The sequence below is a fragment of the Ruegeria sp. ABV3_008 genome, from assembly GCF_056161185.1.
In genome coordinates this window covers 282,612-396,047 of the sequence record NZ_JBSWYP010000002.1, presented here as the reverse complement: position 1 = coordinate 396,047, position 113,436 = coordinate 282,612, and the positions used below count along the sequence as shown (strand labels likewise).

At 58.8% G+C, this 113,436-nt stretch carries 108 protein-coding genes and 1 tRNA gene (2 of these 109 running past the window's edge); 41 read left to right on the top strand and 68 right to left on the bottom strand.

The genetic code is table 11. The features are described 5' to 3' along the window. The 6 genes from ACXAH8_RS06110 to ACXAH8_RS06085 form a co-directional block, all read right to left on the bottom strand. A protein-coding gene (locus ACXAH8_RS06110) for a branched-chain amino acid ABC transporter permease (RefSeq protein ID WP_475216857.1) crosses the window boundary here: on the bottom strand, positions 1–531 show its 5' portion. 675 nt of this gene lie to the left of the window's left edge; 531 of the gene's 1,206 nt are visible here — the first part of the coding sequence; the start codon lies at positions 529–531; its stop codon lies beyond the left edge, outside the window. A 3-nt stretch (positions 532–534) separates the two neighbouring features. Continuing rightward, entirely contained in the window at positions 535–1,566 is a 1,032-nt protein-coding gene (locus ACXAH8_RS06105) for a branched-chain amino acid ABC transporter permease (RefSeq protein WP_170764849.1), read from the bottom strand. A gap of 106 nt (positions 1,567–1,672) precedes the next feature. Continuing rightward, the gene (locus ACXAH8_RS06100; protein ID WP_170659324.1) at positions 1,673–3,019 is read right to left on the bottom strand and encodes a substrate-binding protein; all 1,347 of its coding nucleotides are present in this window, start codon (positions 3,017–3,019) and stop codon (positions 1,673–1,675) included. A 520-nt stretch (positions 3,020–3,539) separates the two neighbouring features. Continuing rightward, positions 3,540–5,018, bottom strand: a complete 1,479-nt coding sequence (terL, locus tag ACXAH8_RS06095) for a phage terminase large subunit (RefSeq protein ID WP_475216855.1) — start codon at positions 5,016–5,018, stop codon at positions 3,540–3,542. Continuing rightward, a complete protein-coding gene (locus ACXAH8_RS06090; RefSeq protein ID WP_475216853.1) occupies positions 5,005–5,436 on the bottom strand; it encodes a DUF5681 domain-containing protein in 432 nt (143 codons plus the stop codon). The genes terL and ACXAH8_RS06090 overlap by 14 nt, the downstream gene beginning before the upstream one ends. Continuing rightward, positions 5,429–6,823: a site-specific DNA-methyltransferase gene (locus tag ACXAH8_RS06085; protein WP_475216852.1), complete on the bottom strand. Its 1,395-nt coding sequence runs from the start codon at positions 6,821–6,823 to the stop codon at positions 5,429–5,431. Before ACXAH8_RS06085 ends, ACXAH8_RS06090 begins: the two co-directional genes overlap by 8 nt. A gap of 448 nt (positions 6,824–7,271) precedes the next feature. On the opposite strand from ACXAH8_RS06085, the gene ACXAH8_RS06080 reads away from it, so the two are divergent. Genes ACXAH8_RS06080 through ACXAH8_RS06070 form a run of 3 tightly spaced genes read left to right on the top strand, consistent with a single transcriptional unit; the run spans position 7,272 to position 9,591 of the window. Next, the gene (locus ACXAH8_RS06080) at positions 7,272–7,502 is read left to right on the top strand and encodes a DUF3489 domain-containing protein (protein WP_475216851.1); all 231 of its coding nucleotides are present in this window, start codon (positions 7,272–7,274) and stop codon (positions 7,500–7,502) included. After that, complete coding sequence (locus ACXAH8_RS06075) at positions 7,499–7,915, top strand: DUF2924 domain-containing protein (RefSeq protein WP_475216849.1); 417 nt, start codon at positions 7,499–7,501, stop codon at positions 7,913–7,915. Before ACXAH8_RS06080 ends, ACXAH8_RS06075 begins: the two co-directional genes overlap by 4 nt. Then, positions 7,912–9,591, top strand: a complete 1,680-nt coding sequence (locus ACXAH8_RS06070) for a recombinase family protein (protein ID WP_475216848.1) — start codon at positions 7,912–7,914, stop codon at positions 9,589–9,591. Before ACXAH8_RS06075 ends, ACXAH8_RS06070 begins: the two co-directional genes overlap by 4 nt. Positions 9,592–9,966: 375 nt before the next feature. Here the strand turns inward: ACXAH8_RS06070 and ACXAH8_RS06065 are convergent. Next, positions 9,967–10,056 (bottom strand) — tRNA-Ser (locus ACXAH8_RS06065). 202 nt (positions 10,057–10,258) lie between these two features. On the opposite strand from ACXAH8_RS06065, the gene ACXAH8_RS06060 reads away from it, so the two are divergent. The 8 genes from ACXAH8_RS06060 to ACXAH8_RS06025 are packed head-to-tail and all read left to right on the top strand — an operon-like array spanning position 10,259 to position 17,839. Then, the gene (locus ACXAH8_RS06060) at positions 10,259–11,575 is read left to right on the top strand and encodes an SPOR domain-containing protein (protein WP_475216847.1); all 1,317 of its coding nucleotides are present in this window, start codon (positions 10,259–10,261) and stop codon (positions 11,573–11,575) included. A 16-nt stretch (positions 11,576–11,591) separates the two neighbouring features. Beyond that, a complete protein-coding gene (locus ACXAH8_RS06055) occupies positions 11,592–12,758 on the top strand; it encodes a D-alanyl-D-alanine carboxypeptidase family protein (protein ID WP_475216845.1) in 1,167 nt (388 codons plus the stop codon). Continuing rightward, on the top strand, positions 12,755–13,381 hold the full coding sequence (tmk, locus tag ACXAH8_RS06050; RefSeq protein WP_170483617.1) for a dTMP kinase: 627 nt from the start codon (positions 12,755–12,757) through the stop codon (positions 13,379–13,381). The genes ACXAH8_RS06055 and tmk overlap by 4 nt, the downstream gene beginning before the upstream one ends. A 3-nt stretch (positions 13,382–13,384) precedes the next feature. Then, positions 13,385–14,506, top strand: coding sequence for a DNA polymerase III subunit delta' (locus tag ACXAH8_RS06045; protein WP_475216844.1), 1,122 nt, complete (start codon positions 13,385–13,387; stop codon positions 14,504–14,506). Beyond that, positions 14,503–15,309 carry a TatD family hydrolase gene (locus ACXAH8_RS06040; protein WP_475216842.1) on the top strand — a complete coding sequence of 269 codons (807 nt, stop codon included), beginning with the start codon at positions 14,503–14,505 and terminating at the stop codon, positions 15,307–15,309. Before ACXAH8_RS06045 ends, ACXAH8_RS06040 begins: the two co-directional genes overlap by 4 nt. Beyond that, the gene (locus ACXAH8_RS06035) at positions 15,306–16,103 is read left to right on the top strand and encodes an MBL fold metallo-hydrolase (protein ID WP_475216840.1); all 798 of its coding nucleotides are present in this window, start codon (positions 15,306–15,308) and stop codon (positions 16,101–16,103) included. The genes ACXAH8_RS06040 and ACXAH8_RS06035 overlap by 4 nt, the downstream gene beginning before the upstream one ends. Positions 16,104–16,148: 45 nt before the next feature. Continuing rightward, complete coding sequence (locus ACXAH8_RS06030; protein WP_475216838.1) at positions 16,149–17,081, top strand: AEC family transporter; 933 nt, start codon at positions 16,149–16,151, stop codon at positions 17,079–17,081. Between the two features lie 59 nt (positions 17,082–17,140). Further along, positions 17,141–17,839 carry a CbiX/SirB N-terminal domain-containing protein gene (locus tag ACXAH8_RS06025; RefSeq protein WP_475216836.1) on the top strand — a complete coding sequence of 233 codons (699 nt, stop codon included), beginning with the start codon at positions 17,141–17,143 and terminating at the stop codon, positions 17,837–17,839. A gap of 2 nt (positions 17,840–17,841) precedes the next feature. On the opposite strand, the gene ACXAH8_RS06020 is transcribed toward ACXAH8_RS06025, so the two are convergent. The 5 genes from ACXAH8_RS06020 to ACXAH8_RS06000 form a co-directional block, all read right to left on the bottom strand. Beyond that, on the bottom strand, positions 17,842–18,786 hold the full coding sequence (locus ACXAH8_RS06020) for a diguanylate cyclase domain-containing protein (RefSeq protein ID WP_475216834.1): 945 nt from the start codon (positions 18,784–18,786) through the stop codon (positions 17,842–17,844). A gap of 44 nt (positions 18,787–18,830) precedes the next feature. After that, positions 18,831–19,418, bottom strand: a complete 588-nt coding sequence (locus tag ACXAH8_RS06015) for a heme NO-binding domain-containing protein (RefSeq protein ID WP_475216832.1) — start codon at positions 19,416–19,418, stop codon at positions 18,831–18,833. Positions 19,419–19,524: 106 nt separating this feature from the next. Beyond that, positions 19,525–21,084 (bottom strand): trimethylamine methyltransferase family protein, encoded by a 1,560-nt coding sequence (locus ACXAH8_RS06010; protein ID WP_475216830.1) that lies wholly within the window; start codon positions 21,082–21,084, stop codon positions 19,525–19,527. 122 nt (positions 21,085–21,206) lie between these two features. Continuing rightward, a complete protein-coding gene (locus ACXAH8_RS06005) occupies positions 21,207–21,899 on the bottom strand; it encodes an HAD family hydrolase (RefSeq protein ID WP_475216828.1) in 693 nt (230 codons plus the stop codon). A 17-nt stretch (positions 21,900–21,916) separates the two neighbouring features. Further along, complete coding sequence (locus ACXAH8_RS06000; protein WP_475216826.1) at positions 21,917–22,201, bottom strand: DUF3572 domain-containing protein; 285 nt, start codon at positions 22,199–22,201, stop codon at positions 21,917–21,919. A gap of 89 nt (positions 22,202–22,290) precedes the next feature. On the opposite strand from ACXAH8_RS06000, the gene ACXAH8_RS05995 reads away from it, so the two are divergent. Continuing rightward, positions 22,291–23,688, top strand: a complete 1,398-nt coding sequence (locus ACXAH8_RS05995) for a diguanylate cyclase (RefSeq protein WP_475216824.1) — start codon at positions 22,291–22,293, stop codon at positions 23,686–23,688. Positions 23,689–23,693: 5 nt separating this feature from the next. On the opposite strand, the gene ACXAH8_RS05990 is transcribed toward ACXAH8_RS05995, so the two are convergent. The 4 genes from ACXAH8_RS05990 to ACXAH8_RS05975 are packed head-to-tail and all read right to left on the bottom strand — an operon-like array spanning position 23,694 to position 25,598. After that, complete coding sequence (locus ACXAH8_RS05990; protein ID WP_475216822.1) at positions 23,694–24,167, bottom strand: periplasmic heavy metal sensor; 474 nt, start codon at positions 24,165–24,167, stop codon at positions 23,694–23,696. Next, positions 24,164–24,517, bottom strand: coding sequence for a hypothetical protein (locus tag ACXAH8_RS05985; RefSeq protein WP_475216820.1), 354 nt, complete (start codon positions 24,515–24,517; stop codon positions 24,164–24,166). The genes ACXAH8_RS05990 and ACXAH8_RS05985 overlap by 4 nt, the downstream gene beginning before the upstream one ends. Then, a complete protein-coding gene (locus ACXAH8_RS05980; RefSeq protein ID WP_475216818.1) occupies positions 24,510–25,124 on the bottom strand; it encodes an RNA polymerase sigma factor in 615 nt (204 codons plus the stop codon). Before ACXAH8_RS05980 ends, ACXAH8_RS05985 begins: the two co-directional genes overlap by 8 nt. 6 nt (positions 25,125–25,130) lie before the next feature. Further along, positions 25,131–25,598 (bottom strand): EF-hand domain-containing protein, encoded by a 468-nt coding sequence (locus ACXAH8_RS05975; protein ID WP_475216816.1) that lies wholly within the window; start codon positions 25,596–25,598, stop codon positions 25,131–25,133. Between the two features lie 213 nt (positions 25,599–25,811). Between ACXAH8_RS05975 and ACXAH8_RS05970 the strand changes: the two genes are divergently transcribed. Both ACXAH8_RS05970 and ACXAH8_RS05965 read left to right on the top strand, forming a co-directional pair. Beyond that, positions 25,812–26,207, top strand: coding sequence for a DUF983 domain-containing protein (locus tag ACXAH8_RS05970; RefSeq protein ID WP_475216815.1), 396 nt, complete (start codon positions 25,812–25,814; stop codon positions 26,205–26,207). A 17-nt stretch (positions 26,208–26,224) separates the two neighbouring features. Further along, a complete protein-coding gene (locus ACXAH8_RS05965) occupies positions 26,225–26,926 on the top strand; it encodes an NUDIX hydrolase (protein WP_475216814.1) in 702 nt (233 codons plus the stop codon). An 8-nt stretch (positions 26,927–26,934) separates the two neighbouring features. Here the strand turns inward: ACXAH8_RS05965 and ACXAH8_RS05960 are convergent, their stop codons facing one another. From ACXAH8_RS05960 to ACXAH8_RS05815, 30 genes are all read right to left on the bottom strand, one after another. Further along, the gene (locus tag ACXAH8_RS05960; RefSeq protein ID WP_475216812.1) at positions 26,935–28,602 is read right to left on the bottom strand and encodes a ribonuclease J; all 1,668 of its coding nucleotides are present in this window, start codon (positions 28,600–28,602) and stop codon (positions 26,935–26,937) included. After that, entirely contained in the window at positions 28,599–29,378 is a 780-nt protein-coding gene (locus tag ACXAH8_RS05955; protein ID WP_475216811.1) for a type III pantothenate kinase, read from the bottom strand. Before ACXAH8_RS05955 ends, ACXAH8_RS05960 begins: the two co-directional genes overlap by 4 nt. Before the next feature lie 11 nt (positions 29,379–29,389). Next, positions 29,390–30,139 (bottom strand): biotin--[acetyl-CoA-carboxylase] ligase, encoded by a 750-nt coding sequence (locus ACXAH8_RS05950; RefSeq protein WP_475216810.1) that lies wholly within the window; start codon positions 30,137–30,139, stop codon positions 29,390–29,392. A 54-nt stretch (positions 30,140–30,193) separates the two neighbouring features. Beyond that, positions 30,194–31,636, bottom strand: coding sequence for an NADH-quinone oxidoreductase subunit NuoN (gene nuoN / locus ACXAH8_RS05945; RefSeq protein ID WP_170637064.1), 1,443 nt, complete (start codon positions 31,634–31,636; stop codon positions 30,194–30,196). A gap of 15 nt (positions 31,637–31,651) precedes the next feature. Continuing rightward, on the bottom strand, positions 31,652–33,196 hold the full coding sequence (locus tag ACXAH8_RS05940) for an NADH-quinone oxidoreductase subunit M (RefSeq protein WP_170375153.1): 1,545 nt from the start codon (positions 33,194–33,196) through the stop codon (positions 31,652–31,654). After that, positions 33,196–35,376, bottom strand: coding sequence for an NADH-quinone oxidoreductase subunit L (gene nuoL / locus ACXAH8_RS05935; protein ID WP_475216809.1), 2,181 nt, complete (start codon positions 35,374–35,376; stop codon positions 33,196–33,198). Before nuoL ends, ACXAH8_RS05940 begins: the two co-directional genes overlap by 1 nt. Positions 35,377–35,383: 7 nt before the next feature. Beyond that, a complete protein-coding gene (gene nuoK, locus ACXAH8_RS05930; protein WP_005984024.1) occupies positions 35,384–35,689 on the bottom strand; it encodes an NADH-quinone oxidoreductase subunit NuoK in 306 nt (101 codons plus the stop codon). A 4-nt stretch (positions 35,690–35,693) separates the two neighbouring features. After that, a complete protein-coding gene (locus ACXAH8_RS05925) occupies positions 35,694–36,296 on the bottom strand; it encodes an NADH-quinone oxidoreductase subunit J (protein WP_170768089.1) in 603 nt (200 codons plus the stop codon). Further along, positions 36,293–36,703, bottom strand: a complete 411-nt coding sequence (locus tag ACXAH8_RS05920; protein WP_170678546.1) for a carboxymuconolactone decarboxylase family protein — start codon at positions 36,701–36,703, stop codon at positions 36,293–36,295. The genes ACXAH8_RS05925 and ACXAH8_RS05920 overlap by 4 nt, the downstream gene beginning before the upstream one ends. Beyond that, entirely contained in the window at positions 36,700–37,194 is a 495-nt protein-coding gene (gene nuoI / locus ACXAH8_RS05915) for an NADH-quinone oxidoreductase subunit NuoI (protein ID WP_039524264.1), read from the bottom strand. Before nuoI ends, ACXAH8_RS05920 begins: the two co-directional genes overlap by 4 nt. Before the next feature lies 1 nt (position 37,195). Then, positions 37,196–38,233 carry an NADH-quinone oxidoreductase subunit NuoH gene (nuoH, locus tag ACXAH8_RS05910; protein WP_170467881.1) on the bottom strand — a complete coding sequence of 346 codons (1,038 nt, stop codon included), beginning with the start codon at positions 38,231–38,233 and terminating at the stop codon, positions 37,196–37,198. 45 nt (positions 38,234–38,278) lie between these two features. Continuing rightward, on the bottom strand, positions 38,279–40,294 hold the full coding sequence (gene nuoG / locus ACXAH8_RS05905; RefSeq protein ID WP_475216806.1) for an NADH-quinone oxidoreductase subunit NuoG: 2,016 nt from the start codon (positions 40,292–40,294) through the stop codon (positions 38,279–38,281). 2 nt (positions 40,295–40,296) lie between these two features. Further along, positions 40,297–40,803, bottom strand: coding sequence for a DUF5333 domain-containing protein (locus ACXAH8_RS05900; RefSeq protein ID WP_475216804.1), 507 nt, complete (start codon positions 40,801–40,803; stop codon positions 40,297–40,299). Then, positions 40,800–41,153: a hypothetical protein gene (locus ACXAH8_RS05895; protein ID WP_475216802.1), complete on the bottom strand. Its 354-nt coding sequence runs from the start codon at positions 41,151–41,153 to the stop codon at positions 40,800–40,802. Before ACXAH8_RS05895 ends, ACXAH8_RS05900 begins: the two co-directional genes overlap by 4 nt. A gap of 71 nt (positions 41,154–41,224) precedes the next feature. Further along, positions 41,225–41,731 (bottom strand): DUF3291 domain-containing protein, encoded by a 507-nt coding sequence (locus tag ACXAH8_RS05890; RefSeq protein ID WP_475216800.1) that lies wholly within the window; start codon positions 41,729–41,731, stop codon positions 41,225–41,227. Beyond that, entirely contained in the window at positions 41,728–43,026 is a 1,299-nt protein-coding gene (gene nuoF / locus ACXAH8_RS05885) for an NADH-quinone oxidoreductase subunit NuoF (protein ID WP_475216799.1), read from the bottom strand. Before nuoF ends, ACXAH8_RS05890 begins: the two co-directional genes overlap by 4 nt. 12 nt (positions 43,027–43,038) lie before the next feature. Continuing rightward, entirely contained in the window at positions 43,039–43,260 is a 222-nt protein-coding gene (locus ACXAH8_RS05880; protein ID WP_170467891.1) for a DUF5337 domain-containing protein, read from the bottom strand. Between the two features lie 27 nt (positions 43,261–43,287). Then, positions 43,288–44,394 carry an NADH-quinone oxidoreductase subunit NuoE gene (nuoE, locus tag ACXAH8_RS05875; RefSeq protein WP_475216797.1) on the bottom strand — a complete coding sequence of 369 codons (1,107 nt, stop codon included), beginning with the start codon at positions 44,392–44,394 and terminating at the stop codon, positions 43,288–43,290. Next, positions 44,394–45,617, bottom strand: coding sequence for an NADH-quinone oxidoreductase subunit D (locus tag ACXAH8_RS05870; protein WP_170375130.1), 1,224 nt, complete (start codon positions 45,615–45,617; stop codon positions 44,394–44,396). Before ACXAH8_RS05870 ends, nuoE begins: the two co-directional genes overlap by 1 nt. Beyond that, positions 45,617–45,739 (bottom strand): hypothetical protein, encoded by a 123-nt coding sequence (locus ACXAH8_RS05865; RefSeq protein ID WP_475216796.1) that lies wholly within the window; start codon positions 45,737–45,739, stop codon positions 45,617–45,619. The genes ACXAH8_RS05870 and ACXAH8_RS05865 overlap by 1 nt, the downstream gene beginning before the upstream one ends. Before the next feature lies 1 nt (position 45,740). Then, positions 45,741–45,914 (bottom strand): hypothetical protein, encoded by a 174-nt coding sequence (locus ACXAH8_RS05860; protein ID WP_170461080.1) that lies wholly within the window; start codon positions 45,912–45,914, stop codon positions 45,741–45,743. 3 nt (positions 45,915–45,917) lie between these two features. Continuing rightward, a complete protein-coding gene (locus ACXAH8_RS05855; RefSeq protein ID WP_170375126.1) occupies positions 45,918–46,520 on the bottom strand; it encodes an NADH-quinone oxidoreductase subunit C in 603 nt (200 codons plus the stop codon). A gap of 12 nt (positions 46,521–46,532) precedes the next feature. After that, positions 46,533–47,066 carry a NuoB/complex I 20 kDa subunit family protein gene (locus ACXAH8_RS05850; protein WP_475216794.1) on the bottom strand — a complete coding sequence of 178 codons (534 nt, stop codon included), beginning with the start codon at positions 47,064–47,066 and terminating at the stop codon, positions 46,533–46,535. Beyond that, positions 47,057–47,422, bottom strand: coding sequence for an NADH-quinone oxidoreductase subunit A (locus ACXAH8_RS05845; RefSeq protein WP_170375125.1), 366 nt, complete (start codon positions 47,420–47,422; stop codon positions 47,057–47,059). Before ACXAH8_RS05845 ends, ACXAH8_RS05850 begins: the two co-directional genes overlap by 10 nt. 186 nt (positions 47,423–47,608) lie before the next feature. Beyond that, positions 47,609–48,397 (bottom strand): crotonase/enoyl-CoA hydratase family protein, encoded by a 789-nt coding sequence (locus ACXAH8_RS05840; protein WP_475216792.1) that lies wholly within the window; start codon positions 48,395–48,397, stop codon positions 47,609–47,611. 1 nt (position 48,398) lies between these two features. After that, the gene (locus ACXAH8_RS05835) at positions 48,399–49,250 is read right to left on the bottom strand and encodes a hydroxymethylglutaryl-CoA lyase (RefSeq protein ID WP_475216790.1); all 852 of its coding nucleotides are present in this window, start codon (positions 49,248–49,250) and stop codon (positions 48,399–48,401) included. A 79-nt stretch (positions 49,251–49,329) separates the two neighbouring features. Continuing rightward, positions 49,330–51,258: an acetyl/propionyl/methylcrotonyl-CoA carboxylase subunit alpha gene (locus ACXAH8_RS05830; RefSeq protein WP_475216788.1), complete on the bottom strand. Its 1,929-nt coding sequence runs from the start codon at positions 51,256–51,258 to the stop codon at positions 49,330–49,332. A gap of 455 nt (positions 51,259–51,713) precedes the next feature. Beyond that, entirely contained in the window at positions 51,714–53,318 is a 1,605-nt protein-coding gene (locus tag ACXAH8_RS05825; protein WP_475216786.1) for a carboxyl transferase domain-containing protein, read from the bottom strand. Further along, entirely contained in the window at positions 53,315–53,791 is a 477-nt protein-coding gene (locus tag ACXAH8_RS05820) for a hypothetical protein (RefSeq protein WP_475216784.1), read from the bottom strand. Before ACXAH8_RS05820 ends, ACXAH8_RS05825 begins: the two co-directional genes overlap by 4 nt. Beyond that, positions 53,788–55,314, bottom strand: a complete 1,527-nt coding sequence (locus ACXAH8_RS05815; RefSeq protein WP_475216782.1) for an AMP-binding protein — start codon at positions 55,312–55,314, stop codon at positions 53,788–53,790. The genes ACXAH8_RS05820 and ACXAH8_RS05815 overlap by 4 nt, the downstream gene beginning before the upstream one ends. A 137-nt stretch (positions 55,315–55,451) precedes the next feature. Between ACXAH8_RS05815 and ACXAH8_RS05810 the strand changes: the two genes are divergently transcribed. Continuing rightward, positions 55,452–56,057, top strand: a complete 606-nt coding sequence (locus ACXAH8_RS05810) for an OmpW/AlkL family protein (RefSeq protein WP_170375109.1) — start codon at positions 55,452–55,454, stop codon at positions 56,055–56,057. 48 nt (positions 56,058–56,105) lie between these two features. Here the strand turns inward: ACXAH8_RS05810 and ACXAH8_RS05805 are convergent, their stop codons facing one another. The 3 genes from ACXAH8_RS05805 to ACXAH8_RS05795 all read right to left on the bottom strand — a co-directional run bounded on the left by ACXAH8_RS05805 (position 56,106) and on the right by ACXAH8_RS05795 (position 59,347). After that, complete coding sequence (locus tag ACXAH8_RS05805) at positions 56,106–57,272, bottom strand: isovaleryl-CoA dehydrogenase (RefSeq protein WP_475216779.1); 1,167 nt, start codon at positions 57,270–57,272, stop codon at positions 56,106–56,108. A gap of 173 nt (positions 57,273–57,445) precedes the next feature. Beyond that, a complete protein-coding gene (locus ACXAH8_RS05800) occupies positions 57,446–58,636 on the bottom strand; it encodes a DegT/DnrJ/EryC1/StrS family aminotransferase (protein WP_475216778.1) in 1,191 nt (396 codons plus the stop codon). A gap of 39 nt (positions 58,637–58,675) precedes the next feature. Then, entirely contained in the window at positions 58,676–59,347 is a 672-nt protein-coding gene (locus ACXAH8_RS05795) for an HAD-IA family hydrolase (RefSeq protein WP_475216777.1), read from the bottom strand. A gap of 134 nt (positions 59,348–59,481) precedes the next feature. On the opposite strand from ACXAH8_RS05795, the gene glmU reads away from it, so the two are divergent. Genes glmU through ACXAH8_RS05775 form a run of 4 tightly spaced genes read left to right on the top strand, consistent with a single transcriptional unit; the run spans position 59,482 to position 63,889 of the window. Further along, positions 59,482–60,834, top strand: coding sequence for a bifunctional UDP-N-acetylglucosamine diphosphorylase/glucosamine-1-phosphate N-acetyltransferase GlmU (gene glmU / locus ACXAH8_RS05790; RefSeq protein ID WP_475216776.1), 1,353 nt, complete (start codon positions 59,482–59,484; stop codon positions 60,832–60,834). A 4-nt stretch (positions 60,835–60,838) separates the two neighbouring features. Further along, positions 60,839–62,662: a glutamine--fructose-6-phosphate transaminase (isomerizing) gene (gene glmS / locus ACXAH8_RS05785; RefSeq protein ID WP_475216774.1), complete on the top strand. Its 1,824-nt coding sequence runs from the start codon at positions 60,839–60,841 to the stop codon at positions 62,660–62,662. Between the two features lie 3 nt (positions 62,663–62,665). Then, positions 62,666–63,208, top strand: coding sequence for a pyridoxamine 5'-phosphate oxidase family protein (locus ACXAH8_RS05780; protein ID WP_475216773.1), 543 nt, complete (start codon positions 62,666–62,668; stop codon positions 63,206–63,208). 3 nt (positions 63,209–63,211) lie between these two features. Beyond that, positions 63,212–63,889 (top strand): DNA alkylation repair protein, encoded by a 678-nt coding sequence (locus ACXAH8_RS05775; protein ID WP_475216771.1) that lies wholly within the window; start codon positions 63,212–63,214, stop codon positions 63,887–63,889. Here ACXAH8_RS05775 and ACXAH8_RS05770 read toward each other — a convergent pair. Then, a complete protein-coding gene (locus ACXAH8_RS05770; RefSeq protein WP_425085001.1) occupies positions 63,886–64,320 on the bottom strand; it encodes a hypothetical protein in 435 nt (144 codons plus the stop codon). The two genes, ACXAH8_RS05775 and ACXAH8_RS05770, sit on opposite strands and share 4 nt — an antisense overlap. Positions 64,321–64,410: 90 nt before the next feature. Between ACXAH8_RS05770 and moaA the strand changes: the two genes are divergently transcribed. Next, the gene (gene moaA / locus ACXAH8_RS05765) at positions 64,411–65,418 is read left to right on the top strand and encodes a GTP 3',8-cyclase MoaA (protein ID WP_475216769.1); all 1,008 of its coding nucleotides are present in this window, start codon (positions 64,411–64,413) and stop codon (positions 65,416–65,418) included. A 1-nt stretch (position 65,419) separates the two neighbouring features. Beyond that, positions 65,420–66,742 carry a 3-deoxy-D-manno-octulosonic acid transferase gene (locus tag ACXAH8_RS05760; protein WP_475216767.1) on the top strand — a complete coding sequence of 441 codons (1,323 nt, stop codon included), beginning with the start codon at positions 65,420–65,422 and terminating at the stop codon, positions 66,740–66,742. Here ACXAH8_RS05760 and ACXAH8_RS05755 read toward each other — a convergent pair. From ACXAH8_RS05755 to ACXAH8_RS05740, 4 genes are read right to left on the bottom strand one after another with little or no spacing between them, the layout of a single operon-like run. After that, a complete protein-coding gene (locus ACXAH8_RS05755) occupies positions 66,731–67,948 on the bottom strand; it encodes a M20 aminoacylase family protein (RefSeq protein ID WP_475216765.1) in 1,218 nt (405 codons plus the stop codon). The genes ACXAH8_RS05760 and ACXAH8_RS05755 overlap by 12 nt on opposite strands. A gap of 17 nt (positions 67,949–67,965) precedes the next feature. Then, on the bottom strand, positions 67,966–69,132 hold the full coding sequence (locus tag ACXAH8_RS05750; RefSeq protein ID WP_475216763.1) for a M20 aminoacylase family protein: 1,167 nt from the start codon (positions 69,130–69,132) through the stop codon (positions 67,966–67,968). Between the two features lie 17 nt (positions 69,133–69,149). Then, positions 69,150–70,316 (bottom strand): acetylornithine deacetylase, encoded by a 1,167-nt coding sequence (argE, locus tag ACXAH8_RS05745; protein WP_475216761.1) that lies wholly within the window; start codon positions 70,314–70,316, stop codon positions 69,150–69,152. 5 nt (positions 70,317–70,321) lie between these two features. Continuing rightward, a complete protein-coding gene (locus tag ACXAH8_RS05740) occupies positions 70,322–72,142 on the bottom strand; it encodes an ABC transporter ATP-binding protein (RefSeq protein WP_475216759.1) in 1,821 nt (606 codons plus the stop codon). Between the two features lie 286 nt (positions 72,143–72,428). On the opposite strand from ACXAH8_RS05740, the gene ACXAH8_RS05735 reads away from it, so the two are divergent. From ACXAH8_RS05735 to ACXAH8_RS05725, 3 genes are all read left to right on the top strand, one after another. Beyond that, complete coding sequence (locus ACXAH8_RS05735) at positions 72,429–74,135, top strand: peptide ABC transporter substrate-binding protein (RefSeq protein WP_475216757.1); 1,707 nt, start codon at positions 72,429–72,431, stop codon at positions 74,133–74,135. Positions 74,136–74,231: 96 nt separating this feature from the next. Then, positions 74,232–75,239 (top strand): ABC transporter permease, encoded by a 1,008-nt coding sequence (locus ACXAH8_RS05730; protein WP_170375080.1) that lies wholly within the window; start codon positions 74,232–74,234, stop codon positions 75,237–75,239. Then, entirely contained in the window at positions 75,232–76,212 is a 981-nt protein-coding gene (locus tag ACXAH8_RS05725) for an ABC transporter permease (RefSeq protein ID WP_170375078.1), read from the top strand. The genes ACXAH8_RS05730 and ACXAH8_RS05725 overlap by 8 nt, the downstream gene beginning before the upstream one ends. Before the next feature lie 6 nt (positions 76,213–76,218). Here ACXAH8_RS05725 and ACXAH8_RS05720 read toward each other — a convergent pair whose 3' ends face one another. The 6 genes from ACXAH8_RS05720 to ACXAH8_RS05695 form a co-directional block, all read right to left on the bottom strand. Then, a complete protein-coding gene (locus ACXAH8_RS05720; RefSeq protein ID WP_475216755.1) occupies positions 76,219–77,355 on the bottom strand; it encodes an MFS transporter in 1,137 nt (378 codons plus the stop codon). Positions 77,356–77,427: 72 nt separating this feature from the next. Continuing rightward, positions 77,428–78,705, bottom strand: coding sequence for a DUF3422 family protein (locus tag ACXAH8_RS05715; RefSeq protein ID WP_475216753.1), 1,278 nt, complete (start codon positions 78,703–78,705; stop codon positions 77,428–77,430). Between the two features lie 107 nt (positions 78,706–78,812). Next, the gene (locus ACXAH8_RS05710; RefSeq protein ID WP_475216751.1) at positions 78,813–79,169 is read right to left on the bottom strand and encodes a VOC family protein; all 357 of its coding nucleotides are present in this window, start codon (positions 79,167–79,169) and stop codon (positions 78,813–78,815) included. A gap of 159 nt (positions 79,170–79,328) precedes the next feature. Then, positions 79,329–80,780, bottom strand: coding sequence for an NAD(P)(+) transhydrogenase (Re/Si-specific) subunit beta (locus tag ACXAH8_RS05705; RefSeq protein ID WP_170493727.1), 1,452 nt, complete (start codon positions 80,778–80,780; stop codon positions 79,329–79,331). Between the two features lie 13 nt (positions 80,781–80,793). Beyond that, positions 80,794–82,365, bottom strand: coding sequence for a Re/Si-specific NAD(P)(+) transhydrogenase subunit alpha (locus ACXAH8_RS05700; RefSeq protein ID WP_475216749.1), 1,572 nt, complete (start codon positions 82,363–82,365; stop codon positions 80,794–80,796). A gap of 130 nt (positions 82,366–82,495) precedes the next feature. After that, entirely contained in the window at positions 82,496–82,945 is a 450-nt protein-coding gene (locus tag ACXAH8_RS05695) for a methyltransferase family protein (RefSeq protein WP_475216747.1), read from the bottom strand. Positions 82,946–83,138: 193 nt separating this feature from the next. Here ACXAH8_RS05695 and kynU point away from each other — a divergent pair, with 193 nt between their 5' ends. Next, complete coding sequence (kynU, locus tag ACXAH8_RS05690; RefSeq protein ID WP_475216745.1) at positions 83,139–84,332, top strand: kynureninase; 1,194 nt, start codon at positions 83,139–83,141, stop codon at positions 84,330–84,332. Here the strand turns inward: kynU and ACXAH8_RS05685 are convergent. Next, on the bottom strand, positions 84,325–84,903 hold the full coding sequence (locus ACXAH8_RS05685) for a TetR/AcrR family transcriptional regulator (RefSeq protein WP_475216743.1): 579 nt from the start codon (positions 84,901–84,903) through the stop codon (positions 84,325–84,327). The two genes, kynU and ACXAH8_RS05685, sit on opposite strands and share 8 nt — an antisense overlap. A gap of 97 nt (positions 84,904–85,000) precedes the next feature. Here ACXAH8_RS05685 and ACXAH8_RS05680 point away from each other — a divergent pair, with 97 nt between their 5' ends. Continuing rightward, the gene (locus ACXAH8_RS05680) at positions 85,001–85,465 is read left to right on the top strand and encodes a (2Fe-2S)-binding protein (protein WP_475216742.1); all 465 of its coding nucleotides are present in this window, start codon (positions 85,001–85,003) and stop codon (positions 85,463–85,465) included. Between the two features lie 3 nt (positions 85,466–85,468). Next, complete coding sequence (locus ACXAH8_RS05675; RefSeq protein ID WP_475216741.1) at positions 85,469–87,709, top strand: xanthine dehydrogenase family protein molybdopterin-binding subunit; 2,241 nt, start codon at positions 85,469–85,471, stop codon at positions 87,707–87,709. A gap of 50 nt (positions 87,710–87,759) precedes the next feature. On the opposite strand, the gene ACXAH8_RS05670 is transcribed toward ACXAH8_RS05675, so the two are convergent. From ACXAH8_RS05670 to ACXAH8_RS05660, 3 genes are all read right to left on the bottom strand, one after another. Then, positions 87,760–88,539 carry a gamma-glutamyl-gamma-aminobutyrate hydrolase family protein gene (locus tag ACXAH8_RS05670; RefSeq protein WP_170678481.1) on the bottom strand — a complete coding sequence of 260 codons (780 nt, stop codon included), beginning with the start codon at positions 88,537–88,539 and terminating at the stop codon, positions 87,760–87,762. A 230-nt stretch (positions 88,540–88,769) separates the two neighbouring features. Beyond that, positions 88,770–89,195 (bottom strand): GlcG/HbpS family heme-binding protein, encoded by a 426-nt coding sequence (locus ACXAH8_RS05665; protein WP_475216739.1) that lies wholly within the window; start codon positions 89,193–89,195, stop codon positions 88,770–88,772. An 82-nt stretch (positions 89,196–89,277) separates the two neighbouring features. Continuing rightward, on the bottom strand, positions 89,278–91,413 hold the full coding sequence (locus ACXAH8_RS05660) for a malate synthase G (RefSeq protein WP_475216737.1): 2,136 nt from the start codon (positions 91,411–91,413) through the stop codon (positions 89,278–89,280). 207 nt (positions 91,414–91,620) lie between these two features. Here ACXAH8_RS05660 and pepN point away from each other — a divergent pair, with 207 nt between their 5' ends. The 7 genes from pepN (at position 91,621) to ACXAH8_RS05625 (ending at position 100,424) form a co-directional block, all read left to right on the top strand. Beyond that, the gene (gene pepN, locus ACXAH8_RS05655; RefSeq protein ID WP_475216735.1) at positions 91,621–94,173 is read left to right on the top strand and encodes an aminopeptidase N; all 2,553 of its coding nucleotides are present in this window, start codon (positions 91,621–91,623) and stop codon (positions 94,171–94,173) included. Continuing rightward, positions 94,170–94,598: a hypothetical protein gene (locus ACXAH8_RS05650; RefSeq protein ID WP_475216734.1), complete on the top strand. Its 429-nt coding sequence runs from the start codon at positions 94,170–94,172 to the stop codon at positions 94,596–94,598. Before pepN ends, ACXAH8_RS05650 begins: the two co-directional genes overlap by 4 nt. Before the next feature lie 125 nt (positions 94,599–94,723). Next, positions 94,724–95,977, top strand: coding sequence for a hypothetical protein (locus ACXAH8_RS05645; protein ID WP_475216732.1), 1,254 nt, complete (start codon positions 94,724–94,726; stop codon positions 95,975–95,977). Positions 95,978–96,046: 69 nt separating this feature from the next. Beyond that, a complete protein-coding gene (gatB, locus tag ACXAH8_RS05640; protein WP_475216730.1) occupies positions 96,047–97,558 on the top strand; it encodes an Asp-tRNA(Asn)/Glu-tRNA(Gln) amidotransferase subunit GatB in 1,512 nt (503 codons plus the stop codon). A gap of 88 nt (positions 97,559–97,646) precedes the next feature. Next, positions 97,647–98,891 (top strand): peptidase T, encoded by a 1,245-nt coding sequence (pepT, locus tag ACXAH8_RS05635; protein WP_475216729.1) that lies wholly within the window; start codon positions 97,647–97,649, stop codon positions 98,889–98,891. A gap of 80 nt (positions 98,892–98,971) precedes the next feature. Continuing rightward, positions 98,972–99,382, top strand: coding sequence for a DUF4177 domain-containing protein (locus ACXAH8_RS05630; RefSeq protein WP_170467971.1), 411 nt, complete (start codon positions 98,972–98,974; stop codon positions 99,380–99,382). 142 nt (positions 99,383–99,524) lie between these two features. Then, a complete protein-coding gene (locus tag ACXAH8_RS05625; protein ID WP_475216727.1) occupies positions 99,525–100,424 on the top strand; it encodes a hypothetical protein in 900 nt (299 codons plus the stop codon). A gap of 6 nt (positions 100,425–100,430) precedes the next feature. On the opposite strand, the gene ACXAH8_RS05620 is transcribed toward ACXAH8_RS05625, so the two are convergent. Then, the gene (locus ACXAH8_RS05620; RefSeq protein ID WP_170467973.1) at positions 100,431–100,685 is read right to left on the bottom strand and encodes a BolA family protein; all 255 of its coding nucleotides are present in this window, start codon (positions 100,683–100,685) and stop codon (positions 100,431–100,433) included. Between the two features lie 107 nt (positions 100,686–100,792). On the opposite strand from ACXAH8_RS05620, the gene ACXAH8_RS05615 reads away from it, so the two are divergent. Next, positions 100,793–101,419 (top strand): J domain-containing protein, encoded by a 627-nt coding sequence (locus ACXAH8_RS05615; protein ID WP_170375034.1) that lies wholly within the window; start codon positions 100,793–100,795, stop codon positions 101,417–101,419. A gap of 7 nt (positions 101,420–101,426) precedes the next feature. Here the strand turns inward: ACXAH8_RS05615 and ACXAH8_RS05610 are convergent, their stop codons facing one another. Then, positions 101,427–102,323 (bottom strand): Hint domain-containing protein, encoded by an 897-nt coding sequence (locus ACXAH8_RS05610; protein WP_475216724.1) that lies wholly within the window; start codon positions 102,321–102,323, stop codon positions 101,427–101,429. A 571-nt stretch (positions 102,324–102,894) separates the two neighbouring features. On the opposite strand from ACXAH8_RS05610, the gene ACXAH8_RS05605 reads away from it, so the two are divergent. The 5 genes from ACXAH8_RS05605 (at position 102,895) to ACXAH8_RS05585 (ending at position 109,838) form a co-directional block, all read left to right on the top strand. Then, positions 102,895–104,388, top strand: coding sequence for a hypothetical protein (locus ACXAH8_RS05605; RefSeq protein WP_475216722.1), 1,494 nt, complete (start codon positions 102,895–102,897; stop codon positions 104,386–104,388). Between the two features lie 188 nt (positions 104,389–104,576). Next, complete coding sequence (cobS, locus tag ACXAH8_RS05600) at positions 104,577–105,563, top strand: cobaltochelatase subunit CobS (protein WP_170375030.1); 987 nt, start codon at positions 104,577–104,579, stop codon at positions 105,561–105,563. 121 nt (positions 105,564–105,684) lie between these two features. Next, on the top strand, positions 105,685–107,562 hold the full coding sequence (cobT, locus tag ACXAH8_RS05595) for a cobaltochelatase subunit CobT (protein WP_475216719.1): 1,878 nt from the start codon (positions 105,685–105,687) through the stop codon (positions 107,560–107,562). 84 nt (positions 107,563–107,646) lie between these two features. Continuing rightward, entirely contained in the window at positions 107,647–109,437 is a 1,791-nt protein-coding gene (locus ACXAH8_RS05590) for an aminopeptidase P family protein (protein ID WP_475216716.1), read from the top strand. Between the two features lie 59 nt (positions 109,438–109,496). Then, positions 109,497–109,838 (top strand): DUF427 domain-containing protein, encoded by a 342-nt coding sequence (locus ACXAH8_RS05585; RefSeq protein ID WP_170375024.1) that lies wholly within the window; start codon positions 109,497–109,499, stop codon positions 109,836–109,838. Positions 109,839–109,853: 15 nt separating this feature from the next. On the opposite strand, the gene ACXAH8_RS05580 is transcribed toward ACXAH8_RS05585, so the two are convergent. Beyond that, the gene (locus ACXAH8_RS05580) at positions 109,854–111,020 is read right to left on the bottom strand and encodes an MFS transporter (RefSeq protein WP_475216714.1); all 1,167 of its coding nucleotides are present in this window, start codon (positions 111,018–111,020) and stop codon (positions 109,854–109,856) included. A gap of 153 nt (positions 111,021–111,173) precedes the next feature. On the opposite strand from ACXAH8_RS05580, the gene ACXAH8_RS05575 reads away from it, so the two are divergent. Continuing rightward, complete coding sequence (locus tag ACXAH8_RS05575; RefSeq protein WP_475216712.1) at positions 111,174–112,541, top strand: DUF3179 domain-containing protein; 1,368 nt, start codon at positions 111,174–111,176, stop codon at positions 112,539–112,541. Here the strand turns inward: ACXAH8_RS05575 and ACXAH8_RS05570 are convergent. Beyond that, positions 112,538–113,436, bottom strand: partial view of a chloride channel protein gene (locus ACXAH8_RS05570; protein WP_475216711.1) — the 3' portion only. The gene runs 787 nt beyond the window's last position; the window shows 899 of its 1,686 coding nt (coding positions 788–1,686); the start codon falls outside the window, past its right edge; its stop codon occupies positions 112,538–112,540. The genes ACXAH8_RS05575 and ACXAH8_RS05570 overlap by 4 nt on opposite strands.

Here is a 113,436-nt window from a genome sequence, read left to right as displayed (position 1 = left end):
TGGTAGGTCCGGAGAGTTGGCACCTTGCAAGATTTGTGGATCGTCTGCGTAGACCTGCAGACCAGTTTCACCGTTGGTTAGGTTGAACTTGGGGTTCGACAGGACAGAGTAGGCCAATGCGAAACTCATCTGCGCAAAAGCCAGAGTCAGGATCGAAAAGTAGATTCCCGACCGACGCAGACTGACATAACCAATCAGCAGTGAGAACACTCCAGCGACCACAACACTGAGCGCGATAGCCGGAATGATATTGTAGCTCAGCAACTTGAACATCCATACGGCTGAATACGATCCGACACCCAAAAAGGCTGCATGACCGAATGACAGGTAGCCTGTAAGGCCGAACAGAATGTTGAACCCGATGGCAAAGATGCCAAAGATCACGAAGCGCTGCATCAAGTCCGGATAACCAGCGTTGAATTGCGCCATGGCGCTGCCTTCTGGGAACGGGTTCAGGATGAACGGGGCCAGCAGAGTGAGAAGGCCGACGATGATCAGAAGGCTGGTGTCTTTTTTGTTCAATCCAAACATCGATTATTCCTCCATCACGCCTTTGCGTCCCATCAACCCACGCGGGCGTGTCAGAAGCACAATGATGGCAACAAGGTAGATGATGATTTGGTTAATCCCGGGGATAGTTGTGGTGGCCCAGGTTGTTGAAGCAAAACTCTCCAGGATGCCCAAAAGAAAGCCAGCCAGCACGGCTCCGGGCAGTGAGCCCATGCCGCCGACAACAACCACAACGAAGCTTAGGACCAGAAAGTCCATACCCATGTGATAATTTGGCGGATTTAACGGCCCGTACATTACACCGGCCAAACCGGCCACCGCTGCGGCGATACCGAACATAATCGTAAAGCGCCGGTCGATATTGATACCCAGCAAACCTACGGTCTCGCGGTCCGCCATTCCGGCGCGCACGACCATACCGAACGTAGTAAATTGCAGGAATGAGAAAACAGCACCGATAATCGCAACGGCAAATCCGAAGTACACAAGACGCCAAATTGGATAGATTATGGCGTTAGGGTCAAAGCCAACCATTATGCCAAGATCAATGGAACCGCTCAACGCGTCAGGCGGTGGAGTTTGGATTGGATTGGCGCCGAAGAAATACTTCACGATTTCCTGCAACACGATCGCCAGACCAAACGTTACAAGGATCTGGTCAGCGTGAGGACGCTTGTAGAAGTGCTTGATCAAACCGCGTTCCATCACGTAGCCCACTGCTAACATGATCGGGATCGCGAACAGGACAGCCAGTGGAACAGACCAATCGATGATCGTCGCACCGGTCTCTGGGCCGAACCAAGCCTCGACGTAGGGTGTTTCAACCTTCAGCGGGTTACCTAGGAAGTCGGTCTGACTCTCGTCGATGGTCACAAAGCTCAGGTTCATGAGCTTTTGCAGAGTAACGGCACAGAAAGCACCGATCATGAACAGTGCACCGTGGGCGAAGTTCACAACGCCCAACGTACCAAAAATGAGCGTCAGCCCCAGCGCAATCAACGCATAGGCCGACCCTTTGTCCAGACCGTTCAAAATTTGCAATAGGATGGCGTCCATTGGCCCCACCTCAGGGTTGGTCAGTGTGAATAGAGTGGTGCAACAGGATCAGCACTGTTGCAGATGTCTGGCCACCGCTGTGGCGACCAGACTTAGACACGCGGACTTACGCGCCTGGATTACACTCACCCAGTGAGCCACCCGAGAACATCGGATGCTCGGGGTCGTATTCGACCTGCGCACGTGGCGTGATCTCGACGATTTCCAGAGTGTCATAGGCGTTGGTCGGGTTTTCGTTGCCACGAACAACCAACACGTCTTTGAAGCACTGGTGGTCTGCGCCGCGATACCAGGTGGGGCCGTTGCCCAGACCGTCGAACTCGAAGTCTTCCAGAGCTTCAACAACACCGCATGGGTTGAATGTACCAGCACGCTCACAGGCATCCGCGTAAAGCAGAACTTGTGCATAGCAGGTCTGTGCAGAGTTGGACGGCGGTTTGCCGTACTTCTCACCAAAGGACTTCACAAAGGCCTTGGTGCCCTCATCTTGCAGCTGCCAGTTCCAGTTCATGGAACCCAGCACGCCCTTGATGTTCTCGCCCGCACCAGCGGCCATCAGTTCCGAATATAGCGGAACGACGATCTTGAAGTCCTTTCCGTTGGCAACTTTATCGAGCAAGCCGAACTGGATCGCATTGGTGAGCGAGTTCACCATGTTGCCGCCGTAGTGGTTCAGAACCAGAACATCAGCACCCGAGTTCAATACGGGGGTGATGTAGGACGAGAAGTCCGTTGAGGCGAGCGGTGTTTTGACAGTGTTGACAGTTTCCCATCCCAAGGCTTCGGTCGAAGCAACAATCGACTCTTCCTGGGTCCAACCCCAGTTGTAGTCAGCCGTCAGGTGATAGGCGCGACGCTCTTTGCCCATCTCGGCGGCCAGCACAGGCGCGAGCGCCGCTCCCGACATGTAGGCGTTGAAGAAATGGCGGAAACCATTGGCCTTCTTGTCTTTGCCAGTCGTGTCGTTGGCGTGTGTCAGGCCTGCCATGAAGATCACGCCTGCTTCTTGACAGAGTCCCTGCACAGCAACGGCCACGCCCGATGACGAGCCGCCGTTGATCATGATGGCACCGTCTTTTTCGATCATTGACTTCGCAGATGCACGTGCAGCGTCTGATTTGGTCTGCGTGTCGCCTGTGACGAATTCGACCTTCTTGCCAAGGATACCGTTACCTTTCAGCGCCTTCGAGGTGAAGGTATTCAAGCAACCGCCATCTCCCTCACCATTGAGATGTTCGACGGCCAACTGTTGCGCCAGTAGCTCGTCATTACCCTCTTCAGCATACGGCCCGGTCTGGGGAACGTTGAAACCCAGGGTTACGGACCCTCCAGTAGGTTCGTTGGTGTAAGCAGCAGCCGACGAAGCCGTAAAGATCGTAGGCAGGGCCAGACCGGTACCTGCGACGGCACCAGACTTCAACACGCCGCGGCGTGTGACAGATTTATTGGTCATTAATTCCTCCCATTTCCCTTTCTTTCGTCGTTTGGCTCCTCTTCCAGCAGACGAAAGCGCACTTATGTGCAAATCAATAATGGAAAGCCGAAGGAAAATTTCACAACAAATTACTGGAATTGAAATAAAATTTTGTAAATTTATTTTCCCCTATTCTTAATTTTAGTAAAAAATTGAAGTTCAGGTATATTAACTCGCCACATTTCTATAGGTTAGATGCAAAGTCTTTTTCCGCTCCTTCTGATATCAATAGTGGCATGAACTCTGGTTGGCAGGAGCCGAGGGCAATTCGCAAGTTCGGGGCAGTCCTGGTTGTTCCAATTTGACACAATGCGCATTGATGCACTCATCTGAACCTGTTTTTCCCAGATGTCCGCTTTGGGCTCCTTGCGGTCCTACACTGCGCTACTCACTAACTTCCGCTTTGCGGATGCGAACATTCACTGGGAGCACTCTCGGGGTAGATAGAGGTGACGAACTTTGAAACAACGCTCGAAGCGTTTTGCCCAACTCCGAGATTCTACCGTCGCCTGACCCTCTCTCGATTACGCTCCCGACGTTCGATGTTGATCCGGTGGTCGCGGCCCAATGCCCGGTAGAAGCCCGGTCCCTTGGACCAGTTCAGAAAGTGGGCAAAGCTGTCGACCTGATCGTCGTTTCGCCCGCGTGGAAAGGACTGCAGTTCCCGTTTGAACGCTGTCAGCCAGGGCGCGTTTGCAGGCAAATACACCTTGCCCTCTTCGACAGGACCGCAAGCGGACTGGAACCGGGTTTCCTTGTCCTTGTCAGGTCTAATGCGTTCATAGCGCCGACGGTCATCACGAAACAATTCGTCCAGAAGCGGTTTGCCGGAGGCAGCGTCTTCGATCAGAACACGATCCGGATCCCAACGGCGAACAAGCTGCAGTGCCTTGGCTTTCAGGTCTGGGTAGTCCACCTGCCCACGCCAGACGTCGATAAGATACCACGCGTTTTCTCGGAACCCCCAGGTTGTACAGACCGAGAAGTCGGACCGGGGATCCGCAGACATGCCCGTATCCCAGCTTTGAACGACCAGTTGGAACCAGCGACGATCTTCGATGGTCTCGTAGGTGCCAAACCACTCCCAGCGCAAGGGTGATCCGTCTGGCGCAATTGGGTTTTGCTGATACTGGCAATTGAACACGGCTGCGCCCATTTCACGACGCTTGGTATCCAGCGTTTGCTGATCCAAACGGGACGGGCACAGGAGATCACCCGGTTTGCGGCGCATGACCCTTCCACGCCCAAGAGGAACCACCTCATGGCCTTCCGCGATGGCAGGCAGATTCAGATGCCGGTAGGTCCCGCGTTCGAGCAGATAACCCGGCGGATCCATCTCGTGCAACCGTTGCGCAACCATAACCACACGCCCTTCGGCCGGATTGTCGAAGCGCGACAACAAGGTCCCCTCAATGAACTCCTGCGCCTTGACCAGCTCGGCTTCGGAGCCGGCATCTCCGGCTTTCAGCAGGTCATCGATGATGATGTAGTCCGCGCCATGACCGGTGACAGAACTTCCAATGGAGACAGCCTTACGGCTGCCTCCCTTTGTGGTGCGGATTTCTTCTGAGGTGTTGCCCTTTTTAGCCAAGACCGTTTCAGGGAACATTTCCCGGTACCAGCGCGCAGACATGATCCGACGACAATCTTCGGAATGCTTGCGCGCCAGATCCAGCCCGTAACTGGCAACAATGATCTTGGCGCTGGGGTTATGACCGAGAAGATAAGCGACATAGGCAACGGCCACAGTGACCGATTTCAGGCACCGGGGCGGAATGTTGATGATCAACCGCTTGTTCTCGCCGATGCGCACGTTGTCTAACTCATGGCACATAGCACGCACATGCCAGGCCGGATCAAAGCCGCGGTCAGCCCCCTGGTGCAGCGTGCCAAACACACGCCACACGAAGGGAAAGAAATTGTCCCGGCAAACCTCGCGAGCGGCTTGCACGACGATTTTTGGATCAGGAGTCGTCATCTTCCGCCTCCTCGTTTTCCAGATCACCGTCACCGTCCAGTTGGCTGGAAAAGAAATCCCGGAGGATGTCGTAGTCGACAGCGTCCGGCTCAACCGCACGGACGCTTTCTTGCGCGTCCAATTCACTTGCGTTGAACAGATCTGTGTCCAGCTTAAGCAGCGCCATCAACAATTTCGTGTCGCCCTTCAACGCGCCTGCCGTGAACCGCTTGGCAATTGCCTCAGCCTTGGAAATCCGGATTTCGTGGCTGCCTTCGCGAACCGTAATCTTGGTTTCCAATTCGCGTTTCAAGCTGGCATTCACCCCCTTGGCACCTTTCGGCCGCCCTTTCGGATTGCCAGAGCGGCCTTTCTTGAACCGGGTCGCTTTGGGCGGTTTGCCGTAGCCGACCTCATACTCTTGCGTATCGTCAGACATGACCCACCTCCTGTTCTGAAGTGGTATCGTTGGCCGCAGAACGCGCATCGAACGTCTGGCCTGTTACCGCGTGCATGGCGTTCTCACCGGTCATCTCCTGCCAACGGCGGATGGCGACATCGACATAAGCCGGATCGAGCTCAATGAGCCGCGCCCGCCGCCCAGTTTTCTCTGCCGCCAGCAAGGTCGCGCCGGACCCGCCAAAGGCATCCAGCACGACGTCGCCGCGGTGGCTCACATCCATGATGGCATCTGCAACCAGAGCTGTCGGCTTCACCGTGGGATGATCTGAGAGGTCAGCCTCGCGCCCTGCTCCAAAGCTGTTCACACCGGCATAGTCCCAGACATTGGTCCGGTTGCGCCCGTGTTTGCCCAGCTCGACGTTGTTGATGTGCGGCGCACCAGGCTTCTTGAAAATGCAAATCAACTCATGCTTGGAGCGATAAAGGCTGCCCATGCCTCCGTTCGTCTTATTCCAGACGCAGAGATTGATGAGGTCCAATCCAGCTGCCTTGCCCACTGCAATCAGTTCTTCGATATGACGCCAGTCCATGCAGATCATTGCAATACGCCCGTCTGGCAGACGGCCAAACAACTGGGTGATCACGCCTGAAAGAAAGCCGCGGAACTCGCTATCCGACATTTCCCCCGACGCCATGGCAAACTCGCGGTGTTCGGCGCTATTGCCGGACCGCACATGCCCATTGACCGGCACGTTATAAGGAGGATCGGTGAAGACCATCTGCGGGCGCTCGCCTTCCAGCAAGGTGTCGTAGCTCTGGGCTTGAAGGGCATCCCCGCAGAAGATGCGATGATCTCCGAGAACCCAGAGGTCGCCCGGCTCCGTGATTACGGGTGCCGCAGGGTCCGGGGCCTCTACACTTTCCGCTTCCGTCTCCGTGGCCTCGCCCGCACTATCGATGATGATGTCGATCTCCGGTGTTTCGAACCCCGTGATTTCCAGATCAAAATCCAGCTCGCCATCAAGGCTGAGATCCATCAGCTCGGCAAACTCAATCTGCAGAGCAGCTTCGTTCCAGTCGGACAATTCCGCCAGCTTGTTGTCCGCAATGCGCAGAGCGCGCACTTCCCCGTCTGACAAGTGATCCGCGACAACAGTCGGTACGGAATTCAACCCCAGGGCCTTGGCGGCTTCATAGCGGCCATGACCCGCGATGATTGTGCCCGAACCATCCAACAGGATCGGAGTGACAAAGCCAAACTGAGCCACCGATGCCTTCAGTTTGTCGATATTCTTGGCCGCGTGCACGCGGTTGTTGTTGGCGTAGGGCTTGATCTGGCTGATCTTCAATTGGATGACTTTTTCGGCCATCCAGATCGGCGTATTGGACGCCTGGACGTCGCTGTGTGTGTTTTTAGCAGGCATAACCGCCTCCTTTTGCGTGACGCCGCGCGGACGTCGAGATGGAGGGATCGCGTTGGAAAATCGGAGAGAGCACAAATAGCAACTCCCCGGACCAATCGATCCGAGACGTTGCTCCTTTGAATGCTCTCTGCGGAAACCTGTGTTTCCAATGAGTGCTGCCTGCGGGAGCAGTTTCCCGCCCCGATAGTCCGGGCGATTAGGTCGAATGTAGGTGCCATCAATACGAGACGCAACCCCCCAAACTAAAAGTAACCAATTAAGATTGTTGACGAATAATCGGGGGTACGGCAGCGTCGCACTTCAAAACACACGCCTCCAGTAATCGTTTCAGAAAGAGCTGGACTGTTGCCGTAAACCACGCATCACTGAACCTACGCCCGAGCCATTCGGGCGCTCCTCGGTACCGGGGTTCGGCATCTCGCTGACCCAAGATCAGAGGAGACAGTTCATGTCCAAACGGAAGCAAACCAAAATTGACAAGGTTCAAGCTTTGTTGCGCCGCCCGAGCGGCGCCAGCCTTGAGGCGCTCTGCAAAGCAACGGGGTGGCAGCCTCATTCGGTCCGAGCGGCTCTCAGCGGCCTGCGGAAAAAAGGCGTCACTATTGAAAGGCGGGCATCCGACAAACCAGATGGTTCGTCCACCTATCACCTGACGGTCGGAACAGGAGAAGAGGCATGACGAAGACTGGCGATGTTGCCGATCTCGCCGCAATGGGTCGATCGGATCTGGTCACGCTTTGGGAGCAATTGTTTGATCAACCAGCCCCCGCCATGCTCAGCCAACCCTTCCTGCGCCGCTTTATCGCCTTTGAGATGCAGTCCCGCCGTCATGGCAGGCTACCCCGGCAAGTCAAAGCCACGCTGGAAAAGGGCTCTGGGAAGAAACCCCGGCCTACATGCCCTGCCCTAAAACCCGGCGGGCGCCTGCTACGCGAGTGGAATAGTGTGACCAATGTAGTCGACGTTACAGAAGACGGCTTCACTTGGAACGGTCGGTCCTATCGCTCACTCTCGGCCATCGCCCGAGAGATTACCGGCGCGCATTGGTCAGGGCCGCGTTTCTTTGGGCTCACCGGAAAGATCGCCAAATGAGCCCGCGCCGTAAAATCCGATGCGCCATCTATACGCGCAAGTCGTCCGAGGATGGGTTGGACCAGAACTTCAATTCACTAGATGCGCAATATGAGGCCTGCGCGGCCTATGTCGCCAGCCAGCGACATGAAGGCTGGACCCTGTTGTCCGGGCGCTACGATGACGGTGGCCTGTCGGGCGGCACCCTAGAGCGACCCGCCCTTCAGCGCCTTCTTGAAGAGATCGATGCCGGGCGTATTGACATGGTGGTGGTCTACAAGATTGACCGGCTGACCCGGTCGCTTGCCGACTTCTCTAAGCTGGTCGACCGGCTGGAACAGGCAAACTGTTCTTTTGTGTCCGTCACGCAGGCCTTCAATACCTCATCTTCCATGGGCCGGTTAACGCTGAATGTGCTGTTGTCCTTTGCTCAGTTTGAACGGGAAGTCACCGCCGAACGTATTCGCGACAAGATTGCAGCGTCGAAGAAGAAGGGGCTTTGGATGGGTGGCAACCTGCCTCTGGGCTATGATCGCCACCCCGATCCGAAGGCAAGAACGCTGGTGGTGAATGAAGAAGAGGCCAGAACGGTCCGGCATCTCTTTGGGCTTTATGACGAGCTGGGTTGCCTGCGCAAAGTAGAAGAACGGGCAACGGCAGAAGGGCTGCGGTCAAAACGGGTTGTTCGGACAGATGGCAGTGTGAAGGGGGATTGTCCGCTGTCACGGGGTCAAATCTATTACCTGCTGCGCAATCCGGTCTATCTCGGAAAAATCCGCCACAAGGATAAGATCTGGGACGGACAACATCCGGCGATCATCGATCAGGACATCTGGGGCCGGGTGCAGGAAAAAATGCGACAGGCCTCCAACCGCTCGCGGGCACGCGGCGACTCCGATGCGCGCCAACATTCCACTGACCCCGGCGCCTGGCTCACCGGTCTGCTGTATGACGAAACTGGTGATCGGTTGACGCCGACCCACACCACGCGCAAAGGCCGACGGTTGCGCTACTATATCTCCAATCGACTGATCTCAGGTGGCAAGGATATCTCTGGCTTGCGACTGCCCGGCCCGGCACTGGAACACGCCGTCATGGATATCATCGTCAGACATTTGCAAGACGCCGCCGCGGCGCACCAAGTACTGGCGCAACCGGAGGCCGGATCAGCCGAGCCAGTTCAGACTTCAGTTGCGGATTTAGTAACCCGGCTTCTAGGCCAAGGCTGTCAGATCGGCGCTGCTCTTCTGGCCAAAGGCAAACTTGCACGAGGACAGATCGACCTCGAATTTAACCCCAAAACTCTGGCAAGCGCACTTGGCATCGCCGCCGATCATCTGCACCCGGATCTCACCCACGTCACCGCATCTTTCGATCTGCGCCGCCGCGGCGTCGAGGCTAAGGTCGTTGCCGGGGACGTGGCACCCCAACCTGATCCCCACCTCCGGTCCATGCTGATCCGCGCCCATGGCTGGGCCCGAGATCTGAAAGCCGGGGTTCAACTGATGGAGATTGCACGCCGCGAAAGCGTCCCCGGCGCCTTTATCCGCACCCGTGCTCAGCTCGCCTTTCTCTCCCCGAAGATTCAGGCTGCGATTCTCGACGGCACCCAGCCGCCCGAACTCACACTCAAGCGTTTGGTCAGCGTGACCCACCCACTTGATTGGACCGAACAGGAACACCTGTTCGGCTTTTGATAGCTCCAGATCCTGCGTCCCTGATAAAGGGCTCACCCTCCCTGATCCGGCGGAACAATTCCCTGTTCGCACGAGGAAACTCCCTGTTCCACCTTTTAGGGAATTTGCATCATAAACCTCTGAAAAACATACAGTTCTGATAGAAGAAATGACGGAAATCAGTCCCGGTTTGCGAAAATTCCCTGTAAATTGCGGTTTATCAGGGAAACCCAGTCCAAAGCGACCCCGCCAAAATGCGCCACTGAGACTTGGACCTGAATTGCACTCTGAGTGTACGATCTGCTCAGTCTCTGTTTGAAAGCGTATGCGCCAACTCGCGGGAATTGCGGCACAATTCCGGATCAAAAAATACCACTGAAGTGAGACGGGTATGGGTGGCGGGGAGACAGGGATTCGAACCCTGGGGACGCTCTCACGCCCAACGGTTTTCAAGACCGCCGCATTCGACCACTCTGCCACCTCCCCGTCGAAGGCAGGGTCTAAGGCCAACTGAAATCAGAGGCAAGTCAAAATCGGGAAATCTTGCCGAAGCCCAAGCAGCAGACTTTCCATAGAACCATACCCACGTTATGATCCGCATGAAAGACCGCAGCAGGCTGGCGCAAAGAACCGGCTGGCTGACGGTGGGGCTCGGGGAACGAGGCCCCTTCAGGCAAGGGATGACAAAATGAAGCGAGCGACTGAGATCCGCCCAGGGCCAAAACGGCTGGCGTGCTTGGCTGTAGCGTTGGTGGTGTTGTCGAGTTGCGCGGAAACGCTGGCAACCGCAGAAAAACCCGACGAAAATACCAGCAAGAACGAACTTTTCCCTCAATCCTCCGGCGACACACAGCGCGATGTCGAAGCACCGGACGTATTCCAATTGACCGAGGCCGGATTGTGGGACGGTCGCCCATCGCTGGGCGGGATCTGGGTGGCCCACCCTGATGTGACTCAGCCCGAGCGGGTGATCATCAAGAATGCCTCGAACAACAAATCCGTAACCGGCGCCTTGTTCCGGCGCGAACGCAACCTGCCCGGTCCCGCCTTGCAAGTGTCATCTGCAGCGGCGGAGCAATTGGGTATCCTTGCGGGCGCGCCAACCAAGATCAACGTGGTGGCCTTGCGGCGAGAAACCGTTGAGGCGCCGCCCGAGCCCGAGGTCGCTGAGGCCGAGACCGCGCCCGAAGCAAGCACCGAGACCGCCGCCGCCAGTGACGTGGCCGAGGTCAATGCATCCGAGGCCACCTCTGAGACGGAAAAACCGGCTAAGCGCAAATGGTGGCAGAAAAAAGCCCCTGCCGCAGCGGCGACTGCAGGCGTTGTGGGTGCAGCCGCTGTTGCCTCAGACGCAGCCGAAGATGGGGCCGAGGCCGCCATAACTAGTGACGTGGCCGAAGTTGATGCGCCCGAAGCTACCTCCGAGACGGAAAAACCGGCCAAGCGCAAATGGTGGCAGAAAAAAGATCCCACCGCCGCGGCGACCGCAGGCGCTGTAGGCGCAGCCGCTGTTGCCTCGGACGCAGCCGTGGATGGCGCCGAGGCCGCCGTCGAGGCCACCGCAGAGATATCGGCGGCCAGCACGGCTCCGGCTTTGACCGATGCGCCGGTTGTTGCCCCAGCCGAGAAACCTGCCAAGCGCAAGTGGTGGCAGAAAAAAGATCCCAACGCGATAACCGAAACCACGCTTGACCCGATCGAAGGGGCCGCAGCAGCTATCGACGCCGCAGAGCCGACGCCTGTCGCCGCGACGGCCGTGACGACATCCTCGCTTTCGAAACCATTTGTTCAGGTCGGCACGTTTGGTGTTCAGTCCAATGCCAACAGCGCCGCCGCCAAGATCCGCAGAAATGGCATGTCGGCCGAGGTGCGAGAGTTGAAGACCGAAGACAACACCGTCTGGCGCGTGCTGGTCGGACCCGCCGCCACCCGCGCCGAGCGCAAGGCCATCCAGAACGACGTGAAAGATCTGGGCTTTGGCGACGCGTTCACCGTGGCCAACTGAGAACAGGAGGCACCTTATGCTATCCGCATTGCGAACATCCGTTTTCACCCTCGGGATGGCTGTTCTAGCCCTGCCCGCCCACGCGTTCGACACCTCGGCGCGCGCGGCATATGTAATGGACCAAACCACAGGTACCGTGCTTCTTTCCAAAGACGCTGATCAGCCGCTTCCGCCCGCATCCATGTCCAAGCTCATGACGCTTTATGTCGCGTTCGAAGCCCTACGTGATGGGCGTTTGACGCTGCAGGAGACATTGCCTGTCTCGGAGCATGCCATGAGCTATGGCGGCTCAACCATGTTCCTGAACACGCAGGACCGTGTGTCTGTCGAGGATCTGATACGGGGCATTATCGTACTGTCTGGCAATGACGCTTGCGTGGTGATCGCCGAGGCGCTTAGCCCCGATGGGACCGAGGCCGGATTTGCCCGCTATATGACCCAGCGCGCGCAACAGATGGGGATGAACAACTCAAACTTTGCCAACTCCAACGGCTGGCCTGCTGCCGGGCATATGATGTCCGTGCATGATCTCGCCGTCCTCGCAGATCAGCTGATCACGGATTTCCCAGAATATTACCCGCTGTTCGCTGAAGAAGAATTCGAGTTTGACGGGCGCGCGCCTTCGAACAAGCGCAACCGCAACCCGCTGCTACGGCTGAACATTGGGGCCGACGGCCTGAAAACCGGCCACACGCAAGAGGCCGGCTACGGCCTTGTCGGATCGGCTAAACAAGGCGATCGCCGGGTGATCTTCGTTCTCACTGGCCTAGAGAGTACCGCTCAGCGGGCAGAGGAGGCTGAGTCCGTGGTTAACTGGTCGTTTCGAAATTTTGTCGAGAGGACAGTTGCCACCGAAGAAGCGCCGATAGCCGAAGCCAAGCTGTGGATGGGTGAGAAAAAGACCGTGGGTCTGGTGCCCGACGGCGACCTGAATGTTTTGTTCCCCGTTCTGGGCACCCAGAATATCGAGGCCGAGGTTGTCTATGACGGCCCCGTCAACGCACCTGTTGCCAAGGGCCAGCAACTGGCCGAATTGGTGATCAAGCCCGAAGGTTTGCCCGAAATCCGCCGCCCTCTATTCGCGGCCGAGGATGTCCCGCTCGGCGGCTTCGTGGTGCGCATGATGACCGTCGGCGGGATTGTCCTCAAAGACGTTTTCAATAACCCGCTGGAGTCGATGTGACGCAACGCGGGTTATTCCTGACCTTTGAAGGCATAGACGGATCAGGCAAGTCAACTCAGGCCCGGATGCTGGCCGAGTCCCTCCGCAATGCGGGCCATCAGGTCGTTCTTACGCGTGAACCCGGCGGGTCGCCGGGGGCAGAAGAAATCCGCCGCCTGGTGCTGGAAGGCGACCCTGACCGATGGTCGGCGGAAACCGAGCTGTTGCTGTTCACCGCCGCCCGTCGCGATCATCTGGAACGAACAATCGAACCGGCCCTGGCTGCGGGTAAGGTGGTGATCTGCGATCGCTTTGCCGACAGCACAAGGATGTATCAGGGCCTGTCCCGTGGGAACCTGCGGGCGGTGGTCGATCAGCTCCATGACCTTATGATCGGGCGCGAGCCGGACATGACCCTGCTGATCGACATGGACCCGGACACTGGCCTGTCTCGTGCCAAAGGGCGACAGGGCACCGAGGAGCGGTTCGAAGATTTCGGCCCTGCCCTGCAAAAACAGATGCGCGCCGGGTTTCTAGCGCTGGCTGATGAGTTTTCCGACCGGTTTCGCGTCATCGATGGCAATCGCGACATGGACAGTGTCGCACAGGATGTGAGAGATATCGTCGAGGCAGCCTTGCGATAGACGATGAGCGACGACATCCCAACCCCAGATCAGGCGCCCGGAGCGCCGCATCCGCGTGAGACCGCGCGGCTGTTCGGGCAGGACACGGCCGAGCAAGCATTTCTAAGCGCCTACAACTCGGACCGGCTGCACCATGGCTGGCTTCTGACCGGCCCGCGTGGCGTCGGCAAGGCCACGCTGGCATGGCGGATCGCGCGGTTTCTGCTCGCCATCCCTCCGGCGGATGACGGAGGGTTGTTTGGCGCGCCTCCGCCCCCGCAAACGCTGGAGATCGACCCGGACCATCCGGTTTCGCATCGTATATCTGCTGGCGCAGAACCGGGGCTGGCGGCGATCACTCGGTCGTTGAATGATCAGGGGCGTCTCCGGAATGAAATCTTGGTAGATGACGTCCGCAAGCTGGGCAAGTTCTTCGGTCTGTCCTCGGCAGATGGCGGGCGACGCGTGGTCATTGTAGACGCGGCTGATGAGATGAATGTCAGTGCTGCGAATGCCCTTCTGAAAATGCTGGAGGAGCCACCGGCGCGCACCACGTTGCTGCTGATCTCGCACCAACCCTCTCGCCTGTTGCCCACCATCCGGTCTCGGTGCCGAACCTTGCGTCTCTCACCTCTGGGTCCTGAGGATATGCAGGCCGCTTTGGCGCAAACCGGGGCTGAGGTTCCCAGCCAGACCGATCACCTTGCCGCTCTGGCCTCTGGGTCGGTGGGCGATGCGGTCCGTCTCATCAATCTGGGCGGGCTTGAAATCTATGCCGAGTTGATCGCCATTCTGGGCACCTTGCCCCGAATGGACCGTCAGCGCGCCCTTAAGCTGGCCGAAGCCGCCGCCCAGCGCGGCGCGGCCGAACGTTTCGAGCTGTTGCTGACCCTGATCGACGTGGCACTATCTCGTCTGGCAATGACCGGCGCAACAGGCGCAGCCCCCTTACCGGAAGCCGCCCCCAACGAGGCGGAAACTCTGACCCGGCTTTCGGCCTCACCTCATCAGGCCCGCAACTGGGCCGAGGTGGCGGCAACGATCACCGCCCGAGCACGTCATGGTCAGGCGGTGAACCTTGACCCTGCCGCGTTGGTCCTAGATACGATGTTCAAGATACAAGAAACCTCCGGTCAGAGCAGATGAGCAACACCCCCCAGATCACCGATAGCCATTGCCATCTGGACTTCCCCGATTTCGAAGGGCAGCTGGACCAGATCATCGCCAACGCGGCCGAGGCCGGTGTGACCCGTATGGTCACCATCTGCACCCGCCTGCGCAACGAACCCGGCGTGCGCGCCATTGTCGAGGCCCACGCACCGATCTTCTATGCCGCCGGCACCCACCCTATGAGCGCCGCGGAAGAACCGATGGCGACGGTCGATGAACTGGTCGCACTGGCGCAGCACCCCAAGTTCGTGGGCATCGGCGAGACCGGGTTGGACTATCACTACACCGCCGACAGCGCCGAGGTACAAAAGCAATCGCTGCGCATTCATATCGAGGCGGCCCAGCGCACCGGCCTACCTCTGATCATTCACGCCCGCGCAGCCGATGACGACATGGCGCGCATTCTGGCCGAGGAATACCGCAACGCGCCCTATTCCTGCGTGATGCACTGTTTCTCATCCTCGGCAGAGCTGGCAAAAGCTGCCCTTGACCTAGGGTTCTACCTGTCGATGTCCGGGATCGCTGCATTCCCCAAAAGTCAGGAGCTGCGCGATATCTTCGCAATCGCTCCGGTAGATCGCATTCTGGTCGAAACCGACGCCCCCTATCTTGCGCCGCCCCCGTACCGGGGCAAACGCAATGAACCCGCCTATACCGCTCACACTGCCCGCAAAGGGGCCGAGGTATTCGGCATGGACTACGCAGATTTCGCCGCCCAGACACAGGTAAACTTTGACCGCCTGTTCTCAAAAGCGGCACAGTATAAGGCCGCCGCATGACAAAGCTGCGCTGCACCATTCTGGGTTGCGGGTCCTCGGGCGGCGTGCCGCGCCTTGGTGGCCATTGGGGCGATTGCGACCCTCAGAATCCAAGAAATATCCGCCGCCGCTGCTCGATGCTGGTCGAAAGAGACGGGCCAGAGGGCACGACCTCGGTCCTGATCGACACCTCGCCAGATATGCGCAGCCAGCTTCTGGATACCGGAACCGGGCGGCTCGACGGGGTGGTGTATACTCATTCTCACGCCGATCATGTGCACGGCCTTGATGATCTGAGAATGATCGTCTTCAACATGAAGACCCGTGTGCCGGTCTGGGCGGATGGCGACACCCAGAATGCCCTGCTCGGACGGTTCGGATATGCGTTCATCCAGCCCGAGGGCTCTCCGTACCCACCGATTCTGGAGCTGAAATCTATTGACGGCCCTTTCGAGATCGACGGTCCCGGAGGTCCGATCCCCCTGCGCCCGTTCCGCGTGAACCATGGGTCAATCGACTCGCTGGGGTTTCGGATGGGCAAGCTAGCCTATCTGCCCGATGTCGCCGAAATCTATGACGATGCCTGGGTTGAGATGGAAGGGCTGGATTGTCTGGTCATCGACGCCCTGCGCCGCGCGCCGCACCCTACCCATGCGCATCTGGAAAAAACGCTAGGGTGGATTGAGAAACTTCAGCCCAAACGCGCCGTTCTGACCAATATGCATATCGACCTGGACTATGCGACGGTCGAGGCAGAAACCGCCAACCATATCACCCCCGCCTATGACGGGATGGTGATCCAGCAAGCGCTGTAAGGCCCTGGCTATCGTGGCACACATATCGCCAAAGCCGGGGGCGATATGCTTCAAAGCCTGATTGACGTTATCCTACCGGTCTTTCTGGTGATTGGAGCAGGCTATGCGGCGACACGATCAGGCTATTTCAAAGAGGCGCATGTCGACGGGTTGATGCGCTTCACGCAGGGCTTTGCCATTCCCTGCCTTCTGTTTCTGGCTATCGCCCATCTGGATCTGAGCGCCAGTTTCGACCCTCGGCTTCTGGCCAGTTTCTATTCCGCAGCCGCCCTTTGTTTTACTGCGGGGTTGTTCGGGGCACGGCTGATCTTTGGTCGAGATTGGGAAGACTGCGTCGCCATCGGCTTTTGCTGCCTGTTTTCGAACTCAGTCCTTCTTGGCCTGCCCATTACAGAACGCGCCTATGGCCCCGAAAGCCTGACGGGCAACTACGCAATCATCGCCTTCCACTCGCCCTTCTGTTACGGAGTCGGGATCACGGTGATGGAGATCGTGCGCAATCGCGGCCATGGCGGCACAAAAATGGTGCGCTCGGTTCTGTCTGCGATGTTCAAGAACGCCCTGATCCTAGGCATAGCGTTGGGCTTTGTCATCAATCTGTCCGGGTTGGTCATTCCGCAAGTGGTGGATGAGGCGCTGGAACTGGTAACTCGCGCCGCACTACCCGGTGCCTTGTTCGCGCTGGGCGGCGTGCTTGTGAAATACAAACCCGAAGGGGATCTGCGCACGATCGCCTATGTTTGCGGGATTTCTCTGATGTTGCACCCAAGCCTCGTGTGGCTGTTCGGAACATCCACAGGGCTGCCGCAGGACCTGTTCCGCTCCGGAGTGCTGAACGCAGCGATGGCCCCAGGTTTCAACGCCTATATTTTCGCCAACATGTACGGGCGCGCCAAACGGGTCGCGGCCTCGTCGGTGCTGATCGGAACCGCCGCTTCAATCCTGACCGTCTGGCTTTGGCTGACAGTTTTGGGCTAACACGCGCCTTGACATAGAGAACCGGCGACACACTTACCGCTCAGGAACAGGAGCCCGGAATGCCGCACGCCATCATCGTTGCCCATGGTCAGCCCTCAGATCCGGAACCAGCTGAGGCATCGCTGGCCACGTTCGCCGCTGAGGTGAACGCCCTCGCGGCCAAAGTGTCGGTCCATTCTGCAACGCTGGCAAATCCCGGCGCACTTGAAGAGGTGATGGACAGCCTGCCCCACGACACGGTGATTTACCCGCTGTTCATGGCGAAAGGCTGGTTTGTGACCAGCGCCTTGCCCAAACGCATCGGGGATCGCAACTTGCAAATTCTGGACCCGTTGGGCACCGATCCCTTGCTTCCCGATCTTGTCAACGAAGCGCTGAAATCAGCCTTGAAGGAAAACGGCTGGAGCACGGCTGCTTCCGATCTGATCATCGCCGCGCACGGCTCAGGCCGCAGTAGAAACCCCTCGGCCGTTGCAAAAGATTTTGCCGAGCAGCTGTCGCATAGAATGACATTCCGCTCGATCCGCGTCGGATTTGTCGAGGAACCTCCGTCAATTTCCGATGCAGCCAATGGGACGTCAGAGCAATCACTCTGCTTGCCCTTCTTCGCCTGTCGCGGAGGTCACGTGCTGGAAGACGTCCCGGAAGAGCTGGACAAGGCGCATTTCCGAGGCACCGTTCTGCCTGTGATCGGCGAATTGCCCCCGATACAGCGCCAAATCGCCGACACTCTGCAAGCGGCGTTTTCCACGGCCTGACCTCAGGATTGCGCCTTGAGCAATGTGGAATAGAGCCGGTGGCAGGATCTCCCCTCTCGCTTTGCCTGATACAGCGCGAGGTCGGACGCCTGCAAAACATCTTCCGCCCTTGGATTGTCAAAATGCGTGGACAAGGCCGTGCCGATACTTGCGGAGATACGGCAATCCTTATCCTGAAAACGCATCGGTTGGTTCAGTCTTTCGATCAACCGGTCTGCGATAGTTGAAAGCAGGTCGGTTTTGGACAGGCCCTGGAAGATGATGACAAACTCGTCCCCACCGATTCGCGCTACCGTGTCGTCGTCTCGGGTTTCTTCGATCATGATCCGGGCGGCCTGCTGCAAGACGAAATCCCCTGCCGCATGTCCCAGACGATCATTCACGGATTTAAAGTAGTCCAGATCAATATGCATCACCGCAAATGGCGCGTTCGACGCGGTCATCTGCCCTAGAAGGCTGTCCATCGCGCGCCGGTTTTTCACCCCGGTCAGGGTATCGGTATAGGCCTGCTCCTCTGCCACGAGCATTGCGCCCTGCAGCCTGAGGTTCAGCGACCGAGACGCATCCATCGCGGCCGATTTCGCCTCAACCAGATAGAGCAGTTCGATCGCCAGATCAGTACCGGAAAAATCGCCGCTGGTCAGGGCATAGTCGCGCACCGCGTCGAGGATCGAGATACCGAAGGACAGATTGATAACCGCCCCTTCCCTGCCCGGCAGCGGTGCGACCAGCCCCTTAAGGGCCGTGCGCGGCTCATCATGAAATCTGAGGTGTAGATTCGCCCCGGCCACCGCCATCAGCGCCGACATCGTTGTCACCGTGCGGGGACGAACCAATTCGAAAAAATCTAAAAAAAATTGCCCTTCCATAACGCAGTTCGGGCGCAGCTTCTGCAATGTCGGACCGACGCGGAGGATGCGACCATCCTGGTCAACCAGCAGAAACATTGGACACAGGGTTTTCAGTAGCACTATCAGATCATCCATCCGCGTCATGCGTCCCGCGCCCCCAAATCGAATTGCCGCCCCTCGGCAAACGAGCTTTCGACAAGCAGGATCGAGATCACCTCGGTTTCGCCCTGTTGACCTTCATGCGACAACATCACCAAAGCTCCGTAATCATCTGCCATCGCACGCAAAACACCGACCATTGCGCTGGCATATCCGGGCAGCCCAGACCCGCAGATGAGCCGGAATTCAATCTGCGAAAGCTCTTGCAATTCGAGAACTGGAAGAGACAGGTCGGACACAGCCAGCCGCACCCGATCCGCTAGATCATCAAGAGAATGGAGAAATTCGACATATGTCACACCGCCAAACCGCAAAAGGCGACGCAGTGCTTCGGTATTGGGATGCGAGACCAGATAGGTTCCCACGTCTTCCAGAATCTCGGGTCGCGGCCGGGCGAGCTCCGTACTCAGCGCATCCAGCAGAGAGGCCGTGATCGCGTCATCGTAGGTCAACATGGCCTCAAACTCGGAAAACCCCAATCCGGCCGAATCTGTTACGCGCTGCCAACACGGCCGCCCGTTGGTTGCGCATACAAACGACTGTATCGCCCGATTGATCAGACCATGCATCAGATGCCTCAGATTGGTTGCACCCGTACTGTGGCCTGACAACCCTTAACAAATAGCCAAGAACCGCTGCTGATCAGCGGAAAGACCTCTTAGTATCATAGCGATATCAAAAATCCGTCGGTGCCCCGCCTTCGGCTTTGCGGCGGGTGACGAATTCGGCCAGCTCCTCGCGAATACCCTCGTCCAGAGCGGGGGCCTCGAAGCTTCCGATGATCTCTTTGAACATGTGATGCGCGCGTTCTGCAGTCCAGATACCGCCCGCGATCTCCCATCCTTCGTAGTTCTTCCAATCGCTCAGAAACGGTTGGTAGAAGGCGGTCGTGTAGCGGTCCTGAGTGTGCTGAATGCCAAAGAAATGTCCGTCATTCCCAACCGCACGGATCGCGTCCAAAGCGATCTCATCCGGGCCGGTCGCGGTGAGATCAGGATTCATATACCTCTGAATTTGCTGAAGGATTTCGCAATCCATGATGAACTTTTCAGGGCTTGCAATCAGCCCGCCCTCAAGCCATCCCGCCGCGTGATAGACCATATTGGTTCCCGACTGCACCGACGCCCAGAGCGAGTTTGACGTCTCCCAAACCGACTGCCCATCCGGCACATTCGCCGCACAGACGCCCGACGATCGCATCGGCAGACCATAGAAGCGCGCCATCTGGCCCGTCATCTGAGTGGCCCGCATATACTCGGGCGTCCCAAAAGCCGGGGCCCCGGATTTCATATCCACGTTCGAGGTAAAGGTTCCAATCACGCAGGGAATCCCCGGACGCACATATTGGAAAAGAGCGATAGCACAGAGCGCCTCAGCCAGAGATTGCGCCACCGCGCCAGCGATGGTGACAGGGGCCATCGCTCCTGCCAAGGTAAATGGCGTGACAACAATCGCCTGACCGCGCCGCGCCAGACGCAGGCAGCCATCAATCATCGGGTGGTCGTGCTTCAGCGGTGAGGTCGAGTTGATGTTGGTGTACATCCGTGGTGTGGCTTCGAACTCTTCATGGCTCAACCCGCCCGCGATACGGACCATCTCCATCACATCCTCGACCCGCTCTTTACCCAGCGAGTAGGCGTGCATCGCCTTATCCGTCAGGGTCAGCTTGTCATAGAGCACATCCAGATGGCGGATGCTGGCGTGAATATCGACCGGTTCGACCGGGTAGCCACCGGCAAAATGGATGCAGTTAAAATACTGAGTCAATTTCAGCAGATTGCGGCACATCTCACGGTTGCCGGGCACCTTGGTTCCGATTTCCATATCCCAGTAGTTCGGAGGCGAGGAGACGTTGCCAAACAGGATATTCCGTCCGCCGATCTCGATCGTCCGGTCGGGATTGCGCGGCGTGATCGTGAAACGGCTGGGGGCTTTTGCCACCATCTCCATCACGAAATCACGGTCCATCCGTACGTTGTCACCGTCTATCTTACAGCCTGCCTCACGCAAGATGCCGATCGCTTCTTCGTTATAGAACTCGACCCCGATCTCTTCGAGAATTCGCATGGCACCGCCGTGGATTGCCTCGATCCCGTCCTGATCCAGAGGCTCGGTTGGCGCATCGATATTGACTGGAGGGTTCCACGGCATCTGATCAATGGCCGCACTGCCTCTGCGCTCAGCAGCGCCCGCGCGCCCTCCGCTACGACGTCTGCGCGATTTGGTTCCGGCCATGTTCGCCTCCCTGCCAGTTGCCTGCTCTCAAGCAAGCCCGGGAAAGCGGGAACAGGCCGTTCCATCTGCGACAGATTTTGTCGCTTACAAGCTTTGAACCGCCGGAAACGGGTTTTGCGGATCTAGTTATCCGCCAGCCAAGCCGGGATATGACCGATGTCGGGCAAGACCACATCCGCCATCGGCGCAAGAACGTCGGCTTTGGCGAGGCCGGTGAGGACTCCGATCGTGGTCATCCCTGCCGCCCGCCCGGCCTGCAAGTCGTGCAGGCTGTCGCCGACCATGGCGATGCGTTCCGGCTGCACCCCGATATGTGCGGCGAATGCCAGCAATTGGCCGGGGCCGGGTTTGAACCCATGACCACTGTCATAACCGGCGATGAAGTCGAAATGGTCTTTGACACCAACCGATTCGAGATGCCGAAGCGCCGGGTGCTCGCTGTCATTTGTGGCGACCCCCAGCTTGAGGCCGGCCTGTTTCAACGTGTCCAGAAACGGCCCCAGCGGCACTGCCTGAGCTTGCGGCGCGGCTGCGGCCTCGGCATTCATCAACTCGATCAGGGCGTCGCGCGGCGTGCCATCGACATGCGGCAACAAGGCTTCGGCGATTTCCTCAACGGTCCCCGCAATCACGACGCTGTCAGGAGAATAGGTCTCACTCTCAAGGTCGAAGCCGATGACCCGTCCCAGTTCGGCTGCGCGGGCCGCGTCATTCTCGGCCAAACGCAACAACATGGTCCGTCCGAACGTGCCCCAAGTGTTGGCGAAGTCAAACAGCGTGCCGTCCTTGTCGAACACGATCGCATCTATTGGCATGAAAAGCTCCTGCAGAGTCAGGTCCAGTGAACGTCGGAACCACCCGACAACACCGCTTGCGCCTGAGCGGGTTGGTCATACGGCACCGCCGCCGCGTCACAAAATGCCATGATCCACGAATCGTCAAGCATCAGGAAATCCAGAACCGAGGCCATAAACTCGGGTTCACCTGCCCTGTCGCGCAGATCATTTGCCGCGGCACCGGTCGAGCCCAGAAAAATGGGCAAAAGCTCCTCATTCCCGACCAGCCATCCGAGGGCATTCAGGGCAAGAGTTTGGGCGGAATCTTCGGAAATCGACATAAACTGGCCTCAACCCCCTGTCTTGGAAAGGGTTTGTTAACCAGACTCATAAACACTTTGTTCACGCATGCAATCAATGGTGAGCAACTATGTCCGTGCAGGGAACGATCCTTGTTTTAGATGGGGTATCTACAAACCGCATCATGCTGAAGGTTCAGCTGACAGCGGCGTGGTACCACGTGGTACAAGGTGAGAAATTGGAAGGTCTCGCCACGCTCTTGCGGCGTGTGCGGCCTGATCTGGTGCTGACCGCGCAAACGCTACCCGACGGCACAGCGGCGGATGTCAAAAGCCTGATTGCGAAGAACCCAGCCTTGGGCGACGTGCCCGTTGTGGCGCTGACCGCCCAGAATGACAAACAGGCGAGGCTGCGGGCCTTGGCGAAAGGTTTGGATGATGTTCTGACCCACCCGTTCAAAGATACCCTGCTGCTGGCCCGTATCCGTAGCCTGTTGCGCGCGCGCGCCGACACACAGGACCTGCAATTGCGCGAGGACCCTCAGTCTCTGGGTCTGGCCGAGCCGGATACGCCGCTCATTACGGCCCCCAAACGGGCCCGCGTTGCGGTTCTGGCGCAAACGCCACGCAACGGCGCACTTTGGCAAAAGGCCCTTTCCGGAAAGTCTCGCTATACCCTGACCTCGCACCACCAATCGGATCTTCAGGCCTTGCTCTCTGGCCCGGTCCCGGATGCAATCGTGGTCGAGCTGGACGCAGACCGATCCGCGCTGAACATCCTGGCCGACCTCAGATCGCGCGGCGCCACACGCCATACGGTTCTAATCGGCGTGCTGAGTGACAACAACGCCACCCGCGCGTCCGAGGCGTTGGACCGAGGGGCAGATGCCGTTTGTCTCGGCGGGTTCTGCGCAGATGAGATCGTCTTGCGGCTGGACAATCAGATTGCCCGCAAAAGCCGGATGGACCGGATGCGGGATTCGCTGAAGAAAGGGATCGCCGAGTCGTGGATCGACCCTCTGACCGGGTTGCAGAACCGCCGCTATGCCATGCGCGCCATCCAGCAGATCGCACAGCAATCTGCGCAGACCCGGCGGGGTTTTGCCCTGATGCTGGCCGATCTGGATCATTTCAAGGCGATCAATGACGAATACGGTCACGCCAGTGGCGATTGCGTGCTGACTCAAGCGGCGGCGCGGATGCAACAGGTCGTCGGTAAGGCCGGATTCGTCGCGCGGATCGGCGGAGAGGAATTCATGATCGCCGTTCCCAACATCACACGCGCCAAGGCGCTGACGATGGCAAGCACCCTGTGCGAGGCCATCTGCGCAGTACCTTTCCGCCTGCCCGATCAGCGCAAACCGATTTCCGTAACCATAAGTGTGGGTCTGAAAATGTCTGCTCCGGCCTACCTTTCACAAAACGAGGCCGAACCTGTCGAGCAGTTGATCAAATCCGCAGACAAAGCGCTCTACGCGGCCAAACAGGCCGGACGCAACCAAGTGCAGATCAGGCAAAACGCTGCCTGATCGCCTCAGTGCTCTTTCTTGTGACCACGCGGGCCGCGTTTTACGACTTCTTCCAGACGGGTCGCATAGGTCTGGCGTTCTTCGTCGCTCATCTGCGTGACCAGAACCAACCATTTTTCTTGCAGCGCGGCCTGCAAGTCCGCGGTCGCCTGCGCCTGCTGCTGCAGCAATAGCGTGACAGTTTCCGGATCAAAGGGAACGGCCCGCAACGCCTCAGTCACGACCATGAAGTCCTGCGATCGCCCCTTGGCCCCTTTGCCGTGCAGACCTGACAGCTCTCCCCTCAAGGATTTGCGGTCCTCTTTCGGCAAAGCACGGTACAATGCGGGCCCAAAACCCGGCGGTGCCTTGGCGTGATCGCTATTCTTCAGCCGCAATACGCTGCCGACCGCCACCCCTATGATCAACAGGTTAATCGCCAGGGAGAGGGTCAGTAAGATCGGCATCCAACGGCGTTTCGGTTTTGGATCAGTATTCATTCCGTACTCTCCAGAAAACTGGTGTCAAATCCAAGGTCGGCCGCCAGAAAACTGCCATCCGTTGCGCCGAACAGGCCGACCGTGTCCGGCAGAACGGCAGGGGCAAAAAACCCAATGAAAATCCCGGTGACGCTGGCGGCAGCCAGACCGCTAAAGCCCTGCCATCCACCGATATTGTCCAGAAGGCGTAACCACAGAGACCGTTCAGGGCGCGCGTGATTCGCCAACCGCCCCAGCCGAGTGGTCTCAGCGTCAGTCTGGATACGCACGGCAAGATCATCCGGCAGACCGGGTCGGTCCTTGCGCGCTTTAGCAAACAGGTTTTCCAGTTCCATGTCGTCATCAGCCATCGTCATAACCCAGTTCTTCCCGCCGTCCGGCCAATATGGCCGACAAAGCCCGCTTTCCACGCGCGGTCAAGCTCTCGACCGCTTCTACCGATAGGCCCATGACCCCAGCAATCTCGGGGTTGGACAGTTCCTCAATATGCCTCAACACGACGGCTTGTCGCTGTCGGTCGGGCAATTGCATGAGCGCAACCTGCAACGCGTCATGGCGCGCCGCATCCTGCATTTTCTCAACTACGCTGGCCGCGTTGTCGTGCGGCTCAGCCTCTTCGGGCAACTGCTCGGGTGTCTTTTTGCGTTTGCGGTCCAGACACAGGTTCAGCGTCACCCGATAGAGCCAGGTTGACACTTTGGCCGTGCCCGGCACCCATTTGGGGGCCATCTGCCACAGCCTCATCATGGCATCCTGAGTCACATCCTCGGCCTCTGCCCGGTTGCCCAGCATGCGCAGAGAGACCGAGTAGCAACGCGGGCCCAGCCGGTCCGTCAGGATCCGTGCGGCCCCGGCATCGCCATCGGCAAACATCCTCAGCAACGCGTCGTCACCAAGGTCGTCCGCGGCGCCCCCCGCACCGCGAACGTCTTGAGGGTGGGAGGTCAGATCCTCCATCCTGCATCAGCTATCGTCAGCGTCCGATTTCTGGCGCTTCTTGTGATGCTTGCCCATCCTGTCTTTTGCATCGGCAAATTCCTGTTCCGATATACCGCCGCTGCTATCAGCGTCGATCCGATCAAACATCTTGTCAGCCCGGCGCGGTTTGGGCAACTCATCGGTGCTGAGGACACCATCGCCATTCGCGTCATGTTTCTCGAACATCTTGGTCACGCGATCATTGGCCTTCTGCTGGGCCGCAGCCTGCATCTCCTCGACGCTCAACTGTCCATCGCCGTTAGTATCAGCCTTTGTGAAGCGCTGTGCGCGATGAGCCTGCATCTCTTCTTTCGTGATCTGACCATCCGCATTGGCGTCCAGTTCCTGAAACGAGACAGGCTCACGATCCTTTGGGCCTGCTGCCAGGGCCGACGTACCTGTGATCGCCACTGCCGACAGAACGATGGCCGGGATGAATTTCGAGTTCTTCATATCGGTTTCCCCATATTGGCGCGACCTGATTGCCGCTGCTCATATCCATTCAAACGCGGCACCAGCGGGTTTCCGTCGAAAAAAGTTTAGCGAAGGATCAGCAGGTCACGAACGCTTGCCCTACCCAAGCGATGCAAAGCGACGCACCCCCCTTTTCTATTGCGGCAAACAGGCCCATTATCCGCCAAAGATAGATGCGCGAGTTACATTATCATGGATCAAACGATCACCCCCGCAGTGGAAGAAGAGCGCGAAACATGGCCAGCTTTGGTCAAAGGCTTTCGTTGCAGATGCCCGAAATGTGGCGAAGGCAAGCTGTTGCACAGCTACCTGAAGGTCAACGACAGCTGCGCAAATTGCGGGCAAGAGCTGTTTCACCACCGCGCAGATGACGGCCCCGCCTATCTGACGATTCTGTTGGTCGGGCACCTGCTGGCCCCTGCTCTGCACGTCTCATACGTACATTGGCGACCGGATCCGTGGACCATGGCCATCGGGTTTTCCGTCGGCTGCATAGCGCTGTCGCTGTTCCTGCTGCCTCGCCTGAAGGGGGCTGTCGTGGCTTATCAATGGGCGCGGCGCATGCATGGGTTCGAGAAAGCCGCGTGACCGCATCAGGCACCAGCATGAGCGTTGACAAAACCGCCATCCGCAACGCCGCCACCGTCATCGTTCTGCGGGACCGTTTTACCGCACCTTCGATCCTAATGGGGCAACGCGGGGCCAAAGCGGCGTTCATGCCAAACAAATTCGTGTTTCCAGGCGGCGCGGTCGACCCCGAGGATGCGAGCATCCCACTGGCCTCCCCGCTGCCTCAACTATGCTATGATCGCTTGGCCGAGCAGGCCGAGGCTGACCTGCAGCAGGCGCTTGCAGTCGCAGCGATTCGAGAGTTGTGGGAGGAAACCGGGATGGTCCTTGGCCAACCCGGTGAATGGGACGGCGATGCCCCGTCGGATTGGGTCAGCTTTGCGGCTTTGGGCTTCAAACCCTCGGCCGACGCGCTGCAATTCGTATTCCGCGCGGTTACCCCTCCTGGTCGGCCCAGACGGTTTGATGCGCGGTTCTTTCTGGTCGATGCACAGGCAATTCACGGCGATCTGGACGATTTCAGCCGCGCCTCGGATGAGTTGTCGCACCTGCAATGGGTAAAACTGGACGAGGTCCGCAACTTCGACCTGCCCTTCATCACCGAGGTCGTGCTGGCCGAGATCACGGCTAGGGTCACCGACCCAACACCGCCATCTTCTGTCCCGTTCTTTCTAAACAATGATGAGGCCAGCCTGTTCCAAAGGCTCAGGGGGTACCCCATGCCCGAGGTTGACTGACCCCAACCTTATTTCATGCGGCTGATCACAACCGTGACTTCGGGCTTTTTACCGATCTCTGCCTTAGCCGTCTGACGCACGATCCGACGCATGGCTTCTTCCAGCTTGTCATCGTCGCGCAGGGTTTTGGCCTCAGCCCGCATCAGGAACTGGTTCAGGTCTTCCTCAAGCACCTCAACAAGCGCCGCGCGAGAGGTTCCGATCTCCGGCAGGCCCATCGTATCGCACCATGGCTCACCCAGAGGCTCGTCCTCTTCATCCAGAATGACGGTCACAGTCACGTGGCCGTTCAGCGCCATGCGGATACGGTCGCGCACAACCCCGTCCAACGCTCCGACCTTGACCGTGCCATCCAGATAGGTCCGCCCGGTTTCGACATAGTCGACAACTTTGGGCGCATTGCCGGTCAGGTCCAGCATGGTGCCGTTAACGGCCAGAACACCCGTGCGTCCGCCGGCCTCGGCCAGTTTGGCATGTTCACGCAGGTGGCGATGTTCGCCGTGCATCGGGATCACCATCTGCGGATCGATCAACCCATGCACTTTCTCAAGATCAGGCCGGTTGGCATGGCCCGATACATGATAAAGGCCCGAGCTGTCATCCACCACATCCACGCCCTTTTCGCTGAGCTGGTTAATGATGAAAATCACACCACGCTCATTGCCGGGAATGGTTTTCGAAGAAAACAGGAACAGGTCGCCCTCTTTCAACTCGATGCCACGATATTTGCCACGAGCCAACTGCGCGCTAGCGGCGCGGCGTTCGCCCTGGCTGCCGGTCACGATCAGCATCAGGTTCTGGCGCGGAAGCTCCACAGCCTCTTCGGCGCTGATCACTTTGGGGAAATCCGACAGGATGCCGGTTTCCGTTGCGGCCTCGATCATCCGGCGCATGGCCCGGCCCAAAAGCACGACCGAGCGCCCGGCCCTTTGGCCAGCTTCGGCCAGGGTCTTCACCCGAGCGACGTTCGAGGCGAATGTGGTCGCCACAACCATACCTTCAGCGCTTTCAACCAGCTTTGTAATCTCGGGTCCGACCTCGGACTCTGAGCGTCCGGGGTGGCTTGAGAACACATTGGTGCTGTCACAGACCAAGGCTTTGACGCCGGGTTTTGCGACCTCGGCCCAGAGATCGGGATCAAACGGTTCGCCCACCACCGGGTTTGTGTCCAGTTTGAAGTCCCCCGAATGCACGATCCGCCCTTCGGGCGTGTCGATCACCAGCGCGGCGCTTTCGGGGATCGAGTGCGATACTGGCAGAAAGCCAACGGTGAAGGGCCCGGCTGAGACCTGCTCAGGCCAAGCTGAGGCAGTGCGCACAGCATCTTCCGGGTGGCCATGTTCGTCCATCTTCCGACGGGCAATATTGGCGGTGAAGGCGCGCGCATAGATCGGTGCACCTAGCGCCTCGTAGCAATGCGCCACGGCGCCCACGTGGTCTTCGTGCGCGTGGGTGACAAAAACCGCCTCTAGCCGGTCGGCGCGTTCCTGTAGCCATGAAATATCGGCATGGATGAGGTCCACCCCCGGCGTCGTGTCCATATCAGGGAAGGTCACACCCAGATCGACGAGGATCAGACGTTCCTTGCCCGGCGCGCCGTATCCATATACATAGGCATTCATGCCGATTTCACCGGCCCCGCCCAATGGCAGGTAGATCAGTCTTTCGCTGCTCATGTTGAGCCATTTTCCTTGTTATAGCGATGGATCACGGTCAGCCCGTGCATCGTCAGATCATCTTCGATTGCGTCGAACCCCACGTCGGCCTGATCGAACAAGGGTGCGAGCCCTCCGGTTCCAACGACTTTCATCGGCATTCCGTATTCGGTCTTGATGCGGGCGATCAGCCCCTCGATCAGACCGGAATAGCCCCAATACACGCCCGATTGGATACAGCCAACCGTATTCGTACCAATCACCTTTTCCGGGCGGGTAATGTCGATATGTGGCAGGGCGGCGGCCCCTTGGTGCAGGGCCTCAAGGCTCAGGTTTACGCCCGGCGCGATGACGCCTCCGACATAGGCCCCATCAGAGGCGACGACGTCAAAGTTGGTCGCGGTTCCGAAATCGACAACCACAACGTCTCCGCCATGACGGTCAAAGGCCCCCACTGCATTGGCGAGGCGATCAGGCCCCGGCACCGTGCCTTCGTCAATGCGTGGGGCGACAGGCAAAAGGCAATCCGGTTTACCCACAACTAGCGGACGGCAACCAAAGAACCGATCCGCAAAGATGCGCAGGTTGAAAACCACGCGCGGTACGGTTGAAGCGATGATCACGTCCGTAATGTCAGCCTCGATCCCGTAGTGTTTCACCAGCGTGGAATACCAGGTGAAATAGGCATCCGCCGTGCGCGAGTGATGGGTCGAGGTGCGCAGGGTACACAGAAATGTCTCGCCGTCCCAGATCGAGAAAACGGTATTGGTATTGCCGCAGTCGATGGCCAGAAGCATCTGAGCCCCCTTCAGAAAAACACGTCCGCCGCAGGAATGCTCACACGGCCTTTGGCGGTGTTTAGGACAAGGTTGCCCCCCGCGTCCACCGTTTCGAAGGTACCAACCGTTTCCGACGTAGCGGTACGGGCGGTAATGACCTCACCCAACCGCGCTGCGCGGGCCAACCATGCGGTGCGGATCGGTTCAAAACCGTAAGTGACGAACTGGGTTTCATACCCGGCATAGGCAACGGCGAGTTCGGTCAGAAAATCCTCGGGCGTGACATTCGCGCCTGTTTCCGACAGCAAGGAGACCGGACGAACGGCACCCGGCTCAACGGCATCCGCCCCGGGCGCTTCGGTCAGATTGACACCGATCCCAATCGACAGATGAGACACTCCGCGCCCCTGCCCTGTGCTCTCCAGAAGAATACCCGCAAGCTTGCCGCCGTTCAGCAACACATCATTGGGCCATTTCAAAGACAAACCTGAGGCTCTGCCCGTCACGGCCACACAGGCATCGAACAAGGCCAAAGCCGCTACGAAGCTGCGCAGAGCCGCACTCTCCGGATCACCTTGAGGGCGCATCAGAAGGGTCGAGGCCAAATTGCCCTTGGGATTGGCCCAAGCCCGCCCTCGCCTGCCGCGCGCTGCTGTCTGATGATGCGCCATGATCCACACGGGGCCTTGCGCCGTGGGTGCAAGACGCGCGGCTTCGTTCAGCGTGCTGTCCACCTCTTGCAAGATGTTCAAGCCGTACCCGCCGGGCCAGCTACTCATGTCAGCAAGGCCCGCTTGCGCGGTTGCGCAGCTGCATTGTGTTGGCGGCTTTCATCAGTTGACAAGCGTGGCTGCGGCAGCTGCTGCTGCACCTTCGACACCAAACTGGTAGAACACGCCGATCAACATCAAAGCCGCCGATCCCATCAAGGCCACCCACAATACAGGGTTTGAGCGCGTTTCGATGGGTTCTTCGTTTTCGGCACCGAAATACATGTAGAAGACGATCCGCAGGTAGTAGAACGCACCGATGACCGAGGCGATGGCCGACACGATCACCAACCCGGTTAAACCGGCGCTGACACCCGCCTGCCAAACGCCGAACTTGGCAAAGAACCCGAGCATGGGCGGCACACCCGCCAGGCTGAACATCAGGATCAGAACGGCCAGAGCCTTGCCCGGATCGCGCTTGGAATACTGGCGCAAAGCGTCGATGTCGGTAACGGGTTTGCCGTCCCGCTCCATCATCAGGATGAAGGCGAAGGTGCCGATATTCATTGTCACGTAGATCGCCAGATACATCAGCATGGCTTTCACGCCCAGCTCGGTTCCCGCAGCCAGACCGATCAGCGCGTAGCCCATATGGGCAATCGAGGAAAACGCCATCAGACGTTTGATGTCACGCTGGCCAATGGCGGCAACCGCGCCGAGCAGCATGGACAGAACCGACAGCAACACGATCACCTGCTGCCAATCCTTAACGATGCCTCCAAACGCATCGTGCAGAAGCCGTGCAAACAAGGCCATTGCAGCCACTTTCGGAGCGGTCGCAAAGAAGGCTGTGATCGGGGTTGGAGATCCTTCGTACACATCCGGGGTCCACATGTGGAAGGGCACGGCCGAAACCTTGAAGGCCAGACCCGAGATCAGGAAGATCAGACCAAAGAGCAGACCGATTGAGACGTCACCGGCCTGAACGGTGGCGATGATGCCCGAGAACAGCGTGGTGCCGGTAAACCCGTAAACCAACGACGCGCCATAGAGCAGCAGGCCCGAGCTAAGCGCACCCAGAACAAAATACTTCAGACCCGCTTCTGTGGATTTCGCACTGTCCCGACGCAGCGCCGCCACGACATAGAGCGACAAGGATTGAAGCTCCAACCCCATATAAAGCGACATCAGATCGCCCGCACTGACCATCATCATCATCCCGACTGCAGCCAATGCGACCAGCACAGGGTATTCAAACCGCAGCAGGTTGCGGCGGGCCATGTAGTCCTGGCTCATGACCAGAACGGCAGCAGCGGAAAGCAGAATGGCAACCTTGGAAAACCGCGCAAAGCCGTCATCCACGAACATGCCATTGAAAGCTACGTTGGTCCCGTCACCATTGCTTGAGATCCAAATCGCCAGAAGCGCCATCAGACCTGCCGTGGACCAGACCAACGCCGGGGCCAGCTCGTCCTTCTTCGTGTAAACGGCCCCGATCAGAGCAGCCATCGCATATACAGCCAGAACGATCTCTGGCAGGATTATCGTCAGATCAGCTTGGATCATGTCTCCAAAGCTCCCTTAATGCGAAGCGGCCGTCTGGGTCGCAGCCTCAGCCGCGGCCAGAGCCGTGTCATAGTTCGAAATCAGCGCAGCCGTCGAGTTGCCGATCACATCGGTCACCAGCGACGGATAGACGCCCAGCAGGATGGTCATCACGATGAGCGGCGCAAAGATCAGCCGCTCACGCGAACTCATGTCGGTCATCGCCTTGAGGCTTTCCTTGATCAGATCGCCGAACACGACCCGACGGTAGAGCCAAAGCGCGTACCCGGCCGAGAAGATCACTCCGGTCGCGGCCACGGCCGTTACCCAGGTGTTGACCTGGAACGCGCCCATCAAGGTGAGGAATTCACCGATGAACCCTGAGGTGCCCGGCAAGCCGACATTGGCCATGGTGAACAGCATGAAGACAAGCGCATAGGCGGGCATCCGAATGACCAGACCTCCGTACGCGTCGATATCACGGGTGTGCATCCGGTCGTAGATTACGCCGACGCACAGGAACAAAGCCGCCGAGATGAACCCGTGGCTGAGCATCTGGAAAATCGCGCCATCAATGCCCTGCTGGTTCGCCGCGAAAATCCCCATAGTCACAAAGCCCATATGCGCGACCGAGGAGTATGCGATCAGCTTCTTCATATCCTCCTGCACCAGCGCCACGAGCGAGGTGTAGACAACAGCGATGGCTGACATCCACAGCACCAGATCGGTCATCACCGCCGAGCCAACCGGGAACATCGGCAGGCTGAAGCGTAGGAAACCATAGCCGCCCATTTTCAACAGGATCGCCGCCAGCACGACCGAACCCGCCGTCGGGGCCTGCACGTGCGCGTCCGGCAACCAGGTATGCACCGGCCACATCGGCATTTTCACCGCGAAGGATGCAAAGAATGCCAGGAACATTAGCGTCTGCATCCCGCCGACGACGTAGATGCCCAACACGCTAAAGCTTTCGGACGAGAACTGATGGGTCATCAGCGCCTCGATATCCGTAGTGCCAGCATCCGCGTACATCGCAACCATCGCCACCAACATCAGCACCGAGCCGAGGAAGGTGTAGAGGAAGAACTTAAAGCTCGCGTAGATGCGATCCTTGCCGCCCCAGATGCCGATGATCAGGAACATCGGGATCAGGCCTGCCTCGAAGAACAGGTAGAACAGCACCAAATCCAGCGCCATGAACACGCCCAGCATCAGCGTTTCCAGCAGTAGGAAGGCGATCATGTATTCCTTGACCCGTTCGGTCACGTTCCAGCTGGCCAGAATGGTCAGGGGCATGATGAAGGTAGTCAACAACACGAACAGCACGCTGATGCCATCCACGCCCATCTTGTACTTCAGACCCATCAACCACTCGCCCTCTTCCACCATCTGGAAGCCAGTGTTCGAAGGATCAAAGCCCGTGTAGATGCCAATCGACACAAGGAAGGTCACAGTAGTTGCAAGCAGAGCCACCCATTTGGCATTCCGCTGCGCCGCCGCATCATTTCCATGCAGGAACAGCGCCAAGATGCCCGCAGCAATGGCCGGGATGAAGGTCACGATCGAGAGGATATTGTCCATTACTGTGCCCCTCCGCCGATCGACATCCAGGTCACAAGGGCCGCTATTCCGAGCACCATCCAGAAAGCGTAGGTAAAGATGTACCCGGTCTGCGCCTTGCCTGCGAGGCGGGTGAAGAAGGGAACAACGCCCATTGCTACTCCGTTCAGGAAGCCATCAATTGTGTTGCCATCGCCCCGCTTCCACAGAAGGCGGCCAAGGGCCAGAGTGGGTTTGACAAAGATCGCGTCATAAATCTCGTCAAAGTACCATTTGTTCAGCAGGAACAGGTAAAGCGGACGCTGGTTTGCAGCCAGACGCGCGGGCAGCGACGTGTTCACGATGTAGAACCAGTAGGCCACGACAAACCCAAGCAGCATCGCCACGAAAGGCGAGACCTTAACCCATTTCGGGACGGCATGGGCGTCATCCAGCACGGTATTGTCCGGTGCGATATACAAAGCGCCCTCACCCGGTTCGCCCGCGAAGACGTAGTGATGATCTCCGTGGGCGTCTTTCTTGCCATTTGTCTCATCCGCATGGTCATCCCCGTGCGCCTCATCCGAGTGGGCATCGGCATGATCGTCACCGTGATGCTCTTCGGCGGTACCATCGGCGACATGCTCGGCATGGGTCGCATCGTCATGACCTTCACCATGCGCCGAGGCCTCGGCCACCGGGATCCCGTAGAACTTCCCGACCTTGTCCGTGTGACCGAAGAAGTTGCTGTACCAGATCATCCCTGCAAAAACCGCGCCCAGTGACAAAACACCCAGAGGGATCAGCATCACCTTCGGGCTTTCATGGGCGTGATCATGCGTATGCTTGTCACCGCGCGGTGTGCCGTAGAAGGTCAGGAAAATCAGACGCCAGCTGTAGAACGAGGTGAACACAGCCGCGATCACCAGCATCCAGAAGGCATAGCCCGTGCCGCCCGCAAAGGTGCTTTCAATGATCGCATCCTTTGACAGGAACCCGGCAAAGCCGAAGGTGGTCAGCGGGATACCGACACCCGTGATGGCCAGCGTTCCGATCATCATTGCCCAGAACGTATAGGGGATCTTATTCCTCAGCCCGCCATATTCGGTCATTTCCTGCTCGTGATGCATCGCATGGATCACCGAACCAGCCCCGAGGAACAAAAGCGCCTTGAAGAAAGCGTGCGTCAGCAGGTGGAACATCGCCGCCGAATACATGCCAACGCCCGCGGCCACGAACATGTAGCCCAGCTGCGAACAGGTTGAATAGGCGATGACGCGCTTGATGTCGGTCTGAACCAATCCCACGGTCGCCGCAAAAAACGCGGTAGAGGCCCCAAGGAAGGTGATGAACCCGGTCGCCCCAGGCGCGAACTCCATCAGCGGCGACATGCGGCAGACAAGGAACACACCCGCCGTCACCATTGTCGCGGCATGGATCAGGGCCGACACAGGGGTCGGGCCTTCCATCGCGTCCGGCAACCATGTGTGCAGGATCAACTGCGCCGATTTACCCATCGCGCCGATGAACAGAAGGACACAGATCACCTCAACCGCGTTCCACTCACCCCAAAGGAAGCTGAGTTGCATTTCCGACAGGTCAGAGGCCGAGGCAAAGATATCCGAGAAGTTGATACTGTCAGTCAGCAGGAAGATCGCGAATATTCCCAGCGCGAAGCCGAAATCGCCAACCCGGTTTACGATAAACGCTTTCATGGCCGCCGCATTGGCGCTGGATTTGCGATAATAGAACCCGATCAACCAGTAGGACGCGACGCCCACGCCTTCCCAGCCGAAGAACATCTGTACCAGATTGTCGGCTGTCACTAGCATCAGCATCGCGAAGGTAAAGAAGGAGAGATAGGCGAAAAAGCGCGGCTTATAGCTTTCACCCTCGCGCCATTGCGGGTCGTGATCCATGTAGCCGAAGGAATATAGGTGCACGAGCGCCGAGACGGTTGTCACCACGATCAGCATGATCGCGGTCAGTCGGTCCAGTCGAATAGCCCAGCTGGTTGAAAGCGAGCCGCTCTCGATCCAGCGAAGGATCTCGATCTGTTGGGTCTGACCATCGAAAGCCAGGAACACGATCCACGACAGCAGACAGGCCAGAAACAACAGGCCCGTCGCGGTCCACATGGCGGCTTTCTCACCGATGAACCGCCAGCCGAACCCGCAGATCAGAGCGCCCACGAGCGGGGCAAAGAGGATGGTGGTTTCCATAGTTCTCTCAGCCCTTCATCATATTGACGTCTTCAACCGCGATGGTGCCACGGTTGCGGAAGAAGCAGACCAGAATGGCCAGACCAATCGCCGCCTCCGCCGCCGCAACAGTCAGCACGAACAGGGTGAACACCTGCCCGACCAGATCGCCGAGGAAGCTGGAAAACGCCACGAGGTTGATATTCACCGCCAAAAGCATCAATTCGATGCTCATGAGCAGGATGATGACATTCTTGCGGTTCAGGAAGAGACCAAAGATGCCGATGACAAACAGCGTCGCCGCGACCGTAAGATAGTGTTCAAGTCCGATCATCTTCTCAAAGTCCCTGCCCCGGTTTCACGTCCTTCAACTCCATCGCCTTGGCCGGGTCGCGCATCATCTGGCCGACGATGTCCTGACGCTTGATGTCCTGACGGTGGCGCAAAGTCAGCACGATGGCGCCGATCATCGCCACCAGCAGGATCAAGCCCGCCAGTTGAAACAGAAGGAAGTATTGATCGTAAAGGATGACACCCAGCGCTTCGGTGTTGTGGCGGTCGCTCGGAACCGGTTGCGCCAGATTGGCCTCAACGCCTTGCGCGCTGTCCCACGCTCCGAACGCCATGATGAACTGCATCAGGATCACCAGACCAATCAACAGAGCCAGCGGCATGTACCGCGCCATCTCGGCCTTCAACTCGGCAAAGTCCACGTCCAGCATCATCACCACGAACAGGAACAGCACCGCGACCGCACCCACGTAGACGATGATCAACAGCATCGCCACGAATTCGGCCCCCAGTAGCACGAACAGCCCAGCCGAGGACAGGAAGGACAGGATCAGCCACAGCACTGAGTGCACCGGCTGGCGGCTGATCACCGTGAACAGCCCGCCGGTGATGGTGCTGATGGCAAACAGGTAGAAGGCAAAGACGGTCATTGATCCTCATCCTCGTTTTCGCCCATGACCTCTTGCGCCAGATCCAGCGCGCGTGTCATGGCCGGGATGCCAGCAAAGACCGACATCTGACCGATCGTTTCCACGATCTCTTGTTTCTTTGCGCCCGCCTCAAGCGCATGGCGCACGGTCTGCCGTACGGCCGAATCCGCCTGAGCGCCCTGACAGGTCAGCCCAGCCAACGTCAGCAGTAGACGCGTCTTGGCATCCAGCCCGTCCTTGTTGACGGTGTTGCCGAACATCATCTCCATGACCTCTTTAGGCATGGTCGGCCATAGGTTCTCGAACCCTTTGGGCGAGAAATTCTCCATCGCCGGATTCATCGCCTTGGCCATGTCCTGCGCCTGCTTCATCATTAGCTCAAATGGGTTTGTCGGCGTGTCACTCATCTGTACGGCGCGTCCATTTCCAGATTGCGGGCGATTTCGGCTTCCCAGCGTTCACCGTTGTCGAGCAGCTTTTCCTTGTCGTAGAACAGCTCTTCGCGGGTTTCCGTGGCGAATTCGAAGTTCGGGCCTTCGACGATGGCATCGACCGGGCAGGCTTCTTGGCAGAAACCGCAATAGATGCACTTGGTCATGTCGATGTCGTAGCGCGTGGTGCGACGGCTGCCGTCTTCGCGCGGTTCGGCGTCGATGGTGATGGCTTGCGCCGGGCAAATCGCCTCGCAGAGCTTACAGGCGATGCAGCGTTCCTCGCCGTTAGGATATCGGCGCAAGGCGTGCTCGCCGCGGAACCGAGGCGACAGAGGGCCCTTTTCATGCGGATAATTCACGGTGGCCTTGGGCGCGAAGAAGTATTTTAGCCCCAGCTTCATGCCGACCCAGAAGTCTTGCAGCAGGAAGTACTTGGCAGCGCGGGTGTAGTCGATTTGAGTCATATCAGCCTCCTACGCTCCAACGCGCAAACGCGCCCCAGAACCAGTCGAATTTTGCCGCGAAGGCCACGAAAACCACCCAGGCCAGCGAGAACGGCAGAAACACTTTCCAACCCAGACGCATCAACTGGTCATAGCGGTAACGGGGCGTGATCGCCTTGACCATCGCAAAGAGGAAGAAGAAGAACGCCATCTTGGCAACCATCCACAGCACTCCATCCGGCAGGCCCGGGATCGGTGATAGCCAGCCGCCGAAAAACAGCAGCGTGGTCAGCGCGCACATTAGGAAGATGGCGATGTACTCGCCCGCCATGAACAGCAGGAAGGGTGTGGCCGAGTATTCGACCTGATAGCCGGCGACCAATTCCGACTCCGCCTCGGGCAGGTCGAACGGTGGGCGGTTTGTTTCGGCAAGTGCCGAGATGAAGAACAGGAAGACCATCGGGAAATGCGGCAGCCAGTACCAACTAAAGAAGCCAAACGAGCCATCCTGTGCGCGGACGATGTCGCCAAAGTTCATCGAACCCGTCGAGATGATCACGCCGATGATAATCAGACCGATTGACACTTCATAAGAGATCATCTGCGCCGCAGAGCGCAAAGAGCCGAGGAACGGGTACTTTGAGTTCGACGCCCAACCGCCCATAATCACACCGTAAACCTCCAACGAGGATACGGCGAAGACATAGAGGATCGCCACGTTCAGATCTGACAAAACCCAGCCGTCGTTGAATGGGATCACGGCCCAGGCGATCATTGCCAGGACGAACGACGTTAGCGGAGCCAAGATGAATACGGTGCGGTCCGCGCCCGCCGGGATAACGACCTCTTTGACCACATATTTCAGCGCGTCGGCCACCGTTTGCAACAGACCGTAAGCGCCCACCACGTTCGGACCACGGCGCATCTGAACAGCGGCCCAGATCTTGCGGTCACCATAGACAAGGAACAACAGCGAGATCATCACAAAGGCCACAACGGCCAGCACCTGCGCCAGGACGATCAGGGCGATGCCGCCCGGTGTGTTAAAGAAATCAGCCATTGGTCCTCACACCGTGGGTCGTCGGGGTTATCTCTGCGGGACGGATCATTCAGCGGCCATCCTGTCTGTGTTTTTCGCCTGCGCCGACAGCTCGGCCATCAGTTGTGAGGCGCGTGCGATCGGGTTGGTCAGGTAGAAATCCTTGACCGCATTGCGGAAACTCGCCTTGCCCAGTGAACCAGCCTCAAGCGGCTGCACCTCGTTCTCGATCACCTCGCCGATACGCGCCAGATGCGGTACCGCCTCGATCAATGCGGTCCGCAGTTGCGCCAAGGAATTGAAGGGTAGTGTCGCCCCCAACTCGGCGGAGAGCGCACGCAAGATGGCCCAGTTTTCCTTGGCCTCACCCGGCGCAAAGCCAGCCCGCATGGCCAGCTGAGGGCGGCCTTCGGTGTTCACGAACAACCCGTTTTCCTCGGTATAGGCGGCGGCTGGCAGGATCACATCAGCGCGGTGCGCGCCACGGTCGCCATGGCTGCCTTGATAGATGACGAATGCGCCGTCTCCGATCTCGACCTCATCCGCGCCGAGGTTATAGATCACATCAGCCGCGCTGATCGCGTCCATACCGCCCGCGTTGGTGGCATCCACATCCATCGCGCCCACGCGCGCGGCGGCGGCATGCAAGATGATCAGCCCACTTTCGGTATTGTTTGCAATGGTTTGCGCGGCGGCTAGAACAGCGGCGCCATCTGCCTCTTGCAGCGCGCCCTGACCAACAATGACCAAAGAGCGTTTTGCTTTGATCTCTTCGTCGCCGCCCATGCCGACAACCTTTTGCAACGCAGTGCGGTCATCGCCCATGTGGTGATATTCATAGGTCAGATCGGCCACTGGGCCGACCAGAGCCACCTCGGCCCCATGCGCCCAAGCCTTGCGGATACGCGCGTTCAGAACCGGAGCCTCATCGCGGGGATTGGTGCCGATCAGCAGAATACGCTCGGCCATGTCGATATCTTCGATCGCAGCGGTCCCGGCATAGGCTCCACGGTTGCCCGCAGGCAGCTTGGCCCCGTCCGTGCGGCATTCGACAACGCCGCCCTGCCCTTCGATCATCTGTTTCAGCGCAAAGATCGCCTCAACCGGGGCAAGATCGCCAACGAGACCTGCCGGTTTTTCGGCCCCTTTCAGCGCTTCAGCGGCTTTGGTCAGCGCCTCAGGCCACGAGGCTGGACGCAGCTTGCCGTTTTCGCGCACATACGGACGGTCCAGACGCTGACGGCGCAACCCGTCCCAGACAAACCGGGTCTTGTCGCTGATCCATTCCTCGTTCACGCCGTCATGGTTGCGCGGCAGGAACCGCATCACTTCGCGCCCTTTGGTATCCACGCGGATGTTCGAGCCCAAAGCATCCATTACGTCAATGCTCTCGGTCTTGGTCAGCTCCCACGGACGCGCGGTGAAGGCATAGGGTTTCGAGGTCAGCGCCCCTACGGGGCACAGATCAATGATGTTACCCTGCAGGTTCGAGTGCAGCGTCTGGTTCAGGTACGAGGTGATCTCAGCATCCTCGCCTCGCCCCGTCTGACCCATCTGGGCGATCCCCGCGACCTCGGTCGTGAAGCGCACGCAGCGGGTGCAGCTGATGCAACGGGTCATCGCGGTGCCAACCAACGGTCCCAGATCAAGATCATCCACCGCGCGCTTGGCTTCCTTAAAGCGCGAGCCCGAAACACCATAGGCCATCGCCTGATCCTGCAGGTCGCATTCGCCGCCCTGATCGCAGATCGGGCAATCCAACGGGTGGTTGATCAGCAGGAACTCCATCACGCCTTCGCGGGCCTTCTTGACCATGGGTGAGTTCGTCTTGACCTGAGGCGGTTGCCCCTCCGGCCCCGGACGCAGATCACGCACCTGCATCGCGCAGGAGGCCGCAGGTTTCGGAGGGCCGCCCACGACCTCAACCAGACACATCCGGCAGTTCCCCGCAATCGACAGACGTTCGTGATAGCAGAAGCGTGGCACCTCGACCCCGGCCTCTTCACAGGCCTGGATCAGGGTCATGGCACCATCGACTTCGATTTCCTGCCCGTCGATATTGATCTTGCGGAGGTCAGACATCGTCAGTTCGCCCTCAAATAAACGCCGATGGCGCTGTTTCTGTCGATTTCCTTCCGTCCCAACGTGCAGAAGGAATTCGGGTTTTCGTAGGTCACGCCGTTGGAGGCCAGATAGGCCTCGCCCTTGGCGCGCATCCGGTCTTTTTCAGCGTCGGATTCGACATAGGCCCGGATCTCTTGGTCCGAGTAGCCGAGGCTGTTCGCCTCGGACCGCAGCCCCCACATCACGTTGATCGCTTTCAGCTTCCGCCCGCTGATCGAGGGGCAATAGTCCGAAATCTCCTTCGCGACAGCGATGTAGTACAGTTCATTGTCAATCTGTTTCACCTCACGCAGAGGCGGCTTGGCCTCGGCGACCGCAGGGATCATCAGCGCAAAACCGATGGCAAGTGTTTTCGCATAAGACATGACAGGTCCTTTCATCTTGGATCGACCAAGATGGGTGTCGCCCTGTCTGCTATGCAATAACAGACCGCTGGCACTGCCGTGATATGCGGAAAACAGCCTCATGGTCTTTGGCAGGTTCCCGCAAAAGTCAGTTTGTCGTCGCTGATGCGCAGGTTCTGCGGTTCGGTATCCGGGCCAACCTTCCAAACGATACGCGACGAGCCGAAGTTCTGGATGCAGAATTTGGTGCCTTCGAACCGGCCAGCCTCACGCGCGCCGTCAAGCGAGGCTGACACGTTATTCACGACAACTGTGAATTCGGTCGGGGTGTTGCGCTTGTCGACCGACTTGGCTTTGGCGCGGAAAAACTGCCCGTCAAACAGCACACGGTCCTTGGACGAGGAGACGGTACAGGCCGAGACCAGCACAAGCCCTGCAAGGCCAGCCAAGGTTGAGAGTTTTATTGTCTTCACTTTTTTTATTCCTGTCAGATGGCTGGCATCTGGGCGGCTGCGCGCGCGATCAGAATGGTGTGTCATCCCGCTCACTCCGCTGCGACCTGAGCGCAACGATTGTCGCGCCACTTGCTTGCTTGTTTCAAATCCGCCCATCCAAAGGCGTGTTCACTTGGACCTTCCTGGCGCAGACGCTCTAGCCGCGCCATGGCTTCATCCAGATCCGGCTGGTGCCCTGCGGGCACCCACCACATGACGAAATGCTGATCCCCCAGCAGTTCAAACCACTCCTGACGGCGGTCATAAAACTGTTTGTGTATGGTGCCCCAGACAAATGTCTCAAGGCTCGCGACATCTTCCCAGACCGTCAGGTTGGCAACATATTGAGGATCGTCCCCAATCGCGTTTTCCGTGTTCCCGGTTCCCGGCTCGCCCGAGCCTTCCATCATCCAAACAAAGCCCGGCATCCGCTTGCCCAAGCCATTGACCTTGTCGAGATTGGCCATGAACTCAGCCACCCGCGGGTCATCCGTCGGGGCCAGCAGGCGGCCAATATTCAGTTCGGCCAGATGATATCCGTCGGGCTGCCTGATCATTCCGCTGCCATCGCCCCTATGCGGCCTGATTTCTGCGCCTTAATGCGGTCCTCGATCTCTTCGCGGAAATTGCGGATCAGGCCCTGGATCGGCCAGGCCGCGGCATCGCCCAAGGCGCAGATCGTGTGGCCTTCGACCTGTTTGGTCACGTCAAACAGCATGTCGATCTCTTCCAGCTCGGCCTCACCGCGCACAAGGCGGTCCATCACCCGCATCATCCAGCCCGTGCCTTCGCGGCATGGCGTACACTGGCCGCAGCTTTCATGCTTGTAGAATTTCGACAGCCGCCAGATCGCTTTTATGATGTCGGTGGACTTATCCATCACGATCACCGCCGCCGTGCCAAGACCCGAGCCCAGTTCACCGCGCAGATAGTCGAAATCCATGATCGCATCGCGCATGTTTTCACCGCGCACGCACGGAACGGACGATCCACCTGGAATGACCGCGAGCAGGTTGTCCCAGCCGCCGCGAATGCCACCGCAATGGGTTTCGATCAGTTGCTCGAACGGGATCGACATCGCCTCTTCGACGACGCACGGGTTGTTCACATGGCCCGAGATCGCAAACAGTTTGGTGCCCGCGTTATTCTGACGTCCAAAGCCCGCGAACCAATCCGCGCCCCGGCGCAGGATGGTCGGTACAACGGCGATGGACTCCACGTTATTCACCGTGGTCGGGCAGCCATAGAGGCCCGCGCCAGCCGGGAATGGTGGCTTCATGCGCGGCATACCCTTTTTGCCCTCAAGGCTTTCGATCAGCGCCGTTTCTTCACCGCAGATGTAAGCGCCCGCGCCGTGATGCAGGAAGATGTCGAAATCCCATCCCGAGCCGGCCGCATTCTTACCCAATAGCCCGGCGTCATAAGCCTCATCAATCGCGGCCTGCAACGCCTCGCGCTCGCGGATATATTCGCCGCGCAGGTAGATGTAGCAGGTATGCGCATTCATTGCGAAAGAGGCGATCAAGCAGCCTTCGATCAGCGTATGCGGATCGTGGCGCATTATCTCACGGTCTTTGCAGGTGCCCGGTTCGGATTCGTCCGCATTTACGACCAGATAAGACGGGCGCCCGTCGCTCTCTTTTGGCATGAACGACCATTTCAGGCCAGTTGGGAAGCCCGCGCCACCGCGCCCACGCAGGCCCGAGTCTTTCATCGTCTGGATGATCCAATCCCGGCCCTTTTCGATCAGACCAGCGGTGCCATCCCAATGCCCTCGGGCCTGCGCGCCGCGCAGAGTACGCTCGTGCATCCCGTAGATGTTGGTAAAGATCCGGTCCTGATCCTTCAGCATCGCGTGTTACCCTCAGCTGTCCTGACGCATGCGCCAGAGTTGAAATATGTTGACGCCCGCATAGATGAAACCGGCCAAAGCGGCGAAATCAAATAGCAGCGCATAGCGCCCCGGCATTCCAATAGCAGGGCCGATGAACAAGGTCATGCCAAGCCAAACCACCATCGTCACGGCGATGACGATGCCTATATGTCGGCCCTTGCGGGCTATGGCTTGCTCTTTGTCCTTGTCCATCTCGTCCTTGAGCCCTTGCTGGGGCGTTTAGTCTTCGTAAGTGCCGTCTTCCTTGGCACGTTTGGCGAATTCGGTCTCATCCCCAACGGCCAGCTTGGCCGCTTGCTCAATCCAGCCATCGCGTTCGATCCGGCCTTTGAACTTCAGACGCGCATCCACCCATGCCACATGCTCGGGCGTCCAAGCCGCGATCTGATCATAGTGGAAAAAGCCCAAGTCGTTCAGCGTCTCTTCCAGTTTCGGCCCCACGCCTTTGAGCATCTTGAGGTCATCCGGCAGTCCCCCACGCGCCTCAGTCAGCGTTCGGGGTTTATCTTCCTCGACTTCTTTCGCTTTGGCCTCTGCTGCCTGTTTGATGGCAGGTTTCGGTGGCTCAGGCGCTTTCGGCGGTTTCGCCGCCGCCGATGCCCCAGCCTGTTTGCCGTCTTTACCCAGCCAAGGTGTGAGGATCGGAACCTCGGTCCCGTCGATCCGCTTGACCGTATCGCCAAGCTCTGCCGCTAAGGCCACGCTGGCATTATGTACCGGTTTTCCAGCCTCATATTCGGTCAGGCTGCTGAGGCCTTTCAAAGGCTCTGCCGCATATCGCCCGTTCTGAGGGCCAGGCGTGGGAACGTTACCCGCTACCAGATCGTCAATGATCTTGCCAAAACTCTCAGCGGTCAGGTCTTCGTAGTAATCCTTGCCAATCTGCGCCATCGGGGCATTCGTACAGGACCCGAGGCATTCCACCTCTTCCCAGCTCAACTTGCCATCGGCGGATAGCGCATGCGGCTTGGCGGCGATCTTTTCCTTGCAGACCGCAATCAGATCCTCGGCCCCGCAAATCATGCAAGAGGTTGTGCCACAGACCTGAATATGCGCCACCGAGCCGACCGGCTGCAGCTGGAACATGAAGTAGAACGAGGCGACCTCAAGCACGCGGATATAGGCCATGCCCAGCATGTCCGCGACGGATTCAATTGCCGGGCGGGACAGCCAGCCCTCCTGCTCTTGCGCGCGCCAAAGCAGAGGGATTACCGCGCTGGCTTGGCGACCCTCGGGGTATTTTGTGATCTGCGCTTCAGCCCATTGCTGGTTGGCAACGGTGAAGGCAAAGCTTTCGGGTTGTTCGGGGTGAAGACGGCGGAGCATTAGCGGTCAATCTCTCCAAATACGACGTCCATGGTGCCGATGATGGCGGCGACGTCAGCCAGTTGGTGGCCTTTGGCGACGTGATCCATAGCTTGCAGATGCAGGAAACCCGGTGCGCGGAGTTTGGCGCGGTAGGGTTTGTTGGTGCCGTCGGCAACGAGATAGACGCCGAATTCGCCCTTGGGGGCTTCTACTGCGGCGTAGACTTCGCCTGCGGGGACGTGGAAGCCTTCGGTGTAAAGCTTGAAGTGGTGGATCAGGCTTTCCATAGAGGTCTTCATGTCCGAGCGTTTCGGCGGGGTGATCTTGCCGCGCGCCAAAACGTCGCCCGGGCATTCGCGAATCTTGGCGATGGCCTGACGGATGATCAGCAGCGACTGGCGCATCTCTTCCATGCGGCAGAGATAACGGTCGTAGCAGTCGCCATTCTTGCCGACGGGGATCTGGAACTCGAACTCGTCGTAGCACTCATAGGGCTGCGCACGGCGCAGGTCCCATGCAAGGCCCGAGCCACGGACCATCACGCCCGAGAAGCCGTATTTCTGAATGTCATCCTCGGTCACGACGCCAATATCGGCGTTGCGTTGCTTGAAGATGCGGTTTTCGGTCAACAACCCGTCAATGTCGTCGAGAACGGCGGGGAATTCGTGGCTCCATGCCTCAATATCGTCCAGCAGTTCGGGCGGGAGGTCCTGATGGACGCCGCCGGGGCGGAAATAGGCGGCGTGCAGGCGGGCACCACAGGCGCGCTCATAGAACACCATCAGCTTTTCGCGTTCTTCAAAACCCCACAGCGGTGGGGTCAGAGCGCCCACATCCATCGCCTGTGTGGTCACATTCAGCAGATGGTTCAGAATACGCCCAATCTCAGAATACAGAACCCGGATCAACGAGCCACGGCGCGGTACTTCAACCCCGGTCAATTTCTCAATCGCCAGACACCAGGCATGTTCCTGGTTCATCGGCGCCACGTAATCCAGACGGTCGAAATACGGCAGGTTCTGCAGATACGTCCGGCTTTCCATCAGCTTTTCGGTGCCACGGTGCAGCAAGCCGATATGCGGATCGCAGCGCTCGACGATCTCTCCGTCCAGCTCAAGCACCAAACGCAAAACTCCATGTGCTGCAGGGTGTTGCGGACCGAAGTTGATGTTGAAGTTGCGGATCTTCTGTTCGCCGCTCAGCGCGTCAGTGCTGCCGTCATCATATCTTGAGCCGTCCATCACCGCCCCCGCTTTTTCTTCGCGTCCGCGCGCACCCGGACCTTCTCGGCCTCAGCTGCCTTGGCTGCGGCGCCGGCAAGCAGCACCCCAAGAGCGCCCATAATGATCAGTTCCCCCAGCATCTCAGCGACGCTCCATCTCTTGCAGCTTCATGGCCATGATCCACAAAAGGATCAGCGTTCCAATCGGGATGACGCAGGCAAACGCCCAGAACTTCTCGATCCCGAAATGCGGCAGCAATTTCAGCATCGGGATGATCGTGGCGATCGTGAAAGCGATCCAGATCAGGAACTCCATGGCTTACGACTCCTGTTTTTCATCCCCCGGAAGAATGTAATTGGCACCTTCCCATGGGGACATGAAATCAAACTGACGGTATTCCTGCACGAGGCTGACGGGCTCATAAACCACGCGTTTCTGCGCCTCGTCATAGCGAACCTCGGTGTAGCCGGTGGTCGGGAAATCCTTGCGCAGCGGATAGCCGCGGAACCCGTAGTCGGTCAGTATACGCCGCAGGTCCGGATGGCCCGAGAACAAGATGCCGAACATGTCGAAAACCTCACGCTCGAACCAGTTGGCCGAGGGATGCGTATCGACGATCGAGGGCACCATGTCCTCTTCACGGATCGAAACCCGCAGACGAATGCGTTGGTTCTGGTACATCGACAAGAAGTGATAAACCACGTCGAACCGCTTGGCCCGTTCGGGGTAATCCACGCCTGTGATATCGACCAGCGTTGAGAACTGGCAGGAGCGGTCGCTCTTGAGGAATTCGATGAATTCGACAAGGTTCGACGGCGCCACATCCACGTTCAGCTCGCCATGCGTGACATCCCACGACAACACGCAGTCGGACCGTTTCAGCTCCAGATGCGTACCGAGTTCTTTGAGTGCTTCGCTCATCCGCCCTCTCCCTTAGCGAACGATCGTGCCGGTGCGGCGGATTTTGCGTTGCAGCTGCATAAGACCATAAAGCAGCGCCTCAGCCGTCGGAGGGCAACCGGGGACATAAATGTCCACCGGAACGATACGGTCACAGCCGCGCACGACGGAATAGGAATAGTGGTAGTAGCCGCCACCATTGGCGCAGGACCCCATCGAGATCACATAGCGCGGCTCGGGCATCTGATCGTAGACCTTGCGCAGCGCAGGAGCCATTTTGTTGGTCAACGTTCCAGCAACGATCATCACGTCGGACTGACGTGGGGATGCACGCGGCGCGATGCCAAACCGTTCCGCGTCATAGCGCGGCATTGAGGTGTGCATCATCTCGACCGCGCAACAAGCCAGACCAAAGGTCATCCAATGCAAAGACCCGGTCCGTGCCCAATTTATGATGTCTTCGGTCGAGGTCAGCAGGAAGCCTTTGTCCTGCAGCTCGGCATTGAGGGCTTGGGTGGCGACTTCTTTATCGACGCCGGCGGTATTTGTGCCCGTCATCACTCCCATTCCAAGGCCCCCTTCTTCCATTCATAGGCAAAGCCGATGGTCAAAACGCCAAGGAAAACCATCATCGACCAGAATCCCACATCGCTGATGTCCTTAAAGCCCACGGCCCAGGGGAACAGGAACGCAATCTCGAGGTCGAAAATGATGAAAAGGATCGAAACCAGATAGAAGCGCACATCGAACTTCATCCGAGCGTCATCAAACGCGTTGAAGCCGCATTCATAGGCGCTGACTTTTTCGGGATCGGGGTTGCGAACTGCCAGAACGACAGCTGCCAGAATCAGGACAATTCCCAGGCCGATGGCTACGGCCAGAAACACCAGAATAGGGAGATACTCCCGCAGCAGGTCTTCCACGTCTAGCTCCTTTCCTGCGCGTCCCCTTTCGGAGGGCGCCGTCAATTGGCGTGTTGACTCGACTTTCTCTAGCCCCACGCGGTCAGAGGGTCAACCGAACACAAGCGCGCACCACGTCATTCATCCCCTTGACAGACCTTCGGGAATCACCCCGATTTCGCCTCAGCAGACAATAGACGCCCAAAGTTAATCTTTGTTGTTCCACTTGGGGTTACGTTTTTCAAAGAATGCTTCGATGCCTTCGCGTGCTTCCGGCGTTTCCCATCGGGCGACCAACGCTTGGATGGTATGGTCGATCACACTGTCGTCAAGACGCGGGCCGAGGTTTTGAACCAAGGCCTTAGCCGACGCCACAGCCCCTGGCGCGCAAGACAGATAGGGGGTGATTTCATCCTCGACAGCGCGCATCAGTTGATCGGCTGGCACCGCTTTTGCCAACAGGCCAAGATCCACCGCTTCCGCTGCGTCAAACAGACGCGCGGACATGAACACGCGCCGCGCGCGGGCCTCCCCCATCCGCGCGATCACGTAAGGCCCAATCGTCGCTGGGATCAGGCCCAGCCGGGTCTCGGTTAGGCCCATTTTAAGGGTGTCAACGCCAACCGCAACGTCGCAGACCGAGGTCAGCCCGACGCCGCCGCCAAACGCGTTGCCCTGCAAGGCACCAATCAGAGGTTTGGGCATCTCGTTCAGTGCCTTCAGCATTTCCGCCAGCTTGCGCGCCTCGGTAAATCGGGTCTCGGCATCCGCAGCCATCTGATCACGCATCCACCCCAGATCGCCCCCGGCACAGAAGCTCTTGCCAGACCCGGTCAACACAACAACGCGCACCGCCTCGTCGCGCCCGAGCTGCGCCGCGGCCTGAGTCAATTCGTTGATCATCAGCGCCGACATGGCATTGTGCTTTTCGGCGCGCGACAGAGTCAGTGTCGCAACACCCCGGTCATCTGTGACGACCGCAATCGTTTCAAACATGTCAGCCTCTCATTGCCTGCGCCATCTGCCCGGCTTCGTCCAAAACTGCTGCGTCCAGACCGGTCTCATATCCCAGCCGCTCCAGATGGGCGGCAACTGCTTCGGTCGCGACATTGCCAGCCGCGCCGGGTGCATAGGGGCATCCCCCCAAACCACCGACCGCAGCGTCAAACACCCGCACGCCCAGCGCCAGCGAGGCATCGATATTGTCCATCGCGCGCCCATTGGTGTTGTGGAAATGGCCCGCAAGTCGGGTAACGGGCACCCTGTCGCGCACCGCCAGCAGCATATGCGCGATCTTGTCCGGGGTTCCCTGCCCGATCGTATCGCCAAGCGAAATCTCATAGCACCCATGCGCGAACAGAGCGTCCGCGACCTCGGCCACTTTTTCGGGTGGGGTCGGACCATCATACGGACAATCGTTCACGCATGAGACATAGCCCCGGACCGGTAAGTCGATATGGCGCGCGGCCTCAAGGATCGGCGCGAACCGTTCGATGGATTCCGCGATGGTCGCGTTGATGTTGGCTTTCGAAAACCCCTCGGAGGCTGATGCAAACACTGCGATCTCATCCGCCTTGGCCGCCAGCGCGTCTTCATAGCCGCGCATGTTCGGCGTCAGCGCCGCATAACGCACGCCCTCTGCCCGTTTGATCCCAGCCAGGACCGCGCCGCTTCCTGCCATCTGGGGCACCCATTTAGCGGACACGAAACTGGCCACCTCAATTCGATTGAACCCGGCGCGGCTCAGGCAATCGACCAACGCTACCTTCTCGGCCACCGGAATCTCGCGCTTTTCGTTCTGAAGCCCGTCCCTTGGCCCGACCTCGAATATCTCGACCCGTTCTTTCATCAGCGCATCCCTCCCCGGCTTCTTTCCGTTTTACATTCGGATAGCCCGACTGTGCCACGCAATGCACGGCCCGAACAGATCAATCCTCAGCCAAACGAACCAGTGCCGCACCAGCCTCTACCTGTGCGCCTGCGTCCGCTAACACCTCGGCCACCACACCGTCGCGCGCCGCAAGCAGTGAATGCTCCATCTTCATGGCTTCCAGAATCGCCAGCCGGTCTCCCTCTTTCACCGCTTGCCCTGCCGAGGCAAAGACGGCCTTGACCAGACCCGGCATTGGCGCCTCGATCACGTTGGTATCTCCTGCAGCGCTGGCATCGCGATCCAAGGGGTCGACGATTTCGAACACCTGACCATAGTCATCAAACACCGTGATCTGAGGCCCAGCGACGACGACATGGGGCATGCGCTGTCCATTAATGACCCAACCCCCATTGTGCTGCGCGATCACCTGCGCGCCATTCACCGTCCAGAGCTGCCGGTGCGGGCTTTCGACCTGAACATCCAGATCAAGGACCTCACCGTCGCGCATCAGCTGCACGGCCCGGTGCAACGGCCCCCACAGGGTGAAGCCAGTCTCTGAGGTCGTCTCTGTCAGACCCAGCGCTATCATCGCCGCGGCCACAACCGAGGCATTGGTCGTCCCTGACGTCCTTACCAGATCCTCCAGATCGCGCCCGATCTGACCCGTATCCACATCGCCCGAGGCAAACCCACCATGGCGTGTCAAAGCGCCAAGAAAGGCCAGATTGGTCACCGTGCCGGCAACTTCGGTCTGGCGCAGGGCGCGATGCAGGCTCTCAAGCGCGACTGTGCGGGTCGGACCATGTACGACGACCTTGGCGATCATCGGATCATACCAGGGGCTGATCGTGTCCCCTGCTCGCACGCCACTATCCGCGCGGCACTCAGGCGGAAACTGCAGATGGGTCAGAGTCCCCGTCGCCGGTAAAAAGCCCTTGGGCACATCCTCGGCATAAAGCCGTGCCTCAAAGGCGTGACCGTTGATCGACAGGTCGTTCTGCTGCTTCGGCAGGGTTTCTCCCGCTGCAACGCGCAGCTGCCATTCGACCAGATCAACGCCCGTAATCGCCTCGGTCACCGGATGTTCAACCTGCAGGCGCGTGTTCATCTCCATGAACCAGAAACGATCCGGCCGCAGCCCTTCGGACGCGTCGACGATGAACTCAACCGTTCCAGCCCCCTTGTAGCCAATCGCCTCCGCCGCGCGGACACCAGCCTGCCCCATCGCATCGCGCATCTCGGGCGTCATGCCAGGGGCCGGAGCCTCTTCGATCACCTTCTGATGTCGGCGCTGAAGCGAGCAGTCCCGTTCAAACAGATGCAACGCATGGGTACCGTCGCCGAAAACCTGAACCTCGATATGCCGAGGTTTAGCTACGAATTTCTCCACCAGAACCGCATCATTGTCAAAGGCCGTCTTTGCCTCGCCTCGCGCGCTGTCCAATGCTTCCGAGAACGCTTCGGGCGTCTCGACCAGCCGCATACCCTTGCCGCCGCCGCCCGCAACCGCCTTGATCAGCACGGGATAGCTAATGGCTGCGGCTGCCTCGGCCAGATGAGCAGGGTCCTGATTGTCGCCGTGATACCCGGGCACAACGGGAACGCCTGCGTCCTCCATCAAAGCCTTAGCCGCATCCTTGAGACCCATTTTGCGGATTGCATCCGCCGAGGGACCAATGAATGTCAGCCCTGCGGCCTCAACCGCATCCACAAAATCCGGGTTCTCGGAAAGAAACCCATAGCCGGGATGGATCGCCTGCGCCCCGGTCTCGAGCGCCGCCTGGATGATCACATCCCCCTTCAGATAGCTTTCAGCCGGAGCGGCCCCGCCAATATGCACCGCCTCATCTGCCATTTGCACATGCTTCGCCGAAGCATCCGCATCCGAATAGACAGCCACACAGGACACACCCATTTTCTGAGCGGTTTCCATCACACGGCAAGCAATCTCGCCCCGGTTTGCGATTAGGATTTTACTGAACATGGCAAACCGCCTCTTCGAAGATAGATCCAGACGAGCATTCGGTGCTTAGGCTCCAAGAGGATGCAGTGCATTCAAAAGCTTCATCGCGGAAATAGAACAGAAAGTTTCTCGCAGGGTCAGACCTGGCCGCCATTATGGTCCAAGGTGTCTCGTCCTGACCTTCCTTAAAGTCGCCATCCACCTCGTAAAACTCTCCCCAAGCTGGCGCCACTTTGCTGAATCTGCACTTCCCACCGAACCACCCGTGATCATTGATCGACGTGAAACGAAATCGCTGACAACCAACAAACCGGATATACAGGTGCCCTCGTGCCAGATGCGATGGGTTCAACCACTCATTTGGGCAAAACCGTAGCCGGAGATCACAACCTGCTTTTGCAGCCGCAGGCATCGGCGCATTCGGATCCGCGTTCCAACCTTCGTTCAATTTCGTGAAATGTGTTTCCATTGGGCAATCACATCCTGAACACGCCGAAACGTGTCTCATCAATCGGAGCGTTTAGAGCGGCGCTCAATGACAATGCCAAGACATCGCGCGATTTGCGTGGGTCGATGATGCCATCATCCCATAACCGAGCAGAGGCATAGAGCGGATGAGACTGCTCCTCGAACATATCCAAAGTCGGGCGTTTGAATACGGCCTCCTCCTCAGCCGACCATGTCCCGCCCTGCCGCTCGATCCCGTCGCGTTTGACAGTGGCCAGAACGCCTGCCGCCTGCTCTCCGCCCATCACGGAAATCCGTGAATTCGGCCAGGTCCACAGGAACCGAGGCTGATAGGCGCGACCAGCCATGCCATAGTTTCCGGCCCCGAATGAGCCTCCGACAAGCATCGTGATCTTCGGCACCGAGGTTGTCGCCACCGCCGTCACCATCTTGGCCCCATGCCGCGCGATGCCTTCGTTCTCGTATTTGCGTCCGACCATAAAGCCGGTGATATTCTGCAGGAACACCAGCGGGATGCGACGCTGAGAACATAGCTCAACAAAATGCGCGCCCTTCTGCGCGGCCTCGGAAAACAGCACGCCATTATTGGCGATGATCCCGACGGGGCAGCCTTTGACATGGGCAAAGCCAGTTACCAGTGTCTCGCCAAAGCGCGGCTTGAATTCATCGAACCGAGAGCCATCGACCAGACGCGCGATCACCTCGCGGATATCATAGGGCGTGCGCAGGTCAGCCGGAACAACGCCGAGGATTTCCTCGGGGTCATAGGCCGGGTCTTCGGGGCTGGCCCAATCGACCGTCTGTGGTTTGCGCAGGTTCAGCGAGCCAACAGCCCGACGCGCCAAAGCCAGCGCGTGTGCATCATCCTCAGCCAGGTAATCCGCCACACCGGACAGGCGCGTGTGGACATCGCCGCCGCCCAGATCTTCGGAACTCACGACCTCGCCGGTCGCCGCTTTCACCAGAGGCGGCCCGGCCAGAAAGATCGTACCTTGTTCTTTCACAATGATGGTCACGTCCGACATTGCGGGCACATAGGCCCCACCCGCTGTACAGGAGCCCATCACTACAGCGATCTGAGCAATCCCCTTCGCGCTCATACGCGCTTGGTTATAGAAGATACGGCCAAAGTGGTCGCGGTCAGGGAAGACCTCATCCTGATTGGGCAGGTTCGCACCCCCGCTATCCACCAGATAGATACAGGGCAGATGGTTCTCTTCGGCAATCTCCTGCGCGCGGAGGTGTTTTTTGACGGTCATTGGATAGTATGTGCCGCCCTTCACGGTGGCATCGTTGCACACCACCATGACCTCGCGCCCCTGTACTCTGCCAATGCCAGCGATCACCCCGGCACAAGGCGCGGCATCGCCATACATTCCATGAGCCGCCGTCGCGCCGATCTCCAGAAACGGAGACCCCGGATCGAGCAGGTTCGCCACCCTGCGTCTGGGAAGCATCTTGCCCCGAGAGACGTGCCGCGCACGAGATTTCTCGCCACCGCCCATTCGAGCGGCTTCTGCGGCAGTTGAAATTTGCGCCAACGCTTCGAGATGGGCGGAGCGGTTTGCATTGAAGCCCTCAGAGGCGGGCATGGCTTTGGACGTTAGTTTCATTTGGCTACCTCATCGGCTAGTCTCTGCAGGTGCCGCCACTCCACCCAACGTCCTGCATTCAAATACATCTTGCACCACGTATCCGAGGGAATTTCTTCTCTAGGAGATGCATCGCAAACATCGAACTCTCCTTGGACTAACCGGAGGTACTTGCGTTCATAGTTTCGAGCTACCCAGCCGGTCCCTCCAATGCTTTCCGGCAAATTGGATTCCATCTCTTTCCAGATTCCACCGACATGTTCAGAAAGCTCTACCAAACATTGAACTCGATCTTCTTCAACGCGTCCGATTGTGCAGTATTCGACTGCAGTGCTCACACAATTGGTGTCCATCGTCATACCGTTCTCGGGTTGACTAAAAAGTGCACACCCGTTGAACCATTTCAAAACACTAATCGGTTTGTCCGTACTTTCTGCATGCGCAGGGCAAACGCTAGACAAAACTAAGGAAAGTGCGCAGGCCAAGTTTTTCATAGTGGGACCTCCCCAGCAGCCTGCGCCTTCAATTCCTTGCGGATCACCTTCCCCGTCACCGTCATCGGCAACTCGTCCAGAAACGCCACCTCGCGCGGATAGGAATACTGCGCCAGACGGTCCTTGACCCAGTCCTGCAACTCCGGCCCTGAGGCCTCAGCCCCCGGTTTTAACACCACATAGGCCTTGACGATCTCGGTCCGCAGCGGGTCGGGCTTGCCGACCACGCCGACCGTTGCCACAGCCGGGTGCGTCAGCAGGCAATCCTCAATTTCGGCCGGGCCGATGCGGTATCCGGCTGAGGTAATCACGTCATCATCGCGGCCCACGAAGCGTAGATAGTCGCCTTCCCACACGCCTCGGTCCCCAGTGATCAACCAGTCGCCCCGGAATTTCTCAGCCGTTGCCTCAGACCGGTTCCAGTATTCCAGTAGCATTGAAGCCGAGCCGCGTCGGATGGCCACATCACCCTCGTCCCTCGTGGGCGTGCCGTCCTCATCAATCACCGCAACCTCATGGCCCGGAACCGGCTTACCGATACAGCCGGGACACACCGGGAAATCCTCGGCACAGGACGAAACGACCATGTTGCACTCGGTCTGGCCGTAAAACTCGTTGATCGTCAGGCCAAACGCCTGTTGCCCCCACGCCAGCATCTCAGCGCCCAGAGGTTCCCCCCCTGATGCGACTGAACGCAGGCCGGGAATGTTCTGATCCGCCGCTTTCAACATTCGCAGCGCGGTCGGCGGGAAGAACACGTTGCGCACGCCGCCACGCGTGATCACATCGGCGCAGTCGTCGGGGGTGAATCTATCCAGCCGTGAGGCAACCACGGGGATGCCCAGCGCCAGGCCCGGCATCAGGACATCGAACAGCCCTCCGATCCAGGCCCAATCCGCCGGGGTCCAGAGGCAATCCCCCGCGCGCAAGTGGTTATGGCTGATCGAAACGCCGGGCAGATGGCCGGTCAGCACGCGGTGCCCGTGCAGAGCACCCTTAGGGCTGCCGGTTGTACCCGAAGTATAGATCAGCACGGCGGCGTCTTCGGGGCCGGTATCCGCAAAGGGCAGCTCTGGGCCGGGATGGGCAACCTCAGCGGCGATCATAGGCTCGGCCAGATCACCCAGCAGCCGGGCGCCCTCGGCATCCGTCAGAACGATCCCTGCCCCGGCATCCGCCACGCGGGAGCGCAGCGCGTCTTGTTTGAACAGCTTGAATAGAGGCACCGAAATCGCACCGATCTTCCAGATCGCCAGATGCGCTGCCGCACACCACGGAGACTGGCTGAGCAAAACACCAACCCGGTCACCGGTCTGGACCTTGGGCGAGAGCGCCCGCGCAAGCCCATCGGCCATCTCGTGCAGCTGACCATAAGTTACAGGCCTCTCCTCGCCCTCGGTCAGATCGACCAAGGCGACCTGTTCGGGCGGATGGTTCAGACACTGGCGCGCCATGTTCAGCCGATCGGGGACATCCCAGTCACCCGCCGAGCGCAAACCTGGTATGCGCAGATCGCCTGACATCAAAATTTTCCTTTATTTTCGGGGCCTGCAGTTATGTCACACTTGCCGGGTGCGCTCACGCAAATTTGACTCAGATCAGAGAGCGCAGGCAGCACCCGTGCAAAACAGCGGTCATCAACTGAACCAAAGGCAGAACAATGACCAATAAACTCGCCGCTTTGACCCTCTCCACCGCGCTGGTCGCGCTGGCTGGCCCCGCACTCGCCCAATCGCAAGGTGACTGGACCGTTGGTTTCGGTGTCGGCTACCTGGACCCTAAATCTGACAACGGAACGCTGGCCGGATTTGACGCGGAGGTCGACGACGACACCCGTCCGATCTTTACCGTCGAATACTTCATCCGAGACAACCTGGGTATCGAATTGCTGGCCTCCACGCCGTTCGAACACGATATCACCTTGGGTGGCAGCACCGACGCCGGCAGCACCAAGCACCTGCCCCCCACCTTGTCGCTGAACTACCACTTCCCGACCAACAGTGCGTGGAAGCCCTATGTCGGCGCAGGCCTCAACTACACTATCTTCTTTGAAGAAAGCTCTCCGCTTGGCGACCTGGAACTGGACAACTCGTTCGGTCTGTCGCTTCAGGCTGGTTTGGATTATCAGATCACTGAACAAGGCGCTGTCCGTTTGAACGTGCGTTGGTTCGATATCGACTCGGACGTCAAACTGAACGGTGCCGATATCGGTACCGCGGAAATCGATCCTTGGCTGGTCGGCGTATCCTACGTCCATCGCTTCTGATCCTTTGATCGAAACGCCCCGCAGTTCCCTCAGCTGCGGGGCGACCTCTTACCCCAACATTTCGCCCATCAATTCGCGACCGATCAGCATGCGGCGGATTTCGCTGGTCCCGGCCCCGATCTCCATCAGCTTGGCATCCCGGAAGATCCGGCTGACCGGAGCGTCCGACAAGAACCCCGCCCCTCCCATCGCTTGAACGGCCTGATGCGCCTGCGTCATCGCCGCCTCAGAGGCATAGAGGCAGCACGCCGCCGCGTCCTGACGGGTCACATCCCCACGGTCGCACGCCTTGGCTACCTCATAAACGTAAGCACGGGCCGAGTTCATCGCGGTGTACATATCCGCGATCTTGCCCTGCATCAGTTGGAACATGCCGATGGGTTTGCCGAACTGCTTGCGCTCGGCCAGATAGGGCATGATTTCATCCAGACAGGCGGCCATGATGCCGGTTCCGATCCCGGCCAGCACAACACGTTCATAGTCGAGCCCGGACATCAGAACGGCAACACCCTTGCCCTCTTCGCCCAGAACATTCTCAAACGGTACTTCTACCTCTTCAAAGATCAGTTCTGCGGTGTTGGACCCACGCATCCCAAGCTTGTCGAAATGGGGTGAGGTCGAGAATCCCGTCATCTCTTTCTCGATCAGAAACGCGGTGATCCCTTTCGATCCCGCATCCGGGTCGGTCTTGGCATAGACGACCAGAGTATCCGCATCCGGCCCATTGGTGATCCAATACTTGTTCCCGTTCAGGCGGTAGTGATCATTTCGCTTCTCAGCGCGCAGCTTCATCGAAACCACATCCGATCCTGCCGAGGGTTCGGACATCGCCAACGCGCCCACATGCTCACCCGAGATCAGGCGCGGAAGGTATTTCTGTTTTTGCTCTTCTGTACCGTTCAGCTTGATTTGGTTAACGCAGAGGTTCGAATGCGCGCCATAGGACAGCGAAACCGAGGCAGAGGCTCGCGCGATTTCCTCAATCGCGATCGTGTGCGCCAAATAGGACATACCAGCGCCACCATATTCCTCAGGCACGGTCACGCCCAGAAGGCCCAGCGCGCCCATCTCGGTCCAAAGCTCATTAGGGAACGCGTTCGACGCATCGACCTCAGCCGCCATTGGCTTGACCCGCTCCTGCGCCCAGCGATGCACCATTTCGCGCAGCGCATTCACGTCCTCGCCCAGATCGAATTGCATACTCGCCATGAACATTGACGCTCTCCTCTCAGCATTAATGAACAAGTGTTCAATAACTGGATACCAGCGAATCTGCGGCGGGTCAATCATTCCGGACGCCCCGCTTCCAACACGCAAAACGCCGCCCGAACCGGGGCGGCGTTTCCCAAAAAAAGATCAAGCGTGCGCTGCAGGCGCACTCAATTGGATCACGATTGGTAGACGGCTCCGACCTCGGCCCTGATGATGCGAGCGATCAGCTGGCAGTCTTCCAGCGAAAAGGTCAGGGGCACGCGCATATCCATGATCCCCGCCAGAACCCGGTCCGAGGCAGGCATCCGTTCACTCTCGGCATAGCGCCAACTGTCATAGCGTGAGGTAAACCCGGTGGGCTCGGCACCGCCGAACCATTTCAGCTCTACTCCGCGGCTGGCGCAGCGGCTGATCACCTCGGCGACCCGCTCAGGCAGCCAGTCAAGCAGCAGGAACTGGATCGAGGACCCCACATAGGTCTCTGCCTCGGGACGCTCGACCATTGTCAGGCCGGGCGTTCCCCGCAGACCGTCTTCAATGACCTGATACCGTTCGTTCCAACGACCAACCTGCCGATCCAAATCACGTAACTGAGGACGCAAAATCGCAGCGCGCAAGTTATCCATACGGCCCGAAACGTTCGGCGTGGTGTACTTGATCCGCTCAAACACCTCTGGCCCAGGCGCAGCCAGATGCCGTTCATAGAGCATATAGGACCCTGACAGCATCGTGGCTTTGGCGGCAAGTTCCTCATCATCGGTAACCAGCAGACCACCCTCGCCCGAGTTCACATGCTTGTAGGTCTGGCACGAATAACACCCGATAGCCCCTTGCCGCCCCGAAAGCTGCCCGCGCCACGCGGCCCCCATCGTATGGGCGCAATCCTCGATCACGACAACTCCCGCGGCATCGCAGAGCTGCATCAACCGGTCCATGTCGCAAAGATGGCCACGCATATGGCTGAGCATCAGAACCCGCGCTTGATCCAGCTTGGCCTCCAGATCCTCCAGATCAATGGTCAGGTTTTCGGTCACACCGACAAAAACCGGTTTGGCCCCGACCGAAGCAATCGCCCCTGGCACAGGGGCCAGTGTGAACGCGTTGGTCAAAACCGGTGCGCCGGGCTGCACACCCACGGCCCGCAAGGCAGTCGCCAAAGCATAGCCACCCGACGACACGGCAAGACAATATTTTGCCCCCGTCTGTGCCGCGAATTCCTGCTCCATGAGCGCGGTCTCGCCCAACTCGCCAGGCACGACGTTGTAGCGATGCAGACGCCCGTGTCGCAGAACGGCCAGAGCGGCCTCGACCGCCTCGTCCGGGATGGGTTCTTGCTGAGTGAAGCTGCCGGTGAATGTTTCTGTCATGGCCTAGTTCTGGGGCTCCATCCGGTCCGGGTCAAGGGATCAAGCCGCCGCACCGATCAAGTCGGCCACAAGATCGGGGAGATCGTTGAAATGATGCAGCAAGGCTTCAGGCTCCAAAGCAGCCATATCGTCGCCTGAGGGACCGAACGTGACCAGAACTGAAGGTACCCCGGCCGCTTTCGCGGTATTGCGGTCGGTATCAGAATCCCCGATCAGAACGCACAGGTCCGGACGCCCACCTGCACGCCGCGCGGCCTCGCGCAGCGGCTCGGGGTCAGGTTTACGCACCGCTAGAGTGTCCGCGCCGACCAAGGAGGCGAAGTGATCCAGCACACCCATCTGGCTGAGCAATTGATGCGCCAGACGCTCTGGCTTGTTGGTGCAAATCCCAACGCCATAGCCTGCGGTTTTCAGGGCCTCGACCGCCTCCAAAGCGCCGGGGTAGAACTGCGTGTGGGTGTCGATATCCTGCGCGTAGGCTTCAAGCAAAACCGGATAAAACGCATCGACCGTGCCTGCATCATAGGCCCCGACGCGTTTCAAGCCGTGCGTCAACATCATCCGCCCGCCACGTAAGGCGACGCCCGCATCTTGCCCGTGAACCAGAACATCCCCATGCCCCATCACGCGAAAACAATGGTTTGCAGCGGCCAGCAAATCGCCCGAAGTATCCGCCAAAGTCCCGTCCAGATCGAAGATGACCGTGCGCATTGCGCCTCCTTGCTCGGCAGGTTTCCGCCATGTCCTGTTGCAATCGGCAATCTTGTTTGATGGCCGAACGGCTTGCGCCTTTGCCCTCAGCGGATAAAACGGACGGCAACAAAACACAAAGAGAAAACGATTTCATGACCACCGCCCTTGTCATCCTTGCCGCCGGGAAAGGCACCAGGATGAATTCGGACATCCCCAAAGTCCTGCACCCGATCGCTCAGGTTCCGATGCTGGTTCACGCCATGCGCGCCGGTTCGGTGCTGTCGCCTGAGCGCACCGTGATCGTTACAGGCCACGGGGCCGAGGCCGTCGCCAAGGTCGCGCGGGCCGAGGATGAGGCCGCACAGATCGCCGTGCAAGAGGAGCAACTGGGCACCGCCCATGCCGTCGCGCAGGCCCGCGACGCGCTGGTGGGGTTCGATGGCGATGTTGTGGTCCTTTATGGCGACACGCCCTTCCTTCAACCCGACACACTCGAGCGGATGATTGAAGCCCGCGTTCAGAATGATTTGGTGATCCTGGGTTTTGAGGCCGCCGACCCGGCCCGTTATGGCCGCCTCGTGATGAATGGCGACACGTTGGAGCGGATCGTCGAGTTCAAGGACGCCTCGGACGAAGAACGCGCGATCACCTTCTGCAATTCCGGCCTGCTGGCCTGCAACGCGGCGACGCTGATGTCCCTGATTGACGCGGTCGGCAACGACAACGCTTCGGGCGAATACTACTTGACGGATGTGGTCGAAATAGCCCGCTCCCGCGATCTGAGCGTGACAGCGGTTGCCTGTGACGAGGCGCAGACGCTGGGCGTGAACTCGCGTGCGGATCTGGCCGCAGCGGATGCGGTGTTTCAGACGCAGGCACGGGCCGAACTGTTATATTTGGGCGTCACACTGATGGCCCCGGACACCGTCTATCTTGCCGCCGATACGGTGATCGGACGCGACACGGTGATCGAACCAAATGTGGTCTTCGGCCCCGGCGTGACGGTCGAAAGCGGTACAACGATCCGGGCGTTTTCGCATCTCGAAGGCTGCCATGTCAGCCGAGGAGCCATCATTGGCCCCTATGCCCGCTTACGCCCCGGCGCGGAACTGGCTGAAAACGCGCGCATCGGCAATTTCGTCGAGATCAAGAATGCCGAGATCGCCGAAGGCGCAAAGGTCAATCACCTGAGCTATATCGGGGATGCCTCGGTCGGGGCAGGTTCGAATATCGGTGCGGGCACGATCACCTGCAACTATGACGGCGTGATGAAACACAAGACCACGATTGGTGAGGGTGTCTTTATTGGTTCCAACACAATGCTGGTGGCCCCCGTCACCGTGGGCGATGGCGCGATGACCGCGACGGGTACGGTCGTGACCAAAGACGTGGACGCCGAGGCACTGGCCGTCGCGCGCGCCAAGCAGGAGAACAAGCCCGGCTATGCGCGCAAATTGTTTGATATGTTAAAGGCGAAAAAGGCTCGCCGCGATAAAGAGGCCTGAGTTTATGTGCGGAATTGTAGGTGTATTGGGACAGCATGAGGCTGCCCCCATTTTGGTCGAAGCCCTGAAACGGCTGGAATATCGCGGCTATGACAGCGCCGGGATTGCGACCATCAACGATGGCGCTTTGGGGCGCCGACGTGCTGTCGGCAAGTTGGTGAACCTGAGCGACCTTCTGGTCCACGATCCCCTGCCCGGCAAATCTGGGATTGGGCACACCCGCTGGGCGACGCACGGCGCGCCCTCGGTAACCAACGCGCATCCACACAAAGCTGGGCCCGTCGCCGTCGTCCACAACGGCATCGTCGAAAACTACCGCGAGCTGCGCGCCGAACTGGCCGAACACGGCGTGGATTTCGTGACCGAGACCGACACCGAAACCGTGGCCCTGATGGCCGCACATTACCTGAATACCGGTCTGTCCCCTGTTGAAGCGGCCTTCAAGACCATCGACCAGCTGGAAGGTGCATTTGCGTTGGCCTTTCTGTTCGACGGTCAAGACGACCTGATCGTGGCCGCGCGCAAGGGTTCTCCGCTGGCGATCGGCCATGGAGAAGGAGAGATGTATGTGGGGTCGGACGCGATTGCTCTGGCTCCGCTGACCAACAAGATCACCTATCTTGAGGAAGGCGACCGCGCTGTCCTGACCCGCACCTCGCTGGAAATTCGCACCGAAGCCGGTGAACTGGCCAATCGCGAAATGCGTAAGATCAAGCTGGATACGGCCCGCGCCGACAAGGGCGAACACAAGCACTTCATGGCCAAGGAAATCGCCGAGCAACCGGTGGTCGTGGCGGAGGCGATCCGCTCGTACCTGCCCACCGGCGGAGACCGCGTGGTTCTACCCGAGACCGATCTGGATTTCACCAAGCTGGATCGCCTGACCATGGTCGCCTGCGGCACGGCCTTCTATGCCTGCCTGACAGCAAAATACTGGTTCGAGCAGCTGGCGAAAATGCCGGTTGAGGTCGATATCGCCAGCGAGTTCCGCTATCGCGAACCACCCATTACCGACCGTACCATGGCGCTGTTCGTCAGCCAGTCGGGCGAAACCGCCGATACATTGGCCGCGCTGCGCTATTGCGAGGGCAAGGCGGACAAGATTGTGTCGGTCATCAATGTCCCCGAAAGCTCGATTGCGCGGGAAAGCGATATCGCCCTGCCCATCCACGCAGGGGTCGAGATCGGCGTTGCCTCGACCAAGGCCTTCACCTGCCAGCTGAGCGTGCTGCTGATGCTTGCGCTGAAAGCTGCAGCAGACCGTGGAACCCTGAGCGACGAGGAGCTGGCCGATCACGCCGCCGCTCTGCGCGGCTTGCCCTCGGTCCTGAACGCCGCTTTGGATCAGAACCGCGCCATCCGCAAATCCGCCCAGCGCCTGTCCGAGGCGCGCGACGTGCTGTTCCTCGGCCGTGGCCTGATGTATCCGCTTGCGATGGAAGGCGCGCTGAAACTCAAGGAAATCAGCTATATTCACGCCGAAGGCTACGCGTCGGGCGAGTTGAAACACGGCCCCATCGCGCTGATCGACAAACACATGCCCGTGGTGGTCATGGCCCCGCGCGACGCCGTTTTCGACAAGACCGTATCGAATATGCAAGAGGTCATGGCCCGCAAGGGCAAAGTGATACTCGTGTCGGACGATGACGGCATCGTTGAGGCTGGCGATGATGTCTGGAGCACGATCCGCATGCCCCATATCCACACGAACCTAACCCCGATCCTCTACTCGGTTCCGGCGCAGTTGCTAGCCTATCACACAGCTGTCGCCAAGGGGACGGATGTGGACCAGCCGCGTAACCTCGCGAAATCTGTGACTGTGGAGTAAGGCATGGCCAAGCAATTCCCCCATCTGGACGATGCGCATCAGAAATTCATCAACGAGCAGCACATGTTTTTCGTGGGCAGCGCTGGGGTTGAGGGGCGGGTCAATATCTCACCCAAGGGCATGGATTCACTGCGTGTTCTGGGGCCAAACCGGATTGCTTGGATGAACCTGACCGGCAGCGGTAATGAGACCGCCGGACATTTGCTTGACGTCAACCGGATGACCCTGATGTGGTGTTCCTTCACCACCCGCCCGCTGATCCTGCGCACCTATGGCACCGCGAAGACCCTACATGCAGTGGATGACGGCTGGGACGAACTGGCAGGTCACTTCCCCAACCACCGCAGCGCGCGGCAGATCTATGACCTCAGCATTGATCTGGTGCAGACCTCGTGCGGCTATACGGTCCCGTTCATGGAGTTCCAGTCGGATCGCGACACGATGCAAAAATGGGTCGACGGCAAATCAGACGACGATATCCGCGCCTATTGGGTCGAGAAGAACCAGCAGACGATTGACGGCAAACCCACCGGCGTTCCGGTCTAGACCATGCTTGCCCCCTATCTAGATCAGATCAAGGCGCATGCCGATGCCGAGCGCGCGGAACAGGTCGCAGCCTATCATAAGGCCGAGCGCCCCTATCTGGGCGTTGCGGTCCCGGTTCTCAACGATCTGACCAAAGCCTGGCGCAAGGAATTGTCAGTTGCTGAGCGCGTCACCCTCGCGGATGCGCTCTGGCAGACCAACATTCACGAGGCGCGCGTCGCAGCCTCGAAACTGCTGACACAAGCGCGGATTCGCCCAGATGAGGATGTCTGGGCATTGTTGCAAAGCTGGGTGCCCGATTTCGACGCATGGGCCATCGCCGACCACGCCTGTACCGCCATCCAGAAACGCCTGAGTTTCGATCCCGCGCGGCTGGATCAGGTCGAAACATGGACGGGATCAGACCACATGTGGACCCGCCGTGCTGCTCTGGTCTCGACCCTGCCTTGGACCAAACAGAACCACCCCAAACCAGAAGATCTGGCGAGCCGAGATCGAATCCTCGGGTGGGCCGCGGGCTATGTGCCCGATCGGAACTGGTTCATTCAGAAATCCATTGCGTGGTGGCTACGGGAACTCTCCAAACATGATCCCAACCGGGTCGTGGCTTTTCTGGAAACGCATGGCGACGCGATGAAACCCTTTGCCCGGCGTGAGGCCGGAAAATACCTGAAAAGCTAGTTCGCGTAGACCTCGACTTCGACCAACTGATCGAACGGCACCAGCAACGCCCGCATGGCATCCAGTGACAAACGGCTGCCACCCGTCTCGGGCCCCGAGGCCGGAACCAGTGTGATGTAAGCCTGCGCCCCAGTTTTCGGCACAACCACCCGCGCGGTCACCTCGGAATCGACCAAGGGCGTCTGCATCCAGCGGCCCGGAGTCGACGGATCGCCCAACCCGGCAATAGTGGTCTTAGCGCCGGTCCAATTCGCCGTCGCAGTTGCAGGCTGGATATAGGCTGAGCTTTCCGCCTCAGCAGGTGCGGTCTCTACAGCAGCAGGCGTTACCTCCGCCGCAGCCTCATCGCGCCCTAACAAACGATCCGTCGTCGAACGCACGGTATCGCACCCGACCAGCAAAACGCAGGATATCACAAGCAGTTCTCTCATACTCCGAACCTACTACCGCTCAGGCAGCTGTACCAGACCAAAGCACAGTTCACTCTTGTCGTGGGCCTGTTCCAGCTTTACCTATACCGCATGACTGCTCCGCTTATTGATCCTTTCGCCCGTGCCATCACGTATCTGCGCGTCTCGGTAACCGACCGCTGCGACTTTCGCTGCGTCTACTGCATGTCCGAGAACATGACCTTTCTGCCCAAGAAAGACCTGCTGACGCTGGAAGAGCTGGACCGCATGTGTTCCACCTTCGTGAATATGGGTGTTGAGAAACTGCGCATCACCGGGGGTGAGCCGCTCGTGCGTCGCAATATCATGACGTTCTTCAACTCCATGACCCGTCATCTGGAAAGCGGCGCGCTGAAAGAGCTGACGCTGACAACCAATGGCTCACAGCTTGCGCGTTTTGCCGATGATCTCTACGCGGCGGGTGTGCGGCGGGTGAATATCTCGCTGGACACGCTGGATGAGGACAAATTCGCAGCCGTTACGCGCTGGGGGCGTCTGAAACAGGTTCTGAATGGGATTGATGCCGCGCAAAAGGCGGGCCTGCGGGTCAAGATCAACGCTGTGGCTCTGAAGGGCTTCAACGAACCTGAATTGCCCCAGATCACCGAATGGTGCGCCGAACGCGACATGGACCTGACCTGGATTGAGGTCATGCCGATGGGCGACATCGGCAACGAGGACAGGCTGGATCAATACTGGTCGCTCAAGGATGTGCGCAAAGAATACGAAAACCACTACAGCGTGGTCGATCTGGCCGAACGCTCCGGAGGGCCTGCGCGTTATGTCCGGCTTGAGGAAACTGGCCAGAAGATCGGCTTTATCACCCCACTTTCCCATAATTTCTGCGAAAGCTGCAACCGCGTGCGACTTACCTGCACCGGTGAGCTTTACATGTGCCTGGGTCAGGAGGACATGGCCGACCTGCGCGCCCCGCTGCGCGATCACCCGGACACGGAAAAACCCTTGGAAGAGGCGATCCGCGCTGCGATCAACCTCAAGCCCAAAGGCCATGATTTCGACTATTCCCGTCAGGCCGTCGATGGCCAGATGAGCCGCCACATGAGCCACACAGGCGGCTGACATGCCTGGCTCTGACGTTCGCCCGACGCTGCTGTACAAGCTGTACTGCGGCGTCGCCTCTCTCGTGCAGCCTTTGGCCTGGCGGACCGTGCGCAAAAAGCTGCAGGCGGCCGAAGTCTCGAACCAGCGCCAGAAGGAACGGCTGGGTTATGCCAGCCTTGACCGTCCCGCAGGACAATTGATCTGGTTTCACGCAGCCAGCGTCGGCGAAAGCCTCTCGGTGCTCAGCCTGATCCACCGGCTTGGCGAGCGCCTGCCACAAGCCGAGTTCCTGATCACCTCCGGCACGCCCACCTCAGCCGCGCTGATTGCCGAGCGACTGCCCCCTCGCACCCGACATCAGTATCCACCCTTGGACAGCGCCGGACCTGTGCAGCGGTTTCTGGACCACTGGGAACCCGATGCTGCGATTTTCGTAGAAAGTGAAGTCTGGCCCCGCATGATCGTCGAGACAGCTGGACGCGGCACGCCTTTGTGTCTCCTGAACGCACGCTTATCCGACAAGTCCGTGGCAGGGTGGCAAAAGCGCCCAGAAACTGCGCGCTTCATTCTGGACCGCTTCGCGCTATTTCTGACGCAGAACGACAAAACGGCCAAGAACCTGATCGCCATCGGAGCGGACCCACAGCGCGTCCAACCCGGCACCAACCTCAAGGCAATGTCCGACCCTCTGCCGGTGGATCACAACACGCTGGCAGATGTCCAAGGCCAGATCGGAGCTCGCCCCGTCTGGATCGCCAGCTCGACTCATGCAGGCGAAGAGGAAACCGTTCTGGCCGCCCACAATGCATTGCTAAAGCATTACCCAGACTTGCTGTTGCTGCTAATACCGCGACACCCGGAACGGCGCGAGGAGGTCGCGACCCTCCTGACCAAAGCCAAACTCACATCGGCCTTCCGAACCAAAAGCGACCCGATCACCGATGAGACTCAGGTCTACGTGGCCGATACCCTAGGCGAAACCGGCACATGGTACGCGCTTTGCCCGATTGTCTTTCTCGGCGGGTCCTTGAAAGAGATCGGCGGCCATAACCCGTTCGAACCCGCCCAAGCCGGGGCTGCCGTCATAACCGGTCCAGGCTACTTCAACTTCGCCGAAACCTTCGCACCCTTGATCGAAACCGGCGGGGCCGTTCAGGTCAAAACTGCAGAAGATCTGGAGAAAGCCGTCAACAACTGGCTGTCCAACGACGCGGCCCTGACCCAAGCCCGCGCGGCTGCCCGCACCTGCGTCACAACCCAAAAAGACGCGCTGCAAAACGTGATCAAAACGCTCTGCACCACACTCAGCCTAGAGCCGAAGGATCCTTCTTCATCTGGCTGAAAATATCCCGGGGGTGTGGGGGGAGAGACCCCCCCCCCCCCCCCCGGCAACAGGCATCCCCTGTTCTCCCACCTCGGCCCACCAACTGCACCCGGCAGGGATGGCCTCATCGTTGAAATTGTATTCGGGGTGATGAACCATGGCCGTATCGCCGTTGCCCACCAGAATATAAGCTCCAGGACGCTCTTCCAGCATAAAAGCAAAATCCTCGCCGCCCATGACCAGAGGGGCCTCTTCGCAAGCACCAGACACCGATCGTGCGACGTCAGCCGCAAACTCGGTCTGCTCGTCGCTGTTCACCATGACCGGATAGCCTCGAATATAGGTGACGTCCGCTGTGCCACCAAAGGTCGCCGCTACGCCGTTGCAGATCTCGTTGATCCGCTTCTCGGCCAGATCACGCATCTCCTTGCTCATGGTGCGCACCGTGCCTTTGATCTGAACTGATTGCGGGATCACGTTGAAGGCCTTCGACGAGGTCTCGAACGAGGTCACCGACACAACCACTTGATCAACCGGATCTGCATTGCGCGAGGCGATCGTCTGCAGCGCCAGAACCGCCTGCGCCGTCATCACGGTGGTATCGACCGTCTCCTGCGGTTTCGCCGCATGACCGCCGCGCCCTTCAAACGTGATGTCGAACTGGTCCGTGGCAGCGAAGAACGACCCCGGACGGATCGAGAAGCTGCCAACCGGTTTGCCCGGCCAGTTGTGCATCCCGTAGACCTCCTGAATGTTCCAGCGGTCCATCATGCCGTCTTCACACATCTCGCGACCTCCGCCGCCGCCTTCTTCGGCGGGCTGGAAGATCACGACAACGGTGCCATCGAAATTGCGGGTTTCCGACAGGTACTTCGCCGCACCCAGCAGCATCGCTGTATGACCATCGTGCCCACAGGCATGCATCGCGCCCGGCGTTTTCGAAGCATAGTCCAGCCCCGTCGCCTCGAGGATCGGCAGAGCGTCCATATCCGCGCGCAGACCAATCACCTTGCCTTTGCTGTCCGACTTGCCTTTGATCACACCGACAACGCCGGTGCGGCCAATACCGGTGACAACCTCATCGCAGCCGAACTCCGTCAGCTTTTCGGCGACCAGAGCGCTAGTGCGGTGGGTTTCAAACAGGATTTCAGGGTTTTCGTGCAGGTCACGTCGCCACGTTGTGATCTCGTCCTGCAGTTCCGCAAAGCGGTTTTTGACTGGCATATCTTGTCTCTCCTAAATCATCCGGCCGGCATCCGGCGTTCGACCATCTCAGCGAACCAGCTACAACCAGCGGGTATGGCGTCATCATCGAAATTGTATTCTGGGTGGTGACACATCGCAGTGTCTCCGTTCCCTAGAAAGATGTAGGCTCCGGGCCGTTCTTCAAGCATGTAAGCGAAATCTTCCGACGGCATGATCGGGTCGGTACCATCGTTCACCTTTCCAGCCACAGCTGCAGCGGCCTCAGCGGCATAGCCGGTCTCGGCCTCGGAATTCACCGTCACCGGATAGCCTGGGGTCCATTCTACTATAGCGGACGCGTCAAAAGCCGAGGCCGTATCTTCGGCAATCCGGCGAACACGCTGTTCCGCGACCGCGCGGTACTCGGGGTCAAGCGTTCGCACCGTGCCTTTCAGACGGACCGTATGCGCAATGACGTTTGAGGCCACGCTGTCCGTCTCGAACGTACCCACCGTCAGAACAACTCGTTTGATCGGATCGACAGTACGGGCCACAACGGATTGCAAAGACACAACAATATGCGATGCGACAAGCGTTGTATCCACCGCCTCATGCGGGGCGGCCGCGTGGCCACCCTTGCCGGTGACTGTAATTTCGAACTCATCCGACGAGGCCAGCAGGGCTCCGGGCCGGATCGCAAACTCACCAACCGGCAGGCCGGGCATGTTGTGCATGCCGTAGACTTCCTGAATGCCCCAGCGCTCCATCAACCCGTCCTGACACATGGCGAGACCTCCGGCGCCGCCCTCCTCGGCCGGTTGAAAGATCAGCACGGCGGTGCCATCGAAATTCCGCGTCTCGGCCAGGTACTGCGCAGCCCCAAGCAGCATCGAGGTGTGCCCGTCATGCCCACAAGCATGCATCTTACCCGGAACGGTCGAAGCATAGTCCAAACCCGTTGCCTCTTCGATCGGCAGGGCGTCCATATCTGCCCGCAATCCGATCACCCGACCCTTGTTATCCGAGCGGCCCTTGATCACGGCGACGACACCTGTCTTGCCGACGCCCTCGGTGATTTCATCAACACCGAAGGCCTTCAACCGTTCCACAACAAAGGCGGCGGTCTCGTGAACGTCATACATCAGTTCGGGATGCGCATGCAGATGTCGGCGCCACTTGGTAATCTCTGCCTGCATTTCGGCCAGTCTGTTTTTCACCGGCATTTTGGACCTCCTCGGGATCAGGTGGACAGTTTTTCGACCAACCGCTGCATGAACGCATGGCCTGCTTCGAACTGCGCGACTGAGATGAACTCGTTCGGTTGATGCGCCTGCGCAATGTCCCCTGGGCCGCAAATGACGGCAGAATAGCCTGCTTCCTGAAACTGCCCCGCCTCGGTGCCATAGCTTACCACATGGCTGGCATTATCGCCGGTCAGGGCGCGTACCAGAGCTTCGGCCTCACCATCCTGTTCGGGGACCAGACCGGGGATCGAGAAATTCTCCGAGATTTCGATCCGCGTTTCGGGGTGAACCGCCTGCATCCGCGCTTCAACCGCGCGCACCTGTTCGAAATAGGCGTCGCGCCACGCGGCTTTGCTTTCATCCGGAACGGTGCGGAAATCCAGCATGAAGTGGCAATCTTTGGCGGTGATATTATGCGCAGTGCCGCCTTCGATCATGCCCACATGCACCGTGGTCCAGGGCGGATCGAACACCGCAGCGGTTTCGCTGGGCGTGGCCGCCTGATTGCGGGTGTTCTGTTCATTCGCCCAATTGATCAGCGGCGCGGCCTCCATGATGGCATTCACGCCTGTGTGCATGATCGAGCTATGAACCTCGAACCCGACCATATGCGTGTCATAGCCGAAACCGCCCTTGTGGCCGGTGACGGCCTGCATTGTCGAAGGCTCGCCCACGATTACGGCCGAGCCTTTGGGCAGAACTTTGTTCATCGCCTCGATCATTGGCGGAGCGCCCGTGCACCCGACCTCTTCATCGAAGCTCAACGCTAGTTGCAAAGGACGTTTCAGACTGGCATTGCGCGCCTCGACCAGTGCCCAAATCGCGAGCGCATCAAAGCCCTTCATGTCGCAGGTGCCGCGTCCGTAATACTTGCCGTCCTTCTCGGTGACAGTGAACGGATCCGTGTCCCAGGGCTGTCCGTCCACCGGAACCACATCCGTATGACCCGAGAGGACAACGCCGCCCTCTTCCCAAGGGCCGACATGGGCAAAGATCGCCGCCTTGTGCGGCTGATCCGGGTCCGGCCAGCGATGGGCCTCGATACCGTGTTCGTTCAGGTAACCTTCGACCCAGTCCACCAACGGCAAGTTTGTGTCACGGCTTACAGTCGGGAATGAGATCAGTTTGGTCATGATCTCAAGCGGCGTCAGACGCTGTGGCATATGTGTTAGTACCCGCTATCCGTAGTCAGGATGAAATGGCCCGGCTCAACCTCTTTGTAGTTAGACGGTTCTGGCGCGTATCCGATTGGATGAATGGGTGACGGGATCGGCTTGAAATTCAAGTCTTTTTCCGATTTCCGTTTGTTCGGGTCCGCGATTGGAACCGCCTTCATCAGCGCCTGCGTATACGGGTGCTGCGGGTTCTCGAACACCCGCGCGCGCGGTCCAAGTTCAACAATCCGGCCCAGATACATCACGCCCACATGGTGGCTGACCCGCTCCACTACGGCCATATCGTGACTGATGAACAAGTAAGACAGGCTCAGCTCGGATTGCAGTTCCATCATCAGGTTCAACACCTGCGCCTGCACCGACACGTCCAGCGCCGAGACCGCCTCATCCGCGATAATCAGTTTCGGGTTCAACGCCAAGGCGCGGGCGATTGCGATACGCTGACGCTGACCGCCGGACATCTCATGCGGGAAACGGCGCATGAAGCTACGCGGCAGTTGCACCTTATCGAACAGCTGCGCCACGCGATCCTGCAGTTCCGACCCCGAAGCCACGCCGTAGTTGCGCATGGGTTCGGCCACTTGGTCGATCAACTGCATCTGCGGATTGAGAGAGGCAAACGGGTCCTGAAAGATCATCTGCATATCCAGCCGCGCCTTGCGTAGACCGGATTGGTCCAGCTTCATGATATCGACGCCGTCCAGATTGACCTCACCCGCCATCGGCTCGACCAATCGCAGGATCGAGCGCCCGGCCGAGGACTTGCCACATCCCGATTCGCCCACAAGGCTGAGTGTCTGCCCTTTGTTCAGCGTGAACGAGACATCTTCGACCGCGTGAACATTCGAGATTGTCCGGCGCAGCAAACCGCCTTTGACTGGGAAACGCGTGGTCAGGTTCTTGACCGTCAGCAACGTCTCTTCGGTGCCGGGAATCGGAGCGATGTTCTGCCCTTCAACACCCAGAAGTTTCATCGGTTCGGGCGCGGCCTTCCCCTGCATCTCACCCAGTTTCGGTACCGCAGCCAGCAGCGCCTTAGTGTAGTCATGCTGCGGATTTTCGAAAATTTCGGTGACCGGGCCCTCTTCGACCTTGTTGCCACGGAACATGACCACAACGCGGTCGGCCATCTGTGCCACCACGGCCATGTCATGGGTGATGAACATAACCGCAGTGCCCGTTTCGCGTTTCAAACGGTCCATGAGAGCCAGAATCTCAGCCTGAATGGTCACGTCCAATGCGGTCGTCGGTTCGTCCGCGATCAGCAGGCGCGGCTCGCACGCCATCGCCATTGCGATCACCACGCGCTGGCGCATGCCCCCTGAAAGCTCGTGCGGGTACTGCTTCAACCGGCGCTCGGGTTCGGGGATTCGCACTTGGCGCAGCAGCTCCAAAGCCCGCTCTTCGGCCTGCGCCTTGGACATGTCCTTGTGAATGCGCAGCCCTTCGGTCAGTTGCCGACCAACGGTGAAAACTGGGTTCAGCGCGGTCATCGGCTCCTGAAAGATCATTCCGATCTCATTGCCGCGAATCTGTTTCATCAGATCCTGATCGGCATCAGCCAGGTCCATCTCAGCCCCGTCGCGGCGGTCAAACAGCAGCTCGCCACCGGCGATTTCGCCTCCGCCGAACTCGACAAGACGCATCAGAGACAGCGATGAAACCGACTTGCCCGAGCCCGATTCGCCAACAATACAAACCGTTTCGCCCGGATTTACCTCGAACGAGACGTCCTCAACGCCCACGACCGGGCCGTCTTTCGTCTGAAACTCCACCCTCAGTTTTTTGATCTGGGCAATTGGTTGATCCAGCACGCGCGCGCTCCCTTTTGGGTCGTTTTGTTTTTATGGATGCCGAACGCTAAGGCGGCGAGCCAGGAAAAGTCAAACGCAATGCACGATTTCGTGACGGCAAGGCTTGCAATTTTCCTAAGTTCTGTTTCGATACCCGCGTAACCGACAACCAGCGAAGGCAGAAATCGCGTTGCGCGAAATGCAATTGCTATTTCTAACAATGCCTTAGCCAATAGTCGGCAACGCCAAATCCGCAGGCATTGCGGAGATAATCGAGACACGCAAGTGTCCAATTCGGGAGTGACTTATGAAGATCAAAACCCTTTTGCTTGGTGCGATTGCAAGCACGGCGCTGGCCCCAGCGGCTTTTGCCGAGCGCGGATCGGACGGCAATGTCAGCATCATTTATTGGCAGGCTCCGTCAATTATGAACCCGTTTCTATCGGGTGGCACAAAAGATGTTGAAGCAGCCTCGCTGGTTATTGAACCACTTGCACGCTACGACCAAGACGGGAACATGGTGCCGTATCTGGCCGCTGAAATCCCGACCGTTGAAAATGGCGGCGTCAGCGAAGACCTGACCACCATTACCTGGAAGATTGCGCCTGGCCTCACATGGTCGGACGGTACTCCGTTCACCTCGGCCGACGTGGTGTTTACCGCAAACTACTGCATGGACCCCGAAGGCGGTTGTGCACAGGTGACCAAGTTTGAAGGCGTCACCGATGTCGAAGCTGTCGATGACCTAACCGTTAAGGTAACGTTCGACGCACCGACCCCCTTCCCCTACGGACCGTTCGTGGGTGGTGAAAGCCCGATCATTCAGGCGGCTCAGTTCGCTGACTGCATGGGCGCAAAAGCCCCTGAATGTACAGATCAGAACTTCAACCCGATCGGCACCGGCCCATTTGTCGTCACCGAGTTCAAGCCGAACGACGTGATCACATTTGCCGCCAACGACAACTACCGTGACCCGGCCAAGCCGGCATTTGCCAGCGTGACCTTCAAAGGTGGCGGCGACGCAACAGCGGCAGGTCGTGCGGTTATGGAAACTGGCGAGTTTGACTACGCCTGGAACCTGCAGCTGGCCCCTGAGGTCATCGCGCAGATGCAGGAAGGTGGCAAAGGTACTCCGGTCGCAGGCTTCGGCCCGCTGGTCGAGCGTATCATGCTAAACCAGACCAACCCGTCGCCCGACCTGCCGGAAGGCGAGCGCTCGACAGCCGCGCATCCGCACCCATTCCTGCAGGATCCGGCCGTTTACAAAGCCATGTCCATGGCCATCGACCGCCCGCTGCTGGTGGAAATCGGCTACGGTCAGGCGGGCAAAGTGACCTGTAACTGGGTTCCGGCCCCGGCTGCGTTTAGCTCGACCTCGATGAGCTGTGACACGCAGGATATCGAAGGCGCCAAGAAGCTGCTGGATGACGCAGGCATCGTTGACACCGATGGCGACGGTATTCGTGAAAAAGACGGTGTGCCGCTGAAAATCGTCTACCAGACCTCGACCAACGCTGTGCGTCAGGACTTCCAGGCGCTGATCAAAGAATGGTGGAGCCAGATCGGCATTGAGTCCGAACTGCGCAACATCAACGCATCGGTCTTCTTCGGTGGTGACCCGGGTTCGCCTGACACCTTCCAGAAGTTCTATGCAGACGTTGAGATGTACGCCAACACCTTCAACGGCACCGACCCTCAGTCCTATCTGGGCAACGGTCTGTGCGACAAGGCACCGAAGCCAGAATCGCAGTGGCAGGGTGAGAACATCAGCCGCTTCTGCAACGAAGAGTTTGACGCCTTGCACGCCAAACTGGCTGAAACCGCGGGTCTGGAAGCCCGTGCGGAGATCGCCAAGCAGCTGAACGACATCATGGTTCAAAACGGCGGCATGATCCCGCTGGTGCACCGTGGCCGTCTGTCGGCGCATGCAAACACCCTGGGTGGTGTTGTCCTGAACGTTTGGGACAGCGAGCTGTGGAACATTGCGGACTGGTACCGCAAGACCGGTTCCTAAGCGTTAATCTTGCAATATCGCGCCCCGATCTTTATCGGGGCGCGGTCATTTGCAGACCACTCCAACAAAAAGACGCATCAACAAAGGCGCCTTTGAATGCTCAACTTTACCATCAGACGACTGGTGCTGGCCGTACCCACGCTGCTGTTCATCAGCCTCGTCATCTTCCTGCTGCTCGAGCTTGCCCCAGGCGACCCGATGGCACAGGTTCCCCTCACCGTCCCCCCCGAAGTCAAAGAGAAGATGCGCGAGGCGCTTGGCCTTGGCCAGCCGATGCATATCCGGTTCTGGAAATGGATCGTGCAGTTCTTCTGGATCGAGCCGCAGGTTCTGATCGACCATATGTTTGGCACCACTTTCTCTGAAGGTGACCTACGTGTGATTTCGTGGCAAACCCGCTCGCCCGTCATGGACATCGTCGTTCAGCGTATCCCGCAGACCCTGTGGGTTGTCGGCACCGCGTATGTGGTCGCCATCCTGATCGCGCTGCCCATCGGCATCTATTCCGCATACCGCCAGTATTCCTGGTTCGACCAGATGGGTACATTTGTCTCGATGGTCGGATTCTCAGTCCCGCCCTTCTTCTCGGGCGTGCTGGTGATCGTGATCTTCTCGGTCCAGCTGGGTTGGTTCCCGTCGATCTATGACACCACCCATGTGGTAAACAGCTGGGATAGCTTCGTGGTACAGCTGAAGCAGATGATCATGCCGGTCATGGTTCTGGCGCTGCAGATCACTGCGCAGTTGAGCCGCTTCATGCGCGCCTCGATGCTGGACAACCTCAACCAGGATTACGTTCGTACCGCCCGCGCCAAAGGGCTGAGCGAGTACACGGTTGTGATGGTCCATGTCCTGCGCAACTCGATGATCCCGGTGGTTACCGTTATTGCGCTGGGTATTCCGGCCATCTTCGGCGGCGCAATCATCACCGAGCAGGTTTTCAAGGTGAACGGTATCGGCCAGTTGCTGATCGGCGCGATTCAAGCCAATGACCTGCCGATGGTGCAGACGCTGACCTTCATCTTTGCCGTGTTGATCGTCCTGTTCAACCTGATCGCTGACGTACTCTACGGCATTCTGGACCCGAGGATTCGCTATGACTGATACTGACAAATCAGACACGCTGGTCCCCGACGAAGGATTGGCTCCTGCCTCAACCGCGCTGCCGACCGCAGGCGTCATGGACGACCTGGCTACCCCGCCCCGCAGCCAGTGGCGCGATGTGTGGGACCAGTTCAAAACGCACAAAGGCGCGATGATCGGGGCGATCCTGTTCATCTTCATCGTCGCCGGTGTGTATCTGGGGCCCTACCTCTGGAGCATCGACCCAACCCAAATCGACATCCGGTCGCGTAATCAGGGCCCCAGCTGGGCGCATCCGTTCGGCACCGATCAGCTGGGCCGGGATATTCTGGCGCGGATGATGTCGGGTGGTCAGACCTCGGTCTCGGTTGGCATCACCGCTATGTTGCTGGCGCTGTTTCTCGGATCGTTCATTGGTGTGATCGCGGGCTTCTTCAAACGCCTCGACGGGCCGCTGATGCGCCTGACCGATCTGTTCCTCGCCCTGCCCCTGCTGCCCCTGTTGCTGGTCATGATGCTGCTTTTCCGCGAGCCTCTGTCCGCCGCATTCGGGCTGGAGCGTGGGATTTTCATCCTGATCGTCTGCGCCATCGGCATCACCTCATGGATGCCCACGGCCCGGATCGTACGCGGCGACGTGCTGGCCATCAAAGAGCGTGAGTTCGTTCTCGCGGCACGCTCCATTGGCACCAGCAACAGACAGATCATCACGCGTCACATCCTGCCGAACGTCCTGTCTCCGATCATGGTGTCGGCAACGCTGGGGATTGCGACGGCGATCATCACCGAAAGCGCGCTGTCCTTCCTCGGGCTCGGCTTCCCGCCGGATTTCCCGACCTGGGGCCGCCTTCTGTTTGATGGCGTCGACTATCTTCAGCAATACCCCGAGCGTGTGTTCTGGCCCGGCCTTGCGATCTCGCTGACTGTACTCAGCGTGAACTATCTGGGCGATGGCTTGCGAGACGCGCTGGATCCGCGCATTCGCGGCCGGTGACAAAACTCAGTCGGCGCGCTTTAGCGCGCCGGCACAGACCACGATAAGCACCGCAAGCGGCAGCAAGACACCGAATGCCATCCGCAGAGACAGCAATTCGGCCAGAAACCCGATCAGCGGCGGTCCGATCAACAGCCCCCCATATCCGAGCGTTGCAACACTAGCGATGGCCTGTCCCGGTGGGACATTTGGGTCGTTCGCGGCGCGGCTGAACGCCAAAGGCATGATCACCGCATAACCGACCCCCATCAGCGTGAACCCGACCAACGCCAATGGCGCGGCACCGGCGGACACCACGCAGAACACCCCTATCGCAGCAAAGACACCACCGCCCCTAGCTGCTGCGACCGGGCCGACGCGCGCGATGAGGAAGCCGCCAGCCAAACGACACACCACCATCGCGACCGAAAAAACCGCATAACCCAATGCTGCGACACTCTCAGCGGCCCCAGTAACGTCGCGCAGGAAAAGGGCGCTCCAATCTGCGACCGCACCTTCCCCCAACGCACCACATAGCGCGGTGAAACCAACGAGGATCAACACCCCGGACGGGAATGCAAACACGGCACCTTGAGACTGTTCCGCGCGGCGCGACGTCCATTGTACCCAGGACATCGCCAAGGCCAGTGCCACCACAACGCCTCCCGCAACCAGAAAATGCTGCAGAACAGTCGCATCCCACTGAACAGCTATAAATCCACTGACCGCCCCAAGGCCGGCACCAAGGCTCCACATCGCATGAAACGAGGACATGAGCGGTTTGTCGTAGGCCTGCTCAACCTCGGCAGCCCAAGCGTTCATCGCCACGTCCATCGAGCCATGAAAGGCACCGAACAGAAGCAGGAACGCTGCAAGCATGGTGAAGCTGTCGGCCAGCGCCAGCAAAACCAGCGAAAAGGTGTACAGCACCGCGATGATCCGCGTGATCGATACGGCCCCAAACCGGTCGGTCAATCGCCCGGTCACCGGGAAGGAGCAGACGGCACCCGCTGCCATGAACAAAAGACCATAGCCAAGCTCTTCATGGCTGAGGGTCAGATGATCGCGAACCGCCGGAATGCGAGAGGCCCAGATACCGAACAGGGCACCATTCAGCGCGAACATCGCGGTGACGGCGCGCCACGCAGCAACGACACTGATCATATTTAAGCTCCGCTTGTTTGATGCGCTTCGCCGGCTACTAGTACAACGCTACCAAACAGAGGCAAGCGCTGCTCACTCTAGCCGACGCCGAATTCTGCGGACGCCCACCCAAACGGCCAGAATAACCGGAACCGTGACCAAAGCCGTCAACATTCCCTTGCTGATCCCCGCCGACGTCAGAGGATACAGCAGATAGCTGACCAGCGAGACGGCGTAGTAGCTGATGGCAACCACCGACAACCCCTCGACCGTGCGCTGCAGGCGCAGGGCCTGATCGGCGCGGCGGTCCATACTTTCCAGCAAGGCCTGATTCTGCGCGCTGCGTTCCACGTCCACACGTGTTCGCAGCAGATCTCCGGCGCGGATGGCCCGGTCAGACAAGGCCTGCAGACGCAGTTCCGTCGATTTCACAGTCCGCATCGCAGGGTCATAGCGGCGCATCATGAAATCGGCAAAGGTCTGCCCCCCCATGAACCGCTCTTCCCGCAAGACTTTGACGCGTTGGTTAACGATGGCCTCATAGGCGCCCGTGGCCCCAAACCGAAAAGAACAGCGTGCCGAGATCGTCTCCAACTCGGTCGAGGTTTTTAGAAGCTGCGGTAGCATATCATCGGGATGTTTGCCGCCATCGGTCATTTCGCCCATCAGCGCGGTCAGCTTCTGATCCAATTCGCCGATGCGCGGGGTCAGCGATTTGACCCGAGCAAACCCCAGCATGGACATGGCCTTGTAAGTCTCAATCTCGCACAGGCGCTGGATGATCCGGCCAACCCGGCGCTCTCCTGTTCCATCCGAGACGAACAGCGCAAACCGCATATGCCCTGCCGGGTCGATACGAAAATCGCTGGCGCAGATCGCGGCATCGTCCAAAACGCGGGACACAGCAAGGCTTTCGGGTTCGAACCAATCCGGTAGCAGGTTCTGGACGACGTCATCCTCTGGGCGCGGAACAACTCGTAGCAAAGCCGACGTGATCCTTTGGCCGGGACTGGCCATCATCCAATCCGGGGGGAAGACTTCGAAATCGGCGGGGTTGAACGCCCGCTCACTCACGTTCTGAGAGATCGCAGTAAAGGTTACGAACTCAGTGTGTTGCTCCCACTTGAGCCAATGGCGTCCGATCTGCCCCGCATAGTGGGTCGCGTCGGGTTGAGGGTGCGGCGCGCCGTGACGATCCAACAGATTTATCAAATGCGCAATGTCGTCCTGCCGGTCCCCACCTTGCGACGTGCCGGGCTTTTTGATCGCCAGAAAGGCAACCGTGCATGGAACCTGCGCCACCGGAAAAGGTCGGGCGTGCAGTTCATTGGCAAGCCGATAGCGTAAAGGGTGGTCATCGATTGGCGTCATGCGGGGCTCCGATTCATCCGACACACTATACGGCACACCCAAAATACATCAATTCCCATTTTATTTCAGATACTTACAAGAATGCGACGGTATACATTCCAGCCAATTCATTGATTTGGCTGCCATAGCTCGATGGGATTGCCTTCGGGATCATGAATACGGGCGAATTTACCCACCTCGCTATCCCAATCCGGATTGGTTTCGACGGTGATCCCTGCGTCCTGTAGCTGGCGTGTCAAAGCGGCCAAATCATCAACCCTGAAATTGATCATCCACTGCTGCTCGCTTCGGCCAAAATACGCGGTATCCTGGGCGAAGGGTGCAAAGACCGTATAGCCTTCGGCCTGCTTCCAAGGGACCGGAACATAGTGATTTACCCCCAGGTGTCTTTCATACCATTCACTCAAGGCCTTGGGGTTCTTGGCGCGAAAAAAGACCCCGCCGATTCCGTTTACTTTCTCCATGACCTTGCTCCCACAAAGTACCCTTCAGACGTAAAATAGCATATCAAGCTTGCTTCATCTGGCTGCAATACTCTGGAGGCGCGAAGGCCAAGCCCGCTTCAAAGTAGAAAAGAAAAGGGCGCCCGCAGGCGCCCTTTGCAATTGAATTGTGCGTTTTGATCACTCGATCATCGGCAGCAGCTTGTCTAGCGACTGCTTGGCGTCGCCATAGAACATGCGCGTGTTCTCTTTGAAGAACAGCGGGTTCTCAATGCCCGAATAGCCAGTGCCCTGACCACGCTTGGACACAAAGACCTGCTTGGCCTTCCAGCACTCCAGAACCGGCATACCGGCGATGGGGCTGTTGGGATCCTCCTGCGCCGCAGGGTTCACGATGTCGTTCGAGCCGATGACGATGGCCACATCCGTGTCCGGGAAATCGTCGTTGATCTCATCCATCTCAAGCACGATGTCATACGGCACTTTCGCCTCGGCCAGCAGCACGTTCATGTGGCCCGGCAGACGTCCGGCGACGGGGTGGATCGCAAAGCGCACCTCTTTGCCCTTGGCGCGCAGCTTGCGAACCAGCTCGGACACCGACTGCTGTGCCTGAGCAACGGCCATGCCGTAACCCGGGATGATGACAATGCTATCCGCATCGTTCAGCGCAGCGGCAACACCGTCCGCCTCAATCGCGATCTGTTCGCCTTCGACAGCCATCTGCTCACCCTGCGGGCCACCGAAGCCACCCAGGATCACGCTGACAAAGTGACGGTTCATCGCCTTACACATGATGTAGGACAGGATCGCACCCGACGATCCGACCAGAGCGCCAACAACGATCAGCAGGTCGTTGCCAAGGCTGAAGCCGATCGCGGCTGCCGCCCAACCCGAATACGAGTTCAGCATCGACACAACCACCGGCATGTCAGCACCACCGATGCCCATGATCAGGTGATAGCCGATGAACAACGCCGCCAGCGTCATCAGGAACAGCGGGAACAGACTCCCTGAGCTGGTGTACCAGATCAGACAGATCAGCGAGAGACCTGCAGCCGCCGCGTTCAGCATATGACCACCGGGCAGTTTGGTCGCCGCCGAGGTCACTTTGCCCGCCAGCTTGCCATAGGCCACGACCGAGCCGGTAAAGGTGATCGCACCGATGAAAATGCCCAGGAACAGCTCAACATGCAGGATCGCCAGTTCCGCCGGGGTCTTCTTGGCGATCAGCTTGGCGAATGCTCCAAGGTCGGACAGGTCCGCCTGACCCGCGCTATCTTTGATCGCCATGACCTGAGCCACGTTTCCGATCTCAAAATGCGCGTTGAAGCCTACGAACACAGCCGCCAGACCAACCAGCGAGTGCATTGCGGCCACCAGCTGCGGCATCTCGGTCATCTGGACACGCTGCGCCACGTATTGACCGATCAGACCACCACCGATGATCAGTAGAATGGACAGCAGCCAGAGGCCCGAACCCGGACCGACAAGCGTGGCGAAAACCGCCAGCGCCATACCAACGATACCGTACCAGACCGCGCGCTTGGCGCTTTCCTGGTTCGAAAGGCCGCCGAGCGACAGGATGAAAAGGACAGCCGCAACAACGTAAGCGGCAGAAGTGAAGCCAATCATATGCCCGACCTCCTTAGGATTTCTGGAACATGGCGAGCATGCGCCGGGTTACGAGGAAGCCGCCGAAGATATTGATCCCGGCCATGAAGACAGACAGCGCCGCCAGCAGAATAACCAGGAACGACCCGGACCCGATCTGCATCAAAGCTCCGACGATAATGATCGACGAGATCGCGTTGGTGATCGCCATCAGCGGTGTGTGCAAGCTGTGCGCAACGCCCCAGATCACTTGGAAGCCCACAAAGATCGCCAACACAAAGACGATGAAGTGCTGCATGAAGCTGGCCGGAGCGATCAGCCCCACCAACAGCATCAACGCACCTCCGATACCCAGCAGGGTGAACTGCTGCTTGGTCTGCGCCTTGAAGGCTGCGATTTCCTGCGCCTTTTTCTCTTCCGGGGTCAGTTCCTTGACCTCGGGCTTTTTCTGCGCCGCAATCGCTTGCACCTTGGGCGGCGGCGGCGGGAAGGTGATCTCACCCTCATGGGTCACGGTTGCGCCGCGGATCACGTCATCTTCCATGTCATGATTGATTTGACCGTCCTTCTCGGGCGTCAGGTCAGACATCATGTGACGGATGTTGGTCGCGTACAGAGACGACGCCTGCGCCGCCATCCGGCTGGGGAAGTCGGTATAGCCGATGATGGTCACGCCATTGTCGGTCACGATCTTCTCATCCGCGACGGTAAGCTTACAGTTGCCGCCCTTCTCCGCCGCCAAATCGACGATGACCGAGCCCGGCTTCATCGCTTCGACCATATCCTTGGTCCAAAGCTCGGGCGCTTCGCGGTTCGGGATCAGCGCCGTTGTAATGACGATGTCCATCTCGGGCGCCAACTCACGGAACTTGGCCAACTGCGCTTCGCGGAATTCATCCGACTGAACAGAGGCATAGCCGCCGGTAGCCGCGCCGTCCTGCTGGTCTTCTTCAAAGTCCAGATAGACAAACTCGGCCCCCATCGACTCGACCTGTTCGGCCACTTCGGGGCGCACGTCGAACGCATAGGTGATTGCACCCAGCGACGTGGACGTACCAATCGCCGCCAGACCGGCAACACCGGCACCCACGATCAGTACCTTCGCAGGCGGCACCTTACCGGCCGCGGTCACCTGACCGGTGAAGAAACGGCCAAAGTTGTTGCCCGCCTCAATTACCGCACGGTAACCCGCGATATTCGCCATCGAGGACAGCGCGTCCATTTTCTGCGCACGGGAAATACGCGGAACCATCTCCATCGCAATTACATTCGCGCCTTTGGACTTGGCAGCCTCCATCCCCTCTTCGTTCCCTGCCGGGTTGAAGAAAGAGATCAGCGTCTTGCCTTTGGTCAGACGCTTCAGCTCGGTCTCATTCGGCTGGCGCACCTTGGCGACGATGTCCGCAGCTTTCCAAAGTGACGCCGCGGTTTTCACAACCTCGACACCGGCCTCTTTGTAAGCCGCATCAGAAAAGCCCGCCGCAGCACCGGCACCCTTTTCGATCAGGCAGTCATAGCCCAGTTTTTGCAGCTGGCGCGCCGAGTCCGGCGTCATCGCCACCCGGTTCTCACCGTCAAAAACTTCTTTTGGCGTTCCTATCTTCAACGGAGAGCCTCCTTTACTTTCGATATGTTCGCGCGAGTTCTTTGCATCTTTCGTTCAATCCTCACCTACATTGCGAAAGATTATTTCGCAACTGCAGCATTCGTTACGTTGTGTCATTGGCAGCACACCTTCAAATCCAGCGTCGTGTCTTTTGCGCATAACGGGCGAAGTCAGCGCGAAATTTGCGGCGCAAGCGATCCTCTTCCGGCTCGATAAAGCGGCGTTCCAGGATCCAGACGAAAATTGGCACCAGAACCAGCGACAGGACCGCATCGAAGCGTAGGATCAAACCGGTCAGGATAAGGACGTCCCCCAGATAGATTGGGTTCCGGCTGCGTTTGAAAATTCCGCTTTGCACCATGCTGGATGGGGTCTGGTGTGGCATTACCGTCGTCTGATGGCGGCGGAATTCGACAACCGCCAGAACAGCCAGAACAATACCGCCACCGATGAGCACGCCGCTGGCAAGATCAGTCAACCACCCGTCAAGGGACAGCCCAAAAGACAGGTGTTGCGCTTGCAACCACGCGAGGCAAGCCGCCCCCAGCAACCAGATCGGAGGGATGTCGATTTTCTGCATTCGCGCTGATTACCTGTCGATATCTCTCAAAGAAAGTGTCGTTTTCGACAGTTTGTCTACCGCTTTCCGACCTTAAGATCAAAACATCAAAAGGTCGCGGCAATTTATTTCGAAGATATGCATCGGTGGACAGCGCTTAGCGCATCCGATAGCCAACGGATACAACCAAAATAAACAACAGGGCCAAGCCGGAATGACCGACTTCAAAGCAACCAAAGCCATGTTCGAACTGCCCGAAGGCATTTTCTATCTTGACGGCAACTCTCTGGGTCCGTTGCCAAAGGCGGTTGACGCGCGTCTGCACCAAACGGCGACGCAGGAATGGGGGCAGATGCTGATCACCGGTTGGAACAAGGCCGGATGGATGGGATTGCCCACAGGTCTGGGGGATCGGATCGGACGTCTGATCGGGGCCGAGGCAGGCAGCGTGGTGGTCGGCGACACCCTGTCGATCAAGGTCTATCAGGCCGTGGCCTCGGCGCTGGAGTTGAACCCGAACCGCAAGGTTGTGCTGTCGGACAACGGCAATTTTCCGTCTGATCTCTATATGGCGGACGGGTTGCTGCGTTCTCTGAACGCGGATTACGAATTGCGCGTCGTCGCCCCGGAGGAGGTCGCTGAAAACATCACCGAAGAGATCGCCGTTCTGATGCTGACCGAAGTCGACTATCGCACCGGCCGTATGCACGACATGAAAGCTCTGACCGAGCTGGCCCATGCCAACGGTGTGGTGACGGTTTGGGATCTGGCCCATTCCGCCGGTGCAATTCCAGTCGACGTAGCCGAGTGCAATGCCGATTTTGCGGTCGGATGCACATACAAATACCTCAACGGCGGCCCAGGTGCGCCCGCGTTCATCTACGTCGCCCCGCGCCTGTCCGACCGTGTCCGCCCGGCGCTTTCGGGATGGCTGGGGCACGAAGCACCCTTTGCCTTCGATCTCGACTATCGTCCCGGTTCGGGGATTGAGAGGATGCGAGTCGGCACCCCTCCGGTCTTGCAAATGGCCGCGCTGTCTGCGGCGATGGATGTCTGGGACATGGCCGAGATGGCCGATGTCCGGGCGAAATCCATCGAACTGACCGAGTTGTTCATTGCAAAGGTCGAGGCCACTTGCCCCGGCATAACCCTCGCCAGCCCACGCGATCCGGCGCAGCGTGGCAGCCAGGTCTCATTCCACTTTGCCGAAGGATATGCGGCCATGCAGGCGCTGATTGCCCGCGGCGTGATCGGAGATTTCCGCGCGCCGGACATCATGCGCTTTGGCTTCACGCCGCTTTATGTTGACGAGAACGACGTGGAACAGGCCGCAGATATTCTGGCGGACATCATCACCAACGACCTGTGGGACCAACCCGAGTACAAAATCCGCCAGCGGGTTACCTGACCTCGAGCCCGGCGCCCAGCAATTCCGCCAATTGCGAGATACGTTGCTCGAATTCAGCTGCGTTGGTTGCGGTCATCTTGACGCCCATCAGGGTCGCGGTGATGGTCTTCGCTGTCTCTTCCGGGCCGTTGGGTAGGTGGACGCGTCCGGCACTGTCTTCGCGGTGCAACCAGTCGGCATAAAGCGCGGTCATTTCCGCCTCACCCTCGGCCAAAATGTCCGAGGCGGTCGATTTGCTGGTATCCAGCATCTCGCGCCCGTGGGGAGAGGTCAGTATCTCAGCCAACCCCTTGATCTGGCCGTCAATCGCACGGGCCAATCGCTGGGAGACGCTGCCATTGCCCGACAAGGCCTGCGATACGTTTGTGGTCTTCTCGGCGTAGTGCGCCCTCGTCAAGCTGCGCACGATCGCCTCTTTATTCTTGTAGTGCAAATACACGGCCGGGCGCGACATACCCGCCCCTTTGGCGATATCGTCCATCGAGGTTTTGCGAAACCCATAGGCCGCGAACGCCTCAAGCGCCGACGCAAGAATGGCCTGTTGCCGCGGATCGTCCTGTTTTTCCGTCATGAAACCGATTTGACAGTTTTCGTATAATTTGTCAATTGACATACTGACACTTTCAGACAATTATGTCAGAAACCGCCACAGCTACGAGAGGTGTGCCATGGCAACCGCGCTGAAGATCAATGGCAAGCAACATCAGGTTGACCTGCCCGACGACGTCCCCCTGCTTTGGGTCCTCCGGGATGAGGTCGGCCTGACCGGAACCAAATTCGGCTGCGGCGTGGCTGCTTGCGGCGCCTGCACCGTGCATATCGATGGTGAGGCCGTGCGATCATGCCAGGTGTCGCTGTCCGATGTCTGGGGCGATGTGACCACGATCGAAGGCATCGGCTCGCCCGAGGCGATGGCCGTGATCCAGCAGGCTTGGGTGAATCATCAGGTAGCGCAATGCGGTTACTGCCAGTCTGGTCAGATCATGCAGGCGGCAGCTTTGCTTGCGGAAAACCCTGCCCCAACTGACGCCGACATAGACGACGCGATGCAGGGCAACCTGTGCCGTTGTGGCACCTATCCCCGCATCCGCGCCGCGATCCAAGACGCCGCTGGCAAGTTGCAGGAGGCTTAAGAGATGGGAAAAGTTGGGAAAATTCTGCGCCGCACTTTCCTTATCGGCTCGGCCGCCATTGTTGGCGGCGTTGCGTTTGGTGCCTACTACGTCACCCGTCCCGCCCCGAACCCGCTGAAACCTGGCGAGGGTGAGGCCGCGCTGAACCCATTCATTCTGATCGACCAGAATGGCGTGACCCTGTTCGCCCCGCGTGCCGAAATGGGACAGGGCGTAAAGACAACCTGGGCTGCTTTGATCGCCGAGGAGTTGGACGTCGATCTTGACCAGATCAACGTGCTTCATGGCCCTGCTGCGGCGGCTTACTACAATTCCGCGCTTGTTGGCGAAGGGCTACCAAACAAGGGCTACGACATCTCGAACTTCCAGCACAATCTGGGTGAGGCGCTGGGTGTCCTCGGCAAAGCGCTGAGCCTTCAGGTCACCGGTGGCTCGACCTCGATGAAAGACGGGTTCGAGCGGATGCGGCAGGCCGGCGCGTCGGCCCGCGAGACACTGAAACGGGCAGCTGCCGACCGTCTGGAGGTTGACCCGTCGCAACTACAGACGGCCTCTGGGCACGTCATCGCGCCCAATGGCGACAAGATCGCCTATACTGACCTCGCAATGGATGCGGCCGGTCTAGAGCCGGTCGAGGTGCCTCTGCGTGACCCGTCCGAATGGCGGTATCTGGGGCAGACCCAACCGCGTCTGGACATGGTTGGCAAAGCGACAGGCACCGCTGAATTCGGAGTCGATGTCCGCCTGCCCGGTATGAAATTTGCAGCCGTGCGAATGAACCCCAAACTGGGCGGCGCGATGAGTGGCTATGACGACAGCGCCGCACAAGACATGCCGGGGGTCGAACAGATCGTTGATCTGGGCACTGGCGTTGCGGTCATCGCCAACAACACATGGCTTGCCAATCAAGCGGTGGAGGTGATCGACGTGGATTGGGGCGATGCCCCCTACCCGCCGGAAACCGACGGCATCTTCGCCAAGATCGCCGAAGCGTTTGATGATGCTCCGAATTCGACGATGCGCGATGACGGCGACGTTAGCATCATTCCCGAAGGTGCAACCGAAATCACTGCCGAATACCGCCTGCCCTATCTGGCCCACGCCACGATGGAGCCGATGAATGCCACCGCGCTCTACACCGGTGACGCGCTGGAATTGTGGTGTGGCAACCAGGCCCCCACGCTGATCCAGTTCCGCGTCGCCAATACCGCCGGTCTGGATACGGATGCGGTGCAGATCCACACCACCTATCTGGGCGGTGGGTTTGGGCGCCGTGGGGAACTGGATTTCGGCGACATCGCCACCAAGGTCGCCATGGCGATGCCCGGCACTCCGGTCCAGACGACCTGGAGCCGCGAAGAAGATATGCGCCACGACTACTACCGCCCTGGCGCGATCGCTCGGCTGCGTGGCGCCGTGAAGGATGGCAAAGCGGTGCTGATCGACGGCGCGGTTGCCTCGCAATCCTGCACGCAGCAAGCGGTTGAGCGCTATACCGGCATGCCCGGCGCGGGCCCCGACAAGGTTCTGGTCGAGGGCTTCTTCAACCAACCTTATGCGGTTCCGAACTACCGGATGAGCGGCCATATCGCGAAGCTCGACGTGCCTGTTGGCTTCTGGCGCTCGGTCGGTAACAGCCACAACGGCTTTTTCCATGAAACCTTCATGGATGAGATGGCCCACGCCGCAGGCCGCGACCCGCTTGAATTCCGGCTGGAGTTGATGAAGACCGAACACGCCCCTTCGGCAGGTTGCCTTGAAGCCGTGAAAGAGATGTCGGGCTGGACAGGTCAAACTCCGGCTGGCGTCGGTCGCGGGGTTGCCTTCACCTACAGCTTTGGTACTCCGGTCGCGCAGGTGATCGAGGTGGTCGACGAAGACGGCACCATCCGCATCAACAAGGCGTGGATCGCCTGTGACATGGGTCTCGCGTTGGATCCAGAAAACGTCAAGGCGCAGATGTTCGGCGGGATGATGTATGGCCTGAGCGCAGCTTGCTACGGCGAGATCACCTTTGCCGAGGGCGAAGTCGAGCAGTTCAACTTCCCCGACTATGACGCACTTCGCATGCACACGGCTCCGCAGGTCGAAGTGCGCGTTCTCGAGACCAACCGCCATATTGGCGGCGCAGGTGAGCCCGGTACACCCCCCTCGATGCCGGCCTTAGGTAATGCGCTGTTTGATCTGACCGGAGAACGCGCGCGAACCCTGCCGCTGATCAATCAGTTCGACCTACTGATTTGATCGCGACGCACCGGTCCGGCATCCCCTCCCGGCCGGACCGGTGCCAAAACTTAAGCTGTCTGTTGCAGGAACCGCGTGCTTGATCCAGCGGACCAGGCTTTGACGGCCGCGCCAAACGCCTCAAACAACGGGCGCGAGACCGGGTCGTTCGCAGCATCCCATTCCGGGTGCCATTGGACAGAGAGGGTAAAGCCCGGCGCATCTTTGACATAAATCGCCTCGGGCGTGCCATCCGGTGCGTGGCCGTCGATCACAACGTTCTGGCCTACGGCCTTGATCCCCTGACCGTGCAGCGTATTGGTCATCACTTCGCGCGCACCGAACAGCCGATGGAACACGCCGCCTTCGTTCAGAGTTACGACATGGCGCAGGGCGAACTTTTCCTCAAGCGTTCCATCCGGTGGCATCCGGTGGTTCTGCCGCCCCGGAAGGTCGCGGATCTCGGGATAGAGCGTACCGCCCATCGCAACGTTAACTTCTTGAAAACCTCTGCAAATTCCAAAGAACGGTTGGCCGCGCTCAACACAGGCGCGTACCAGCGGCAGTGTGATCGCATCGCGCGCCCGGTCGAAATCGCCATGCGCTTCGGTCGGCGGCTCACCATATTCCTCGGGGTGCACATTGGGGCGACCGCCCGTCAGAAGAAACCCGTCGCAGGCGTCCAGCAATTCCTCTACCGAGACGTAACGTGGATCAGCCGGGATCAGCAGTGGCAAACACCCTGAAACATTCGCAACGGCATCCGAGTTCATCGTGCCACCGGCATGCGTCGGGTAGTTGTCATTCATCAAGTAAGAGTTGCCGATGATACCGACGACGGGTCGAGACATTCTGCTTTCCCAATTTGTTTCCTAAACGTGTGGAAAAGCTATCGGCAGGGACAACAGCGCGCAATAGCACAGGCCCTGTGTGTCAGCGCAAGTACGTGTTCAATGCCGCACATCTATTCAAACGATAGGACAGTGTGACAATCGGGCTCCCATTGCCCGCTAAACGTGCAATGCAAAAAGTCCAATTTGGGCGAGAGAGCCAGCGCAGGCTCTCCCCTTTTTCAAGGAAATCAGCTTTCGCCAACAAGGTTCGCGGCTTCGATCCCTGCCATCGCAGCAAGCACGTCATTGTCCGAGGTGTCGCCCGTCACGCCAACGGCGCCAATCACGGCACCTTTCTTGTCGCGCAACAGCACGCCACCTGGCACCGGAACAACCTGTCCGCCGTAGACGCCGTTCACCGCAGCCATAAAATAGGCCTGCGCTTCGGCCCGCTGCATCTGCGCCGTCCCGGCCATACCCAGCATGACCGAGCCATAGGCCTTGCCCTGCGCAATTCCAAACCGTCCGGGGGCCGCGCCATCTTCGCGCTCGAACGCAATGACATGACCGCCTGAATCCAGTACAACGACCGAAAGCGGTTTCAATTCCAAACGGCGCCCCTCTTCCAGAGCTTTACGAATGATGGTACGCGCCTTGCGCAAGGAAATTGCCATCCCTGATCCCTTTCATCTGGCCAAAAATATCCTCGGGGGAGCGCGAGGGGGCAGACAGCCCCCTCGTTCCCGTCCTATCCACTTAACCCAAGCTGGCTTTCAACTCCAAACGGCGGGCATGCAGAACAGGCTCAGTATAGCCCGACGGTTGCACACGCCCCTTGAACACCAGATCGCAGGCCGCTTGGAAAGCAATGCCATCAAAGCCGGGTGCCATCGGATGATAGGCTGCGTCTCCTTCGTTCTGACGGTCCACAACGGTGGCCATTTTCTGCATCGCCGCCATCACCTGTTCTTCGCTGACAACACCGTGGTGCAACCAGTTGGCCAGCGCCTGGCTGGAAATCCGGCAGGTCGCACGATCTTCCATCAAACCAATGTCGTTCAGGTCCGGCACTTTCGAGCATCCGACGCCCTGATCGACCCAACGCACAACGTAGCCCAGAATACCCTGCGCGTTGTTCTCGATCTCTCGGGTGATCTCATCATCGCTGAGGTTGCGGCCACCCAGCAGCGGAACGGTCAGCAAATCCTCCAACGTGCCGCGTGCGCCACCGGCGGCTAGCTCATCCTGACGGGCCAGAACGTCGACCTTATGATAATGCGTGGCGTGCAGCGTCGCAGCGGTTGGCGAGGGAACCCATGCGCAGGTGGCGCCTGATTGCGGATGGCCAATCTTGGCCTCCAGCATATCGCCCATTCGGTCAGGCATGGCCCACATACCTTTGCCGATCTGCGCCTTGCCTTTCAGGCCACAGGCCAGACCGATATCGACGTTGCGATCCTCGTAGGACGCAATCCACGGTGTGTTCTTGATATCGCCCTTGGGCAACATCGGGCCTGCCTCCATCGAGGTGTGGATCTCATCCCCTGTCCGGTCAAGGAAACCCGTGTTGATGAAGGCCACGCGTGATTTCGCGGCCCGGATACATTCCTTGAGGTTGGCGGAAGTGCGGCGTTCCTCATCCATGATACCCAGCTTCACGGTGTTGCGCGGCAAGCCCAGGATGTCTTCGACCATGTCGAAAATCTCGACCGAGAAGGCGACCTCTTCCGGGCCATGCATCTTTGGTTTCACCACATAGACCGACCCGGTGACCGAGTTGCCGCCGTCGCGCGCCAGATCATGCATGGCAATCAACGTGGTGCAAAGAGCGTCCATGAGGCCCTCGCCGATCTCGTTGTCTTCGGCATCCAGCACGGCCGGGTTGGTCATCAAATGACCCACATTGCGCACTAGCATCAGCGAGCGGCCTTTGAGGCGCCCCTCAGCGCCGTTCACGTCCGTGAAGTCCAGATCAGCCGCCAACCGGCGGGTAAATGTCTTGCCGGATTTGCTGACCTCTTCGGTCAGGTCACCCTTCATCAGACCCAGCCAGTTACCATAGGCAACAACCTTGTCAGCGGCGTCTACGCAGGCCACGGAGTCCTCGCAATCCATGATCGTCGACAACGCGGACTCGAGCCGCAGGTCCGAGATGTTGGCCGGATCAGCAGCGCCAATCGCGCTGATTGGGTCGATCATGATCTGAATGTGAAGACCATTGTTTTTCAACAGAACGAACTCAGGCTTTTCGGCCGCGCCGCCATGACCAACAAAGCTGGAGGCGTCCTCCAGAGCAGGAACCAAAGCGCCTGCCTCTACGCTTAGCTTCGTGACGTCCGCCCAAGATCCGCTGGCCAACCGCACGGCATCGTCGAGAAACGCTTTGGCCCATGCAATCACGCGTGCGCCGCGCGCAGCGTCGTAGCTTCCGCCCGCAGGCAAATCGCCCATCGCATCCGTGCCGTAGAGCGCATCATACAAGCTGCCCCAACGGGCATTGGCGGCGTTCAGAGCAAAGCGCGCATTGGTGATTGGAACAACCAGCTGAGGGCCGGGCGTTGCGGCGATCTCGGGGTCCACATTAGCGGTTTCGATCTGGAAGTCTTCGCCTTCTTCCACCAGATACCCGATCTTGTGCAGGAACGCTTGATAAGCCTCGGCGTCGTGGTCCTGACCTTTGCGATCCAGGTGCCACGCATCCAATTGGTCCTGAATCTCTTTTCGTTTGACAAGGAAGGCGCGGTTCTTGGGCCCCAGTTCGGATACCATGCGCGACAGGCCATTCCAGAAGGTCTCGGCGGTAACACCCGTGCCCGGCAAAGCCTGACCTTCGATGAATGCGACCAGAACCGGATCGACCTGAAGTCCGCTGCGTGTCTGTCTGCTGGCCATTTTCTTCCTCTCCCACGAATGTACGCCACTGTATGCCGTCAGCATGTAGAGCGAAAGTTTCCGATAGGCAACGTATGCCGCTACGTTCTGGTAAGAAAATCTTACCAAAATGCAAAATCAACGCCGCAAACAGCGGATACAGGCGGCTTGCAGCCCTGCCGCGATGCCCCTAACGTCGCCCTCGACCCAACCTTTGCGAGGCCCCCGATGCGCGACGCCGCCCCCACCACAATCTATCTGAAAGACTACACCCCGTTCGGGTATCTGGTGGACAACGTGCATCTGACATTTGATCTGGCAGCAAATGCCACCCGCGTTACATCCCGCATCGCCTTTCGTCCGAATCCAGAGGCCAGCGATCGCACCTTTTTCCTGCATGGAGAGCAACTGAAGCTGATCCGCGCCTCCATCGACGGTGCCGACGTATCCCCCTCCCTCACGCCTGAGGGGCTGACGGTTGCCGCCCCCGACGCCCCCTTTGTCTGGGAGGCGGAGGTTGAGATCGACCCCGGCAATAACACCGCGCTTGAAGGGCTCTATATGTCGAACGGCATGTATTGCACACAGTGCGAGGCCGAGGGATTCCGCAAGATCACCTACTACCCGGACCGCCCCGACGTGATGTCGACCTTCACGGTGCGTGTCAATGGCGACCTTCCGGTGCTGCTGTCCAACGGCAACCCGTCCGGCAAAGGCGAAGGCTGGGTCGAGTGGACGGACCCATGGCCCAAACCCGCCTATCTGTTTGCTCTGGTCGCTGGAGACCTCATCGCGCATCCGGGTCAGTTCACAACCATGTCCGGTCGCGAGGTAGAGCTGAACCTATGGGTTCGCCCCGGCGATGAAGGCAAATGTGCCTTCGGGATGGAGGCGCTCAAGAAGTCCATGAAATGGGATGAGGACGTCTACGGCCGTGAATACGATCTGGACGTGTTCAACATCGTCGCCGTGGATGATTTCAATATGGGCGCGATGGAGAACAAAGGGCTGAACATCTTCAACTCTTCAGCCGTTCTGGCCAGCCCGGAAACCTCGACCGATGTGAATTTCGAACGGATCGAGGCGATCATCGCGCATGAGTATTTCCACAACTGGACTGGCAACCGCATCACCTGCCGCGACTGGTTTCAGCTGTGCCTCAAAGAGGGCCTGACCGTGTTCCGCGATGCGCAGTTCACCTCGGACATGCGCTCGGCTCCGGTCAAGCGCATCCACGACGCCATCGACCTGCGCGCACGGCAGTTCCCCGAGGACAATGGCCCGCTGTCACACCCTGTCCGGCCCGAGAGTTTTCAGGAAATCAACAACTTCTACACCTCGACCGTCTATGAGAAAGGTGCCGAGGTCATCGGCATGTTGAAACGTCTGGTCGGGCATGAGGCCTATGGAAAGGCACTGGATCTCTATTTTGACCGCCATGACGGGCAGGCCTGTACGATCGAGGATTGGCTGCAAGTCTTCGAGGACACAACAGGCCGCGACCTGAGCCAGTTCAAACGTTGGTACAGCCAGTCCGGTACTCCGCGCGTATCCGTGGCCGAGGATTGGGCGGATGGTACCTACACGCTGACGCTGAGCCAACGCACCGAGCCGACTCCGAGACAGGAGGACAAGCAGCCTCAAGTCATTCCTGTCGCCGTGGGCCTGCTGGGCCCGAACGGTGACGAGGTTCACGCAACCGAAGTGCTGGAGCTGACCGAGGCCGAGCAGAGCTTTTCCTTCACCGGGCTTGCTGCCAAACCCGTGCCCTCAATCCTGCGCGATTTCTCGGCCCCTGTGATTCTTGAACATGACACGTCGAATGCCGAGCGCGCCTTTCTGCTGGCTCATGACACCGATCCGTTCAACCGCTGGCAGGCAGGGCGCTCGCTGGCCGAGGACACTCTGCTGCGCATGATCACCGAAGAGGCGACGCCGGATTCCGACTATCTGGATGGCCTGTTGGCCGTACTGCGGGACGAAACACTGGACCCGGCCTATCGGGCCCTGATGCTAGGCCTTCCGACCCAATCCGAACTGGCCGCCGCCCTGCATGACAAGGGTGTCACGCCCGACCCGATGGCCATCTGGACTGCGGTCGAGACTCTCCGTCAAGCCACTGCGCAACATGTGCAGGACCTGCTGCCCAAACTGCACAGCGAAACACTTGTGGACGCCTCCTATCAACCGGATGCGGCGCAATCCGGCAAACGTGCACTGGGCGGAGCGGCACTGGCTCTCACCGCGCGGCTGGACGGCGGCAGCAAGGCGGCAGACGCGTACCAAACCGCCGACAATATGACCCTGCAACTGACTGCCCTGTCCTGCCTGCTGCGTGCGGGCAAAGGTGAGGCGGAACTGAGTGCCTTCTATAACCAGTGGAAGCATGACCGGCTGGTGGTCGACAAATGGTTTGGTTTGCAGGTCTCGATGGCCGCCCCTCAGACCACGGTGGAGGCCGCGCGGACCCTGACAGAGCTTCCTGATTTCAATTGGAAAAATCCCAACCGGTTCCGTGCCTTGATGGGATCGCTAGCCATGAACCACGCAGGCTTCCATCAGGCGGACGGAGCGGGCTATGCCCTGCTTGCCGACTGGCTGATCCGGTTGGATCCGGTGAACCCGCAAACCACAGCGCGCATGTGTTCGGCGTTCCAGACGTGGAAACGATATGACGCCGACCGTCAGGCGCTGATGCGCGCACAACTGTGCCGGATCGCCGACACGCCCGACCTGTCACGCGACACGACCGAGATGGTCTCGCGCATCCTCGGCGCATGACCTCGTTCAGCTTTACACGGCAAAACCGGAACCCGCGTGTGGTGGTCTTGCTGATCTGCATCTACGCGGTGCTAATCGGCCTAGTCCTTTTCGTAGAAGCGGCCTGGTGGTTGATGGCGTTGCTCGCGCTGGCAACACTCCCAGCGGTCTGGGATATTGTGAAAGACACCAGCGCCGGGGTCGAACTGACTGGCGAGAAACTAAGCTGGTTCACCGGCCAACGCAGCGGCGGACTGGACCTGTCCGAGGTTGACCGATTCCGATTTGACACACGCTGGGATTTCTCGGTCCGCGTCTCGGCAGTGCTGAAATCCGACAAGCGCCTCCGCCTGCCGGATGAGTCGCTGCCCCCACACAAAGAGTTCGAAGACGTGTTGCAGCAGGCGGGATTTACCGTTGAGCGTCATCATTTTAGGGTTTTTTGAAACAATCCCAGACCCATGGGCTAATTGACCACACCTCGGACTAGGGTGCGCAACGATTCCTTGAAATAGATACAGTTTTTGGCAAACTGGACTGGTTGCACGTTTGTTACAGTTCGAGTTTTGCCATGTTTCGGTCTTTCAGGGCGGCTGCCGCCCGTATTTTCGGCTCTTCCAGTCCCACCTCTACGCCTTTGCCTGCGTCCGTCGCGGATGCAACCGCGTGGCTTGTCGCCTCGGGGCAGTTGAACATCCCGATCGCGGAAACAGATGACACAGCCGGACATCAGGTCATCGAACGCGGGCGCCATCTGGCACGTCAGGATATGTGGGTCGAACTCTCGCAAGAGATGCGGGCCGCGGATGACGCACACGAAACAACACCCTGCGGCCAGCCGATTGCCGACCTGTTAGGTTTTGGGGCACGCGCGGATGTTGTACTGGCTGCAGAACATGCCCTTTCAGATGGCAGAACTCAGTCGGACTATGACTTTCTGGCGGGTATCTCTGAACTGGAAGGTGAAATTCAGAACCACCCGGATGACCCGATGATCGCCCTTGTGGTGGCATTGGCTCATATTGATTTGGCTTGGGCATGGCGCGGGACAGCAGACCCCAAAGACCTACCCGCACTGCATCAATCTCGTTGCGCCGCGCATTTCGACCGCGCTGCCGATTTGCTGAAGGACTGCCGCTCTGCCATGCCGAACAGCCCAGCGATTGCCGCTGCGGATTGTGCCCTTTTGGCGGGCCATGTCAGCCCTCGCACCCGTGTAGCAGACAAATACGAAGAGCTGATCACGCTTGACCCGCAAAACCATCGCCACATGCGCGCCATGGGCAGCCATCTGTTGCCACGCAGGTTCGGGACCTACGATCAGCTGGAAGTTCAAGCCCTGCGAAACGCCGCGCGCACTCAAAAGACATGGGGCGCTGGCGGCTATACCTGGGTTCAGTTCGATGCCATCGCATTGGATGACGAAGCCTGCGCGCGTGTGGATGTCGAGTTTTTTCTGGAAGGTCTACATGACATCGTTGAACGCCGCCCAGACCAGCAGACGATCAACCTGTTGGCGGCCTACTGTTCGGTCACGCTGCAAAACGGGATGGGCCGCAACCCAAAGGCCGACATCGCCCGCAAACAGATTTGCGAGGCCGCAAACTGGTTGATCCGCGATCACTTGACCGAGTTGCACCCCCTGATCTGGGCCCATGCGGCGAACGGGTTCAGCAACAGCCTGCGCATCAACTCGACCGAGCGCTTCGCCGCCCGTGGCCGCCGAGATGCGCTGCGCGCGATCGCCGATCAACTGCGCGAGGAACTGCGCAATGGTCAAAGCGTGACCTTCACGCCGACGGGGTTGCAAGTCTCAGGGAACTAACCCCTTGCCCCTTTGGCGCGCCGGGCCTAATACGCAAGCCTAGACTTCTGCGGAAATTAGAGGCGCGCCATGCTCGACCTGACATACGAAATGCCGAAAATCAAAACCATTGCCGGGGCCAAGCACGATTGGGAACTGGTGATCGGGATGGAGGTGCACGCTCAGGTCTCATCCAATGCCAAGCTGTTTTCCGGCGCGTCGACCCAATTCGGGGCCGAGCCGAACTCGAACGTGGCCTTTGTGGACGCGGCGATGCCTGGCATGCTGCCGGTGATCAACGAATATTGCGTTGAGCAAGCCGTGCGCACGGGTCTTGGCCTGAAGGCGGATATCAACCTGAAATCGGCTTTTGACCGCAAGAACTATTTCTACCCCGACCTGCCGCAGGGCTATCAGATTTCGCAGCTGTACCACCCTATCGTCGGCGAAGGTGAAGTGCTGGTTGAGATGGGCGACGGTACCGCGCGCATGGTCCGCATCGAACGCATCCATATGGAGCAGGACGCGGGCAAATCGATCCACGACATGGACCCGCATATGTCCTTCGTCGACCTTAACCGGACCGGTGTCTGCCTGATGGAGATCGTCAGCCGCCCCGACATCCGTGGCCCCGAAGAAGCCGCCGCCTATATCGCCAAGCTGCGCCAGATCATGCGCTATCTGGGCACCTGTGACGGCAACATGCAGAACGGCAACCTGCGGGCAGACGTAAACGTCTCGATCTGTTTGCCGGGCGCCTATGAGAAGTATCAGGAAACGCAGGACTTCTCGCATCTGGGTACCCGCTGCGAGATCAAGAACATGAACTCGATGCGCTTTATCCAGCAGGCGATTGAGGTCGAAGCTCGCCGTCAGATCGCCATCGTTGAAGGCGGTGGCAAGGTCGATCAGGAAACCCGCCTGTACGATCCGGACAAAGGCGAGACCCGTTCGATGCGGTCCAAGGAAGAAGCGCATGATTACCGCTATTTCCCAGACCCTGACCTGCTGCCTTTGGAGATCGAACAGGCATGGGTCGATGACATCGCCGCCAAGCTGCCGGAACTGCCCGACGAGAAAAAGGCGCGGTTCATCGAAGCGTTCGGCCTGACCGACTATGACGCCTCAGTCCTGACCGCCGAGGTCGAAAGCGCCGCCTACTTCGAAGAGGTCGCAAAGGGCCGCAACGGCAAGCTGGCCGCGAACTGGGTCATCAACGAGTTGTTTGGCCGCCTCAAGAAAGAAGACCACGACATCACCGGCTCGCCTGTATCTCCGGCGCAGTTGGGTGGGATCATAGACCTGATTTCCTCGGATGCCATTTCGGGCAAAATCGCCAAGGATCTGTTCGAAATCGTCTATACCGAAGGCGGTGACCCGGCGCAGATCGTCGAAGAGCGCGGCATGAAGCAGGTCACCGACACGGGCGCCATCGAGGCTGCTTTGGACGAGATCATCGCCGCCAACCCAGCGCAGGTCGAAAAGGCCAAGGTAAACCCCAAGCTGGCAGGCTGGTTCGTCGGTCAGGTGATGAAAGCCACCGGCGGCAAAGCCAACCCCAAGGCCGTGAACGAGCTGGTTGCCCAAAAGCTGGGTTCGTAAGCCCGTTTTCAAAGTTGTGCGACGGAGTCAGGCCACGCGCTTGACTCCGTTTTCTTTTACGCCCTTTCTTCCGCGCAGGAGAGGTGCCATGACCAGAAAATTCGATCAGGAACTTGAAGACCGGCTGATGCGCTACGCGGCCATCGACAGCCAAAGCGATGAGACATCGCCTTCGACCCCAAGTACGCCCATTCAGTTCGACATGCTGAAACTGTTGCAGCAAGAGCTGACGGAAATAGGTGCGCAGGATGTCGAGATGACCGGCGACAGCGTCATTGTGGCGACCATTCCTGGCACCGCCGAAGGGCCGACCGTGGGGTTCCTCGCCCACGTCGACACCGCCCCGCAATTCAACGCAACCGGTGTCAAACCGCGCGTCATCAAAGGCTATAACGGCGGTGAGATCACCTTTCCCGATGATCCCGATCTGGTTCTGTCCCCGGACGAACACCCTTATCTAGCCGAAAAGATCGGCCATGATCTGATCACCGCTTCGGGCACCACTCTGTTGGGCGCTGATGACAAGGCCGGCGTGTCCATCCTGATGACCATGGCGCGGCACCTGATCGAAAATCATGACATTCCGCACGGGCCCATCCGCATTGCCTTCACGCCGGACGAAGAAATCGGGCGCGGCGTGACCGAGCAACTGCCCAAGGATTTAAAGGCTGACTTCGCCTATACGCTGGACGGACAAGAGGTTGGCGAGATCGAATTTGAAAGCTTCTCGGCCGACCGTGCGGTGATTAAGATCACCGGCGTGTCGATCCACCCGGGGCTGGCCAAGGAAAAGATGGTCAATGCCACCCATCTTGCCGCAAAGATCGTACAGACCCTGCCGCAGGCCACACTGACCCCCGAAGTCACCGATGGGCGTGAAGGATTCATCCATGTCACCGACATGAATGGCGGCTCGTCCGAGATGGAGATCAAGCTGATCCTCCGGGATTTCGAGATGGAAGGGCTTGAGGCCAAGCGCGATCTGGTGCGCAAGGTCTGCGACGCCGTTCAGGCCTCCGAGCCACGCGCGACCATCACCTGCGACATCAGCCATCAATACCGCAACATGCGCTATTGGCTCGAGAATGACATGACCCCCGTCGATCTGGCGCGCGAAGCTTGTCAGGAACTGGGGATCGAACCTCTTTCGGTTCCGATCCGCGGCGGCACCGATGGCTCCCGCCTCACCGAATTCGGCACACCCTGCCCCAACCTGTTCACTGGCATGCAGTGCATTCACGGACCGTTGGAGTGGATTTCGGTGCAGGACATGGCGCTGGCGACCGAGCTTTGCCTCTCGGTTGTGGCCAAGGCGGCGCAGAAAACCGGCTGATTTGCGCCACTCTTGCAACGTCTCTTTCACCCGGCGACCTGCGTGATAAGTTGACGGCCAAAGGTACAAGGGAACAGTCGATGCCGCGCTACGAATACAAAGTCATTCCGGCCCCGCAAAAGGGCGCGAAGGCCAAGGGCGTCAAAACGCCCGAGGGCCGCTTTGCCACCTCGGTCGAGCAGGTGCTGAACGAGATGGGCCAACAGGGATGGGAATACCAGCGCGCCGAGTTGCTGCCCAGCGAGGAACGATCAGGCCTGACCGGATCGACCACAAATTGGCGCAACGTGCTGGTGTTTCGACGGGTGATTGAGGCCGACGCCACCGAGGTAGTGGCCCCCGTGGCCACACCATCGCCAAGCGAAACGCCCGAAGGTGTGCCCTTGGCTCAGCCCGTTCCCGGGCCAGATGCGGTTCAAGCCCCGGAACCAATTTCAGCCGAAGTAGATGAGCCGCCGTTGACGTTGAAACCGAGCGAAGAGGCCAAGTAAAACGCATCCAGACCGCACGGACCAGAGGGTGTGGTTTAGATAACACGGATTGAGCCAACGAGACTCAGGCGGTCATCCGTTCCTGGGTTTTGCTCGTATCGTTCCAAGATACCCTTAACTACAGAACAGGGCCCCGGCCGCGATGAAACCTTGCACCGCTCTTCTTTGTTTCCTCTCTGCAATCGCCTGCCAGATCGCGCTGCCGGCCGCCGCACAACAACGGCTGGGATGGGTCAGCCAGATCGACGGACTCGCCGCTTATCAGGGTAGTGCAGATCTGGATCAGGGCGGAGACTTTAGCGCGACGCGATCGTTCCTGCGGGCCACCGGGCTGTACCGATTTGATAGTGAAACGTCACTTGGCATCTCGGTCAGCTACGGGCAGCTGGACTATAACTTCAGCGCGGCGGACAACCAGCCTTGGAATGACATTCGTGACATCCGAATATCGGCCCCTCTGCGGTTTCAGGCTGGACAGCGGGCTAGCGTGTTCGTGTCGCCTCAGGTGAGGTGGGACTATCAGAAAGGCGCCGCATCTTCGGATGGTCGTACCTATGGTGTTTTTGCGGGCATCGCGTGGCAGATCAGCGAAAGCCTGACCATAGGACCAGCTTTTGGAGCCTTCACACAATTAGAGGATAGCGGTGTCGATTTCTTTCCCGCGCTTTTGGTGGATTGGGACATCAATGATCGCTGGAACCTGAACACCGGCTCCGGAATCGGTGCGACTCGCGGGCCGGGTCTCACCCTCAGCTACGCGTTGAATGACGATTTCAGCCTCTCACTGTCGGCCCGATCCGAAAAAATCCGCTTCCGGCTGGACGACGCGGAGCTGGCACCGAACGGGATCGGCGAAGACAAGAGCCTCCCCGTGGTTGCGTCGCTCAGCTATGCTCCGAATCCGGGCGTGTCTTTAACCGTCTTTGCTGGGGCCGAATTCGATGGTCGACTGACACTGGAGGACGAAAACGGCAACGAAATCAGCCGCCAGAGCTATGACACAGCACCTTTGGTCGGCCTCGCCTTTCGACTCCGGTTTTGATTTAGCTTAAACACCAATATCCAACGCCAATGCATGGATACGCGGCACAACGTCGCCCAGTGCCTTGTGAACGGCGCGATGTCGCGCTACCCGAGATTGGCCTTCGAATGCGGCGGCGCGGATGCGGACGTTGAAATGGCTCTCGCCACCTTCCTGAAACCCTGCATGACCCCGGTGGCTTTCGCTATCATCCACCACCTCAAGCTCACGCGGATCAAAGGCGGCCTGCAGTCGGGTTCGGATTTCGTCAGTCACAGTCATTTTTACGCTCAACGGCAAAAAACTTGCCGCCCCCCTCTTCTACTTTCGGCTGCTTAGACTAAACTGCTGCCTCCGAGTCGAGAAGATGCGTTCTTAAGGATCACAGCATGACGAAATCAGACCCTTTCGGATTCGATATGTCCGTCTCCAGCGCCAAGAAAAAGAACCCGCGCGGGCGTCGGGGCATGTCTGGCGCATCTGAGACCTCGGTGCGAATCTGTGATCATCCAGGCTGCGAAGAGGCGGGCAAGTACCGTGCTCCCAAGGCCCCGGACGTTCTGGATGACTTTTATTGGTTCTGCCAGCAGCACGTGCGTGAGTACAATCAGAAGTGGAACTTCTTCGACGGCACGACCGAGGCTGAACTGAACGCACAACGCACGAAAGACAAAGTCTGGGAGCGTGAAACCAAGCCCATGGGCGACCCCGAGGCCCGTGCTTGGGCGCGTCTGGGTATCGAAGACCCACACCAGGTTCTGGGGGCAAACAGCACCCAGAACAAAGGCCGCACTTCGGGTGGCGGTGGCCGTCGCCTGCCCCCCACCGAACGCCGTGCCATCGAGATTCTGGAGGCCAATGACAGCTGGTCCAAGGCCGAGGTTCGCAAGGCCTACAAGAAGCTGATCAAGGTGCTGCATCCGGATATGAACGGCGGCGACCGGTCTCAGGAAGAGCAACTGCAAGAGGTCGTCTGGGCCTGGGATCAGATCAAGGACAGCCGGAACTTCAAGTAGTCCGCTCTTACCCTGGCAACAAATCCCGCAATACTTCTGCTTCGGGTCGCTTTAGACAACGCAAGTTTGTGCGCTGTCGCTGCACCAACGCCTGATCGCTAAGCTCGGGAAACAAGGCGCGCAATTCCTCGACGTCTTCGCGTTGGAATGATTTCAACGCAAGATCACCAAGGAACAAGCTTTCGCTTTGCAAACCATGTGACGAAAGGACCACGTGCCGACTACAGGCAATGTGGAAGTAAGTTACTGGTGCTTCAGGCGGCATCTGACGGATCAAACCATTGTTCGCCAAGTGTATTGCGGCACAAAAAACCCGAGGCTCGCCAAAAAGAAGCTCGGCCCGCCAACCTTCCAGCACAATCCGATGCTGGGTGGAAACAAATGAGTCTTGGCTGGGCAGGTCATCGCCCAAAGCGCCGCGCTGAATCCGGACGGGCCTGAACTTTGGATTTTTGCGCAACGCGTTCGCGCTGAGAGTTCTTTTGCCTATCCAGATGATCGGCAAGGTTTGACCGCCTGACACACAAACCCGATCCCCAGCCATCAAAGAGTCTACAGGGCGTGACCCGCTCTCTGTATCAATTAGGGTTCCGGCTACAAAACAAGGCGGGTTGACCGGGTCGAGGTCACTCACGGTGATCTCCCAATTCCCGGTGCTGAGAGACCCGGTCGGATCGACACTATTGAAAGCGTAAATCTGCCCACCTACTTGGATAAAATCCGCGGTTTCACTTGTCCCGCGATAGTTCCCCTGACCGAGATAGGTGTAGGGTACGAAGGACGTGCCGCCATCTAAAGAAACCGATTGCCCTGAGATAATCGCAGGTATCGTTGATCCTTGAACTATGAGTTTGCCCGTGCCGCCGGTCTCGTTCACCGAGTAGAGGGTCGCGTCAAAAGGCATTCACTGCACCTTGCCGGTCGCCAACAGGTAACAATTGAAGCCGCCCTGATTTAACAGAGGATATCGCGAACACCTTAACCCCCTACATATAGCCCATTACACATGCGGACTTTGCTCATTTTACGCTTCAGTTTGGCCCATTCAAAGAAATATTTAATTTCGTGAATTTAAATCCCAATCCGTCTCGGAGTGAGGCGTCCACTTAACGATGATTGAATGAACGGGCCCTCAAACTTGTCCTTGAGCAAGAACTCAAGCCCGATCCCAGACCGCGACTTGGCGTAAAGTTGCGAAACTTCGCAACTTGTAGTAGTGTTAACTTTTATTGTTGCTAGTCATTTCTTCACGGTGCTCGAAATGCACAAACCCCTGCTCTTTGTTCTTGTCTTTTTATGGCCCAGCTTGGAAGGCGGAAATTTGGCCGCACAGTCTTATCCGATCGGCGCATGTATTTTGCCAGGAGGCCAATGGTGCATTCCACAAGAAGATGTATTGCCCGGTGAGCAATGCTGGTGCCTAACCGATAGCGGCTGGCGAAAGGGCGTCCAGAACTGACCTGGCGGAGGTCCCTATGAATTTAACGGAAAAACCTGAAGTCCGAGATCTTTTATCTGCTGCGCGCGCAACACGAACCTATTGCATGCTAACCGGGCGAGGTGCCGACAAATCGGACAGGTTGATTGACGCACTTTCCCCATTTGACGGAGCCCCCAGTCAGATCAAACCGCACCATTTGGTTGAACTGCGCAAAGCGATGCGAGACACCTGCCGTGATATTGACGATTACACACTTACCCGCATCCTTGACGGTGACCCGCCCGTTAGAATTTCTGCCCCCGCATCGCGAACTCGTAGAACAAACGGTTCGGACGAAGAGGACATTGATTGGTCGGCGCGCCTGTCCAACATGTACTTTCGGATAAAACGAGGCTGGCCATGGCTTTGGCAACGTTGGATTCTACCAGGCATTGCCGTCCTGTTGTTTATTTTTGCGATGCACTACACGCACTGGACCTTCTCGGCCAATCAGTTGCTGGCACGGTTAAACGATCATATCTCGACTGACATACATGACGAAGTACGTGATCTCATAGTGGTGGCGAGAGCAATCGAAACCAATGGCGAACAAACCTCAAACCCGGGTTCAAATGCACCAGCGCAGAAGCTCTTCAACGAAACGATGAGTCGTCTGAAAGCATACCACTTTCAAGAATACGACTTGCACACTAAGACCGCTGCCGCACTTAAACGGTTCGACATTGTAGTTGCCACAAGAGAGGCCATCAGGGGTATTGGCCCAAAGATATTCCAAGATACCCAAAGCAATGTTGAAAAGGCTGTGCAGAATTTGAATTTAGGCAGCGAAAGCTCGGGCGGCATGGAGATCGAGGACGCGGAAACAAATTTGGGAAGCAACACCCAAAGTCCGAAAGATGTCGTCAAGACAGCCGACCAAGCTGAAGAGAAGGTAGAGCAGCTCAGGAACCGGTCGGTAGTGCTGAACGTGAATCAAAGAGCAGGACCACCAGACGAGAACTTACCCGATCTTTCCGAGGCCGAACAAATGCTGGCTATGATCCAAATTGCGCTTGCGCAACGTGCTGGCTTTCTTGAAATCGTCAAACAGATTTCGACCCAAACCGATCGCCATCCCGAAAGAGTCGCTCATGATCACATTGTTTCCAGTTTGGAATTGCTTGGCTCAGCTGAGAAGCTGAAATCCAGGATATCGCAAGCCAATCGGTTTGCGTTGCCCATCATCTACGGTGCGCTCGGGGCCGCGTTGTTCTGTCTGGTGAGGGTGTTGACACCAGCACTTTCCGAATTAGGACCAGCACGCGAGTTTTTGCGCATTCTGTTCGGCGCTTTTGCTGCCATGACTCTGTCGATGCTTTTCATTCCAGCAAATGTTTTTTCGATCAATGAACAAAGTAACCCGACGTTGATTTTTCTGGCTTGCTTTCTCTTTGGCTATTCGTTTGACGCAGTGCTTGCAGCCCTACATCGATTGGAGGCGTTTTTGCAGGGTCGATTGCAGACACAAGACAATGGCAAGGGAGTTTAAAAAGGCACCGCTAAGTACGCGAAGCCCTAAGCAAGTTGCTCCAATTCGACCTCTGATATAGCCAGTTTCAAAGAAACATCCCCTCAGCTTTCTAGGTGAGCCTCTTCCCCTTGCCCTTGGTCGGAATATGTTGCACCACACACGGGTTCAAACCCGGCATGACGGGCCTAAGGATAAGGACAAGACGAATGGCTGACGGATCGATTGATATCAACGCAAAACCAACCGAAGAGATCTCGGTCCGTGACGTGTTCGGCATTGATACCGACATGGCGGTCAAAGGTTTTGCGGAACGTAGCGACCGGGTGCCTGCGATTGACCCGACCTACAAGTTTGATCCGGAAACGACTTTGGCGATTCTGGCTGGGTTTGCGCATAACCGTCGCGTGATGATCCAAGGCTATCACGGCACAGGTAAGTCGACCCATATCGAACAGGTCGCCGCTCGCCTGAATTGGCCCGCCGTGCGTGTGAACCTGGACAGCCACATCAGCCGGATCGACCTGATCGGTAAGGATGCGATCAAGCTGCGCGATGGCAAGCAGGTGACCGAGTTCCACGAAGGCATCCTTCCCTGGGCCCTGCGCAACCCTGTCGCCATCGTGTTCGACGAATATGATGCGGGCCGCGCCGACGTGATGTTCGTGATCCAACGCGTGCTGGAGCATGACGGCAAGCTGACCCTGCTGGACCAGAACGAGATCATCACACCGAACCCGAATTTCCGCCTGTTCGCCACGGCAAACACTGTGGGTCTGGGCGATACGACCGGCCTCTATCATGGTACGCAGCAGATCAACCAGGCTCAGATGGACCGCTGGTCTCTGGTCTCGACGCTGAACTACCTCAGCCACGATGCCGAGACGATGATCGTGCTGTCCAAAGCGCCGCTGTATAACACGGCTGAGGGCCGCAAGACCGTCAGCCAGATGGTCACCGTTGCCGATCTGACCCGGACCGCCTTCATGAATGGCGACCTGTCGACCGTGATGAGCCCCCGGACCGTGATCAACTGGGCCCAAAACGCCGAGATTTTCCGCAATGTGGGCTATGCGTTCCGCCTGTCCTTCCTGAACAAGTGCGATGAGCTTGAGCGCCAGACCGTGGCCGAGTTCTATCAGCGCTGCTTTGACGAAGAACTGCCGGAAAGCGCGGCAAGCGTGAGCTTGGGCTAACGCCGAATTGCGCCCGGTTTCGGGCGCAATGCCTCCGGCGGAGGCATTTTTAGCCAGATGAAGGCGGATCCGGTTTCCTACTTGGTGGAAATCGGGACGGCAATGTGAAAGGCTCGGGGACATGGCACAAAAGAACGACAACCCTGCTGATCCGTTCAAAAAGGCTCTGGCCGAGGCTACAAAGGTCATGGCCGACGATCCGGAGCTTTCCGTAAGCTATACCGTCGATCCCTCAGGCCTTTCGGGTGAGGCCATGCGGTTGCCTCAGGTGTCGCGACGGATGACGCGCGAAGAGGTTTTGCTGGCGCGGGGAACTGCCGATGCCTTGGCCTTGCAGCGACGCTATCACGATGAAGCGACCCATGTGCGCTATGCGCCGCCGGGAGATATGGCGCGGGACCTGTATGAAGCCATGGAAACCGCCCGGTGCGAGGCGATGGGCGCGCGGGATATGCCCGGTACGGCTTCCAACATTGATGTTAAGATTAGCCATGAAGCCCTGCGGCGCGGCTATGACCAGTGCAAGCAGCCCGCCGATGCGCCTTTGTCCGTTGCTGCAGGCTATCTGATCCGGCATCTGGCCACGGGTCGCGATCTGCCGCCGGCGGCCAACAATGTCATGAACCTCTGGCGTGGATACATTGAGGAACAGGCCGGCGGTACGCTTGAGAAGCTCGACGAAATCCTCTCGGATCAGGCAGAGTTTGCCAAGTTCACCCGTCAGGTGATCAAGGATCTGGGCTATGGCGACCAGCTGGGTGATGATCCTGATGAGTTGGACGAAGAGCAGGAAGATCAGGCCGAGGAAAACGCCGAAGAGCAGCCCGATCCTGACAGCACAGGGCAAGATGATCAGGAGGAACAGGATCCTGACGCCACGCCAGAGCAGTCTCAGGAAGAGCAGCAGGACCAATCTCAGGCTCAGGTCTCAATGGACGAGATGGCCGAGGATGAGATGGGGGATGAGGCCGAGATGCCAGAGGGAGAGGCTCCGCTGGAGCCGCCTGCCCCTCCGCCTGCGTCTGAGGCTGACCCTGAGTATAAAGTCTATCTGAACACCCATGACGAGGAGATCGCCGCCGAGGAATTGGCCGAGCCTGCTGAATTGGAACGTTTGCGCGCCTATCTGGACCAACAGCTTGAGCCGTTGAAGGGTGCGGTCAGCCGCTTAGCCAACAAGTTGCAGCGCCGCTTACAGGCACAGCAGAACCGGTCGTGGGAGTTCGATCGCGAGGAAGGTATCCTCGATGCTGGTCGTCTGGCGCGCGTGGTTGCCAACCCAACCACACCGCTGAGCTTCAAGGTCGAAAAGGACACCGAGTTCCGCGATACCGTAGTGACTCTGCTTCTGGACAACTCGGGGTCGATGCGGGGGCGTCCTATTTCGATTGCGGCCATCTGCGCGGATGTTCTGGCCCGGACGCTGGAACGTTGCAACGTGAAGGTCGAAATCCTTGGCTTTACGACCCGCGCCTGGAAAGGCGGTCAGGCTCGTGAGGCGTGGTTGAATGCGGGCCGCCCGCAGCAGCCGGGACGTCTGAACGATCTGCGCCACATCATCTACAAGGGCGCCGATGCCCCCTGGCGGCGGGCGCGACCCAATCTGGGTCTGATGATGAAGGAAGGGCTGCTGAAGGAAAACATCGATGGTGAGGCTCTGGAATGGGCCCATCGCCGGATGCTGGCGCGGCGTGAGGCGCGTAAGATCCTGATGGTGATTTCCGACGGTGCTCCGGTCGATGATTCCACGCTCAGTGTGAACCCAGCGAACTATCTAGAGAAACACCTGCGCGACGTGATCGCCATGGTCGAAAAGCGCAAGATGGTGGAATTGCTGGCCATCGGTATCGGGCATGATGTGACCCGGTACTATGATCGTGCGGTAACGATCACCGATGTGGAGCAATTGGCTGGTGCGATGACAGAACAGTTGGCGGCATTGTTCGACAGCGACCCGCGTGCGCGGGCCCGAGTGATGGGGATGAAAAGGGCCAGCTGAGGCTGGCCTTGCCTCCGGCGGGAGTATTTTCAAAAAAGATGAAGAGGTGGCTTGAAACCACACTTTGGCTTGAGGGAGGCAGGTATGTTTCAGTCTTTTGAGGTGACAGCGCGGCCCGAACAGGGACCTTCGCGATTGGCCGCTTTGCGGCAGGAACTAGAGCGCGAAGGCTTGGACGGTTTTCTGGTGCCGCGTGCGGATGCGCATCAGGGTGAGTATGTGGCCCCTCGGGACGAACGGCTGGCGTGGCTGACCGGATTCACCGGCTCGGCCGGGTTTTGCGCCGCGCTGCGGGACGTGGCCGGGGTGTTCATCGATGGGCGCTATCGGACGCAGGTCAAAGCGCAAGTGGCCGATGACTACACTCCGGTGCCCTGGCCCGATGTGAGCCTGAGCAGCTGGTTGAAACAGCAGTTGCCGAACGGTGGATCGGTTGGATTTGACCCTTGGCTACATGCCGCTGGTCAGATCAAATCCGCGCAAAAGGACCTTGAGGGAAGCGGGATTGAGTTGGTGCTGAGTACTAATCTGGTGGACCGGATATGGCAGGATCAGCCTGCTCCTCCGATGAACCCGGTCAAGGTACATCCGATTGAGTTTGCAGGGGAAACCGCTGAGAGCAAAATCACCCGACTGGCTGATGGCCTGCGTGACGGCGGGCGAAGCGCGGCGGTTATCACCCTGCCCGACTCGATCATGTGGTTGTTGAACATTCGCGGCTCGGACATTGCTTACAACCCGGTCGCCCATGGCTTTGCCATTCTGCATGCGGACGGGCGTGTTGATCTGTTCATGGCCGCAGCAAAACTAGGCGAAGTGGGAGAACATCTCGGCCCTCAGGTTTCGGTTCACGAGCCTGAGGTTTTTTTGGACGCCGTTGCTGCGCTGGAAGGCAAAGTCCAGGTCGATCCGGGCACAGTGCCTCAGATCGTTGCAGATGCGCTTGGGGACCGGATGGTTGACGGTGGCGACCCCTGCGCCCTGCCCAAGGCTCGCAAAAACCCGGCCGAGATCGCAGGCAGCGCCGAGGCCCACCTGCGCGACGCCGTTGCCGTCGTCGAAACGCTGTTCTGGCTGGATCAGCAAACGCCGGGGCAGATCAGCGAAACGCAGGTCGTGACACGTTTGGAAGAGGCCCGACGGCGGGACAATGCACTGCAGGATATCTCATTCGACACGATCGCCGGAACCGGCCCCAACGGGGCGATCATGCATTACCGCGTGACGGAAGAGACCGACAGCACCTTGCAGGACGGTCATCTGTTGGTGCTGGACAGCGGCGGGCAGTATCTGGACGGGACCACCGACATCACGCGCACCATCGCGATTGGTGAGGTTGGTGAGACCGAGAAGGCCTGCTTTACCCGCGTGTTGAAAGGCATGATCGCCATGTCGATGCTGCGCTGGCCGATTGGACTGGCCGGGCGCGATATCGAATGCGTGGCGCGCGCGCCGCTATGGCAGGCAGGCCAGGACTTCAATCACGGGGTCGGTCACGGGGTCGGCGCGTATCTGAGCGTGCACGAAGGCCCGCAACGCCTGTCGCGTGTCAGCCATGTACCGTTTGAGCCCGGCATGATTCTCTCGAACGAACCCGGCTATTACCGCGAGGGCACGTTTGGTATCCGGATCGAGAACCTGATCGTCGTGGAGGAAGCCCCTTCTCTGCCAGACGGCGATGCAGAACGGGCCATGTTGCAGTGGCGCACGCTAACCTATGTGCCCATTGACCGCCGCCTGATCCTGGTCGACATGTTGACCGCGCAAGAACGGGATTGGCTGAACAGCTATCACCGCGACGTTGCGGAAAAAATCAGACCAAGGCTGGGCGAGGACGCTCAACTGTGGTTGGATGCCGCAACTGCGCCAGTCTGACATCAGACTGTCACATAAATGGGCAAAGGAGAAGCCCTGACAAGAACGAGGGAAAAGACATGGTTGAAATCACGATCACCGAAGCACCCGGCAAATGGAGCGTCCGCTCTGGTGGGGCCATTCTGGGCGAAAGCTCAAACGCGCTTGAGTTGCGCGAAGGTGATCTGGAACCCGTGATCTACTTCCCCCGTTCTGACATCGCGATGGCCTTCCTGGATCGTACGGACAAGGTGATCCACTGCCCGCACAAAGGCGATGCCACGCATTTCTCGATCGTGAACAAATCCTCGGTCACAGAAAACGCGGCCTGGAGCTTTGAGGCCCCCGGCAAGGAGACGGCAGGCCTCAAAGACTATCTGGCTTTCTACCCGGTGGACTCGATCAAGGTCGAACAGATCTAGGCCCGCTTAGACCCGTCAGGTCGCCCTAGGCCGTGGGCGACTTGCGATTAGAACGCCCACCGCAACCAGTGCGACACCGGATGCAAGACGGATCACAGTTTCGAACCCAAAGGCCTGCGCGATCAAACCCACCGCAGGCCCGGCCACCAGCCCGGTGATCATCAACGTGTTCCAATACATCGCTGTGGCGCGGGCCGGACGGTCTGGCGCGAAAGACTGCACGTAGGTGATGCCGAGGCTGGCATATAGGCCATAGTACAACCCTTCGAGCGCGGCTCCGCCCAGCATTTGCGGGAAGGTCTGCACCGACGCCAATATCTGGATCGTGATTACCGCCAGTAGTGAGGTCGCGATCAAGGCCGGACGCATCCCGAACCGGGCTATGATCATCGGTGTGCTGAATATAGCGATGACTTCAACGAAGGTTTTGATGCTGAACGCCAGCCCGGGCGCATAGCCGGGAAGGCCAACCTCTTGCACATAGAAAATGGGCAAAGCGGTGAAGGTCAGGGAATGCGCGAGGGACAGGCAGAAAACAAACCCCGCAGCCAGCCACAACGCGCGGGGTGCAGATGAGTTGACATCTGCGGTCACCTCTTTGGCTTTGGCCGAAATGTCACGGGGCAAGGTCAGCCACCACAGCGCCAGCCAGATCAGCGCCATACCAAAGGCCATGATAAAAACTGCGCGCACCCCAAGGCGATCTGCAATCAGGAACGTGACCGCCGGGCCAACCATCCACGCCGTCGAGGTGGTTGCACGCATATAGGCATTGAAGCGGGCTCGTTCCATACGGTGACGCTCGGCTATGCTACCCCCGAGACTGAACATGGTGGAAACAGCGCTGGAACTCATCCCAAAGCCGATGACGCCAACCGTCATTGCCGTCGCAAGAGCAGGCGATGCTGACAGGGCGAGCGTCGCCGTCAGATAGCCAGCAACGGCCATTCCGATAAGCGGAAAAACCCGCGCGCCCGTGTCTATCCGGCTGGCAAACAGCCTGTTAGCCGTCAAGGTCAGGCTGACGGCGAGCAAAGAATAGACGCTGATCACCCATGGCGCATGTCCCAGCCCGTGGACCAGAAAAAAGCTCATGAAAGAGATGATCATCGAATTGCAGAGGGTCCCGCAAAACAGCAACAGAAGAAACAGCAGGCGCGCAGGGTTTTGGGATTTGGTCATGGGAAATCTGCTCTGAAAAATGCCCTCTCTGTTTTCCAGACCTCGCCCCTCAAATCAACGATCGCAGTTGATCACGCGCCAATCACGCAGCTGTTTCATGCAAGGCGGTGCGTTTGCCCTCATACTAAGCGCGAAAAAGGATCGGAGGGTGCCATGTCTGTTTCTCGTCGCCAATTTGTTGGAATTGTCGGAGCCAGCGCGCTGGCACCTGCCGCAAGTTGGGCGCAGGAAGACCCTGTGTTGGACGCGCTGCACAGTACGCTGCGCGGCGGTCGCACGGATTTCGAGGCCAAGATGGCCTTTCTGGCTCAGCGCGGAAACCCGGATGTGGTTCCTGCGCTGTTGACCGCCATGCGTTTCACCGACCGGCGGCGGGACGATATCGTCGAGGTGATGGAAACTCTGACCGGCGAGCAACTCGGCACCGACTGGTTCGACTGGATGCTATGGCAAGAGCAGAACCCTCAGATCGTCCCACACCCCTCATTGATCCCGTTCAAACGCGAGGTCCTGCTGCGGATCGACGACAATTTCGACCTGTTCCTGCGTCCCGAATACCTGCAGCGCGAGCGGATGAAGATCCGGCTGGAGGAGATCACCTGGGGTGGCGTGCGCAAGGATGGCATCCCTTCGCTGGACAATCCGACGCTGATCTCGGCCTCGGACGCCGACTATCTGAAAGATGATGATCTGGTCTTTGGGGTCTCGATCAACGGGGACGTGCGCGCTTACCCACTGCGGATCATGGGCTGGCACGAGATGTTCAACGAGGTGATCGGCGGCGTGCCGGTGGCGCTGGCCTATTGCACCCTCTGCGGGTCCGGCATTCTGTTTGAGACGCAGGTGCCGGGTCGGCGGAAACCGTTTGTCTTCGGCTCCTCGGGGTTCCTGTATCGCTCGAACAAGCTGATGTTCGACCGCGAGACGCATTCGCTATGGAACCAGTATACCGGCAAACCAGTGGTGGGCCCCCTGGTGGACAGCGGGATTGAGCTGAAGCAGCGCCCCGTGGTGATCACGACCTGGGACAGCTGGAAAACCTCGCACCCCGACACGCGCGTCTTGTCGCTCAGCACCGGGCATCGTCGCAACTATGGCTCGGGTGTGGTGTATCGCGAGTATTTCGCCTCACCCGAGTTGATGTTCCCGGCTGTGGTGGATCAGTCCGAGCATCGCCAGAAAGACTACATTTTCACCATCCGCCAATTCGGCGCCGCGCGGGCCTGGCCGCTGGACGCTTTCGACAGAACTCGTGTGATTAACGATGCAATCGCGGATCGACCTTTGGTTCTGATCGGCAACTCAGACCGCCGGACAGTGCGCGCTTACGAGCGTGCGGGCCACCGGTTCAAAGCATCAGGCGGAGGTCTGGTCGATGAGAGCGGCCGCAAATGGACCTTGTCCGAAGAGATGCTGATCGGGCCGGATGGCACGCAATTGCCGCGTGTGGCAGGGCATATATCGTACTGGTTTGCGTGGGACAATTATCTGGGCGACGCGGCCAGCGTGTATAGCGGCTAGGAGTGTTCTTCAGCCGCCGTTGCTGCCAGTGCCCGGTTGTAGGCTTTCAACACGTCGATGTGATAGAGCGCGCCAACCGGCGTCTCTGTCCCGTTTTCGTCCATGACGATCACCGGGATACAGGGAATATCATCGCGGTCAAAATAGGGCATCGCCGCCTCGAGTGTCGCGCTTGCTTTGACGCAGAGGCCTTTTTCGATCAGCGTCCGCGCTTCCTCCTTAGTGATCGAGCGCGCATCGCCAATGGGTCGCATCACCGCTCCGGCACGCAACATGGCCAACAGATAGGCCTGTGGTCCCGCCGCCAGATGCACATTGCGACGCTCAAGCTGAGTCAGGAAGAATGATCGGTCCACAAGGCGTGAGGCCAAGGCGGTGGACATAGACACTGATACCATCACCGCCAGACCGATCTGCCAGTCTCCGGTCAGCTCGAACACGATCAAAGTGGTTGAAATCGGCGCGCCCAGAACCGCAGCGGCCACGGCGCCCATACCAGCAAAAGCGTAAAGGGTATGGGTGCCCGACACATCCGGCAGCAAGCCGGTGGCGATCAGCCCAAAGGCCAGCCCAGTCAGCGCTCCAATCATCAGCGAAGGCGAAAACACGCCTCCCCCCATGCGCCCGCCCATGGTGATCGCCACAGCCACTGTCTTGAGGACCGCAAACAGGATCGCTGTGGTCAGCACCAGATCGCCGGTCAGAGCGCGGATCGTCGTTTCATACCCAACACCAATGATATGCGGGAACCAGATGGCCAAAAGGCCTAGCATCGCGCCCGAAACCGCCGGGCGCAGCCATCCGGGCAGGGAAAGTCGGGCTTGAACATGATTGCCGAAATCCTCGGCGAAAAAGATTGAGCGCATCAGAAGCAAGGATACCAACCCGCAGATCA

Bases quoted from the DNA above. Each gene is read 5' to 3' on its own strand.
- ACXAH8_RS06105 (WP_170764849.1), bottom strand. From the start codon at position 1,566: ATGGACGCCATCCTATTGCAAATTTTGAACGGTCTGGACAAAGGGTCG.
- ACXAH8_RS06100 (WP_170659324.1), bottom strand. From the start codon at position 3,019: ATGACCAATAAATCTGTCACACGCCGCGGCGTGTTGAAGTCTGGTGCC.
- terL (WP_475216855.1), bottom strand. From the start codon at position 5,018: ATGACGACTCCTGATCCAAAAATCGTCGTGCAAGCCGCTCGCGAGGTT.
- ACXAH8_RS06090 (WP_475216853.1), bottom strand. From the start codon at position 5,436: ATGTCTGACGATACGCAAGAGTATGAGGTCGGCTACGGCAAACCGCCC.
- ACXAH8_RS06085 (WP_475216852.1), bottom strand. From the start codon at position 6,823: ATGCCTGCTAAAAACACACACAGCGACGTCCAGGCGTCCAATACGCCG.
- ACXAH8_RS06080 (WP_475216851.1), top strand. From the start codon at position 7,272: ATGTCCAAACGGAAGCAAACCAAAATTGACAAGGTTCAAGCTTTGTTG.
- ACXAH8_RS06075 (WP_475216849.1), top strand. From the start codon at position 7,499: ATGACGAAGACTGGCGATGTTGCCGATCTCGCCGCAATGGGTCGATCG.
- ACXAH8_RS06070 (WP_475216848.1), top strand. From the start codon at position 7,912: ATGAGCCCGCGCCGTAAAATCCGATGCGCCATCTATACGCGCAAGTCG.
- ACXAH8_RS06060 (WP_475216847.1), top strand. From the start codon at position 10,259: ATGAAGCGAGCGACTGAGATCCGCCCAGGGCCAAAACGGCTGGCGTGC.
- ACXAH8_RS06055 (WP_475216845.1), top strand. From the start codon at position 11,592: ATGCTATCCGCATTGCGAACATCCGTTTTCACCCTCGGGATGGCTGTT.
- ACXAH8_RS06045 (WP_475216844.1), top strand. From the start codon at position 13,385: ATGAGCGACGACATCCCAACCCCAGATCAGGCGCCCGGAGCGCCGCAT.
- ACXAH8_RS06040 (WP_475216842.1), top strand. From the start codon at position 14,503: ATGAGCAACACCCCCCAGATCACCGATAGCCATTGCCATCTGGACTTC.
- ACXAH8_RS06035 (WP_475216840.1), top strand. From the start codon at position 15,306: ATGACAAAGCTGCGCTGCACCATTCTGGGTTGCGGGTCCTCGGGCGGC.
- ACXAH8_RS06030 (WP_475216838.1), top strand. From the start codon at position 16,149: ATGCTTCAAAGCCTGATTGACGTTATCCTACCGGTCTTTCTGGTGATT.
- ACXAH8_RS06025 (WP_475216836.1), top strand. From the start codon at position 17,141: ATGCCGCACGCCATCATCGTTGCCCATGGTCAGCCCTCAGATCCGGAA.
- ACXAH8_RS06020 (WP_475216834.1), bottom strand. From the start codon at position 18,786: ATGTTTCTGCTGGTTGACCAGGATGGTCGCATCCTCCGCGTCGGTCCG.
- ACXAH8_RS06015 (WP_475216832.1), bottom strand. From the start codon at position 19,418: ATGCATGGTCTGATCAATCGGGCGATACAGTCGTTTGTATGCGCAACC.
- ACXAH8_RS06010 (WP_475216830.1), bottom strand. From the start codon at position 21,084: ATGGCCGGAACCAAATCGCGCAGACGTCGTAGCGGAGGGCGCGCGGGC.
- ACXAH8_RS06005 (WP_475216828.1), bottom strand. From the start codon at position 21,899: ATGCCAATAGATGCGATCGTGTTCGACAAGGACGGCACGCTGTTTGAC.
- ACXAH8_RS06000 (WP_475216826.1), bottom strand. From the start codon at position 22,201: ATGTCGATTTCCGAAGATTCCGCCCAAACTCTTGCCCTGAATGCCCTC.
- ACXAH8_RS05995 (WP_475216824.1), top strand. From the start codon at position 22,291: ATGTCCGTGCAGGGAACGATCCTTGTTTTAGATGGGGTATCTACAAAC.
- ACXAH8_RS05990 (WP_475216822.1), bottom strand. From the start codon at position 24,167: ATGAATACTGATCCAAAACCGAAACGCCGTTGGATGCCGATCTTACTG.
- ACXAH8_RS05985 (WP_475216820.1), bottom strand. From the start codon at position 24,517: ATGGCTGATGACGACATGGAACTGGAAAACCTGTTTGCTAAAGCGCGC.
- ACXAH8_RS05980 (WP_475216818.1), bottom strand. From the start codon at position 25,124: ATGGAGGATCTGACCTCCCACCCTCAAGACGTTCGCGGTGCGGGGGGC.
- ACXAH8_RS05975 (WP_475216816.1), bottom strand. From the start codon at position 25,598: ATGAAGAACTCGAAATTCATCCCGGCCATCGTTCTGTCGGCAGTGGCG.
- ACXAH8_RS05970 (WP_475216815.1), top strand. From the start codon at position 25,812: ATGGATCAAACGATCACCCCCGCAGTGGAAGAAGAGCGCGAAACATGG.
- ACXAH8_RS05965 (WP_475216814.1), top strand. From the start codon at position 26,225: ATGAGCGTTGACAAAACCGCCATCCGCAACGCCGCCACCGTCATCGTT.
- ACXAH8_RS05960 (WP_475216812.1), bottom strand. From the start codon at position 28,602: ATGAGCAGCGAAAGACTGATCTACCTGCCATTGGGCGGGGCCGGTGAA.
- ACXAH8_RS05955 (WP_475216811.1), bottom strand. From the start codon at position 29,378: ATGCTTCTGGCCATCGACTGCGGCAATACCAATACCGTTTTCTCGATC.
- ACXAH8_RS05950 (WP_475216810.1), bottom strand. From the start codon at position 30,139: ATGAGTAGCTGGCCCGGCGGGTACGGCTTGAACATCTTGCAAGAGGTG.
- nuoN (WP_170637064.1), bottom strand. From the start codon at position 31,636: ATGATCCAAGCTGATCTGACGATAATCCTGCCAGAGATCGTTCTGGCT.
- ACXAH8_RS05940 (WP_170375153.1), bottom strand. From the start codon at position 33,196: ATGGACAATATCCTCTCGATCGTGACCTTCATCCCGGCCATTGCTGCG.
- nuoL (WP_475216809.1), bottom strand. From the start codon at position 35,376: ATGGAAACCACCATCCTCTTTGCCCCGCTCGTGGGCGCTCTGATCTGC.
- nuoK (WP_005984024.1), bottom strand. From the start codon at position 35,689: ATGATCGGACTTGAACACTATCTTACGGTCGCGGCGACGCTGTTTGTC.
- ACXAH8_RS05925 (WP_170768089.1), bottom strand. From the start codon at position 36,296: ATGACCGTCTTTGCCTTCTACCTGTTTGCCATCAGCACCATCACCGGC.
- ACXAH8_RS05920 (WP_170678546.1), bottom strand. From the start codon at position 36,703: ATGAGTGACACGCCGACAAACCCATTTGAGCTAATGATGAAGCAGGCG.
- nuoI (WP_039524264.1), bottom strand. From the start codon at position 37,194: ATGACTCAAATCGACTACACCCGCGCTGCCAAGTACTTCCTGCTGCAA.
- nuoH (WP_170467881.1), bottom strand. From the start codon at position 38,233: ATGGCTGATTTCTTTAACACACCGGGCGGCATCGCCCTGATCGTCCTG.
- nuoG (WP_475216806.1), bottom strand. From the start codon at position 40,294: ATGTCTGACCTCCGCAAGATCAATATCGACGGGCAGGAAATCGAAGTC.
- ACXAH8_RS05900 (WP_475216804.1), bottom strand. From the start codon at position 40,803: ATGAGGCTGTTTTCCGCATATCACGGCAGTGCCAGCGGTCTGTTATTG.
- ACXAH8_RS05890 (WP_475216800.1), bottom strand. From the start codon at position 41,731: ATGATCAGGCAGCCCGACGGATATCATCTGGCCGAACTGAATATTGGC.
- nuoF (WP_475216799.1), bottom strand. From the start codon at position 43,026: ATGCTGAAGGATCAGGACCGGATCTTTACCAACATCTACGGGATGCAC.
- ACXAH8_RS05880 (WP_170467891.1), bottom strand. From the start codon at position 43,260: ATGGACAAGGACAAAGAGCAAGCCATAGCCCGCAAGGGCCGACATATA.
- nuoE (WP_475216797.1), bottom strand. From the start codon at position 44,394: ATGCTCCGCCGTCTTCACCCCGAACAACCCGAAAGCTTTGCCTTCACC.
- ACXAH8_RS05870 (WP_170375130.1), bottom strand. From the start codon at position 45,617: ATGGACGGCTCAAGATATGATGACGGCAGCACTGACGCGCTGAGCGGC.
- ACXAH8_RS05865 (WP_475216796.1), bottom strand. From the start codon at position 45,739: ATGCTGGGGGAACTGATCATTATGGGCGCTCTTGGGGTGCTGCTTGCC.
- ACXAH8_RS05860 (WP_170461080.1), bottom strand. From the start codon at position 45,914: ATGGAGTTCCTGATCTGGATCGCTTTCACGATCGCCACGATCATCCCG.
- ACXAH8_RS05855 (WP_170375126.1), bottom strand. From the start codon at position 46,520: ATGAGCGAAGCACTCAAAGAACTCGGTACGCATCTGGAGCTGAAACGG.
- ACXAH8_RS05850 (WP_475216794.1), bottom strand. From the start codon at position 47,066: ATGGGAGTGATGACGGGCACAAATACCGCCGGCGTCGATAAAGAAGTC.
- ACXAH8_RS05840 (WP_475216792.1), bottom strand. From the start codon at position 48,397: ATGTTTGAAACGATTGCGGTCGTCACAGATGACCGGGGTGTTGCGACA.
- ACXAH8_RS05835 (WP_475216790.1), bottom strand. From the start codon at position 49,250: ATGAAAGAACGGGTCGAGATATTCGAGGTCGGGCCAAGGGACGGGCTT.
- ACXAH8_RS05830 (WP_475216788.1), bottom strand. From the start codon at position 51,258: ATGTTCAGTAAAATCCTAATCGCAAACCGGGGCGAGATTGCTTGCCGT.
- ACXAH8_RS05825 (WP_475216786.1), bottom strand. From the start codon at position 53,318: ATGAAACTAACGTCCAAAGCCATGCCCGCCTCTGAGGGCTTCAATGCA.
- ACXAH8_RS05820 (WP_475216784.1), bottom strand. From the start codon at position 53,791: ATGAAAAACTTGGCCTGCGCACTTTCCTTAGTTTTGTCTAGCGTTTGC.
- ACXAH8_RS05815 (WP_475216782.1), bottom strand. From the start codon at position 55,314: ATGTCAGGCGATCTGCGCATACCAGGTTTGCGCTCGGCGGGTGACTGG.
- ACXAH8_RS05810 (WP_170375109.1), top strand. From the start codon at position 55,452: ATGACCAATAAACTCGCCGCTTTGACCCTCTCCACCGCGCTGGTCGCG.
- ACXAH8_RS05805 (WP_475216779.1), bottom strand. From the start codon at position 57,272: ATGTTCATGGCGAGTATGCAATTCGATCTGGGCGAGGACGTGAATGCG.
- ACXAH8_RS05800 (WP_475216778.1), bottom strand. From the start codon at position 58,636: ATGACAGAAACATTCACCGGCAGCTTCACTCAGCAAGAACCCATCCCG.
- ACXAH8_RS05795 (WP_475216777.1), bottom strand. From the start codon at position 59,347: ATGCGCACGGTCATCTTCGATCTGGACGGGACTTTGGCGGATACTTCG.
- glmU (WP_475216776.1), top strand. From the start codon at position 59,482: ATGACCACCGCCCTTGTCATCCTTGCCGCCGGGAAAGGCACCAGGATG.
- glmS (WP_475216774.1), top strand. From the start codon at position 60,839: ATGTGCGGAATTGTAGGTGTATTGGGACAGCATGAGGCTGCCCCCATT.
- ACXAH8_RS05780 (WP_475216773.1), top strand. From the start codon at position 62,666: ATGGCCAAGCAATTCCCCCATCTGGACGATGCGCATCAGAAATTCATC.
- ACXAH8_RS05775 (WP_475216771.1), top strand. From the start codon at position 63,212: ATGCTTGCCCCCTATCTAGATCAGATCAAGGCGCATGCCGATGCCGAG.
- ACXAH8_RS05770 (WP_425085001.1), bottom strand. From the start codon at position 64,320: ATGAGAGAACTGCTTGTGATATCCTGCGTTTTGCTGGTCGGGTGCGAT.
- moaA (WP_475216769.1), top strand. From the start codon at position 64,411: ATGACTGCTCCGCTTATTGATCCTTTCGCCCGTGCCATCACGTATCTG.
- ACXAH8_RS05760 (WP_475216767.1), top strand. From the start codon at position 65,420: ATGCCTGGCTCTGACGTTCGCCCGACGCTGCTGTACAAGCTGTACTGC.
- ACXAH8_RS05755 (WP_475216765.1), bottom strand. From the start codon at position 67,948: ATGCCAGTCAAAAACCGCTTTGCGGAACTGCAGGACGAGATCACAACG.
- ACXAH8_RS05750 (WP_475216763.1), bottom strand. From the start codon at position 69,132: ATGCCGGTGAAAAACAGACTGGCCGAAATGCAGGCAGAGATTACCAAG.
- argE (WP_475216761.1), bottom strand. From the start codon at position 70,316: ATGCCACAGCGTCTGACGCCGCTTGAGATCATGACCAAACTGATCTCA.
- ACXAH8_RS05735 (WP_475216757.1), top strand. From the start codon at position 72,429: ATGAAGATCAAAACCCTTTTGCTTGGTGCGATTGCAAGCACGGCGCTG.
- ACXAH8_RS05730 (WP_170375080.1), top strand. From the start codon at position 74,232: ATGCTCAACTTTACCATCAGACGACTGGTGCTGGCCGTACCCACGCTG.
- ACXAH8_RS05725 (WP_170375078.1), top strand. From the start codon at position 75,232: ATGACTGATACTGACAAATCAGACACGCTGGTCCCCGACGAAGGATTG.
- ACXAH8_RS05720 (WP_475216755.1), bottom strand. From the start codon at position 77,355: ATGATCAGTGTCGTTGCTGCGTGGCGCGCCGTCACCGCGATGTTCGCG.
- ACXAH8_RS05715 (WP_475216753.1), bottom strand. From the start codon at position 78,705: ATGACGCCAATCGATGACCACCCTTTACGCTATCGGCTTGCCAATGAA.
- ACXAH8_RS05710 (WP_475216751.1), bottom strand. From the start codon at position 79,169: ATGGAGAAAGTAAACGGAATCGGCGGGGTCTTTTTTCGCGCCAAGAAC.
- ACXAH8_RS05705 (WP_170493727.1), bottom strand. From the start codon at position 80,780: ATGATTGGCTTCACTTCTGCCGCTTACGTTGTTGCGGCTGTCCTTTTC.
- ACXAH8_RS05695 (WP_475216747.1), bottom strand. From the start codon at position 82,945: ATGCAGAAAATCGACATCCCTCCGATCTGGTTGCTGGGGGCGGCTTGC.
- kynU (WP_475216745.1), top strand. From the start codon at position 83,139: ATGACCGACTTCAAAGCAACCAAAGCCATGTTCGAACTGCCCGAAGGC.
- ACXAH8_RS05685 (WP_475216743.1), bottom strand. From the start codon at position 84,903: ATGACGGAAAAACAGGACGATCCGCGGCAACAGGCCATTCTTGCGTCG.
- ACXAH8_RS05680 (WP_475216742.1), top strand. From the start codon at position 85,001: ATGGCAACCGCGCTGAAGATCAATGGCAAGCAACATCAGGTTGACCTG.
- ACXAH8_RS05675 (WP_475216741.1), top strand. From the start codon at position 85,469: ATGGGAAAAGTTGGGAAAATTCTGCGCCGCACTTTCCTTATCGGCTCG.
- ACXAH8_RS05670 (WP_170678481.1), bottom strand. From the start codon at position 88,539: ATGTCTCGACCCGTCGTCGGTATCATCGGCAACTCTTACTTGATGAAT.
- ACXAH8_RS05665 (WP_475216739.1), bottom strand. From the start codon at position 89,195: ATGGCAATTTCCTTGCGCAAGGCGCGTACCATCATTCGTAAAGCTCTG.
- ACXAH8_RS05660 (WP_475216737.1), bottom strand. From the start codon at position 91,413: ATGGCCAGCAGACAGACACGCAGCGGACTTCAGGTCGATCCGGTTCTG.
- pepN (WP_475216735.1), top strand. From the start codon at position 91,621: ATGCGCGACGCCGCCCCCACCACAATCTATCTGAAAGACTACACCCCG.
- ACXAH8_RS05650 (WP_475216734.1), top strand. From the start codon at position 94,170: ATGACCTCGTTCAGCTTTACACGGCAAAACCGGAACCCGCGTGTGGTG.
- ACXAH8_RS05645 (WP_475216732.1), top strand. From the start codon at position 94,724: ATGTTTCGGTCTTTCAGGGCGGCTGCCGCCCGTATTTTCGGCTCTTCC.
- gatB (WP_475216730.1), top strand. From the start codon at position 96,047: ATGCTCGACCTGACATACGAAATGCCGAAAATCAAAACCATTGCCGGG.
- pepT (WP_475216729.1), top strand. From the start codon at position 97,647: ATGACCAGAAAATTCGATCAGGAACTTGAAGACCGGCTGATGCGCTAC.
- ACXAH8_RS05630 (WP_170467971.1), top strand. From the start codon at position 98,972: ATGCCGCGCTACGAATACAAAGTCATTCCGGCCCCGCAAAAGGGCGCG.
- ACXAH8_RS05625 (WP_475216727.1), top strand. From the start codon at position 99,525: ATGAAACCTTGCACCGCTCTTCTTTGTTTCCTCTCTGCAATCGCCTGC.
- ACXAH8_RS05620 (WP_170467973.1), bottom strand. From the start codon at position 100,685: ATGACTGTGACTGACGAAATCCGAACCCGACTGCAGGCCGCCTTTGAT.
- ACXAH8_RS05615 (WP_170375034.1), top strand. From the start codon at position 100,793: ATGACGAAATCAGACCCTTTCGGATTCGATATGTCCGTCTCCAGCGCC.
- ACXAH8_RS05610 (WP_475216724.1), bottom strand. From the start codon at position 102,323: ATGCCTTTTGACGCGACCCTCTACTCGGTGAACGAGACCGGCGGCACG.
- ACXAH8_RS05605 (WP_475216722.1), top strand. From the start codon at position 102,895: ATGAATTTAACGGAAAAACCTGAAGTCCGAGATCTTTTATCTGCTGCG.
- cobS (WP_170375030.1), top strand. From the start codon at position 104,577: ATGGCTGACGGATCGATTGATATCAACGCAAAACCAACCGAAGAGATC.
- cobT (WP_475216719.1), top strand. From the start codon at position 105,685: ATGGCACAAAAGAACGACAACCCTGCTGATCCGTTCAAAAAGGCTCTG.
- ACXAH8_RS05590 (WP_475216716.1), top strand. From the start codon at position 107,647: ATGTTTCAGTCTTTTGAGGTGACAGCGCGGCCCGAACAGGGACCTTCG.
- ACXAH8_RS05585 (WP_170375024.1), top strand. From the start codon at position 109,497: ATGGTTGAAATCACGATCACCGAAGCACCCGGCAAATGGAGCGTCCGC.
- ACXAH8_RS05580 (WP_475216714.1), bottom strand. From the start codon at position 111,020: ATGACCAAATCCCAAAACCCTGCGCGCCTGCTGTTTCTTCTGTTGCTG.
- ACXAH8_RS05575 (WP_475216712.1), top strand. From the start codon at position 111,174: ATGTCTGTTTCTCGTCGCCAATTTGTTGGAATTGTCGGAGCCAGCGCG.